Genomic DNA, 113,448 nt, shown 5'->3' with positions numbered 1-113,448 from the left:
CGAAAGCGCTGCACGGGTTGCGTCGATTCCTCGACTTCCCCATCGAGAAGCGGGGGTACGGTGGCGCGCCATGCGCGAAGAAAGGCGTCGTCGCGTTGCATGGACGAGCACGATCGCATCGACGAGTGACGACACGATGGCAGCCGCGTGACGCATCGGCGACAGAACGCCAAGGCGCCCCTGCGGGATCTCCGGGCAAACCATGACGGAACGGTGACGAAACGATGGCGAGGTGGGCCAGACAATCAGCGTCATGCGTCCCGGCCAGATCATCGTTCTTGCAACCCCGGTCTTCTTTTTGCTGATCGGCATCGAGTTCTTTGTGGGCCGATGGCGGGCGAAGCGCGGAACCGGCCCGGACACCTACCGCCTGCCAGACACGATCAACAGCATCGGCCTGGGGATGCTGAGCCAGATCAGCGCGGTCTTGACCGGGCTCCTGCGCATCGGCATCTACACGGCATGCTGGTCTGCCTTCGCGCTGTTCCCGAACGAGGACTTCTGGACCCAGTGGTACGGCTGGCTGCTGGCCCTGGTCTTCTATGACTTGTGCTACTACTGGCTGCATCGCTTCGGTCATGAAAGCGCCGTGCTGTGGGCCGCGCACGTGGTGCATCACCAGAGCCAGCACTACAACCTTTCGACGGCATTGCGCCAGACCTCGAGCGGAGCGCTGCTCGGTTGGATCTTCTATTTGCCGATGGCAGTGGCAGGGGTGCCGCCCCTGGTGTTCGGCGTGGTCGCGCTCATCGATCTGCTCTATCAGTTCTGGGTGCACACCGAGCAGGTCGGCAAGCTGGGGTGGTTCGACCGCTGGTTCTGTTCGCCTTCGAACCATCGGGTGCACCATGCAGTGAATGACCGCTATGTGGATCGCAACTACGGCGGGGTGCTGATCATCTGGGATCGCCTGTTCGGCACCTTTCAGGAAGAAGACGAGCGTTGCGTCTATGGCACGCGCAGTCCTCTTCAGAGTTGGGACCCGATCTGGGCGAACGCCGAGGTGTATTGGGCGCTGGCTCGCGACACATGGCGTACCCGGCGCTGGAGCGACAAGCTGCGCCTGTGGATCAGACCGCCCGGTTGGCGCCCGGCCGACGTGGCAGCGCTCGATCCCAAACCCGCCTTCGACATCGCCCAGATGCGTCGCTACGATCCGCCGGCCTCGCGCGGCGTTCAGGCCTTCGCGGCCGGGCAGTTCATTGCCCTGCTGGCGGGCACGACCGTGTTTCTCTGGTATTCGGATGTGCTTCCGTTCGCCCCGGCGCTGGTATGGCTCGCCGCGCTGACCGCCGGCCTTTGGGCAACGGGCGCGGCGCTCCAGGGCCGCCTCACGGTGATGGAAGTCCTTTTCGTCGATGCCGCCGCGCTGGCCACCGCGAGCGGCGCGCTGGGGATTGCCGGGCTCCATGTCACCTTCAAGCCACTCGCGCTGATGATCCTCATTGCCTTTGCATGCACGCGCCTGCGCGCATCAATTGTCCCGGGGCGCTTCTCCTTGTTGCTGATCGCCGGCCTCGTCGCCTCATTGACCGGCGATGTGTTGCTGATGTGGCCTCAGTTCTTCGTGCCGGGTCTCATCTGCTTCCTGCTGGCGCATCTGGCCTACATCGCGCTCTTTTCGATCGATGTCGGCACATTCCCGCGTCGACGCACGCTTGGCGCAACGCTATCGATCGGCGTGCTCATGTACGCATTCCTGTGGTGGGGCGGACTGCCCGCAGGCCTGCGCGTGCCGGTGGGGATCTACGTCATCGTGATCGCCTGCATGGCGGCCCAGGCGCTGGGGCGCGCGGCGACGATGGGCGATACGCCGGCACGGCACGTTGCGCTGGGTGCCTGTCTATTCATGCTGAGCGACGCCTTGTTGGCGACCAATAGGTTTGTGCAGCCATTGCCAGTCGCCTCGCTGTGGGTGCTGGCCAGCTACTACGCGGCGCAATGGCTGATCGCGGCCAACGTCCGTCCGACCGGAAGTATCGCGACACGCTGAGGCGTCGCGCGACTCAGTTGCCGAACATGTCGCCGTCGCGTTGCGGCGCAGCGACGCCCAGGTGCCGATAGGCCGCCAAGGTGGCGATGCGGCCGCGCGGCGTGCGCTGGAGGTAGCCCTGCTGGATCAGATAGGGCTCGATCACGTCTTCGATGGTGCCCGACTCCTCGCCAATGCTGGCGGCAATGTTGTCGAGCCCGACCGGTCCCCCGTCGAAGCGATGGATGACCGCTTCGAGCAACTTCCGGTCCATCAGGTCGAAGCCCTGCGGATCGACGTCCAGCATCGCCAGCGCCTTGTGTGCGACGTCGGACGTGATCCGCCCGTCACTCTTGACCTGCGCGTAGTCGCGCACCCGGCGCAACAATCGATTGGCGATACGCGGCGTGCCGCGCGAACGTCGGGCGATCTCCAGCCCGCCAGCCTCGTCCATCGGTACGGCAAGCAGACCCGCGCTCCGGCGGACGATGCGCGCCAGTTCTTCAGCCGTGTAGAACTCGAGCCGGGCGACGATGCCGAAGCGATCGCGCAGCGGATTGGTCAGCATGCCGGCACGCGTGGTCGCACCGACGAGCGTGAAGGGCTGCAGGTCGAGCTTGATGCTTCGCGCGGCGGGGCCCTCGCCGATCATGATGTCGATCTGGTAGTCCTCCAGCGCGGGGTAGAGGATTTCCTCGACCACGGGCGAGAGCCGATGGATCTCGTCGATGAACAGCACGTCGTTGCGCTCGAGATTGGTCAGCAGCGCAGCAAGGTCCTTGGGTTTTTCGAGCACCGGCCCGGAGGTCTGGCGCAGGTTCACGCCGAGCTCCGCCGCGATGATGTGCGACAGCGTCGTCTTGCCCAGCCCCGGCGGGCCGAACAGCAGCACGTGGTCGAGCGCCTCGGCGCGCTGACGCGCCGCCCCGATGAAGATTTCGAGCTGTTCGCGCACTTTGGCCTGGCCGACGTATTCGTCGAGCAGCTTGGGCCGTAGCGCTCGCTCGATCGCTTCTTCATTGGGCGAGGCGGGCGCGGCGGACACCACGCGTTGCGGGGCCGGGGCGAAATCGTCGGTCTGGATGGTCATGGGGCGGTTGGCTGAGGGCGCAGTTTAGTCGGCCCTGCGGCAGAATGCGCCACCGGAAAGGGGCGACGAACCTGTGGATGTGCAGACCATGAACGACAACGATCGCGCGCTGTGCGCCACCACCGCCGGCCTGTTGCGCGCCGGCGGATCGCTCGCCACCTGGGGCCTGGCGCTTTCGTTCATCGCCGGCCTCGTGCTCGCGCTGACCGGTCGCTCGCTGCCTTCGGTGGCCTGGGGCGCCTATGCGGTCGTCGCGTTGGTCGGATTGCCCGAGCGCTACATGGCGCTGCGCTTGCGGCTGGACGCCGAAGTGTTTGCAGGTCTTGCGCAAGGCGCAATCACCTCGCTGGCGAACCTCGACGGCGGACTGGAAAAGCTCGGGCTCCGACGCGTCGCCGAAACGTCACGGCCGCTTGCCGAACGCATCCTGCTCGCCCGCCAGCTGATGCAGCGGCACGGCATCGCGGTGACCGTGCAGACGGTGGTTTTCGCAATGGCGCTTGCGTTGCAGGACTGGCACTGAAACTATTTCGCCAGCGCCCTCAGCGCCAGCTTGATCCCTTCTCCCACGGCCACATCCTTCGGTAGCGCCTTGAGCGACGCGGCGGCTTCCTTGTCGCTGTAGCCGAGCGCGATCAGCGCCTGCAGGATGTCGGCCTGCGAATCCGTGGCCGCGTGCGCGGGCAGTGCAATCTCGGCACCGAGCTTGCCCTTCAGTTCGAGCAGCAGCCGTTCCGCCGTCTTCTTGCCGATGCCCGGTATCTTCACCAACCGACCAGCCTCCTGCAGCGTGATGGCCTGTGCCAGCTCGCTCACGCTCATGCCGCTGAGCACGCCCAGCGCGGTGCGGGGGCCCACACCCGAGATCTTGATGAGCTGTCGAAAAGCCGCACGTTCGGCTGCGGTGCCGAAGCCGTACAGGACCTGCGCATCCTCCCGCACCACGAAGTGCGTCAGCAACGACACCCGCTCTCCAGCGGTCGGCAGGTTGTAGAAGGTGCTCATGGGCACATCGACCTCGTAGCCGACGCCGTTGCAGTCCACCACCACCTGGGGCGGATTGCGTTCGGCCAGGATGCCGGTGAGTTTGCCTATCATGGGTGCCCTTTTCGCTTTTGAAATGAAACTCGCGTGATTCTGCGACACACCTTCGCCCCGCCCAACAACACGCGCCTGGGACACCTCTGCGGCCCGCTCGACGCGAACCTGCGGCGCATCGAGGAGGCACTCAACGTCAAGATCGCTCACCGCCACGAGCAGTTCAAGGTCGACGGCCCCAAGGTCAACGCGGAGCGCGCGATGGATGTGCTTCAGGCGCTCTACGAGATCGCGCAGCGGCCGATCGACGCCGCGGTCGTGCAACTCACCCTCGCGGGCGACGGCTCCATGGCGGAAGCGGAAGATGGCGCCCTGCTCCTCGCCACACGCCGCGCGGACCTGCGTGCGCGCACACCGAACCAGAGCGTCTACCTTCACAACATCGCGAACCACGACATCACACTGGGCATTGGTCCGGCAGGAACCGGCAAGACCTACCTGGCCGTGGCCAGCGCCGTCGACGCCCTGGAACGCAGCGCTGTCCAGCGCATCGTGCTGACCCGGCCCGCGGTCGAGGCCGGTGAGCGACTCGGCTTCCTGCCCGGCGACCTGACGCAGAAGGTCGACCCCTACCTGCGCCCCTTGTACGACGCGCTCTACGACCTGATGGGTTTCGACCGCGTCCAGAAGGCCTTCGAGCGCAACGCGCTGGAGATTGCGCCCTTGGCCTTCATGCGCGGCCGCACGCTCAACAACGCCTTCGTCATCCTCGACGAAGCGCAGAACACCACGCCAGAGCAGATGAAGATGTTCCTCACACGCATCGGCTTTGGTGCCAAGGCCGTGGTGACCGGCGATGTCAGCCAGATCGACCTGCCAAAGGCGCAACTGAGCGGGCTGATCGATGCCGAGCGCGTGCTCAAGCGCGTCAATGGCATCGCGATCACGCACTTCACCAGCGCCGACGTGGTACGGCATCCCTTGGTGGCGCGCATCGTCGATGCCTATGACAAGGCGCGCAAGACGCGCGGAGCGAACTGACGTGGCGCTCGCCGGCTTGTCCCTGTCGCTGCAGTTTGCAAGATTCAAGGGCGTGGATCGCCATCGCGCCGCCCTGCCCCGCCACAGCGTGAGCCGCTGGATCCGCCACGCGCTCGACGCTGACGGCGAGATCACCGTCCGGGTCGTCGACGCCGATGAAGGCCAGCGGCTCAACCGCGCGTTCCGGGGCAAGGACTACGCGACCAACGTACTGACCTTCGACTACACGCAGACGCCCATCGTGATGGCCGATCTGGTGCTATGTGCCCCCGTCGTTGCAAGAGAAGCGAAGGAGCAGCGCAAGACACTCGCCGCCCACTATGCGCACCTGCTGGTGCACGGCACCCTGCACGCCCAGGGCTGGGACCACGAGACCGGCGAGGAAGACGCCGAAGCCATGGAGGCGCGCGAGATCGAAATCCTCGCGCGGCTCGGCATCAAGAATCCTTACTGATCGGCAATCGCCTCAGGGCGACATCTGCAGCGGAATGGTCACCGGGCCGTCGTTCAGCAAGTGCACTTTCATGTCGGCGCCGAACTCGCCTGTTTCGACCACAGGATGCGCGGCGCGCGCCTGGGCCACGAAGTATTCGTAGAGTCGGCGCCCTTCGTCGGGTGCCGCCGCCTGGGTAAAGCTCGGCCGGTTGCCCCCGCTGACATCGGCCGCGAGAGTGAACTGGCTCACCACCAGCAAGCCACCGCCGATGTCCTGGACGCTGCGATTCATCTTGCCGGCGTCGTCCGAGAAGATGCGCAATTTGAGGATCTTGGCCAGCATGCGATCGGCCTGCGCATCGCCATCGCCGCGCTCGGCGCACAGCAGGACGAGAAGCCCGGCATCGATGGCACCGGCAGTGCGGCCGGCGATCTCGATCCGGGCACTGGCAACGCGCTGCAGCAACGCCTTCATGGTGTGTGGTCCTTTTGCGTTGCGCGCGCTTCCATCCCCAACGGCAGCAACTGGATGGTCACGCGCAGACCGGGTACTGCATCCATCAGTGCCTGTTCGAGCGCATCGCGCAAGCCGGCTGCCCGTTGGAGCGGCCACGCCCCCGGCACGTGCATGTGCAGATCGGCAAAGCGCCGCTGGCCCGCACGACGGGTCACGATGTCGTCGAAGCGAAGCTGCGAGCCCTCCGGCACGTCTGCCGCGAACCGTTCGAGCGTGGCCTGCAATTGCGCCAGAGCCTCGGGGTCAAGCGCCTCGTCCATCAGCCCCTGCGACGATCGCCAGACCAGCTTCACACCTTCGCGCGCGATGTTCAGCGCCACGCCGATGGCAAGCAAGGGGTCCAGCCATAGCCATCCGGTCAACGCGACCGCCGCGACGCCGACGAGCACCGCACCCGACGTCCAAACGTCGCTCATGAGATGCCTTGCGTCCGCCTCCAGCGCGATGGAACGATGCGTCTGCGCGGCCCTGAACAGCACCAGCGAGAGCGCGCCGTTGAACACCGAACTCAGGACCGAAAGCGCCAGGCCCCAGCCGACCTGTTCGAGTGGTTGCGGTGAAAGCAGCCGGACAACCGCCGCCCAGACGATGGCAACGGCCGCACCGATGATCAGGATGCCTTCAAAGCCCGAGGAAAAATACTCGGCCTTGTGGTGTCCATATGGATGATCTTCGTCCGCGGGCCGAGCTGCGATGGTGACCATGGCCAGCGCAAAAGTTGCGCTTGCAAGATTCACGAACGACTCCATGGCGTCCGAGATGAGCCCCATCGAATTCGTGATGTAAGCCGCCCATCCCTTCAACAGAATGGTGATGACTGCGACCGCCACCGAGACGCGAAGCAGCGTCCGGGGGCTCAATGCGGCGAGCTTCAGGATGTGGGGGTTCAATGACAAGAACTAATGCCGAGAAATGGCTTCAAACCGCGGCCGATTGTTGCGGAGCGCCCTTGCCGTCCTGGGTTCGATTAATACTCGCGTACTATCGACGCACGTACTAGAACCAAAATCGAAATCATACGTGAACAAAAGTCTTGCCATGGGCCTGTGTGGCCTCACTTTTGCCTGCGCCGGCGTCGGTGTCCAGGCGCAGCAATCTCCCGCTACCAAGCCTTTCGCTGCCGGCACCTCGAACCCGGTGACGATCGAAGAGCGCGCCGGCATCCTGAAATCCGTGCAAGGCAATGTTCAGCTTCTGAGCGCCAACGGTTCGTCGCGAGTCGCCAGTGCGGGCGACTTGCTGGCCCCGATCGATCGCGTGGTGACCGGGCCCGACTCCGGCGCCAGCGTGGTTCTGCGCGACGGCACGAAGATCGTTGTGGGTCCGTCCTCGCGCCTTGATGTCAAGGAATTCCATTTCGATTCGACCACGCAGGACGGCGGCATGCTGGTTTCGCTCCTGCGCGGCTCGCTGCGCATGGTCACCGGTCTGATCGGCAAGACGCATCCCGATGCGGTGCGGGTCGAGACGCCCACCGCAGTGATCGGCATTCGCGGTACGGACTTCATCGTTCAGACAGACGCGCAACCGTGATGCTCCGCCGCTTTTCATTCGTCGTCGCGATTCTGCTGGCCGCACTGGTTGCGGCCTGTTCGACCCCCGGGACACGCGTCGTGCTGTTGCCGCAAGCAGACGGCAAGCCTTCTGCCGTGGTCGTGAGCACCGAGGACGGAGAGGAAACCCTCTCCAAGCCCTATCAACGCGCAACGGCAGCCGTGGGGGCACGGGGCGCACCCGTCGTCGACGAGGCGGATCCCAGCCGCGTGAAGGCCGAGAACAAAGAGCTCTTCGATCTGATGCCGCCACCGGTGCAGCGCTATACGGTGTACTTCGAGGCGGGCGAAACGGTGCTCACCGCGAAGTCCCAAGTCGCCATGAGCGAGGCACTGACCGCGGCCCTGGCGCGCAGCGGAGGCGAGATCGTGGTGACGGGCTACACCGACACGGTCGGGTCCGTCGCGCGCAATGACGAACTCTCTCGCAGTCGCGCCGCGCAGATACGCCAGATCTTCCTCGACCGCGGATTCCCGCCGAACCGCATCGAAGCCGTCGGACGAGGCGAACGCGAACTTGCCATCCAGACACCGGATGAAGTCGACGAGCCACGCAACCGTCGCGTGACCATCGAAGTGCGCTGATCAGCTCAGATTGACGCGAGCGAACTTGCGCTTGCCGACCTGCACGACGTAGCTGCCGGCGTCCAGCTTCAAGGCCTTGTCGCTGACGACGCTCGAGTCCACCCGCACGCCGCCACCATCGATCAGGCGGTTACCCTCGGACGTCGAAGGCGCGAGCCCCGCCTGCTTCAGCAGTTGCGCAATACCCAGCGGAGCGCCGGTCAAGGCAACTTCCGGGATCTGATCGGGCACACCGCCCTTGCTGCGGTTGACGAAATCCTGCTCGGCTGCGTCGGCCAGCGTTGCACTATGGAAGCGTGCGGTGATTTCCTTGGCCAAGGCAACCTTGGCGTCCTTCGGATTGCGGCCCGCCTCGACTTCGGCCTTGAGCGCCGCAATGTCGGCCAGCGACTTGAAGCTGAGCAGCGTGTACCAGCGCCACATGAGCGTGTCCGAAATGGACAGCACCTTGGCAAACATGGTGTTCGGGTCCTCGCTGATCCCGATGTAGTTGTTCTTGCTCTTCGACATCTTCTCGACGCCGTCGAGGCCTTCCAGCAGTGGCATAGTGAGTATGCACTGCGGCTCTTGCCCGTACTCCTGCTGAAGGTGACGGCCAACGAGGAGGTTGAACTTCTGGTCGGTGCCGCCAAGTTCGAGGTCGGACTTGAGCGCCACCGAGTCGTAGCCCTGCATCAGCGGATAGAGGAACTCATGCACCGAAATCGACTGGCCCGCCTTGAAACGCTTGCTGAAGTCGTCTCGCTCCATCATGCGCGCCACGGTGTACTTGGCGGCCAGCTGGATCATTCCACGCGCGCCGAGCGGATCACTCCACTCGGAGTTGTAGCGGATTTCGGTCTTGGCGGGGTCCAGCACCAAGCTGGCTTGACGGTAGTAGGTCTGGGCGTTGGCTTCGATCTGCTCACGGGTCAGGGGCGGCCGCGTGCTGTTGCGGCCGGACGGGTCCCCGATGGTGGTCGTGAAATCACCGATCAGGAAGATCACGGTGTGACCGAGATCCTGGAGCTGGCGCATCTTGTTGAGCACCACCGTGTGACCGATGTGGATGTCCGGCGCCGTAGGGTCCAGGCCGAGTTTGATTCGCAGCGGTGCCCCGGTTGCCTCGGACCGCTGGAGCTTTCGCACCCATTCGTCCTGGGGCAGCAACTCGTCAGTTCCACGAAGTGAAATTTCGAGCGCCCGTCCTACACCTTCGGAGATACTTGATGTTGTAACAGAAGCGGCGTACATGGCAATTTTGGGCTGATTTTTCTATGGCCGAAGCTATACTCAGCCCGACATTTCAAGCGTCGAATTCTAAGCGGCGCTGTTTCCCCGCACCGTCCTGCCGCCCGTTCGACACGGCCCTCGCAGCACGGATTTGCAGAACCTGAGCTGGAATTTCGAAGTTTTGATCAACGGCATTCTTGCCGCCGAGGAGCTGATTGCTTCGCGCGTGGCTTACACATTTCGGACATATCCGAAGCAGATCACGGCAGCGATCGCCGCAGTGCTTCTGTCCGCGGGTGGCGGTGCCTTTGCTGTTGCCTCGCTGGGCCCGGACGCGGCCAAGATACCTGTGAAGCAGGTGTTCGAGGCGGTGACACCTCTCCCTTTCGCCGAACAGACTGAAGCCCTGGACAGCTATAGCTTCACCCTGTTTCGCACTGAAATCACCCGTTCCAGCGATACAGCAGAGGCCCTGCTGCAGCGCCTCGGGATCGCCGACACCTCCGCAGCGACATTCGTCCGCACCAACCCCGAAGCCCGCGCCGCCCTGTTAAGCCGCCCTGGCCGTACGGTGACCGCCGAAGCCACGCAAGAAAATGCGCTGCAGAAGCTCAGCGCGCGCTGGATTCCGGACGGCGACGGCGGCTTCAAGCGGCTCGTGATCGAGAAGACGCCTGGCGGCTTTGCCGCACGAACCGAAACCGACGCCCTGACCCCGGGATCGCGGCTCGCTAGCGGCACCGTGCGCACCTCGCTATTCGCGGCGACCGACGATGCAGGCATTCCCGACTCGGTGGCGGGCCAGTTGGCCGACATCTTCTCCGGCGATGTCGATTTCCGATCCCTGCGCAAGGGTGACCGCTTCGCTGTCGTCTACGAAACCTTCGACGCCGACGGTCAGACACTGCGCAACGGTCGAGTCCTGTCGGCAGAGTTCGAGAGCAACGGCAAGCTGCATCAGGCCCTGTGGTACCAGGAGCCCGGACAGAAAGGCGGCTATTACCGGCCAAATGGCGATAGCCTTCGCCGCGCATATCTCTCATCACCGGTCGAGTTTTCGAGGGTGTCGAGCGGCTTTGCGATGCGGATGCACCCCATCCTGAATACTTGGCGCCAGCACCACGGCATCGACTTCGCCGCCCCCACGGGCACGCCCGTTCGGGCCGTTGGCGACGGTACAGTCGAATTCGCGGGCACGCAGAGCGGTTACGGAAACATCGTGATCCTGAAGCACCGCACCAATCAGGAAACTGCGTACGCGCACCTGAGCCGCATCGACGTCAAGGTCGGCCAAAGTATCAGCCAGAGTCAGACACTGGGAGCGGTCGGCTCGACCGGCTGGGCCACGGGGCCGCACCTTCACTTCGAATTCCGTGTGAACGGCGACTACCAGGATCCGTCCACGATTGCGCAACAGGGCGGCGGCTCGCCCATCACTGCTTCGGCGCGCCCCGCATTCGATCGTCTTGCCGTCGCGACACAGGCCGAGCTGTCAGCCGCCTTCGCGGTCGTCCAGGCCAGCGCCGACTGAACACTGTCTTGGCGGCGGCCCGACGAATTCACCTGAACCGACCCGAAAATGGCTGAACTCTTCGTCGGCCTGATGTCGGGCACTTCGATGGACGGCGTTGATGGCGTCCTTGCCGATTTCTCCGAAGGGCGCATCGCGGTGCAAGGGTACGCCGCTGCGCCGTTCTCAGTGGGATTGCGGTCCGAACTCATGGCTCTCAATACGCCCGGCGGCGATAACGAACTGCATCGCGCCGCACTGGCCGGCAACGGACTGGCCCGGGCGTACGCTGGCGTCGTTCGGCAATTGCTGGCGGACGCCGAACTTTCCGCCGACGCCGTGGTTGCCATCGGCGCGCACGGCCAAACAGTGCGACACCGGCCCGGAGAGTTCGACGATGTCGGCTACACCCTGCAGATCAACAACCCGTCCTTGCTCGCGGAGCTGACCGGCATCCCGGTCGTCGCGGATTTCCGAAGTCGCGACCTTGCCGCCGGCGGGCAAGGCGCGCCATTGGTGCCTGCGTTTCATCGCGCGCTGTTCGCCCGCAGCGATCAAGCTGTCGCGGTATTGAACATCGGCGGGATCTCGAATCTCAGCGTACTTCCGGCCAGCGCTGGCACGGTGCTGGGATTCGACTGCGGTCCGGGCAACGCGCTGATAGACCACTGGTGCCAGGCCCACATCGGCCAGCCTTTCGACGCCGATGGCCAATGGGCAGCCAGCGGAACGGTGTTGCCGGATCTCCTCGAACGCCTTCTCGACGACCCGTATTTCGCCAAGCCACCACCCAAGAGCACTGGACGCGACTTGTTCAACCCAAACTGGTTGGCTTCGATTCTGGGCACGTCGAATGCCGATCCTGCCGACGTGCAGGCGACCCTGACGGAGTTGACTGCACGCGTGTGCGCCGAGCATCTGCAACGCCACGGCGCTGACAGCCAGTTGCTGATCGTCTGCGGCGGGGGCGCCCTCAATCTTCACCTGATGTCCCGGCTGAAAACACTGCTCCCGGCCGTGGACGTCGTCTCATCCGCCGAGCGCGGTCTGCCGCCCCAGGAAGTCGAAGCGGCGGCCTTTGCGTGGCTGGCACGCAGCACCATTCGAAGCGAAGCTGGCAACCTCGCCAGCGTGACCGGCGCGCGCGGCGCGCGCGTTCTCGGCGCGATCTACCCCGCCTGAGCCATTTGCCCAGCCGGCTTCAGCCCTGTCCGGAAACCTCGGGCTGCGCCGGCTGAACGGCACGCGCTTCCGGCGGGAGGTTCCAGAAGATCAGCGCCGAGGCTAGAGTGACCAATCCCATGCTGGCGAATGTGGCCTCGAAGGCATGCAGCGTCGCGACCGGCGTCTCGCTGCCGAAAATGCCGGTGTAGCCCGACAGGACCGCACTGGCCGCAGCCACGCCCAGGCTCATTGCCAGCATCTGAACCATCGACAGAAGACTGTTGCCGGCGCTGGCCATGCTTCCGTCCAGGTCCTTCAGCGTGATGGTGTTCATGGCCGTGAACTGCAGCGAATTGACTGCGCCGAAAGCGATCAGCTGGACGATGTGCAGGGCGACCGGCTGCTGGGGCGTCGCAAACCCGAAGCTCGCCATCGAGAGGCCCACGAGCGAGGTGTTGACGACCAGCACCTTGCGGTAGCCGTATCGCGTGATCAACGGTGTTGCAAAGCGCTTCATGGCCATGCCGGCGAGCGCGATCGGCAACATCATGAGACCCGCCCGCAGCGGCGAGTACCCCATCGAGACCTGGAGCAAGAGCGGTATCAGAAACGGCATGCAGCCACTGCCCAGGCGCGAAAACAGGTTGCCCAGCAAGCCGATGCTGAGCGTCGGAATACCAAACAAAGCCGGCTCGAAGAGCGGATAGGGGCGGCGCACGGCGTGAAGCCAATAAGCCGTGATACTCGCGAAGCCGAACACCAGGAGCACCAACACCCCAACCTGCCGCAAGCCGAGACCGGACACGCCATCGATTGCCAACGAGATCGCGACCATGCCGAAAGCCAGCAGTGCGTAGCCGACACCGTCGAAACGCCGCCTGTCGGCCGCACGCAGATCCGGCATGACCCTCAGCGTGGCAAAACATCCGACAAGCCCCACGGGGACGTTGATCAGGAAGATCCAATGCCATGACGCGTACTGGACCAACCAGCCGCCCAACGTCGGCCCCAGCAATGGACCGATGAGTCCCGGAACGGCGACGAAGCTCATCGCCGCCAGGAACTCGGCGCGCGGCACCGATCGAAGCAACGCCAGGCGCCCCACCGGCAGCAGGAGGGCTCCGCCCATCCCCTGGATCACGCGCGCCGCCACCAGTTGATCGATGCCGCGCGACATGGCGCACAGCACCGACCCGGCGACGAACAGCACGATGGCGAAGAAGAACACCCGGCGCGTCCCGAAGCGATCCGCCATCCATCCGGAAGCGGGAATCAGCATGGCCATCGTGAGCGCATAGGCCACCACGACCGACTGCATGCGCAGTGGGCTCTCACCCAGGCTCGTGGCCATCGCCGGCAAGGCCGTATTGATGATGGTGGCATCGAGCGTCTGCATGAAGAAGCCGATGGCCACGAGCCACAGCAGGCTCTTGGGCGGGGATTCCGAAACGGTCATGCGGCCACGGAAAGGCGGGCAGCAAAAAGCCGCCCGAGGGCGGCTTTCAAAAAAGACACGGAAAGACCGGACACATCAAGCAGAGAAGCTCGATCCGCAGCCGCAGGTGCTGGTAGCGTTCGGATTCTTGATCACGAACTGCGCACCTTGGAGGTCTTCCTTGTAATCGATCTCGGCGCCGACGAGATACTGGTAGCTCATCGCGTCGATCAGCAAGGACACGCCGTTCTTGGTCATCGTCGTGTCGTCTTCGTTCGTGATTTCGTCGAAGGTAAATCCGTACTGGAAGCCCGAGCACCCGCCGCCCTGCACAAACACGCGCAACTTGAGGTCGGGATTGCCTTCTTCGGCGATTAAATCGGCGACCTTGGCTGCCGCACTGTCGGTGAAGACGATCGGCTCAGGCATTTGGGTCTGAATGTTTTCTGCAACGGCACTCATTTGAGAGGACTCCTGTGGGGCCGAACATGCGGCCGATCGTTGGATGCTACTTCAACCAACAAAAAACCGCCCGGAGGCGGTTTTTTGACAGTTCGAGCAACAAGCCCAAAAAGGCTGTGATTCAGCGCTTCGAGAACTGCTTGCGGCGGCGTGCGGAATGCAGACCGACCTTCTTGCGCTCCACTTCGCGCGCATCGCGCGTCACGAAGCCAGCCTGGCTCAACACTGGCTTGAGCGACGCGTCATAGTCGATCAGCGCGCGGGTGATGCCGTGGCGGGTCGCGCCGGCTTGGCCGGACTCACCGCCGCCAGCCACATTGACCATGATGTCGAAGGTTTCGACGTTGTTGGTCAAGAAGAGCGGCTGCTTGGCAATCATGATCGAGGTCTCGCGGCCAAAGAACTCTTGGATGTCCTTGCCGTTGACCGTGATCTTGCCGGTGCCCTTTTTCAGAAACACGCGGGCGACGCTGGATTTGCGACGGCCGGTGCCATTGTTCCATTCACCAATCATTCTCAAGGCTCCTTACAGTTCCAGCACTTTGGGCTGTTGGGCGGCATGCGGGTGCTCTGCGCCACCGTACACCTTGAGTTTCTTGATCATCGCGTAACCGAGCGGACCCTTGGGCAGCATGCCCTTGACGGCCTTTTCCAGGGCGCGGCCTGGGTGCTTGGCTTGCATGTCGCGGAAGTTGGTGGCCGTGATGCCGCCCGGGTAACCCGAGTGGCGGTAGTACACCTTGTCAATCGGCTTGGCGCCGGTGACGCGCAGCTGGGCTGCGTTGATGATGACGATGAAGTCACCGGTATCGACGTGAGGCGTGTAAATGGCCTTGTGTTTGCCGCGCAAACGGAGAGCAACTTCGCTGGCTACTCGTCCGAGGACCTTGTCGGTCGCGTCAATCACAAACCACTCGTGCGTCACGTCAGCGGGTTTGGCGCTGAACGTTTTGGTCATGAGTTTCTCTTTGAAGAGGGTTTGGCGGGCCCTTTTCCACGGTCGGTGTTCCTCTGGCGGGAATCTCTTAGGTGGGTGTTTCGCCTTCGCCGCGGGGCCACAAAAACGCTGCGAAGCCCGCGATTATATGAAACATTGCTGTAAAGCACCAATACTCCCCCTGATTGAGAGCCGGCCCATTACCATCGGGGGATGTTCAGCTACCGCCACGCCTTCCACGCCGGCAATCATGCGGACGTGCTCAAGCACACGGTGCTGATTGCCACGCTCGACCACCTGCTCGAGAAAGACGCCGCTCTCACGGTGGTCGACACGCACGCCGGCGCGGGACTCTACCGCCTCGACGGCGACTATGCGGGGACCAGCGGCGAAGCAGTCGACGGCGTCCTGCGACTGCTTTCCGAGCCGACCCTTGCACCGGCCAATACGGCCCCCCTCACCGATGCTCTGGCGCGCTACCTCGAAGTGGTCCGGGACTTCAACCCCAAGGGTGGCGCTCGCATCTATCCGGGCTCGCCCTTCATCACGCACCATCTGCTGCGCGACCACGACAAGCTGAAACTGTTCGAGTTGCATCCGACGGACGCCCGCACCCTCGATGCCAACATCGCGCAACTCGATGCCGGACGCCAGATCACCATCCTGCGGGACGACGGATTCAGCAGCGCGACGAAGTTCCTGCCACCGCCGTCGCGGCGCGCGCTGGTGCTTTGCGATCCCAGCTACGAGGTCAAGAGCGACTACGCGCGCGTTCTCGATTTCGTGACCGAAGCGCTCAAGCGTTTTGCGACCGGCACCTACGCCATCTGGTATCCGATCATTCCTCGCCCCGAGGCGCACGACCTGCCGCGACGGCTGAAGACGTTGGCCACGAAGGCCGGCAAATCGTGGCTGCATGCCACGCTGACCGTCAAGTCAAGCAAGATCGTGACCGACGCATCAGGCACCAAGCACCGGCCCGGACTGCCGGCCAGCGGAATGTTCCTCATCAACCCACCGTACACGTTGAAGCCGCTGCTCGCAGCGGCGCTGCCCCAGATGGCAGAGCGCTTGGCGCAGGACCGCCACGCGGCATCTTCGCTCGATAGCGGCGGCGGTTGATCCTACCCACGTCGTGCTGCCACCCCTTAGCGATGTTTGCGGGGGGCAATCTTGAGCGTCGGCCTCGGTGCGGGTTTCTGCGCCGCATCCGACGGCGGATCTGCCGGGCCGACCGCCTCGCCGGCGCAACTGTCCGTGTCCTTGTCCACGATCGACAGCGCGACCTGCTTGATTCCCAATGCCAGCAATCCGATCGACTCGGCAGCGGCGCGGCTCAGGTCGATGATGCGCCCGGCGGCGTAAGGGCCGCGGTCGTTGATGCGAACCAGCACCTCGCGGCCATTCACAAGGCTGCGCACGCAGACGCGGGTGTTGAACGGCAAGGTCTTGTGAGCGGCCGTCAGCGCCGTCATGTCGAAGCGCTCGCCGCTGGCCGTCTTGCGTTGATGGAACTGGATGCCGTACCACGATGCGCCACCGCGCTCGAAGATCTCGCGGTCACCCGGAATGCCGTCGTCCGGTGGCAGTTCGCCCGCGCCCGACACGGCGAGGTCGTAGCGCACCGAGGGCACCTGGGAACGCGGCGGCGCACCGGGCGGCAGCGCGGGCTGCTTCGCCAGAGGACGAAGCCTGAACCCCGTTCCCTCGGCGGTACCGTCCGGCGATGATCCCTGCGTCGAGCAGGCTGCAAGCAAGACCGCCGCGATCGCCGCCGCCGCGAATCTTCCGAGCCGGACGCCCGACCTCATTCGCTCCAACCGAGACGCTGCAGTACGCCCAGCGTCGCGACCGATTGGTTCATCGTGTAGAAATGCAGCGCTGGCGCGCCGCCTGCGCACAAGCGCTCGCACAGGGCGGCGACCACGTCGAGCCCAAAGGACTTGATCGATGCGGTGTCGTCGCCGAAGCTCTGCAGCCGAAGGCGAATCCAGCGCGGGATCTCGGCGCCGCAGGCGTCGGAGAAGCGCATCAGCTGCGTCGAACTGGTGATCGGCATGATGCCCGGCACGATCGGCGTATCGAGGCCCATGGCACGCGCATCGTCGACGAAACGCCAATACGCCTCGGGGCTGAAGAAATACTGCGTGATGGCCGAATCTGCCCCGGCATGCACCTTGGCCGCGAAAGCCTGCAGGTCCGCCTGCGGCGAACGAGCCTGCGGATGCACTTCGGGGTAGCACGCCACCTCAATATGGAAATCGCGACCAGTCTCGGCGCGAATGAAGGCGACGAGATCGCTGGCGTAGAGAAATTCGCCGCCGATGCCGTAGCCACTGGGCAGGTCGCCTCTCAATGCGACGAGGCGCTTGACGCCCATCGCCTTCAGTTCCGCCAGTTGCGTGCGGATGGTCGACTTCGTCGCGCCGATGCACGAAAAATGGCAAGCGGCGTCAACGCCTTCGCCGAGGATTTCGCGAACCGCGCCGAAGGTGCCGTCATGCGTCGAGCCGCCAGCACCGTAGGTAACCGAGCAGAACTGCGGCTCCCGCGCATAGAGCTGCTGCCGCACGGCCCTCAGCTTGACCGCCCCTTCGGGTGTCTTCGGTGGAAAGAATTCAAAACTGAGCGGAAGGCGCACGGCCGGCTCCTTGTTCGCCATTCGCATGAACGGCATGAATGAAAAACTCGCGATTGCCATCGCCACCCGCGATCGGGCTGTCCAGCCATCGCACGACGCGCAGGCCGAGCGCGGTACAGGCATCGCGCAGTCGCTGCTCGACGACGGCGTACAACGCGGGATCGCGCACGATACCGCCCTTGCCGACCTGGCCCGGTTGCAGCTCGAACTGCGGCTTCACCAGCATCAGCAGATCGCCATCGGCCTTGAGCAGCGGTGTCAAAGCCGGCAGCACGAGCGTGAGCGAGATGAAGGACAGATCGCCCACGATCAGATCGAAATCCGAATCCGCGGGTGACAGCGAGCTCCAGTCGTCGGCGCGCAGTGCGCGGGCATTGACGCCTTCGACGGCAGTCACGCGCGCGTCGGCCTGCATGCGCGGATGCAGTTGCCCATGCCCCACGTCCACGCCGATGACGTGCTCCGCACCTTGCTGCAGCAGGCAGTCGGTAAATCCGCCGGTCGACTGACCGACATCGAGACAGCGCTTGCTGCGCGGGTCGATCGCCGTCTCGCCGAGCGCACCTTCGAGCTTGAGTCCGCCGCGCGAGACGTAGCGCGCCTCGGCAGGATCGAGCAGTTCCAGCTCCGCCGACTCGGGTATCTCGTCACGGTTCTTGGCGACCACGCGCCAGGTCGTGCCGTCGCGCCAGCGCAATCCGCCCGCGATGAGGCGAACGGCTTGCGAGCGCGACGCAGCAAGGCCGCGTTCGACGAGCAACTGATCCGCGCGCAAAGCGCTACGTCCGTGTCCGCTCAATAGCGGTAGGTGTCCGGCTTGTAGGGGCCGTTCTTGTCGACACCGATGTACGCAGCCTGTGCGTCCGTCAGCTCGGTCAACATGGCGCCGACCTTCTTCAGGTGCAGGCGGGCGACCTTTTCGTCGAGGTGCTTGGGCAGCACATAGACCTTGCCGGCCTGATAGGCATCAGGCTTGGTGAAGAGTTCGATCTGCGCGATGGTCTGGTTCGCGAAGGACGACGACATCACGAAGCTCGGATGACCGGTGCCGCAGCCCAGGTTCACCAGACGGCCCTTGGCCAGCAGGATGATCTTCTTGCCATCAGGGAAGGTGATGTGATCGACCTGGGGCTTGATCTCTTCCCACTCGTACTTCTCGAGCGATGCCACTTCGATCTCGTTGTCGAAGTGCCCGATGTTGCAGACGATCGCCTGGTTCTTCATCGCGAGCATGTGCTCGTGGCGGATCACGTCGCGGTTGCCGGTGGTGGTCACGAAGATGTCGGCCTTGTCGGCGGCATATTCCATGGTGACGACCTTGTAGCCTTCCATCGCGGCCTGCAGTGCGTTGATCGGGTCGATCTCGGTGACCCACACCTGGGCGCTCAATGCGCGCAGTGCCTGGGCCGAGCCCTTGCCCACGTCGCCGTAGCCGGCCACGCAGGCAACCTTGCCCGCGATCATCACGTCGGTCGCGCGCTTGATGCCGTCCACCAGCGATTCGCGGCAGCCGTAGAGGTTGTCGAACTTGCTCTTGGTCACCGAGTCGTTGACGTTGATGGCGCGGAACAGCAGCGTGCCCTTGGCGCTCATCTCGTTCAGGCGGTGGACGCCGGTGGTGGTTTCCTCGGTCACGCCAATGATCTCGGCCGACTTGCGGGTGTACCAGGTCGGATCCACCGCGAGCTTCGCCTTGATGGCCGCATAGAGGATGCGCTCTTCATCGCTGGTCGGGTTGGCGAGAACGCTCTGGTCCTTTTCGGCGCGCTGGCCCAGGTGCATCAGCAGCGTGGCGTCGCCGCCGTCGTCCAGGATCATGTTGGGGCCTTCGCCAGCCGAACCCTTGGGGCCGAAGTCGAAGATGCGATGGGTGTAGTCCCAGTAGTCCTCCAGCGATTCGCCCTTGATCGCAAACACCGGCGTGCTGGCAGCGGCGATGGCGGCGGCGGCGTGGTCCTGCGTCGAGAAGATGTTGCACGAAGCCCAGCGCACGTTGGCGCCCAGCGCCTGCAGGGTCTCGATCAGCACGGCGGTCTGGATCGTCATGTGCAGCGATCCGGTGATGCGCGCGCCCTTGAGCGGCTGGCTCTTGGCGAACTCTTCGCGGATGGCCATCAGGCCGGGCATTTCGGTTTCGGCGATGCGGATTTCCTTGCGGCCCCAGGCGGCAAGGGAAATGTCGGTGATGGCCTGGTCGGTGGAAGACGGGTTCTTGAGAACGGCGCTCATGTTGGCTCCAAAGCAAGTTTGAAAGATGCCACTGCGTTCGGGGAAAGGACTCACCGCGAGAACAGCGGGTGAGCGTGGTTGCGATGGTGGTCCGAGCCTCACGCCTGGCGGCGCTGCAACGCTCCTCGGAACGGCGCATTTTAGCGCTTGGCGGCGAAGCGTCGCCAGCAGCACTTTTTGATCAGTCCTAGACTCAACGCTTCCCTGGAACCACTGCCGTCAGAGGCGTTACAACATGTTCAAAGCCCGAGTTCTTGTCACTTCGTTCGTGATTGCCGCCTCGGTCGTTGTGCCGGCGGCTGCCTGGGCGCAAGCCGCGCGCGTGCGGGGCGTCCTTGTGCACGTCGACGCGAACTCCCTGACCGTCAAGGACCGCGGCGGCGAAGTCGTCACCATGGCGCGCCCCGCCAACCTGCGCGTCCTCGAGGTGCTCCCCCTGACGCCGGCCGCCATCAAGGCCAACAGCTTCGTCGGTGCCGGTTCGGTGCCGCAGCCCGATGGCACCCAGCGCGCCGTCGAGGTGCTCGTCTTCCCCGAATCCATGCGCGGGACCGGCGAAGGCTTCTATCCCTGGGACTACATGCCCAACGGCACGATGACGAACGCAACTGTTTCATCGCTGGGCGCGGCGCCCTCCTCGGGACGGGGCGGCCTGAAGCTGACGCTCAAGTACGCGGATGGCGAAAAGACCGTGATCGTCCCGCCCGGCACGCCGATCGTCACCTTCAAGCCCGCGCAGGACGATCAGTCGGCCCTGTTGGTCCAGGGCGCAAAGGTCGTCGTCTCGGTGCAAGTGAAGGATGGCAAGCCGACCGCCTCGAGCCTGCTCGTGGGCCGCAACGGATTCACGCCGCCCATGTAAATGCGGTGTCGGCCGGCGCATCGGCGGGTCGCTCGGTAAAATTGCGGGCTTTGCCTTCTGCCGCCCGCGCCCGTGAGCGCGCACCGCGTTCACCCCATGACATTCGCCTCCGAAACCCGCCGCCGCCGCACTTTTGCGATCATTTCCCACCCGGACGCCGGCAAGACCACGCTGACTGAAAAGCTGCTGCTGTTCTCTGGCGCGATCCAGATTGCCGGCTCCGTCAAGGCGCGCAAGGCTTCGCGACATGCCACGTCGGACTGGATGGAGATCGAGAAGCAGCGCGGCATCTCGGTCGCATCCTCGGTGATGCAGATGGCCTATCGCGAGCACGTCATCAACCTGCTCGACACGCCGGGCCACAAGGACTTCTCCGAAGATACCTACCGCGTTCTCACCGCCGTCGATTCGGCGCTGATGGTGATCGACGCGGCCAACGGTGTCGAAGCACAGACGCGCCGCCTGATCGAGGTCTGCCGCCAGCGCGACACACCCATCATCACCTTCGTCAACAAGATGGACCGCGAAGTGCGCGAGCCGCTCGAACTGCTCGACGAGATCGAGCGCGAGCTGGGCATGCCCTGTGTGCCGATGACCTGGCCGGTCGGCCAGGGCAAGTCCTTCGGTGGCATCGTGAACTTGCGTACCCACGCAATGACGGTGTTCGAGTCGGGCAGCGAGCGACTCCCACAGGACTTCGAGACCATTCCCCTGACCGATCGCGAGGCGCTCCAGAAGCGCTTCGGCCATGAATTCGAAACGGCCATGGAGAGCATGGAACTCGCGACCGGCGCATCGCCCGCCTGGGATCGCGAGGCCTTCCTCGCCGGCAAGCAGACGCCCGTGTTCTTCGGGTCCGGCGTCAACAACTTCGGGGTGATGGAAGTGCTCGATGCGCTGGTCGACCTCGCGCCGCCGCCGCAACCGCGCGTGAGTACGACGATGGTCAACCGCCAGCCCGTCACGAAAGAGATCCACCCGGATGACAAGGATTTCGCCGGTGTCGTCTTCAAGGTGCAGGCCAACATGGATGCCAACCACCGCGATCGCATCGCCTTCGTGCGGATGGCTTCGGGCCGATACACGCCGGGCATGAAGCTCAAGGTGCAGCGCACCGCCAAGGAACTGCGGCCGACCAGCGTCGTGACCTTCATGAGCCAGCGCCGCGAGGCCGTCGAGGAAGCCTATGCCGGCGACATCGTCGGCTTCACCACGCATGGCGGGGTGCAGTTGGGCGACACCATCACCGACGGCGCGTCGTTGCAGTTCACCGGCCTGCCCTTCTTTGCGCCCGAGTTGTTCATGACGGTGATCCTGAAGAACCCGCTGCGCACCAAGCAATTGCAGCAAGGCCTGGCACAGCTGGGTGAAGAAGGCGCGATCCAGGTGTTCCGCCCCGAGATCGGCGGACCGATGCTGCTCGGCGCGGTCGGGCAACTGCAGTTCGAGGTCGTGCAGCACCGCCTGAAGACCGAGTACGACGCCGACATACGACTCGAAGGCTGTCAATACACCGGGGCACGGTGGATCACCGCCGACACGCCGGCCGAGCTGCGCACATTCGTCGATGCCTATCCCGCACGCATGGCGCGCGACGCGGCCGACACGCTCGCCTTCCTGTGCACCTCGCCCTACGACGTGCGGCTGGCGCAGGAGCGCTTTCCCAAGATCCATTTCCATCCCCTGCGGGAGCATGCAGGCCTCGCGCTGCAAACGGCGGGTTGATGCAGCCGCTGAGTCAGTGGCCGTTGCAGGCGCGGCGCCAGTTGATCGGCGTGTTCACCGACATCGACGACACGCTGACGACAGAAGGAGCGATCACGCCCGATGCCTTGCAGTCGATGGCCGCACTGAAGGCCGTGGGCCTGCATGTGGTCGCCGTCACCGGTCGGCCCGTCGGCTGGAGCGAACCCTTCGCGACAGCGTGGCCGATCGACGCGATCGTTGCCGAGAACGGCGCGGTCGCGCTGGTGCCATCTGCGACCGGCGAACTCGAAAAGCGATACCAGCAAGATGCGGCGACCCGTGCCCACAACTTCGAGCGCATGCAGACCGTGCTCGCGCGCATCGAACGCGAGATTCCCGGCGCCCGACGCGCTACTGATTCGGCCGGACGCGAATGCGACATCGCGATCGATCACAGCGAGTTCGCCACCCTGAGCGATTCGCAGATCGCCGCCGTCGTCGCATTGATGCGAAGCGAGGGCATGCACGCGACTGTGAGCAGCATCCACGTCAACGGCTGGTACGGCGATCACAACAAGCTCGCCGGCGCCCGTTGGATCGTGCGCGAACTCTGGGATCGCGACCTTGACGCCGAAATGGCGCGCTGGGCCTACGTCGGCGACTCCACCAATGACGCGCTGATGTTCGAGCACTTCGAACACAGCATCGGCGTCGCGAACGTCCGCCGCTTCGAGGCTGCCTTGCCGCATCTGCCGCGCTACGTCGCACGGCACGAGCGCGGCGCCGGATTCGCCGAAGTGGCGGCGGCAGTGCTCAGCGAACGCCGGAATTAGCCGCAGATCGCGGCTTCCGTTGCATCAACCTCAATAGTGGGGCGGCAGTTCGTCGCGCAGGTTGCGCGATCCGCCGGCACCGCCTTCGGGGATCTGCTGCCGGAGCTGCGCCACCTGGAGCATGAGGCTGTCGATCTGCTGCTGTTGCCTGTAGATGGTCAGGTTCAGTTGATCCAGCAGGTCTTCGGTGAAGCTTGCCTTGATTTCAAGCTCGTTCAGGCGGCGGTCGGCATCATGCGAGGTGTCCATGCCGCTATTGGACAGGATGTCGAGGCGATGGGGAGAAAATGCCGCGCATGGACCTCACGATTCGCACACTTCGCAGCGACGAGATGCCGCTCGTGATCGAATGGGCTGCGCGCGAAGGATGGAACCCGGGGCTGCACGACGCCGCCTGTTTTCATGCAGCCGACGCCGAGGGCTTCCTTGTGGCCGAGCACCAGGGCGAGGCCGTGGGCTGCATCAGTGCAGTCTCCTACGGCGGACGCTTCGGCTTCATCGGCCTCTACATCGTCGCGCCTGCTTGGCGGGGACGAGGCGTCGGACTTCGGCTGTGGAAGGCAGGCATGGACCGGCTCGCGGGACACGTCGTTGGGCTCGACGGCGTGCCAGCCCAGCAGGACAACTATCGCCACAGCGGCTTCGAACTGGCATGGAACAACGTCCGCTTCGCCGGCATCGCGCGACCCACGGACCCTGCCATGTTCGCGCAGGTCGTCCCGCTCGGCTCGATCGACTTCGCATCGCTCTGCGCCGATGATCGCCGCGTATTTCCGGCGCCGCGCGAGGCGTTCCTGCGCAGTTGGATCTCGATGCCCGATGCAACAGGATTGGCATGCGTGGTGGAGGGCCGGCTCGCAGGATGGGGACTGATCCGGCGCTGCCGCGAAGGCCACAAGATCGGCCCATTGATTGCGGATGACCCGCAAGTAGCGAACACGCTCTTCGAAACGCTTCGCGCCAGCGTACCTGCCGGAGAAGCCATCTATCTGGACGTCCCGCTGCCAAATGCCGACGCCGTCGAGCTTGCGAAGAGGCATACCATGCACAGCGTCTTCGAAACCGCCCGCATGTACGCAGGCCCCGCCCCCACCAGCGAGCTCAACAGGCTCTACGGCATCACCACCTTCGAACTAGGCTAGCGCCAACAAGAAAGCCCCGCACGCGGGGCTTTCATTCCAGGGCTGCCGCGGAACCGGCTTGGCCGGGCCGCCGGCTGCGCCCCCGGTAGGGGGTGGGCGCCCCGACACGAAGTGCGGGGCAACCTGGGGGCGAGCCTAGTGCGCCAGGATCTTGTTGAGGAAGTCCTTCGTGCGCGGCTGCCGGTTCTCCGGATGACCGAAGAACTCGTCCTTCGAACAGTCTTCGAGAATCCGGCCCCCGACGTCGATGAAGATCACGCGGCTGGCAACCTTGCGGGCGAAGCCCATTTCGTGCGTGACCACCATCATGGTCATGCCTTCCTTGGCCAGCGCCACCATCACGTCGAGCACCTCACCCACCATCTCGGGATCCAGCGCGGAGGTCGGCTCGTCGAACAGCATGACGATCGGGTCCATGCTGAGCGCGCGGGCGATCGCCACGCGCTGCTGCTGGCCGCCGGAGAGCTGGCCGGGGAACTTGTCCTTGTGCGCCATCAGGCCCACGCGGTCGAGCATCTTCAGGCCGCGGGTCTTCGCTTCGTCGGGGCTGCGGCCCAGCACCTTGATCTGCGCAATCGTGAGGTTCTCCGTCACCGAGAGGTGCGGAAACAGCTCGAAGTGCTGGAACACCATGCCGACCTTCGAGCGCAGCTGCGGAAGATTGGTCTTGGGGTCGTGCAGCGGAATGCCGTTGACCGAGATCTCGCCCTTCTGGAAAGGCTCGAGCGCGTTCACGGTCTTGATCAGCGTGGACTTGCCGGAGCCCGAAGGACCACACACCACGACCACGTCGCCCTTCGCGATGCTCACCGAGCAGTCGTTGAGCACCTGGACGGGCCCGTACCACTTGGAGACGTTCTTGATTTCAATCATTTTGTCGGACATTTAGGCCTCCCGCCGGGCCGCCCCAAGGGAGGCGTGCGCCCCCTCGGGGGGCAGCGAATACACGAAGTGATGAGCGTGGGGGTTCATGGTTTCTCCTTCAGCGGATGATGGCGATCTTCTTGTGGAGCATCTTGACCAGACGCGAGAGCGAATAGCAGAGCACGAAGTAGACGACCGCGGCCAACAGGTAGGCCTCGACAGGGCGGCCGAAATTCTTGGCAACAGTATCGAAGCCCTTGAACAGATCGTAGGCGCCAATGGCATAGACCAGCGAAGTGTCCTGGAACAGGATGATGGTTTGCGTCAGCAGCACCGGCAGCATGTTGCGGAAGGCCTGCGGCAGGATCACGAGCTTCATGTTCTGGCTGTAGGTCATGCCCACCGCCTGGCCCGCGAAGACCTGGCCACGCGGTATCGACTGGATGCCCGCGCGCATGATCTCGCTGAAGTACGCCGCCTCGAAGGCAATGAAGGTGATGATCGCCGAATACTCGGCGCCGACCGGCCGCCCGATCATGTTGGGCACCAGCAGGAAGAACCACAGGATCATCATCACCAGCGGAATGCTGCGCATGCCGTTGACGTAGATGGCGGCCGGCATATCGAGCCACTTCTTGCCCGAAAGCCGCATCAGCGCCAGCAGGGTGCCGAACACGATGCCGCCCGCAGTCGCGACGACCGTCAGGAAGATGCTGAAGTAAAAGCCCTTCAGCAAATAGCTGCTGACGGTGGCCCACGTGAAGAATGAAAGATCGAGATTCATCTCAATGGCCTCCCGTTCCACCGGCCGCCACGAAGCCGGGCACCCGAACCCTCTTCTCGACCCAGGCCATGATGCGGTTGATGATCATCGCCGAGATGATGTAGAGCACCGTCACGGCAAGGTACATCTCCGACACGCGCGAGGTTTCCTCGCCGGCCTGCATCGCGAACTGGATCATCTCGGGGATCGACACCGCGAAAGCGACCGACGAATTCTTGAAGATGTTCATCGATTCGCTGGTGAGCGGCGGAATGATGATGCGATAGGCCATCGGCAGAATCACATAGCGGTAGTACTGCGGTGTGGTGAAACCCATCGCCATGCCCGCGTAGCGTTGCCCCTTTGGCAGCGCCTGGATGCCGGAGCGCAATTGTTCGGCGATCCGCGACGAAGTGAAGAAGCCGAGCGCGAAGACCACCAGCAGAAACGGCGGCACGCCGGCAAAGATCGGAAAGATCTTCGGCACCACGTGGTACCAGAGAAAGATCTGCACCAGCAGCGGAATGTTGCGGAACAGTTCGACCCAGGCGTTGCCGAAGCGAACCAGCCAGGGACTGTTCGGCAGCGTGCGAATCACGCCCACGATGGAGCCGATCACCAACGCCACGACCAGCGAGCAAAGCGACACCGCCACCGTCCAGCCCCAGGCCGAGACCAGCCATTGCCAGTACGTCGGAATCTTGCCGCCCGGGTCTTCCAGGAATACCTGCCAATCCCAATTTCCCATCGGACCTCCTCAGGTCTTTATTGCTTGATTGATTCCTGAAAACAAACGCCCGCCGCAAAGGGCGGGCGTCTGGTGTCAGTCCATGCCGATCACTTGGCGGCGTACGCTTCCATCGGCTTGTTGTTGGGGTTCGCCCAAGCATTCTTGGTGGCTTCCGACATCGGCAGGCCCACCTTCGTGTTGGTCGGCGGGATCGGCTGCATGAACCACTTGTCGTAGAGCTTGGCCAGCGAGCCGTCGGCGATCTGGCGCTTGATGCTGTCGTCGACGGCCTTCAGGAAGGCCGGGTCATCCTTGCGGACCATGCAGGCAATCGGTTCGACCGACAGCGCTTCGCCGACGATCTTGAAATCGGCCGGATTCTTCGACTTGGAGATGTTGCCGGCGAGGATCTGGCCATCCATCACGAACGCATCGGCACGGCCGGTCTCGAGCAGCAGGAAGCTGTCCGCGTGGTCCTTGCCCATGACTTCCTTGAAGTCGATGCCTTGTGCGCGTTCGTTCTTGCGTAGCGTCTGCACCGAGGTCGTGCCGGTGGTGGTGGCGACGCTCTTGCCGTTCAGGTCCTTGATCGAGTTGATGCCCGAATTGGCCTTGACGGCGATCCGGACTTCCTCGACGTAGGTCGTCACAGCGAAGGCCACGTCCTTCTGGCGAGCCGTATTGTTGGTGGTCGAGCCGCATTCAAGATCGACGGTGCCGTTCTGCACCAGCGGAATGCGGTTCTGCGAGGTCACCAACTGGCGCTTGATGTCCAGCTTGGGCAGGCCCAATTGCTTCTGGATATCGGCCAGGATGCGTTCGGACATCTCCGTATGGAAGCCAACGAACTTGCCATCGCCAATGGTGTAGGCCAGCGCACCGGACGAGTCGCGCACGCCCATGGTGACGGCGCCGGTCGACTTGATCTTGGCGAGGGTGTCATTGGCCTGTGCAAACGCTCCGCTCGTGGCGAGAGCCAATGCGGCCAATGCCAATACCTGCTTCTTCATAGGGATACTCCTGGGTGACTAAAGGGTAGGTCGGGATTCTAGACATTCACATGCTGCGGGATACCGGGACCAACCCGGTGCACGACGCACCGGGGTCGAACGCATTCAATGTGCAGGAGTGCCGCACTGGTGCGCCTGACGCTTTTCGCAGGGCCCCTGTTCCCCAGGCAGTCTCCAAGCAGTCTTTGTGCCCAGTTCTGCGCGGCGACTGTAAGGGAGCCGGATGTCGAGCGCCAATGCCGTATGCGTCAGCTGACATGCCTGGGCCTCATAGTTTTGTGCAGCGCACAACTCGACATCTGCCGGCATCAGCGCGGCATCATCGCGGCTGCGTACCCACCAGGTAAGCCCAGAGCGCCTCGACGGTGCTCTTGGCCTGCGGCGGCGCCATGTCGCCCTTGCCGTTACGGCCCACGACCTTCGACGGCGCCGCGGGTCGTTCGCGGTATGCGCGGATCTCCATGGTTGCTTCCAGGCGATCGATCTCCGGCGGCAGCGCGCTCACCAGCGTGCGTGCGCGCGCTTCTTTCCGGACAGCGCTTTGCGGCAGAAAGGCAATGCCGTGACCTTCCAACGCCATCACCTTGAGGCCTTCGGCCATGTCGGTTTCGTAGACGCGGTCGAGATGAATGGCCGTGCCGGACTCCTTGAGCAACTGATCGACCACCCGCCCAAGGTACGCACCGGGCGCATAACCGAGATAGGGAAGCGGCTGGCCGGCACGCCCGGGCAGACGGAAGCGCGGCGCGCCTTCGGCATCCGGCTTGACCCACGGCGCGACCACCTCTTCGCCAAGGCTCACCATCTCGTAGCGCGTGGCATCGAGCGGCAAGGGCTGGGAGGGATGGTGATAGGCGATCAGGAGATCGCAACTGCCCTCCACCAAGCGGAGAACTGCGTCATGCACATTGAGGGCGATCAGCCGGCTCTTCATCGGGCCAAACTGTTCGCGCAGGCTCGTGACCCAGGACGGGAAGAAGGTAAAGGCCAGCGTGTGCGGAACGGCAAACTCGATCACGTCCTGCGCCGCCGCCGAATGCCCGCGCAGCATGGCGCGCGTGCTCTGCAAGGCCTGCAGCATCTCGATCGCCTGGCCGTACAGCGTCTGGCCTGCGGGCGTCAGGCGCGTCGGATAGGAACTGCGATCGACGAGGTCGGTGCCGGCCCATCCTTCCAGCGCCTGAATGCGGCGGGAAAAGGCAGGCTGCGTGACGTGACGCAATTGGGCCGAACGACTGAAACTGCGCGTCTCGGCAAGGCTGACGAAGTCTTCTAGCCACTTGGTTTCCATGAATCCATTATGCGAGCGCTGCGACATACTTCCGCCATGCAACCCAACGACCTCCTCGCCCTCGACGCCACCACCCTGTCACGCCGGATCGCAGCCCGCGAGTTGTCGTGCCGCGAATTGATGGCCGCCACCCTGGCGCGGATCGAGGCGCTGAATCCGCGCTTCAACGCCATCGTTTCGCTGCGCGATCCGGCGCAATTGCTGGCCGAGGCCGACGAGCGCGACGCCCAACTCGCGCGCGGTGAACGTCTCGGCTGGATGCATGGATTTCCGCTCGCCGTGAAGGACCTGAGCCATGCCGTCGGGCTGCCGACTTCGATGGGTTCGCCATTGGCGCCACGTTCGCCGGCCCGGGCGGACAGCCTGCACGTGGCACGCGCCCGCAATGCCGGCGCGATCGTCATCGGCAAGACGAACACGCCCGAGTTCGGGCTCGGCTCGCACACCTACAACACGGTCTTCGGAACCACACTGAACGCCTATCAACCGACGCTGACCGCCGGCGGCAGCAGCGGCGGCGCGGCCGTGGCACTGGCACTTGGCATGCTGCCGGTGGCCGACGGCAGCGACATGGGTGGCTCGCTTCGCAACCCGGCCGCCTTCAACAACGTGATCGGGTTCCGGCCTTCACGCGGTCGGGTGCCAGGCTCGCCGGATGAAGAACTGTTCATGCAGCAACTCGGCTGCGAAGGCCCGATGGGCCGCACCGTTGAAGATGCAGCGCGACTGCTCGCCGTGCAGGCAGGCTTCGATCACCGCGTTCCGCTGTCATTGCAGGACAGCCTTCCCTCGCCCGATGCGCTGCAACTCGAAGGAGATGTGAAGGGTCTGCGCATCGGCTGGCTCGGCAGCATTTGGCCTGACCTGCCGCTCGCCCCCGGCGTGCGCGAACTCTGCGAGCGCGCCCTGCAGACCTTCCGGGACCTCGGCTGCAACGTCGAGCCGCACCAGCTCGATGTGCCACGCGAACAGAACTGGACCGCGTGGCTGCGGCTGCGCCAGTTGCTGGTGGGTGGCAAGCTCGGCGCGGCGTTTGTCGACCCCGCCCTGCGCGAACGGCTCAAGCCCGAAGCGCGGTGGGAAGTCGAGCAGAGCCACAAGCTGGATGCCGCGGCGCTGTATCAGGCCTCGGTCTATCGCTCGAACGTCTATCGCGCCTTCGTGCGTGCGTTCGAGAGTTTCGATTTCGTCGTGGCGCCGACGGCCCAGGTCTTTCCCTTCGATGCCCAACTCGCATGGCCGGAGAAGGTCGGTGACGTTCAAAGCGACACCTACCACCGATGGATGGAGATCGTCACGCCGTTCACGCTCGCCGGGCTTCCGACGCTCAACGTTCGCGCGGGCTTCGGCGAGGGCGGGCTACCGATGGGCCTGCAAATCGCCGGACCGATCCACAGCGATCTCGCTGTACTGCGGCTGGGCCATGCCTATGACAAGAGCTGCGGCTGGAGCGCAATCCGGCCGTCGGTCCTGGACGGTCTGTCGGGTTAGATCGGCGAAACGACGCCGCGTCCGGCGAAGTGCCCTTCGGCGTTCTCCATGAACCGGTTCACCGATGCCTGCGTCGCCTCGGGCGACCAGCCTGCCATGTGCGGCGTCAGCAAGACGTTGTCGAGGCCGATCAGCGGCTCAGGGCGCTTGGGCTCGCTCTCGTAGACATCGAGCCCCGCACCGGCGATCCGGTTGGCACGCAATGCGGCCGCCAGGGCCTCGGTGTCGACCACGCTCCCGCGCGAGATGTTGATCAGGTAGCCCTGCGGGCCGATCGCATCGAGGATCCGGGCATTGACCATGTGTCGCGTGCCAGGACCGCCCGGCGTGGCGATCACCAGCACATCGGCCCATTCGGCCAGCGCTTCGAGGCTGTCGAAATAGCGGTGGTCGACGCCTTCGCGCGGCTTGCGGTTGTGATAGCCGATCTCCATGTCGAAGCCGGCCGCGCGCTTGGCGATCTTCTGGCCGATGATGCCGAGCCCGAGGATGCCGAGCCTCTTGCCCGAGACGTTGGGCGGGTGCGGAATCTCCTCGCGCCAGACGCCTTCCCGGCACTGCAGATCCAGCGTGCGGATGCGGCGCACGATGCCGATCAGCAGACCGAAGGCATGGTCCGCCACGCAGTCGGCATTGGTGCCTGCGCCGTTGGCGGTCGCGATGCCACGCGCACGTGCCGCTTCCAGCGGAAGGCCTTCATAGCCCGCGCCCATCGCGCAGATGAGTTCGAGCTTCGGCATCGCGGCAATCTCTTCGGGCGTGATGCCGATGACGCCGATGGTCAGCACCGCGCGGAACTTCGCGCCGTGCGCCGCGACGGCCGCCTTCCGCTCGGCGGGGGTGGGCGCGTAGGTCACGTCGTAGACCGCGCCAATCTGGGTCTGATGGGCACTCGAAAGACTGTTGAGCACCAAAAGAGGAATCTTCCCGGACATTCAAATCACTCCTGAAAAACAAATCACAGTACGGGCGCGGCCTCGAGCTTCTGCAGTCTCCACATCTGCGCGTACTTGCCCTGTCGTGCGAGCAAGTCGGCATGGGTGCCGCGCTCGACGATCACACCGCTTTCGAGCACGAGGATTTCGTGCGCGTCGACAACCGTCGACAGCCGGTGCGCGATCACGAGCGTCGTCTTGTTGCGCGCGGCGCTCTTGAGCTCGGACTGGATCGCCCGCTCGTTGGCCGAATCCAGCGCGGAGGTCGCCTCGTCGAAGATCACGATCGGCGGATTCTTGAGCAGCGTGCGCGCAATCGCGACGCGCTGTTTCTCGCCGCCCGAAAGCTTGAGCCCGCGTTCGCCCACCGTGGTTTCATAGCCCTTTGGCGTATGCGCGATGAAGTCGTGGATGCGCGCGGCGCGTGCGGCCTCCTCTACCTCGGCGCGACTGGCACCGGGGCGGCCGTAGGCGATGTTGTATTCGACGGTGTCGTTGAACAGCACGGTGTCCTGCGGCACGATGCCGATCGACTGGCGCACGCTGGCCTGGGTCACCTGGCGAATGTCCTCACCGCCGATCGTGACGCGGCCCTGTTGCACGTCGTAGAAGCGGTAGAGCAGCCTGGCCATCGTCGACTTGCCCGACCCCGAGGGCCCGACCACTGCGACGGTCTGACCCGCCGGAATCTCGAAGCTGACATTCTTGAGGATCGGCCGCGCCGCTTCGTAGGCAAAACTCACGTTCTCGAAGCGCACGGTCGAATCGACGCCCGCCAACGGTTTCGCACCCGGCGCATCGCGCACCTCGCGCTCTTTTTCGAGCAGCACGAACATCTTGTCGAGATCGGTCAGGCTCTGCTTGATCTCGCGATAGATCACGCCGAGGAAGTTCAGCGGGATATAGAGCTGGATCATGAAGGCATTGACCATCACCAGATCGCCGAGCGTCATGCGTCCGTCGACCACGCCCTGCGTCGCACGGTAGAGCATCGCGACGAGGCTGACCGCGATCAGGCACTGCTGCCCTGCGTTGAGCATGCTCAGCGTGGTCTGGCTCTTGACGGCGGCCCTGCGGTAGCGCTCCAGGCTCTCGTCGTAGCGGCCCGCCTCGAATTCTTCGTTGCTGAAATACTTGACCGTCTCGTAGTTCAGCAGCGAATCGACCGCATGACTCTGCGCCTTCGAGTCGAGTTCGTTCATCGTCTTGCGGAACTTCGTGCGCCATTCGGTCACCGTGACGGTGAACGAGATGTAGACCACCAGCGCGGCCAGCGTGATCCAGACGAAGACGGCGTCGAACTTCACCCCGAGCACCGACAGCACGAGCGTCAGTTCGATGATTGTCGGCACGATGCTGTAGAGCGACATCGAGATCAGCGAATGCACGCCGCGCGTGCCGCGCTCGATGTCGCGCGTCATCCCGCCCGTCTGCCGCTCCAGGTGGAAGCGCAGGCTCAGCGCATGGAGATGGCGGAAGACTTCGAGCGAGATGCTGCGCGCCGCGCCCTCGGTGGCCTTGGCAAAGACCAGTTCGCGCAGTTCATTGAAAACGGCCGTCGAGAGCCGGAGCAGCCCATACGCAAGCAGCAGTCCGATGGGCACCACCAGCAGCGAAGCGGCGCTGCCGGGCTTGATCGACATCGCGTCGACCAGGTTCTTGAGCAGGATCGGCACGCCCACGTTGGCAACCTTGGCGCCGATCATGAAGGCAAGCGCCGCCATCACCCGCCATTTGTAGTGCCAGAGGTAGGGGAAGAGTCTGCGCAGCGTCGCCCAGTCGGAGCGATCGCTGCGGGCCGGCTGGCCGGCCGAGACGTGATGGTGTGAAGAAATGGCTTCGCCGCTGCGGCGCATGGGAGACAATCGTGGCTGTTATTTGCTCCAGATTGTGCCCATGTCCGCTTCTCCCAGTGCCAACGTGGCCGCCACACTCAAAAGTCTCCCGGTCGACATGGAGCTCGTGCTCAAGGTCATCCCGATGCCGGCCGATTGCAACGCCAACGGCGACATCTTCGGCGGCTGGGTCATGGCGCAATGCGACCTGGCCGGTTCCGTCATTCCGGCGCGCTATGCCAAAGGCCGCATGGCAACCGTCGCCGTCAACGAATTCATATTCAAGCAACCGGTGCGGCTGGGCGACATCCTGTCGTTCTATTCGAAGCTCGTGCGCATCGGACGCACGTCGATCACCGTGACGGTCGAGGTGTTCGCAGAGCGCTTCAGGGCTCAGGGCGAGTACATCAAGGTGACCGAAGCCACCTTCACCTACGTCGCCATCGACGACAACGGGCGACCTCGACCCATATCGGGCTGACCCCCAGGTTGGCTCACTTCGTGTAGCCGCCCACCCCCTTTCAGGGGGCGCTGCCAGCGGCCCGGCAAAGCCGGTTCCGCGTCAGCCCAGGAATGGGAGGCGAATCAAACCTTTGAGAAATCGGGCTTGCGCTTTTCCATGAAGGCGGTGAACGCCTCGCGTGCGGCGGGTTCGCGCAGCATGCGGCCGAAGGTCTGGCCCTCTTCGCCCATGCGCTCGAGCAGCGCGGGCTGCTGCGACTTCTTCATCAGGCGCTTGGTCTCGACGAGCGCGCTCAGCGGCTTGGCCGCCAGCTTGCGCGCTTGCGCCTGGGCGATGCTGTTGGCTTCGGTCGGCGGGACGACGCGGTTGACCAGGCCCACTTCGAGCGCCGCTTCGGCCATGAAGGGGTCGCCCAGCAACAGTGCCTCGGCTGCGCGGTGGTAGCCGAACATTTGCGGCACCAGGAGGCTGGAGGCGGCCTCGGGACACAGGCCCAGGTTCACGAAGGGCATCGAGAACGCGGCGTTGTCGCCGGCATAGACGAGGTCGCAGTGGAACAACATCGTCGTGCCGATACCCACGGCCGGACCGCAGACCGATGCCACGATCGGCTTCGGGAAAGTCGCAATGCCGCGCAGGAAGCGGAACACCGGCGATTCCTGCGTGGAAGGCGGCGCATTGAGAAAGTCGCCGATGTCGTTGCCGGCACTGAAGATCGTGGCGTCGCCCTGGATCAGCACGGCGCGCACGCCGTTGTCCTGCTCGGCCTTGGCCAATGCGTCGGCAAGTTCACCGTACATCGCCGCGGTGATGGAATTCTTCTTGTCGAGACGATTGAAAGTGAGGGTCATCACACCGGCTTCGGTGTGGACGAGGATGTCGCTCATGATGGGTCCTTGCAAAAAATGGGGTCAGGCGCCGAGCGCCTCTTGCACGAAGTCGAGCCGGTCCTGGCCCCAGAACATCTGGTTGCCGACGAACATGGTGGGCGCGCCGAACACGCCGCGCTCCACCGCCTCCTGGGTGACCGCCTTGAGGCGGTCCTTCACGTCCTGCGCGTTGGCCAGCGCGAGCAGCTTCGCGGCATCGAATCCCGCTTCCTGCAACACGGCACCCACCGTCGACGGGTCGTTCAAGTTGCGCGGCTCGACCCACATCGCGTGATAGACGGCATCGACATAGGCCTGGAAGCGGTCGGGCTCATGCATCTGCATGCCGGTGGCGCCACGCATCAACACGAGCGTGTTGATGGGGAAATGAGGATTGAACTTGATCGGCACCCCGTAGCGGCGCGCAAAACGCGCGAAATCCGTGAACACATAAGGCGCTTTGGCTGGGATTGTCGCCGGCGAATGGTTGCCCGTGGCCTGGAACACGCCGCCCAGCAGCATCGGCTTCCAGACCAGTTCCGCCCCCGCATCAGTGCAAAGCTTCGGCAACTGCGTGGCGGCAAGGTAGGAGGCAGGGCTGCCGAAGTCGAAATAGAAATCGACCGATCGCATCGTCATGTGTGTTGTCTCCTCAGAACTTCTCGGTCCACGGCCGCAGGTCGAGCTCGTGCGTCCAGGCATCGCGTGGCTGCGAATGCAGCATCCAGTAGGCATCCGCGATGTGCTCGGGATTGAGGATGCCATCCTCTGCCTTGAGCGCATAGCGTTCCGGGAAGTTGCTGCGGATGAATTCAGTGTCGATGGCGCCGTCGATGATCGAATGCGCCACGTGAATGCCACGCGGGCCCAGCTCTCGCGCCATGCTTTGCGCCAGTGCGCGCAATGCCATCTTCGCGCCCGAAAAAGCGCCGAAGTTCGCGGCGCCGCGCAGCGATGCCGTGGCGCCGGTGAAGATGATCGTTCCTCGGTGCGCGCCTTCGGGCAGTTCGCGCCCCACCATGCGCTTGGCCACTTCGCGCCCGTTCAGGAAGCCCGAGAAGCAGGCCATTTCCCAGACCTTGAAATACTTGCGCGCGGTTTCCGCCAGGATGCTTTCGGGCACGTTGGCGCCGATATTGAACACCAGCACTTCGATCGGCCCGATGGTCGACTCGATCTGCTCGACCAACGCGACGACTTCCTCTTCCTTGCGTGCATCGCTCGCGAAGGCATGGGCCTTGCCGCCTTCGGCCTCGATCTGCGTGACCAGCGGCTGGAGCTTGTCGAGACTGCGTCGCGTGACGCAGGTCGCGTAGCCCCCGCGTGCGAAGCGGCGTGCGATCGCGCCGCCGGTGGCGTCGCCTGCGCCGACGATCAATGCTGCCTTGGTAGATGCCACGATCACTCCTTGAAATAGACGATCTGGTTACTGGTTGCGAGCAACGCGCCGGTTTCGCTCCATAGCTGCGCAGCCTGGTCGAAATAGCCATTGCGGAATTGTTGCCCCGTCGCGCGTCCCAGCAGGTAGCCGGTGCCGACCTGGTCGAGCAGCGCCGCGTCGGTGTGGAAATAAGTCGTGATCGACACCGTGCCAATCGGCACCGGCGTGGCCCGCCGCAACCAGACGCGGGGATAGAAGGTGTCGCTCAGTGCGGCGAGCGAGGCAAAGTCCAATGGACGCGGCGCGTCATCGCGCAGCCACATGAGCGTTTCGCTGTGGTCGCCACTACCGTCCCATCGCGTGGGAATGATGCCCTTGATGGGGCGCATCTCGTACCGCTGGAGCCATTCCACCTTCGCCGGACCGATGGCCAGCCGCGGCACTGCCTCGGGCGAGGGTACATCGGGCATCGGCAGGTCGTTTGCGCCCCAGGTCTCGCGGCGCACGGCCGTGACCACCGTTCCCGTCGTCGTGACGTGCCGCTTGCCGTCCGCGTCGGCCTGAGCCATCTCGATGGTCCAGTGCTGCGTCGATCGGTTGGTGCGCACCGGCACGGCCAACACCTCGAACGAACCTGCGCCCAACGCGGCGGCATAGTTCACCGTCAGTGCGACGGGCTCCCCGAGCAGGTCGGGATGCCGCAGCACCGACTGAAGCATGACCGCTGCGGTCGTGCCGCCGAAAGGCCCGACCATGTTCCAGTAGTCCTGGCTCGTCGTGCCGGAGAAGAGCCCCGCGCGAATGTCGCTGTGCGACAGCGCGAGGGCCTGGTCGAGAGGATGTGTCTTCATGGCGGGAGTGTGCCTCCGTGGTGACGGGTCGTGCAGTCGTGTGGGAGACGCCTGCACCTGCTCACAAACCCTGAGACGTCAGACGCGCTCGAAGATCCCTGCCGCGCCCTGCCCCATGCCCACGCACATCGTGACCATGCCGTACTTCAGCTTCTTGCGCTGCAGTGCGTGCACCACAGTGGCAGAGCGGATGGCGCCCGTCGCGCCCAGCGGATGTCCCAGCGCTATGGCGCCGCCCATCGGGTTGACCTTGGCCGGATCGAGGCCCAGCGTGTTCATCACCGCGAGCGATTGCGCCGCGAAGGCTTCGTTGAGTTCGATCCAGTCGATGGCGTCCTGCGTCAGCCCGGCGTAGCGCAGCGCAGCAGGGATCGCCTCGATCGGGCCGATACCCATGATGTGCGGCGGCACGCCCTTGCTGGCAAAGCTCACGAAACGCGCGAGCGGCTTCAGGTCGAACTGCTTGCACGCTTTCTCGTTCGCGAGGATGAGCGCGCCGGCGCCGTCGGACGTCTGCGAACTGTTGCCGGCGGTGACGGTGCCGCGCGCAGCGAACACCGTGCGCAGCTTGGCGAGCCCCTCGATCGACGTGTCAGGACGCGCGCCTTCATCCAGGCTGACGGTGCGGGTCTTCGTGATCACTTCCCCAGTTTCAAGATTGGGCATGCGGTCGGTCACCTCGATCGGCGTGATCTCGGCGCTGAATTCACCGGCCTGCTGCGCAGCCAGTGCGCGCTGATGCGATTGCAGTGCAAAGGCGTCCTGCGCCTCGCGGCTGACCTTCCATTGCTGTGCCACCTTCTCAGCCGTGAGACCCATGCCGTAGGCAATGCCCACGTCGCCTTCACGCTCGAAGATCGACGGCGACAACGAGGGCGAGTTGCCCATCATCGGCACCATGCTCATGCTTTCGACGCCGGCCGCGATCATCACCTCGGCCTCGCCGACGCGGATGCGGTCCGCCGCCATCTGCACGGCCGACAGGCCCGATGCGCAGAAGCGATTGACCGTGATCCCGCCGATGCTGTTGGGCAGGCCCGCCAGCACGGCGCCGATGCGCGCGACGTTGAGCCCCTGCTGCGATTCGGGAATCGCGCAACCGCAGATGATGTCCTCGATCGCCTTCGGATCGAGCCCAGGCACTGCCGCGAGCGCTGCCTTCAGCGTGGTCGCGAGCAGGTCGTCGGGACGGTAGTTGCGGAAGTAGCCGCGATGCGACTTGCCAATCGGCGTGCGGGTCGCGGAGACGATGTAGGCGTCCTGGATTTGTTTGCTCATGATGTCTGTCCTTAGTTCCGCACCGGCTTGCCGGTCGAGAGCATGCCCATGATTCGCTCTTGCGTCTTGGGATGCACGATGAGTGAGCAGAAAGCCTTGCGCTCGAGCGTCATCAGATATTCCTCGGTCACGAGCGAGCCGGCATCGATGTCGCCGCCGGTCACCACTTCCGCGATCAGGCTCGCGATGTGGAAGTCGTGGGCGCTGATGAAGCCGCCGTCGCGCATGTTGACCAACTGGCCCTTGATCGTGGCCGCCCCACTGCGACCCGCGACCTTGAAGGTACGACGCAGCGGCGGACGCCATCCGGCATCGGCCATCGACTTGGCCTGCTGCAAGGCGACGTAGAGCAGTTCGTCCTTGTTCGGGACGATCACGTCGCTGTCCAGCAGGTAGCCCAGCTTCTTCGAATCCAGCGCGCCGGTGCCCACCTTGGCCATGTCCGCGGCGGTGAAGCCTTCGGTCAGGAAGGGCAGCAGGTCGGTGCCAGTCGAGGCCGCCGCGTTCTCGGCGGCACGGCGCGCGATGTAGGTCAGACCGCCGGCGCCGGGGATGAGGCCCACGCCCACTTCCACGAGACCGATATAGCTTTCCATCGCCGCAACGCGCTTCGCCGAGTGAGCCGCGAGTTCGCAGCCGCCACCCAAGGCCATGCCGCGCACGGCCGAGATCACCGGCACGCTGGCGTAGCGGATCTTGAGCATGACCTTCTGGAGCTCTTCCTCGGCTGCTTCGACCGCGCCGATGCCGGCAACCACGAAGGCCGGGAGCATGGCCTGCAAGTCAGCGCCGACCGAAAACACTTCGTCGGGCGACCAGATCACCATCGCCTTGTAGTCCTTCTCGGCGAGCTCGACGCCCGCGGCGAGGGCCTCGGCCACATCCGGGCTGATGGCGTGCATCTTGGAATGAATGCTGGCGATCAGTACTTCGCCGTCCAGCGTCCACAGGCGCACGTCGCCTTCGTCCTGGATGGTGGTGCCGGCCTTGTTCGCATCGAGTGCGTTCGCGCCGAGGACGCTTTCGGCGAACAGCTGGCGTGCATGCACCGGCAAGCGGCGCGGTGCGACGAAGCGATTCTGCGAAGCGCTCCACGAGCCTTCGGGCGTGTGCACACCGCCGGCTTCGGCCACCGGGCCTTCGAACACCCACTTCGGCAGCGGGGCGGTCGACAGCGCCTTGCCCGCATCGATGTCTTCCTGGATCCAGGTCGCGACCTGTTTCCAGCCCGCTTCCTGCCAGAGCTCGAACGGCCCCTGCTTCATGCCGAAGCCCCAGCGCATTGCGAAGTCGATGTCGCGCGCGCTTTCGGCGATGGTCGCGAGGTGAACGGCCGCGTAGTGGAAGCTGTCACGCAAGATGGCCCAGAGGAATTGGCCCTGCGCGCCTTCGCTCTCGCGCAGCAGTTTCAGGCGTTCGGGCGCGGGCTTCTTGAGCATGCGACCGTAGACCTCATCCGCCTTGTCGCCGGAAGGCACGTACTCGCCCTTGGCCAGGTCGAAGCGCAGGATGTCGCGGCCAGCCTTCTTGAAGAAGCCGGCCTTGGTCTTCTGGCCGAGGTTGCCCAGTTCGAGCAGCTTGGCGAGCACCGGCGGCGTCGCGAAGTTCGGATAGAACGGATCGCTCTTCTCGTCCAGGTTGTCCTGCAGCGTCTTGACGACGTGCGCCAACGTGTCGAGCCCGACCACGTCGGCCGTGCGGAAGGTGCCCGAACTGGCGCGGCCGAGCTTCTTGCCGGTGAGGTCATCCACCACGTCCGGCGTGAGGCCGAACTTCTCGACTTCCTTCAGCGTCGCCAGCATGCCGGCGATGCCGACACGGTTGGCGATGAAGTTGGGCGTGTCGTGCGCACGCACCACGCCCTTGCCGAGCGTGCTGGTGACGAAGGCTTCGAGTTCGTCGAGCACCTGCGGCTCGGTAGTCGGCGTGTTGATCAGCTCGACCAGGAACATGTAGCGCGGTGGGTTGAAGAAGTGGATCCCGCAGAAGCGCGGCTTGAGCGCCTCCGGCAGCGCCTCGCTGAGCTTGGTGATCGACAGGCCCGAAGTGTTCGAGGCCAGGATCGAATGCTTGGCCACGTGCGGCGCGATCTTCTTGTAGAGATCGAGCTTCCAGTCCATGCGCTCGGCGATCGCTTCGATCACCAGGTCGCATTCACCAAGCTTGGCGAGATCGACTTCGTAGTTGGCCTGCTCGATCAGGCCGGCATCGGCCACGTCGCCGAGCGGCGCGGGCTTGAGCTTCTTGAGGTTGTCGATGGCACGCGAGACGATACCGTTCTTCGACCCTTCCTTGGCCGGCAGGTCGAACAGCACGACCGGCACACGCACATTGACGAGATGCGCGGCAATCTGCGCGCCCATCACGCCGGCGCCGAGCACGGCGACTTTCTTCACTTGAAATCTGGACATAACTGGCCCTACAAAAGTTCTAACTGATTCGGGAAACACCGTGGAACCGGCTTCGCCGGGCCACCGGTGTTGCGCCCTTGAGGGGGAGGCGGCTACACGAGAGTGAGCAAGCAACGGGGGTGGGTCAAGGAATGCGGTTCCAGGTTTGGGTGCGCCAGAAGGGGCCGAGGTAGCCGCGTACCTCCAACTTCTTTCCACCGTCGATGGGGGTGAAGCTCGCGCGGTATTCCTTGCCGTTTTCGGGGTCGAGGATCTTTCCGCCTTCCCAGACGTCCTTGCCCTCGGCCTTCTTGCCGCCCCGGATGATGTCGAGGCCGACCATCGGCTTGCCCTTGCGGTCATCGGTGCACTCGTCGCACGCCGCATCGGGCTTCGCGTCCTTGCGGAGTGTCTTCTCGATGCGGCCTTGCAGTCCGCCGCCCGATTCGGCGATGCGGATCTCAGCCTTCGATTCGCCGGTCTTGTCGTCGACGCTGCGCCAGAGCCCCACGGGGCTCATCTGGGCAAAGGCGCTGCCACTTGCCAATATAAGTACTGCGGCAAGCGCAGCGAAGCCCGTTCGGGAACTGCCGCGGAACCGGCTTTGCCGGGCCGCAGGCAGTGCCCCCTTGAGGGGGGATCCGAAGCGACACGAAGTGCGCGGAGATTCGGGGGTGAGCATATTTATGCCAGCGCGGCGTCGGTGTTCATCAGCGGCGCGGCGCCGGCACGCGCGGTGCGCATCAAGGTCGCAGTCTCAGGGAAGAGCTTGGCGAAGTAGAAGCGCGCGGTCTGCAGCTTGGCCTGGTAGAACGGGTCGGTGTTGCCGGCAGCGATCTCGCGCAGCGCCGTACGCGCCATCAACGCGAAGAGATAGCCGAACACGAAGTGGCCCGCGACGCGCAGGTAGTCGACAGCCGCGGCGCCGACTTCATCCGGATTCTGGAAGCCCTTGAAGCCGATCTCGGTCGTGAACTTGGTGAGCTGGTCGCCCAGGATGGCCACCGGCGTGATGAACTCGCTCATCTTCTCGTTGACGCCTTCTTCTTCCACCAGCTTGCCGACCAGCTTGCCGAACTTCTTCAGCGTCGCGCCGTTGTTGCCCAGCACCTTGCGGCCCAGCAGGTCCAGCGACTGGATGGTGTTGGTGCCTTCATAGATCATGTTGATGCGGTTGTCGCGCACGAACTGCTCCATGCCCCATTCCTTGATGAAGCCATGGCCGCCGAAGACCTGCATGCAAGCGTTGGTGGAGATGTGGCCGTTGTCGGTGATGAAGGCCTTCACGATGGGCGTCAGCAGCGCGACGATCTCGCCGGAGTCCTTGCGCACCTTCTCGTCGGGATGGTTGTGCTCCTTGTCGAGCAGCAGCGTGCAATAGATGGCCAATGCGCGGCCGCCTTCGGCGTAGGCCTTGGCGGTCATCAGCATCTTGCGCACGTCGGGGTGCACGATGATGGGATCGGCTTCCTTGTCCTTGGCCTTCACGCCAGAGAGCGAGCGCATCTGGATGCGGTCCTTGGCATAGGCCAGGGCGTTCTGGAAGGCCACTTCGGTCAAGCCGAGCGACTGGTTGCCCACGCCCAGGCGGGCGGCATTCATCATCACGAACATCGCGGCCAGGCCCTTGTTGGGCTCGCCGACGAGCGTGCCGCTGGCGGCTTCGAGCACCATCTGCGCCGTCGCGTTGCCGTGGATACCCATCTTGTGCTCGAGGCCGCCGCAATAGATGCCGTTGCGGCTTCCGAGCGAGCCGTCGGCGTTGACGTTGAACTTCGGCACCACGAAAAGGCTGATGCCCTTGCTGCCCTTGGGCGCGTCCGGCAGGCGCGCGAGCACCAGGTGGATGATGTTCTCGGCCATGTCGTGTTCGCCGGCCGAGATGAAGATCTTGTTGCCGGTCAGCTTGTAGGTGCCGTCGGTTTGCGGTTCGGCCTTGGTGCGCAGCATGCCGAGGTCGGTGCCGCAATGAGGTTCGGTCAGGCACATGGTGCCGGTCCATTCGCCGGTCGTGAGCTTGGGCAGGTAGGTCTTCTTTTGCGCGTCGGTGCCGTGGGCCACGAGCGCTTCATAAGCGCCGTGCGACAGGCCGGGGTACATCGTCCATGCCTGATTGGCCGAGTTGAGCATTTCGTAGATGCACTGGTTCACGACAAAAGGCAGGCCCTGACCACCGTAGGCAGGGTCGCACGAGAGCGCCGCCCAGCCGCCTTCGACGTATTGGGCATAGGCATCCTTGAAGCCCTTGGGGGTCTTCACTTCGTGCGTGGTCTTGTCGAGCACGCAGCCTTCCTCGTCACCGTTGATGTTGAGCGGGAAAGTCACCTCGGAGGCGAACTTGCCGCCCTCTTCGAGCACCGCGTTGACGGTGTCCGCATCGACCTCGGCATGCTTGGGCATCGCCTTGAATTCTTCGGTGACCTTCAGCACCTCATGCATCACGAATTGCATGTCGCGAAGAGGTGGGGTGTAAGCGGGCATGTGGAGACTCCGGAAAGTGAAAGTAAGGAAGAAAAAGGGGTGCGTCGAGCCGCGCGGCTCAGGGGACGGTCTTCAGCCGGCGTCGCGTCGGGCGGGCTTCGGCGGTGGCGAGCGGCGCGTCCGGCGACGCGCTGCGTGCAAGGATGTTGTCAAAGCCGACGTTGGCTCGCGCCAGCGATTCGGGCGAGCGCAGGAAGCGGGCTTCGTAGTGCAGCGCCAGGATCAGCGCATGGATCTCGAAGGCGATCTGCTTCTCGTCGGCGTCATCGCGGAGATGGCCTTCCGTCTTGGCCTGCACGACGGCGCGGTACATGGCGTCGAGCCAGGTGTTGACCGAATCGGCCAGCGCGTCGCGCACCGGGCCGGGCCGGTCGTCGAATTCGACCGCGCCACTGATGTAGATACACCCGGAGTCGATCTCGGCGGACGTGCGCTTCATCCAGTTGGCGAACAGGGCGCGCAGGCGCGGCAGGCCGCGTGGGGCATCGAGTGCAGGGTAGAAGACTTCTTGTTCGAAACGCGAGTGGTATTCGCGCACCACCGAGATCTGGAGTTCCTCGCGCGAGCCGAAGTGGGCGAACACGCCCGACTTGCTCATCTGCGTCACTTCGGCGAGGGCCCCGATCGACAGGCCCTCCAGACCAATCTGCGCGGCGAGGTTCAGGGCGGCATCGATGATGACGGCCTTTGTCTGCTGGCCCTTCTGGGGCGCGCGAGCGGACTTGGCGGAAGCGGGGGACGCGGGCATCGGAGGGGATTTCAAAATAAAACGAACGATCGTTCTATTTTGCAGGACTTTTCCGCCACTCCAAAGTACAAAGACCCGCAAATGCTGCGGGTCTTTGGAAACGCGCGAGGGCCTCGGGAATCAGTCCCGGCCTCGCTGCTCGCAGCTTCCTATTGCAGCGCCCCCCAACGCGAGACAGCGGGCTCCGCAATCGCCCATTTCCATCCGTCCGCTCCTTGGCAAGCAAAGGTCACGAAGCGAGGCTGCGGTGCGCCGGCCATCTTGGCTTCGACATCGTCCACCGAAAACACCGCCTCCTTGCACGCCGCCAAGGACGTCTTGAACGCTCGTGCAACGGTGACTTCGCCTTGCGCGTTTCCGTAGGGCACCGCGTGGCGAATTTCCCACGGCCGGCGCTCTCCAACCTTCATCTTGCCGATGAGGGACGCGATCTGCGTCTGCTCTTCGTGGCTCCAGCGGCGCAGAAGTGCATTGATCGATTCGTTCACGCCCGCCTGCACACCGATCCCAATGGCGACACCCACGGCAGGATTGGAAGCTGCAGCGCCCGATGCCACCCCCGTCACGGCGCCTGCGACGCCCCCGATGGAACTGCAGGCACTCAGCGCGGCAACGCATGCCATTGCCGCAACGAACCTGGGCGCGCCGACAGCAAGGTCTTTGCCCATCACTGCAAGGCGCCCCAGCGCTCCGTCGAAGGCTCGGCTGAAGCCCAGGCCCAGCGGCTCCCGCTGCGACAGATGGCCGCCACGTAGAACTCGCTGATCGGCAACGCATCCCGTCCGCTCTGCTCCACCGACACGACGATCTCCTTGCAATCGAGTTCGCCGGAACTGATGACGCGGCTGACCGTCACGCGACCCGCTTCATCGGACTCGAGGGGAAGCGAAAGCGAGGTCTTCCAAGGCTTGATCTGGCCGACCTTGAGCGGTCCAGCGACCTGTGCGATCTGTTGTTGCGCCTCTTCGTGGATCTTTCGCTGCTGATACTGAATACCGGCACGGGCAATGGCCTGTACGCCGATCCCGATGCCGGCCGCTACGCCGGCGTTGTCCGTGATCGCACTGGCGATCGCGCCGCTTGCAATACCCGCTCCGGCCGACGCGCTTTCAGCGAGGAGCGAACCGCATCCACTCAGCGCCAGCACCGAGGCCGCCAGAAGCGCTCCTGCCTGCCACCCCTTCACCACAAGTCCGCCGACTCTTCGACGACCATGCGCCCGTTGGCGGGCTGAATCGGTCGATGGTTGTCGCGGAACAGCTTCCGGAAGGCGTTGATCTGGTTGCGCGACATTTCGATCGGTTCTTTCAGCACCACCCAGTTGACGCTCTCCCTGCAAGGGGGTGTCGTCAGCGACCCGGTGTAGAGCAGTGCCTTGCGCCCTTTCGGCAGCAGCGCGTCGAGGTCGATCTGCGCATCGCGCGGGGCGTCATTCGATGCCGGCAGATTGGCGAACAGCGGTGCAAGTGCATGGTTTTGACTGCCTGCCTTGATGAAAACGCCCACGACAGTGAGCTTTCCGCGGTCGCCCTTGCCGACAAGGTGCATCTCCATCGGGAACGACTTGCCATCCAGACGATGTTCGCTGGGCGTGTGGAAATGGAACTGCGCCAACGGGTAGTCGCGGGCCTTGAAAGTGACCGCATTGCCGTCGCTTTCATTCACATCCATCTGGATGGTATGGCCGTTGTTGAGCAGCTTGCCGGTCGCCTTGCCGAAGCGGATCGCCACATCATGGTCCGCAAGAGGAGCGGCCTTGCTTCCCCGAAGATCAATGGGCGATTGCCGCTGTCCGATACCGCAAAGCCGATTCTCTTCAGCCAATGCGGCCCATTCTCCGGGGCCGGTATGACCGCCATACGACCAGTGTTCGGATGCACTTGCAAATGCGGCGGAGGTGAAGCCGAATGCGACGAGGCCCGCCGTGGCGAGCCGATTGAAATGAGACATCTGAGCGCTGACCCTGAACGATGAGAATTGGCATCCCGCACGCGCAACGGACACGCGTCGAACGGGATTTCAAGTCTCGCCGAAAGGGATCGCTACCCGTTCTCGATTAGGGCGCGACTTTTCTGATTTACCAGTAGGCCAACGCCAGGCTCGGCGCGGGTTCAGATCACGATCGGCTCAAAGCTCCGCCGCGCCTTGAGCTGATCCACATCCCACTCGATCCCCAGCCCGGGCGTCTCGGGCGCCAACGCATGGCCGGCCTCGATGTGCAAGCGGCTGGTCGTCAGGTCGTCGAGCTGCGGAATGTATTCGACCCAGCGCGAATTCGGCACAGCCGCGCACAGGCTCACGTGCAGCTCCATCAGGAAGTGCGGGCACATCGCGAGGTTGTGCGCCTCCGCGAGGTGCGCGATCTTGAGCCAGGGCGTGATGCCGCCGACACGCGCCACGTCCGCCTGCACGATGGAGCAGGCGTCCTGCCGGATGTACTCACCGAACTGCGACAGGTGGTACATCGACTCGCCGACCGCGATCGGCACGGTGGTGCTCGCGAGCAGTTGCGCATGCGCGGCCACGTGCTCGGCCGGCATGGGCTCCTCGAACCAGGCGAGATCGAGCTCGGCGTACTGGCGCGCGCGCCGGATCGCTTCGGAGAGCGACATGCTCTGGTTCGCATCGACCATCAGCTCGAAGTCCGCGCCGACGGCGTCGCGCACCGCCGACAGGCGCGCCATGTCCTGCGCGACGTGCGGCTTGCCGACCTTGAGCTTGGCGCCCAGGAAGCCCTCGGCCTTCGCGGCCAGCGTCTGCGCAACGAGCTCGCCGGGCTCCAGGTGCAGCCAGCCGCCCTCGGTGGTGTAGACCGGCACGCGCGCCTTGGCACCGCCCGCCATGCGCCACAGCGGCAGATCCGCGGCACGGCAGTTGCGATCCCACAGTGCGGTGTCGACGGCCGCGAGCGCCAGGCTGGTGATGGCGCCGACGGCGGTGGCGTGGGTGTGAAAGAACAGGTCGCGCCAGATCGCCTCGTAGGTCTGCGGGTCGCGGCCGATCAGCAGCGGCGCGAGGTGATCGCGTAGCAGCGCCACGATCGACGACCCGCCGGTGCCGATGGTGTAGGTGTAGCCGGTGCCGGCCGAGCCGTCGTCGCAGCGCAGCGTGACCAGCACGGTCTCCTGCGTGACGAAGGACTGGATGGCGTCGGTGCGCCGCACCTTCGGCGCGATGTCGATCTGCGCGATCTCGACTTGGTCGATCTTTGCCATGACGATACGTGGGGGTTCATGCCCCGGCCTTGGTCACTTCGTCGGGAAGGTCCGCACCATGGAACTTCTTGTAGATCGCATTGAGCTTGCCGTTCTTGAGGTTGGTGCGCACCCAGGCGTCGACCTTCTCCTTGAGCTTGGCCTCGCCCTTGCGGAAGCCGATGGCGAGCATGTTGACCTTCATCACGAACTTCACCTCCATCTGCTTGGCCGGATTCTTTTCGTTGATGGCCTTGAGGAGCGGCGGCGCCGTCGCGAAGATGTCGGCCTGGTTGCTGACGACCGCGGTGATGGAAGTGGCGTCGTCGTCGAAGCGCACGATCGTCGCGTCCTTCGGCAGGATCTTGGTGACTTCCTGGTCGTTGGTGGTGCCGCGCGTGGCGATGACCTTCTTGCCCGACAGGTCGGCCGCGCTCTTGATTTCCATGCTCTTGGGCGCGCCCACCACCGCCGAGATGCCCGCGTAGGGAATGGAGAAGTCGATCACCTTCTCGCGCTCAGGCGTGACCGAGAGGCTCGAGATCACGATGTCGGCCTTGTCAGTCTGCAAGAACGGAATGCGGTTGGCACCCGTGGTCGGCACGATCTCGAGTTCGAGTCCCAGGTCCTTCGCGAGCAACTGCGCGGTCTCGACGTCGGAGCCTGTGGAGTTGAGCTTGTCGTCCTTCATGCCGTAGGGCGGCACGCCCAGGTCGATCGCGACGCGGATCTTCTTGGCTGCGGTGATGGTGTCCAACTGGTCGGCGTGCGCCGCGACGCTCAGGCCGAGTGCGGAGCCGGCCAGCAGCAGGCCCGAAAGCAGCAGGTGCAGGCGGCGTTCTTGAAAGGGTTTCATGTCTCGTGATCCTTGGGGTTGTTTGAAAAAGAAAGGGACGAAAGCAATGTGCGGTCAAAGACCATTGCCGAGGAACTGGCGCAACTCGGGAGTCTTCGGATCAGCGAGCATCGACGCATCGCCCTCCTCCCAGACCAGCCCCTGATGCATGTAGACGATCTTGTCCGCGACGCCGCGGGCGAACGCCATTTCGTGCGTCACCAGCACCATGGTCATGCCCTCGTGCGCGAGCTTCTCGATGACCTTGAGCACTTCGCCGGTCAGCTCCGGATCGAGCGCCGAGGTGACCTCGTCGAACAGCATGACCTGCGGCTTCATCGCGAGCGAGCGAGCGATCGCCACGCGCTGCTGCTGGCCGCCCGAGAGCTGCTCGGGGTAGGCGTCGGCCTTTTCTGCCAACCCGACATGCGCCAGAACTTCCATCGCGATGCCGCGCGCGTCGGATTGGCCCAAACGCTTGACCGAGGTCAGGCCGAGCGTGATGTTCTGCAGCACGGTGAGATGCGGGAACAGGTTGTAGCTCTGGAACACGATGCCCACGTCGCGACGCAACGCGCGCACGTCGAGCGCCGCGTCGTGCACCGCATGTCCACAGACCTCGATGCGGCCGCTGTCGACGGTCTCGAGCCGGTCGATGCAGCGCAGCGCCGTGCTCTTGCCCGACCCGCTCTTGCCGATGATGGCCACCACCTGGCCCTTGGTGACGCGGAACGAGACGCCGCGCAGCACGTGCAGCGCGCCGAAGCGCTTGTGGACCTGGTCGAGTTCAACCACGGCTTGCATTGAGTTTCCTTTCCAGCCCGCGGCTCCAGCGCGACAGCGGATAGCACATCGCGAAATACAGCAGCGCGGCGCAGCCGAAATAGATGAAGGGCTGGAATGTCGAGTTGTTCAGCACCTTGGCGTTGTAGGAGAGTTCGGCAAAGCCGATGACCAGCGAGGCAATCGAGGTGTTCTTGATGATCTGTACCATGAAGCCCACCGTCGGTGGCGTCGCGATGCGCAGCGCCTGCGGCAACACCACCTTGACCATGCGCTGCCAGCGCGTGAGGCCGATGCACTCGGCCGCTTCCCATTGGCTCTTGTGCACGGACTGGATGCAGCCGCGCCAGATCTCGCCGAGGAAGGCGCTCGAATAGATGGTCATCGCCAATGCCGCGGCCAGGAGAGCGGGCACGGAGCCGATGCCAAGGATGTTCGGCCCGTAGAAGCACAGCCCCATCAGCACCAGCAGCGGCGTGCCCTGTATGAGCTGGATGTAGGCGCCCGAGGCCATGCGCACAGCGCGCACCGGTGCGATGCGCGCAAGCGCCACCGACAGGCCGGCGAGCCCGCCGACGATGAAGGTCAGGATCGACAGTTCCAGCGTGCCGACCGCGCCCAGCAACAGGTAGCCGAGTTGTTCGTGGGTCATAGCGGTGTGCCGAGCTTGCGGCGGCGCGTGAACACGATCTGGCCCAGCAGCCAGAAACCGAGGCGCATCAGGTACGACAACATCAGGTACACCATCCACAGCACGAGGAATATCTCGAAATTGCGGAAGGTGTCGGACTGGATGCGATTGGCGATGCCCAGCAGTTCTTCGGCGCCGATCGACGACATGATGCTCGACGCCAGCATCAGCAGCACGAACTGACTGGTGAGCGACGGATACACGCGCTCCACCGCCGGCCGCAGGATCACGTGCCAGAACACCTGCAGCTTCGACATGCCGAGGCAGTCGGCGGCTTCGAGCTGACCCTTGTGGATCGACTCGATGCCCGCGCGGATGATCTCGCAGGTGTAGGCGCCGATGTTGATGACCAGCGCCAGCACCGCGCCCACGATGATCGGCATCGTCACGCCCACGCTCGACAGGCCGAAGATCAGGAAGTAGCTCTGGATCAGCAGCGGCGTGTTGCGGATTCCCTCCACGTACACCCCGACCAGCCGCCGCAGCCAAACATGGCGGCTGCCGCGCCCGACGGCACACAAGGCGCCGAGGACGAAGCCGATCACGGTCGACAGGAACGACAGCTGGACTGTGACCCACGCGCCCTCGAGCAGCAGAGGCCATTGAGCCAGCACAGACGCGAAATCGAACTGGTACTTCACCGTCGTCGCGTGGTGATGTCAGCGCAGCGCGGTCAGAGCTTGAACGGTACGACTTCCTGACGTTGCTCGCCCAGGCCCTCGACGCCCAGGGTCATCACGTCGCCCTTCTTCAGGAACAGCGGCGGCTTCATGCCGAGACCGACGCCCGGCGGCGTGCCGGTGGTGATGACATCGCCCGGCATCAGGGTCATGAACTGGCTCAGGTAGCTCACGATCTTGGCGACGCTGAAGATCATGGTCTTGGTGCTGCCGGTCTGCATGCGCTTGCCGTTGAGGTCGAGCCACATCGAAAGCTTCTGCGGATTCGGAACTTCATCGCGCGTCACCAGCCAAGGGCCGATGGGCCCGAAGGTGTCGCAGCCCTTGCCCTTGTCCCAGGTGCCGCCGCGCTCGATCTGGTATTCGCGCTCGCTGACATCGTTGATGGTGCAGTAGCCGGCGACGAAGTTGAGCGCGTCCTTCTGCGACACATAGCGCGCACGCGCGCCGATCACCACGCCGAGTTCGACTTCCCAGTCGCTCTTGACGGAGCCCTTCGGCAGCATGACCGGATCGTCCGGACCCTGGATGCAGCTGATGGCCTTCATGAAGACCACGGGCTCGGCCGGGATCGGCAGACCCGATTCCGCGGCGTGGTCGGCATAGTTGAGTCCGATCGCGATGAACTTGCCGACATTCGCCACCGGGCAACCGAAGCGCGGCTTGCCCTTCACCAGCGGCAACTTGTCGACCTTTGACTTGCGCAGCTTGGCCAGGGCGGCGTCGCTCAATTGCTCCGCGCCGATGTCCTTGACCACGCCGCTGAGATCGCGCAGCTTGCCGTCGTCATCGATGAGGCCCGGCTTTTCCTTGCCCGGATTGCCATAGCGAACGAGTTTCATCAGTCAGTCCTTTCAGTGTGCATGCATCAATACGTTGAACGGCCGCCCGAGAGATCGAACACCGCACCGGTCGAGAAGGAGCAATCTTCGGTGCAAAGCCAGGCGACCATTGCCGCGATTTCCTCGACCTTGCCGAAGCGCCCCATGGGAATCTTGGAGAGCATGAACGCGATGTGGTCCGGCGTCATCTGATCGAAGATCGCGGTCTTCACCGCCGCCGGCGTCACGCAGTTGACGCGGATCGCTGTGTCTGCCAACTCCTTGCCGAGCGATTTGGTGAGTGCGATCAGGCCCGCCTTGCTCGCGCTGTAGGCGCTGGCGTTGGGATTGCCGTCCTTGCCCGCGACCGAGGCGATGTTGACGATGCGCCCGTAGCCCTGCGCCCGCATCTGCGCGACGACCTCGCGGCAGCAAATGTAGGGACCGTTGAGGTTGACGTCGATCACTTGCCGCCATGCATCGACCGGATATTCCCAGAGCCGGGTGTTCGGTCCGGTGATGCCGGCGCTGTTGATGAGCGCATCGATGCGACGCGCCTGCGCGAGCGTGGCGGCAACTGCCTTCGCCACCGAGGGCTGCTGCGTCACATCGACCGTGAGCGCGAAGGCCTTCGCACCGAGCGTCCATGCCGCCTTGGTGGCCGCCTCGCCGTCGCGGTCCCAGATGGTCACGCTGCCGCCGGAAGCCAGCAGGCGTTGCGCAATGCCGTAGCCGAGGCCGGTGGCTCCGCCGGTCACGACCGCATGCCGGCCGGCGAAGTCGAGTTGATTCATATGGTGATACCGCCGTCGGCCGCATAGGCCTGTCCGGTGACGAACTGCGATTCGTCGCTGGCGAGGAACACGATCAGCGGCGCGATCTCTTCGGGCTGCGCAAGCCGACCCATGGGCTGGCGCGCGATGAAGGCCTTGCGCGCTTCGACCGGATCGGGATTGGCATTGATGCGCTCGCCGAGCGAGGGCGTATCGACCGTGCCGGGGCACACCGCGTTGCAGCGAATGCCCTGGGCCACGTAGTCCGCAGCGACGCTCTTGGTCAGGCCCAGGACCGCTGCCTTGGTGGTGCCGTACACGCAGCGATTCGGCAGGCCCTTGATGCTCGAGCACACACTGGCCATGTTGATGATGCTGCCGCGGCCTTTCGCGAGCATGCCCGGCAGGACCGCCTGAATCAGTCGGAACTGTGCGCGCACGTTGAGGTGAAAGGCAAAGTCGAGATCGTCGTCGGTGGCCTGCAGGGCCGTGCCGTTGTGCACCACGCCCGCGCAGTTGAAGAGCACATCGAGCGCAGGCAGCGTCTTGATGAACGCGCCGATAGCAGCCTTGTCGAGCACATCGAGCTTGGCGGCCTGGACGTTGGCGACGCCTGCGTAGCGCTCGAGCAATTTCTCGTTGACGTCTGTTGCCCAGACTTGCGCACCCTCGGCCGCGAGCGCCAGTGCGCTGGCGAAGCCTATGCCTTGCCCGGCTGCGGTCACGAGCACGGTCTTGCCCTGGAGTCTCATGCGATGCCCTCGTTGAAATGATGGGATGGCCGGATTTCCGCTCGCAGTCATGCGCGTCGAGGGTTTCGCCCGATGGCCGCTGCGCGGTGCCGATCGTATTCTGAATTGGCCTGACCACTTGTCCAATTCAGGACAACCCTTAAGCGCGGCGCAAGGCGCCGCTTGACCCGTGCCGCTACAGACTCTCGAACCGCGCCGCCTCTATCGCCAGATTGCCGACCAACTTCGCGAACTGATCGCGAAAGGCGAATTTGCGATCGGCGACCGATTGCCGGCGGAGCGCGACCTCTCCAGGGCCCTGGGCGTGAGTCGACCCTCTGTACGCGAGGCGCTCATCGCCCTCGAAGTGGAGGGCTGGGTCGAGGTGAGGACGGGTTCGGGCGTCTATGTGCTCGATCGCTCGCAACGCGCGGCCTCGCCGGTCGAAGCCGTCGAATGGGGGCCGCTTGAATTGATCCGCGCACGCCGCGTGGTCGAAGGCGAGACAGCGGCGCTCGCTGCCACGGTCGGCAAACGCAAGGACGTCATCGCGATGACCCGCGCCATCGAACAGATGCGCGAGCATGCGGACCGCAACGTGATGCCGCTCGAAGGCGACCGGGCCTTTCATCTTGCGATCGTCGATGCCTGCGGCAATGCGGTGCTGTCAGAGACCGTGCAGACCTTCTGGGATTCGCGCAAGGGCCCGATCTTCACGCGCCTCGGCGGTTATTTTGAGAACGTGAAATCCTGGCGCTCCGCGATTGCCGAGCATGAAGCCATCCGCGACGCGATCGCCGAACGCGATGCGGAAGGCGCACGCAAGGCCATGCACGCGCACATGGACAAGTCGCACCAGAGATTCAGCGCGAGCTGGCGCCGCGCCCAAGCCTCCTCCTGATTCGCCAGCAACGCGGCAACGCAGCAAATGCTTAGGACCCCAAGATGAATCCGTTTATCCGACTCCATCCCGCCGACGATGTGGTGATCGCACGCGGCCAACTGGTCGGCGGCACGCCGGTCGAAGGCGTCGTCGCCCGCGGGCTGATTCCGCCCGGCCACAAGATCGCCGTACGCGCCATCGCGCAAGGCGAACCAGTGCGCCGCTACAACCAGATCATCGGTTTCGCGAGCAAGCCGATCGCACCCGGCGAACACGTCCACACACACAACCTCGACATGGGCCCGGACAAGGGACACTTCGAGCGCGACTACGCCTTCGGCGCCGACGTGAAACCGCCACCCGCGCGGCGTGAAGCCACCTTCATGGGCATCCGCCGCGCCGATGGTCGCGTGGCAACGCGCAACTACATCGGCGTACTGACCAGCGTGAACTGCTCGGCCACTGCCGCCCGCGCGATCGCCGATCACTTCTCGCGCAAGACGAATCCGGCCGCGCTCGCCGACTATCCGAACGTCGACGGCGTGGTCGCCCTCACGCACGGCACGGGCTGCGGCATGGACACGGGCGGGATGGGCATGCAGATTCTGGAGCGCACGCTGACCGGTTATGCAACGCATGCCAACTTCGCCGCGGTGCTGGTGGTCGGGCTGGGCTGCGAGGCGAATCAGATCAACGCATGGCTCGCGACCGGCAATCTCAGCGAAGGCGAAAACTTCCGGGTCTTCAACATCCAGGACACCGGCGGCACGCGCAAGACGGTCGAAAAGGGTGTGGCGCTCATCAATGAGATGCTGCCGCGCGCCAACGCGGTGAAGCGCGAACCCTGCAGCGCGGCGCACATCACGATCGGGCTGCAGTGCGGCGGCTCCGATGGCTACTCGGGCATCAGCGCCAATCCGGCGCTCGGCGCGGCGGTGGATCTCCTGGTCGCTCATGGCGGCACGGCGATCCTGTCCGAAACGCCGGAGGTGTACGGCGCCGAGCATTTGCTCACGCGCCGTGCGGTCCGGCGCGAGGTCGGCGAGAAGCTGGTCGAGCGCATCCGCTGGTGGGAGCACTACACGGCCATCAACGAGGGCGAGATGAACAACAACCCCTCTCCCGGCAACAAGGCCGGCGGGCTCACGACCATCCTCGAGAAATCCCTCGGCGCGGTCGCCAAGGGCGGCACCAGCAATCTCGAAGCGGTGTACGAATACGCCGAGCCCGTGAGCACCCACGGCTTCGTCTACATGGACACGCCCGGCTACGACCCGGTGAGCGCCACCGGGCAGGTCGCGGGCGGCGCGAACATGATCTGCTTCACCACGGGGCGCGGCTCCGCATACGGCTGTGCGCCCTCGCCTTCGCTCAAGCTCGCGACCAACTCCGCGCTGTGGCAGCGGCAGGAGGAAGACATGGACATCAACTGCGGCGAGATCGTGGAAGGCACGGTGTCGATCCAGGAGATGGGCCAGCGGATCTTCGACCTCGTGCTGGCAACGGCCTCCGGCGAGCATTCGAAGAGCGAACAACACGGCTACGGCCAGAACGAATTCGTGCCGTGGCAAGTCGGCGCGGTGATGTGACTGAAAGGAACGCATGTCCAGAACACTTGAAGCATCCGCGCTGCGCAAGCAGGTCGCAGCCATCGTCCAGGCTGCGGGCAGCAGTCCCGCGGAGGCCGAACAGGTCGCCGCCAATCTCGTGCTCGCCAATCTCAGCGGACACGATTCGCACGGCGTGGGGATGGTGCCGCGCTACGTCGATGCGGTCGCCGAGGGCGGGCTCAAGCCGAACGCATCGGTCAAGATCAACCTCGATGCGGGCGCGATGCTTTCGCTCGACGGCCAGCACGGCTACGGGCAAATCGTCGGCGTGCAGGCGATGGATCTCGGCATCGCACGCGCGAAGCAGCACGGCAGTTGCATCGTCTCGCTCGCGCACGCGCATCACCTGGGCCGCATCGGGCACTTCGCGGAAATGGCGGCGGCGCAGGGCCTCGTGGCCATGCATTTCGTCAACGTCCTGTCGCGGCCCGTGGTGGCACCGTGGGGCGGCGGAGACGGACGTTTCGGCACCAACCCCTGCTGCATCGGCGTGCCTCTTGCGGGCGCCGAGCCGTTCATCCTCGACTTCGCGACCAGCCGCGTGGCACAAGGAAAGATGCGCGTTGCGTACAACAAGGGCGAGCGTGTGCCACCAGGCCACTTGATCGACGAGCGCGGCGCGCCCACGGATGACCCGGGCGTCGTCGTCGTGCCGCAAAGCAATGGTCTCTTCGGCGCGCTCATGACCTTCGGCGAGCACAAGGGTTACGGCATGGCCGTGGCCTGCGAACTGCTCGGCGGCGCGCTGACGGGTGGCGGGACCTGGCATCGGCCGGCCGACACGGCGCGAACCGTGCTCAACGGCATGCTCGTGGTGTTGATCGACCCGGCGAAGTTGGGTACGCAAGCCGCTTTTGAGCAGGAAGCGCGGGCGTTTATCGACTGGCTGCGTCAAAGCCCGCCAGGCGCCGGCTTCGATGCGGTGCAGATCGCCGGAGAACCCGAGCGCAAGGCACGCGCCGCGCGCGAACGAGACGGCATCTGGCTCGACGATGCCACGTGGCGGGAAATCGTGGAGGCCGGGAAGAAAGTCGGCGTGGCGATCGACTAAAGGGCGAAAGGACAGGGGAAAGGAGCGCCTCGATTGTTTCCAATTGGGTGACACCGCGCTTCCTTTTTCGAGGGTTTTTACCTAGAAATCGGGCGCAAACTTCATTTCACGGACCAGCCAACCAGCTGATCTGAGTGAACAGGCACTGAGCGCTGGAGCCTCCGGAAACGGATGGCGACGCACCCCGCGACCGGTTCGAAATCATTCATCGCATTGAAGGATACTGAAATGAAGACCTCGAAGATCATCGCCGCGGCTGCCCTCTCCCTTCTCGCTGCCGTGGGCGCACAAGCTGAAACCTATGACGGCGTGCATGCCCTGACCAACGGCAACACCCGCGCCGAAGTGGCTCCCGGCGCTGTGACGGCGGCCCATAGTGGCAATCCGTACAGCGACGGTGCCCAAGCCGGCGTGCAGACCATTGCTTCGACGGCCGACCGCGCTTCCGTCCGCGCCGCTGCCGTGGCGACCGCGCACAACCCGCTGCAAAGCCTTGACCGCCGCGCCTTCTATCGCGACCAGATTCCTGCGGCCTACAACAAGCCAAAGGTATCTTTCACGCGCCAAGCCGCCCTGTAATCCACTCGACCAGGGGCGAAAGCCGGATCCGCATATCGCGGAGCCGGCTTTTTTTCGTTTCGGAGAGAACTCAGCGTCCCGGTTTGTGGGCGGGCTCGCCGCCGTCGATCTGCCGTTGCAATTGCGCGCGCACGTAATCCACGTGCTGGCGAAGCGTGTACACGCGGTCGGTGAAGTCCAACGGAAACTTGGTCTCGATGATCTCCTCCTCGATGTGATCGAGCCGGGCCAGGGCTTCCGACCGCTCGCGTTCGTCGAGTTTGCGTGACGCCAGATCCTGCTCGAGAAACTTCAGTTCACCGTAGCGGCGATACAAACGGCTGTGGCGACGCCACGTGATCACTTCGGGCAACACCCGGGCCAGGGGGACGAGGATTGCAGCCAACGGCACGAGCAGCAGGAGCAGGCGCTGCACATAGTTCGCCGCCCAGAACGGAAGGTAGTTCTGCAGGAACGGACGACCGTTCTTGAAATAGCGCTCCGCATCCGACGACAACGGGAAGTCAGTGGCCCGCGGATTCGGGAAATCCTCCGGCCGGTTGATGAGGCTGGGCTGCCTGTGCACCTGCCGCGCGGCTTCGAGCAGCAGATAGACCAGCGCCGGGTGCAGTTCGTCGCGCACTACCAGGTTTGCCGTCGTGGCCAACAGGTTGATGTCGTGCGACGGCATGTCGCGCTTCGGGTCCACCGAGCCGCGCTTCAGGGTCACCGGCTGGAAGTACGGAAACCGGCGCGCCAAGCCCTCGACATGATCGAGCGAGGCCAGATGCACTGCGCTGTTCGACAGGAGCGCCTGCACGGCCGGTGCCTCTGGCGCTGCGATGATGATGGCGGCATCGACCTCGTGGCTCGTGAGCAGATCCGCTGCCGTCATGCCGCCCGCGCTGACGAAGGTGGTGCCATCCGCGGCGCTCTGCTGGCCGTCGGCGACGACGACCCCGTAGACGGCCAGCAACTGGCTGGCAACCTTGTAGTTTCCGCTCCCGGGAACGCCGACCGCGATGCGCTTGCCGGCCAGCGCGCCCAGGCCCTTCGACAGATTGAGCGTGTGCGTGAAGATCCACACTGGCTCGAAAGCCACGGTCGCCAGTGAACGCAGCGGTGTCGCGTCCGGGGAGGTGTCCGGGTCAAGTGCGAGGACGCCGGTCCCACCCTGGACGAAGGCCACCGAGACCGAGCCCTCGTTGAGCCGTTGAAGGTTCTCGACGGCGCCGCTCGAAGTGCGTAGCTGGAGCGTGATGCCGTTGGCCTTCAATATCTCCTGATAGCGCAATCCGAACCGGTGATAGGCGCCGTCGGCGGTGCCGGTGCTCATCACGAGCGTTCGGGGCGGCGTCGGACTCACGTAGCGGACCACGGCCCAGATCAGCAGGGTCAGGACGGCCACCAGCGCCATCCAGGACATCAGTCGTCGTGCTGTGGGCAGCGTTGGCATGGCCGGAGTCTTCATGTTTGAAAGCTGGCTCGTCTAGATGTCGCATTCTGCCGACGAACTGTTTCAATGTCGTCGTCGCCACGCCGTGGCCATGCGCTATGGTTTCCGAGGTCTTTGCATGCTTTCAAGGAGTGGTAAATGAATCAATTCACTCGGCACGGTTTCGTGCTGGTCTTGCTCGGTGCCCTGGGCGGCGCGCAAGCGCAGGGCCTGGACATGCTCAAGGGGCTGGCCGGCGGCTCGGCTGGCGCGTCCTCCATGACATCCGGCAGCGTGGGCAACGCCGCGGGTGTGCTGGAGTACTGCCTGAAGAACAACTATCTGAGCGGCAACGGCGCCTCGTCCCTGAAGGATCAGCTGATGAGCAAGATCCCGGGCGGCAAGCCCGCGTCCGATACTGGGTATGTGGAAGGCTCGCAGGGCATTCTGACCAGCACCGAGGGCAAGAAGCTCGACCTGACCGGCGGCGGGCTCAAGGCCGAGCTGACCAAGAAGGCTTGCGACTTTGTCCTGAATCAGGCGAAGTCGATGATCTGACAGCCTTGCCCGAGAGCGAGCCCTTGCACAGCGCTCGTGTGATTCGGCTCTTGCTGCCCGGGCGCGCCGGCTCGCCGACCTCGCTCGTGCCCTTCGACTGCCCGGGCTTGGCGGCATGCTCTTGACGAGAGGGCCACAGGGTAGGTTGGCTCGGAAGTGGCCGAACGCGCGTTCATACGAGTCCCTTCGGGCTCTCGCCGTCTATACGTTGCGCCCGCTCACATGACGCGCTGAACGTTTAAAGCTAAAGCCGAGCCGGCCACGTGACGATAAGTCTCTCGGAACGACCCTCGGCCGCCGGCCGCCGAGTGGGCTCGGATTGCTTCGGGCGGACGCAAAGAAGCAGAAGCACCCTGTATTTTCTTGTTAGCGGGTTTCACGAGCGCCGATTTGCTAATCGAGCGCTAAATCTACTCGCCCATACTCCCAGAACCTAATCATTAAGGTCGACATAAATGAGCCCGGTAATATGAAAGTTAACTCCATTTGTATGCAAATAGAATGGAGTCACTCACATATGCAAGTTGAAAAGAACCAAGAAACTCAAGCTCTGACGAGTCCGGCGTCCGTCATGTGGTTGACTGGACTGTCCTCCGCAGGAAAGTCCACGATCGCGCGAAATCTGCAAGCTCGATTGCTGAAATGCGGGGTTCCGGTTGCAGTCCTGGATGGGGACGAAATCCGCCGCGGACTAAGCCAAGGCCTTGGTTTCAGCGATCAAGACCGACTCGAGAATATTCGGCGAATTGCCGAAGTAGCCCGTTTGTTGAGCAAACAGGGGGTCGCCGTGATCGTCGCGGCGATTGCGCCTCTGAGCAGGCATAGGGCGTTGGCGCGCAAGATCATAGGCGCGTCCTATCGCGAGATCTATGTGAAGGCGTCTCTCTCCGAATGCGAGCGGCGGGACGTCAAGGGTTTGTACGCGCGTGCGCGTCGCGGAGAGGTGCCCAAGTTCACTGGTGTAAGCGACACCTATGAACCGCCGCCGAATCCCGACGCGCTAATAGATACGACCCATCATGATGTCGACGCGGCGGTGAGCATGCTAATGCCCTTGTTCGCGAATTTCGCCACGACAACGTTGAGGGCGAGGCAACCGACGTGAAGAATCACTTGCTCATTGCCGGCACTGGCCGTGCTGGCACCACATTTCTGGTGCAATACCTTGCGGGATGCGGGTTGGAAACGCAACTCGCGCGTGAAGGACATCATGCCTACGACGATGCGGCGAATGCAGGCTTGGAAGACTTACTGCTGGGCCAGTCCAATGCTCCGTATGTGAGCAAGTCTCCTTGGTTGTACGAGTATGTGGAGCGCCTGCTCTCGGACAACGACGTGGTCATCGACGCAGTCATCGTTCCGATGCGCAGTCTCGTCGAGGCCGCAACCAGCCGCGTCGTCAACGAAATGCGCGCTCGCTATGCCGCAGCAGCGATACCTGACGATTGCAAGCAGTGGGCATCCTGGGGAACTACAGCGGGCGGGGTGGTCTATTCTCTGAATCCGCTCGATCAGGCGCGGCTTCTAGCCCTTGGCTTCCACGAACTCCTGCATGCGCTTGTAAAGCGCAAAATTCCTGTCTTGTTCCTCGACTTTCCTCGTTTTGTAGAGGACCACGACTATCTTTACGAGTCGCTGGAATCAGTCCTTGGGCACAGGATTGACCGCCAGTCCGCACTTGGTGCGCATTTGCGCATCGCCGCGCCAGCAAAGGTCCGAATGGGCAGGGAACTGGCAACGGATAGCGACGCGAAGGTTCCAGCACAACTGGACAGCCGACCGATGCAAGACATCGCATTCCCTTCTCTCGCAACGCTCGATCGCATAGCGCTTACGCGCGAGTTGGAGAAGGCGAGACTTGACGGCATGGCGCGTACTCGCGAAGTGGACGAGATGAGGGTCGCCTTGGCCAATATTCGAGGCGAGCTGGACGGGGCGCGGGAGGAACTTCTGAAAACGCGAGAAGATGCGGCGGCACTAGCCAGGTTGCGCGCAGAAGAAGTGAGCAAAGCCGGTGCGATTCTAGAAGCAGCGAAAGATGAATTAGCGAGGATGACGGCGCGCGCTGATCAGGCAGAGAAACGGAGCCACGCACTGGAAGCTTCGAGTTCCTGGCGAGTCACGGCTCCGTTGCGGGCGTTGTTCGGCCGTCTAAGACGTCCGGCGGGACACTGATTCGATACGGAGCGCTGGTCAGTTCAAGAGCAAGGCGACGGCGGCGTCCAGATGCTCAGAAGGCGCGCGCCGGAAGCCCGATCGGGCAAAGCGCTGTAGCCGCCCCACCACAAAGGCCGTCAGCACGGACGCTCTCACCTGCGCATCGACGCTAGGAGTGGCCGAACCGTCCTCTGCGGCGGCGTCACGGAGCGACTGGCGCAAAGTCGCCTCGATCTTGTCGAAGAACTGGTTCATGCGGCTCTGCAGTCGTTCGTTCTCGAAAACCAACGCATCACCGACCATCACGCGCGTCATTCCGGGGTTCTTCTCGGCAAACTGCACCAGCATCGCAATGATGCGCGAGGCCTGCTCGCTGCCAGCCGCATCGCGCTCGACGATCTGGTTGACGAGGGTGAAGACGCTTTGTTCGATGAAGTCGATCAGGCCCTCGAACATCTGCGCCTTGCTCGCGAAGTGGCGATAGAGCGCGGCTTCGCTGACTTCCAGCCTTGCGGCGAGAGCCGCCGTGGTCACGCGTTCGGCACCTGGCTGTTCGAGCATGGAAGCAAGAGCCTGGAGGATCTGCACGCGCCGCTCTCCCGGCTTCGGCCGCTTGCGCGGCGCTACCGCCACCGGTTCTGAACTGCTGGAGGCGCCTAGGGCGCTTGACTCATCGTTCTGCATGGGTGCGTGCAAAATGTAAAAAAATGATTCTCGCACAGTGCAGTTAGCGCGTGCCAACCGGGCATCCCCTGCTTGTCGCGCAGAATCTACAGGTACTTTCACTGCCTGAACCGAAGCAATGAGCCCATCCATTCTCGTCACCGGCGGCGCCGGCTTCATCGGCAGCCACACCTGCGTGGCGCTTGCCGCGGCCGGCTACGTGCCCGTGATTCTGGACAACCTGTGCAACAGCGACGTCCGGGTGCTCGACCGGCTGACGCGAATCATTGGCACGACGCCACGCTTCGTCGAAGGCGACGTGCGCGACCGCGAGTTGCTCGACAAGCTTTTTCGCGAGCACGCCATCAGCGGCGTCATTCATTTTGCGGGGCTCAAGGCGGTGGGCGATTCGGTCGCCGATCCGATCACCTACTACGACAACAACGTGCACGGCACTTTCGTGCTGGCGGCGGCGATGCAGGCAGCCGGCGTGCGCAATCTGATCTTCTCGTCCTCCGCCACCGTGTACGGCGACCCCGACCGATCTCCGATTCCGGAAGACGCACCGCTGCGCCCGGCGAACCCCTATGGACGTTCGAAGCTGATGGTCGAGGAGGCGCTGTCGGACCTGCAGCGCGCCCACCCCGACTGGCGCATTGCGCTGCTGCGCTATTTCAACCCCGTCGGCGCCCATGAAAGCGGGCTGATCGGCGAGTATCCGCAAGGCAAGCCGAACAATCTCATGCCCTTCGTCTGCCAGGTTGCCGTCGGCCTGCGCGATAAGCTCGCCGTCCACGGCGGCGACTACCCGACCCCCGACGGCACCGGTGTGCGCGACTACGTGCACGTGATGGACCTGGCCGAAGGCCACGTGGCGGCCTTGCGCCACGCCGAGCAAAAGCCCGGACTATTGAAGCTCAACCTGGGCACAGGCCAAGGCGCGTCGGTGCTCGAAGTGGTGAACGCCTTCGAACGAGCCAGCGGCCGCCGCATCGCCTACGAGATCGGCCCCCGGCGTCCGGGCGACGTCCCCGCCTACTGGGGCGACCCATCCCTGGCCGAGGCAACCCTCGGCTGGCGCGCCCAGCGCGACCTGGACCAGATGTGCGCCGACAGCTGGCGCTGGCAGCAAGCCAACCCCCGCGGCTACGAAAGCTAAAGAGGGCCATTCGCGAAACACCGCGGAACCGGCTTGGCCGGGCCGCTGGTGTTGCCCCCGGCAGGGGGTTGGCGAAGCGACACGAAGTGCGCGCAGCCTGGGGGCGAGCTTATCTAGCTCGAATCATGGTGCCGAAGGCCTGCTCGGTGAGAATTTCGAGCAGCATCGCATGCGGAACGCGGCCATCGATGATGTGCACCGCATTCACGCCACTCTTGGCGGCATCGAGCGCGCCCTCGATCTTCGGCAGCATGCCGCCGGAGATGGTGCCGTCGGCAAAGAGCTCGTCGATCTCGCGGGCGCTCAGATTGGTCAGCAGATTGCCGCTCTTGTCGAGCACGCCCGGGGTGTTGGTGAGCATCATCAGCTTCTCGGCCTTGAGCACCGTGGCCAGCTTGCCGGCGACGACATCGGCGTTGATGTTGTAGCTCTCGTTCTGCTCGCCAAAGCCGATCGGGCTCACGACCGGGATGAAGGCATCGTCCTGCAGCGCCTTGACCACGCTCGGGTCGATCGAGACGATGTCGCCGACCTGCCCCACGTCGTGCTCCACGTTGGGATCGTTGCGGTCAGCCATCTTGAGCTTCTGCGCGCGAATCAGGCCGCCGTCGCGCCCCGTGAGGCCGACAGCCTTGCCGCCGGCCTGGTTGATGAGGCCGACGATGTCCTGCTGCACCTCGCCGGCCAGCACCCACTCGACGACTTCCATGGTTTCGGAGTCGGTCACCCGCATGCCCTGGATGAAGTGACCCTTCTTGCCGAGCCGGTTGAGCGCCGCCTCGATCTGCGGGCCGCCGCCATGCACCACGACCGGGTTCATGCCGACCAGCTTGAGCAGCACCACGTCCTCGGCGAAGTCGGCCTGAAGCTCAGGGTCCGTCATGGCGTTGCCGCCGTACTTGATGACGATGGTCTTGCCGTGGAACTTGCGGATGTATGGCAGCGCCTGGGCCAGGATCTCGGCCTTGTCGCGGGGGGGAATGTTGAGCACAGGATCGGTCATGGGTGTGCAGCGGAACAAAGAGAGCCGAATTGTGGCGGAACTTGCCGGCCCCGACACGCCTGGATCATTCTGAAGATGCCGCGGAACTAAGGCCTCAACCAGCGGGGCACCTTGAACCGCACGATCATCAGGTAGGCTGCCACGTAGGTGGCGACAAATAATGCGCAGAACGCCATCAGGACGAGCGTGTTGTTCCAGAACAGCACCGCCGGCACGACCGTCAGCGCCGCGAAGATCCACAGGTACGGCGACGTCCGGTTGTTGCGCGCGAGCAATTGGCGCGCCTCGTCGTCCGCAAATGCCACGCGGACGATCCGCCGGAAGATCAACTGGTGAAAGTGCAGCGCATCCGCCATCCCGGGCGACTGACCGCGAGCAACCTTGCGGTAGATCGAAAACACCGTCTCCCAGACCGGATAGATCAGCAGCAGCATCGGAAACCACGGCGAGACGACCCGGTGGCGCTGCACCAGCGTGACGGCGGCCACCGCGATCACCATGCCCCAGACATAGGCGCCGCCGTCCCCGGCAAAGATCTTGCCGCGCGGGTAGTTCCAGATCAGAAAGCCGAGCGTGGCGCCGACCAGGCAGATCACCATGGCCGCGAGCTGACGATCGCCCACCTGCAGCGCCACGTGCGAAATGGCAAGACACACCAGCACCGCAACGGTACCCGCCAGGCCGTTGTATCCGTCGATGATGTTGAAGGCGTGCGGCAGGCCGCCGATGGCAAGTGCGGCGAAGACCATCGCCGCGAACGGCATCGCCTGGAGCCAGCCATCGATGACCGGGAAGCCTGTGCGCGCCACGCCCAACTGCAGCACCCAGCAGACCAGAAGCGCGGACCCGATGGTGAGACCGAGCCGATATCGCACCGAGACTCTCTGCGTCACGTCCTCCACGATGCCGCCGAGCGCAGCTGGAGCGAGGCAAAGCAGCGTCAGTCCGGAGGTCTTGAGTGGCCAGGACACATTGAACGGGTCGGAACTGATCCCCGCGACCATCCACGCCACCCCCATTCCCAGGAAGATGCCGGCTCCACCAAGGCGCGGCACATGGCCCTTGTGAAAGCGTTGCGGCATGTCGGCGCCATAGCGCCTCGCATGCCGGCGCGCGCGGCGCATGAAGATCTGTACGCCCAAGGCGGAGATGAGGAAGCTGATGACGATCAGTGCAATCATGGGTATGGAGCGGGAACCCTAGAATCCCCGGGCGAAATTAGACCATGCCGACGCCCTCATCCGGACAACCCAAGCCCATCACCGTCTCGATCGTGAGTCACGGTCAACTCGAACTCGTGCTCCCGCTGATTGAGGAACTGGACCGGTTCAACCGGGGCATCGTCGCCAAGGTCGTACTCACGATCAACATCCCGGAGCCCGATCTGCTGGCAGACCGGACCTGGGGCTTCGAGATCGAACGCATCGAGAATGCCGCGCCCAAGGGCTTCGGCACCAATCACAACCAGGCTTTTGCGCGCTGCGCCACGCCGTGGTTCCTCGTGCTGAATCCGGACATCCGCTTCGACAGCGACGTGCTGGCACCACTGATTGCACAAGCCGCGCCGGACAGCGGCCTGCTGGCGCCCCGGATCCTCGAGCCCGGGAAGCCAACGCCCGAGCAGCACAGGGCGATCATCACGCCGCTCGAGATCGTCTCGCGCAAGCGTCCCGACTATGTGCGGCCTGTGGTGCCGTCGTGGATTCCGGGTCTGTTCATGCTCTTTCGCACCGAGGCCTATCGCCAGATCGAAGGCTTCGACGAACGCTTCTTCATGTATGGCGAGGATTTCGACATCTGCGCCCGCCTGCGCCTCGCGGGGTGGAAGTTGCAGATCGCGGAGGATCTGCAGGCGCGGCACGACGCACGACGGGCCAGCCATCAAAGCAAACGGCACCTTTACTGGCACGTGACCAGTTTGCTCAAGGTGTGGTCGTCGGCCGCGTTCTGGCGTTATTGGCGGATGGAGCGGGCGGGCTGATTCAGACCGACTCGAAGAGGTCCCGGACAACACCCCGCACCCCGCGGCCGAACTTGTCGTAGCGCCCCGTCATGGCCTCACGCAGGACCGGGACGCAGCGCTCGATCCGTCTTGCCGGCAATGCGGCCCGGAATCGCTGATGCTCGATCTTCGAGCGCACTTTCTCGATCGTGACCGGCGACACCCGGTCGCCCAGCGTCAGGAGGCGTTCGAGAAGCAGCTCCGCCTTGATCGCGCGCTTGACGTGCGTGTCACCGCGTGACGCCAGCGCCTTGCGAATCTTGCCCACGAACGTGTCGCGCCGCGCGCCGATCTGGTTGGATGCGTGCTGGCGATATTCGATCAGTTCGTCTTCCAGCACGTCGACGCCACCCACCGTCGAGGCAACGATCGCGAGCCATTCATCGTGCAGCCACTCCACCGGGAACGGTGCGGCGTCGGCCAGCAAGCTGCGCCGGAAGATCGCCGTCGCGCCGGTCACGAGATTGCGGCGAAGGAACACGTCGAACGCGTTGCCGCCGTGGATCCAGTTCATTTCGAAGGGCTTGACCTCCAGCGCGTGGAAGAGCGATTGGCCAAGATCCTTCCGATCGTCGTCGACCAGGCGGGCGTCGGTATGCAACAGCAAAAGGTCGGGGCGCCGTTCGAACTCGGCAGCCATGCGCGCAAGCCGGTCCGGCTTCCACACGTCGTCCTGGTCGCTCAGCGCGATCAGGTCGCCCTCGCAGGCGCGCACCGCCTGCTCGAAGTTCTTCGTGACGCGCAGCGCGGTGGTGTTCTGCAGCACACGAAGGGCTACCGGATGCCCAGGGCGTTCGGCGGCGCACTCCGCGACCGCGGCGCGAGCGATATCGACGCAGCCGTCACTCGACGCATCGTCGGACAGCACGATCTCCTGCGGGGGTCGCGACTGCAGGCAGATGCTCCTGACCTGTTCGCGGATGAAGGCGGCACCGTTGTAGGTGCACAGGGCGACAGAGATGGACAGCGGGGCTTTTGCCATGTTCAGATTTTTGCGGCCCCGGAGTACCACGGTGCACGGGACGGCCATGCGTAGCTGAAGTCCTCGATCTGGAGCGTCAGGTTCGGGCTGTAGGCCGGGTCGTTGTGGAGGGCATCGGCCCATCGCTGCTGCATGTACGTAGCATCTTGCCGAAAGTGCTTCGTCTTCGAGGGCCAGGGCGATCCATGGTGGATCAGTTCAGCGTAGGGCGTCCATACGTTGCGCAGACCGGTTTCCTTCAGGCGCAGGCAGAGGTCGACATCGGCGAACGCTCCCTTCAGGTGGGCCTTGTCCATTCCTCCCACCTGTTGGTAGTGGGCCTTGCGGACGACGAGACAGGCGCCCGAAACGGCCGACAGGGACTGGATCAACGCCGCTCGACCGCAGTAGCCCTCCCTCGCGGGCGGCATCCCCCGGTGAGAAAACCCGGCTACGCCGCCAACGCCGAGGATCACCCCTGCATGCTGCAGCGCCCCCACTGGGTACCACAGGCGCGCACCCACTGCGCCCACGCCGGGCTGGAGGGCGAGACTCACCATCTCGGCGAGCCAGTCGGCCGACTTGACCTCGAGTTGGTCGCTGAGGAGGGCCAGCACGCTGCCTTCCGCGGCCTCGACCGCTGCATTGAGGGCGGCGACGTCATTGGATGCCTGTCCGATCCGGACCACGCGGACCTTCGGCTCCTTCGCAATGGTCTGCAGCCAGGCCGGTGCATCCGTGTCGGTCGATGCGACCACGATCTCGTAGTTCGGATACGCCGTCTTCTGGAGCAAGGAGCCCAGGCATCGGCGGATCGCCGGGGCGGCATTGCGAGTGGTCGGAATGATCAGCGACACCAGTGGCGGAGACTCGGGAAGTGCGTAGCGTGCGCGATAGCCGACGCCAATGTGTTCCGCAGTCGCGCGAACACCCGTGCGCGCAAAGTGCTCATTAAGGGCACGCTCACCCGCGACCGCCGCATAAGGCTTGGCGTCCATCGAACCGGCCGTGCTTTCGCTGTGCACCCGCCAGTGATAGAGCACACGAGGCAAATGACGAATCTGCCGGGCCTCGACGCGCTCCATGCAGCGCAGCACCAGGTCCCAGTCCTGCGAGCCTTCGAGGCCGAGGCGAAAGCCGCCCACGTCGCGTACCAGGTCGGTGGACAGGACGCCGAGATGACTGAACATGTTCTGCGAGCGGAACAGGTCGACGTTCCAGTCCGACTTGAAATAGGGATCGAACCGTCGGCCGGATTCGTCGATCTTGTCTTCGTCCGAATAGATCAGTCGCACGTCCGGATGCGCGGCGATGCAATCCGCCACGCAGAACAGCGCGTGCGGGGGCAGCAGGTCGTCGTGATCCATGAGCGCCAGCCAGGGCCCGGTCGCGAGCGCGAGCGCGCTGTTCGACGAAGCCGAGATGTGGCCGTTCTGGAGCCGGAAGACCACCTTGATACGCGCGTCCGACTCGGCGTAGGACTTCAGGATGTCTCGCACCTCGACGGAGGTCGAGGCGTCGTCCGCGATGCAGAGCTCCCAATGAGGATAGATCTGGCTGCGCACCGACTCGATGGCCTCGCGCAACCATGCGGGGTTCGGGTTGTAGGTAGGCATGAGGACCGAGATCAGTGGCGGTGCCTTCATTGCGGCCATGCGCTGCGAGATCGCTTCTCGCAGTTGCGGGGTCAGGGTGTCGTTGTCGACGATCCACTTGGCATAGTCGGGGCCGCGGCCGAAGCGCTGACGCAGGGTCCATTGGAGGCCGCGCCAGCCTGAGGTGCGGAGCAGGCGGAGCATCCGCTGAATGCGGCCCGGGGTACGCCCCCCGGAGGCCGATTGCGGCTCGAGCGAGACGGAAGGAAGTACAGGTTTCACAAATGCGTGGAAGTGGTCGGCTTACTCGGCACGACGGTCTTTTCCTGGATGGAAAACGCGAAACTTGATGCGGGGAGTTGGCGCATTTCTTGAAAGGACTGGCAAGATCGTGGTTTCGCGTGTGCTTTTCGGCAAAAGGACCGATTGCGGTTCTGCTTGAGTTTTCCCGACAACCGGGTCGGTAAAATTATCTCCCCTCTTAACACCCCCCAAAAAATGCGCTTGCTTTCAGTCGTGCTCGCGGGAGGCACAGGCTCCCGCCTTTGGCCCGCCTCGCGCCAAGCCTTTCCCAAGCCCTTCATGAAGCTGGGTGGTTCGACCTTGCTCCAGCAGGCGATTGAGCGGGGGCAGGCATGCGGGACCGGCGATCTGATGGTGGTGACCAACAAGGACCACCTGTTCCTCACCAAAGACGTGTTGCGGCAAATGTCGGATCCGCCCGATGCGACGATGCTTCTGGAACCCAAGGGCCGCAATACCGGGCCCGCCATTGCGCTCGCGGCGCTCCAGTGCGTCAAGCAATTCAGTGGCGACACGGTGATGCTCGTCCTTTCGGCCGACCATCTGGTGTCCGATGTCGAAGCCTTCGTTGCCAGCGCGAGCCAGGCCTTCCGACTCGCGGCGCAGGGTTCTCTCGTGGTGTTCGGCATCAGTCCGACCAGCCCCGAGACCAGTTTCGGGTACGTTGAGGTGGACAAGGTGTCGCGCGACAGCCAACCCGCCAGGCGCTTCGTGGAAAAGCCGGACCAGCAAACCGCGCAGGAATACCTCGCGACCGGCCGGTACTACTGGAACAGCGGCATGTTCTGCTTCACCGCGGACGCCATCCTCGCGGCATTCGAACGACACGCACCGGAGGTTCTGGCCGCCGCCCGCCGTGCGCTCGACTCCTCGAACGCCGCGGGCAACACTGTCCAATTCGACTTGCGCACCTTCGGCCTGCAGCCAGACATCAGCATCGACTATGCGGTGATGGAGCGCGCCGACAATGTCCATGTGGTGCCGGCAAAGTTCGGCTGGAGCGACGTCGGCTCTTGGCCGTCGGTCGCGAAGGCCCATCCTGGCGACGCCAATGGCAACACGATGCCGCTGGACGTCGTTGCGCTCGATACCACGGGCACGCATGTGCAAGTCGACAGCCACGGTCCCAAAGTGGTGGCCACCCTCGGTGTGCACGATCTGATCATTGTCGACACGCCGGATGCACTTCTCGTGGCACACAAGGACAGTGCACAAGACGTAAGGCGAATCGTCGATGCCCTGAATGCCCGCAAGCACGAGACCGTTCACCTGCCTGCCGTCGTACGCCGCCCGTGGGGCACGTATGCGTCCCTCAAAGAAGAAAACGGATACAAGGTCAAGCGCATCACGGTGAAGCCAGGCGAGGCGCTTTCACTCCAATACCATCACCAGCGGGCAGAACACTGGGTCGTCGTGCAGGGAAGCGCCATGGTTCAGGTCGGAGAAACCGAATACCGCACGTCACCCGGCGAATACCGGTACATCCCCCTCAAAGAGAAACACAGATTGACAAATATTGGTGAAGACGAACTCGTGCTCATCGAAGTTCAATGCGGCGCCTACCTCGGCGAAGACGACATCGTGCGGCTCGCGGATACCTACGGACGCGCATGAGCCAGGCACATTCCAATTTGCACCGTACCGCTTGGGCTGACTGGTGGGAGGGCACGCGCCGCACAGACATCTGGTGGACTCTTGCCTGGTTCGACATTGTCCTGCGCTATCGCCGCTCCATGCTGGGGCCGCTATGGCTCACGTTAAGCATGGGCGCAATGATCGGCGGGATGGGGCCGCTCTACAGCTCGCTATTCGGAACCGAACTCTCGAAGTTCTTCCCGCATCTGGCTCTCGGCATCGTGTTCTGGACCTTCTTTTCCAGCATGGTGACGGACGCATGCAACGCGTTCATCAATTCAGCGAACTACCTCAAGCAAGGCTATTTTCCGATCAGCCTTTTCGTGTGGCGCAGCATGGCGCGCAACATCATCCAGTTTGCCCACCAGATCGTTTTGTATGTCCCGGTGGCCATCTGGGCAGGAATCTCGCTCTCGTGGTCAGCCTTGCTGTTCGTGCCAGCCTTTCTACTCTTACTCATCAACGCGCAGGCAGTGGGTCTGGCGCTAGGGCTGGTCTGCACGCGCTTTCGCGACGTCACGCAGATCGTCACAAGCGTGATGCAGATGTTGATGTTCTTGACACCGGTCTTCTGGCTGCCGACGAGCCTTCCCGGTCGTGCCAGGTTCATGCTTTACAACCCATTCGCCCAGATGCTCGAATTGTTGCGAACACCGCTCATGGGGGGCGTCGCGGACGCGCACAACTGGTGGGGAATCCTCGGTTGGACGGCTGCGACCATCGTCGCTTCAAGCTTCCTATTCGCCAAATACCGTCGTCGAATCGTCTACTGGCTGTAAGCAAACATGGCTTTCATTTCCCTCAAGAACGTTTCGGTCAACTTCCCGATCTATGGCGCCGGCGCGAATTCGTTGAAGAAAACGCTGGCAGCGTCAGTGACTGGTGGCCGCTTTGGCAAGGAAACCGGCGTTAACGTGGTGCGCGCCCTGAGCCACATCGACCTCGAGCTGAAAAGCGGAGACCGACTGGGTCTTATCGGCCACAACGGCGCGGGAAAATCCACGCTGCTGCGAACGCTGGCAGGCGTTTATGAGCCGACTCATGGCGAGTTTGTGCGTGAGGGCACCGTGTCGAGCCTCATCGATCCATCGCTCGGCATCGAGGCCGATGCGACAGGCATTGAGAACATCATGCTCCGCGGCCTCGTGATGGGCATGAGCAAGAAGCAGATCGACGACCTCACGCCGTCCATCTGCGAGTTCAGCGGGCTGGGCGAATACGTCAACATGCCCGTACGGACCTACTCGACCGGCATGATGATGCGACTGGCGTTCTCGATTTCGACCAGCGTGGAGGCCGATATCCTTCTGATGGACGAATGGCTTTCCGTTGGCGATGCCGAGTTCACCGAGAAGGCGGAAAAGCGCATGAAGGATGTGGTCTCGAAATCCGGGATCCTTGTGCTTGCATCGCATTCACCCGCGTTGATTGCGAAAGAATGCAATCGAGTGATCCATATGGAGCACGGACGGATTGTGGCAAGTGAACGAACGGAACCGTCGATCCCTGCAGAGGTCAATGGCTAACTCCGACGGCCGAGAGGGGCAACCCCTTCGACGCGGGTCCGATCGGTTCCTGCGCCTCAGGGAAGTATCCCGGCAGGCGCTCGGAGTTGCCAGACTTCTTCTGACGTTGCAATGGGATCGTGCACGGACCGAACTCAAGAGGTACGTCGACGCACGCAAGGCGATCGCGCTGCTGAGCAATTCTCGCGCTTTCGACCCTGACTTCTATCGCGCGCGATACCCAGACGTCTCCGGATTCAGGGGCGGCCCCCTGCGCCACTACGTTTACGTGGGCGCATCGGAGAGTCGCAACCCGCATCCGCTTTTCGATGGCAGTTGGTACTTCGCGAGCAACCCGCGGCTGAAGGGGCTCCACGTCAATCCGCTCCTCCACTACCTGGAACACCGGGAGAACAGCCCAAACGCGTTCTTCGACGGGAGGTGGTATCTCGGTACTTACTCTGATGTCGATGCCAGCGGCGAGATTCCTATGCTGCACTATGCGGCGCTTGGCGCCTCCGAAGGGCGCGATCCATCAGCCCATTTTTCGACCTCCTGGTATTTGGAGCAGAACCCGGAGGTCGCGAAGAGCGGCATCAATCCACTCGCCCATTTCCTTGCGATCGGCATGGCGGAAGGGCGCAGCCCTTCGCGGCTGTTTCGGGCATCGCAGGGCGGGAAACTGGTCACGCGCACCGAAATTCTCTGCATTCGGCCACCAACTGGATCATCGGAAGCAGCGCTCCTTGTCTGTCGCTCGCAGGGCGGTGAACTCCCCTCGCAGGTTGCGCACTACCTCAACAGCCTGCGCAACAACGGCATCCGAGTCACCCTGATCGTTGCGACCGCCGAGACATTTGACCCCCCGCCAAGCCTGCTGTCCTGCGTCTCAGGACTTTTCGTCAGGCGCGACGAGGGCGATGCCTTCGCAGCTTGGTCGCACGTGCTGAAGCTGCGGCCGGACTTGTTTGATGCGGACGTGTTGTATCTGTTGAATGACAATCTCCTCGGTCCGCCCAACCAAAACGACCTCAACCTCCTCCTGACCGAGATACGCAGAAGCGCTGCCGACATCATCGGCCTGACCACTGACGAACTGCGCGCAAGCCTGCAGGGCGCATTCCTGGCTCTGAAGAGGAGCGCACTCGCGAGCGTCGCATTCCAGGGCTTCCTAGATCAGATCCCGATAGTCGATGACTCCGCCGAGGCGAGCAATCAGCTCGCTATTCGCCTCACGCAGCATATGCGCTCGGCAGGACTCGAGTGCAGCGCGATCTTCTCTCGCCAAAGCCCGTGCGATCCGACGATTCCGGAATGGCGGGAACTCGCCGAGCGTGGTTCCCCGTTCATCGAGGCCCCCCTCTCATCCACTCCGGGCGTGCCGGTCGAAGCGCTGCCCGCACGCGCTCGCGTCGCGCTCATTGCACCGTGGAACTATGACAATGGCCTGGGCGTCGCCAGCCGCTCATACATTTCTGCGCTTCGGCGCTCAGGCTTCTTGACCAATCTGCATCCCATCAAGCGTCCTTTCCACGTGCATCGGCAGATCGCGCCACCCATCGATATCTGCGACTTCAGCGGCGACGCCGACGTCGCTCTGGTACAGCTGAATCCCGATGGCTGGGATTCCTTGTTGACCCAGGCACAGCTGAATGTCATCCGCAAAGCGCGCCTTCGCATCGGCTTGTGGGTCTGGGAGACACCCACGGTTCCCGCAAGCTGGCTTGGCGTCATGAATGAAGTCGACGCGATCTGGGCTCCGAGTCAGTACTGCGCGGACGCGTTCGCAAAGGCAGTTGACGTACCAGTCCACGTGGTCCCGTACGTCGTCCCGGTGAAGCCCATTGTGGCGTCGGAGTTCTCGGCCGAAGGCTCGCGGCCCACAGACCGGACCATCCTCTACATCTTTGACGGCAGCAGCTATCTCGTAAGGAAGAATCCTTTCGCGCTCGTTCGTGCATTCGGCAGAACGGGCTTGCAAGCCAAGGGTTGGAAACTGGTACTGAAGACGAAGCACGTATCGGATTCGGAAAGCCAGGGCCGCCCGCTGATCGATCTGGTGAGTCGCACTCCCGGCGTCATCATGCTCGACAAGTCGCTCGACAGCGAGGCAATGCGCGCGTTGAGTGCCCAGGCGGACATTTACGCATCACCCCATTGCGCGGAAGGTTTCGGGCTAACCGTCGCAGAGGCGATGGCGCAGGGCAAGCTGGTCGTCGCGACAAACTATAGCGGCACGCGCGATTTCCTCGACGCGACGTGCGGTTATCCCGTCGCATATCAATTGAAGGCACTTGAGGACGACCATGGCGCATACGAGAGTGGCAATACGTGGGCAAGCGTAGATGAAGACGCGCTGGTCGACGTGTTGCACGCCGCTGCCGAACAGGTCGAGATCGGCGATGCAAAGATGGGCGAAGCCGCTCGCCGGCGCGTCCGCGAACGGCTGTCAAGCGCGGCAGTCGCACAGAGAATGGCGGACAGTCTGGCTACGCTGTTGCCAAGCGGCTTCTACCAAATACCAGTGGCAGGGAGCGCCCAACATGAACTCGCGGAATGAATGGGCGCAGCTGAAGCGCGACGGATTTCATCTGATCCTGACCGAGGCGGACGGCACGTTCCTGCCCGAGGAGACGGCCATCTTCGACGCTGGTGCGTCAAGCGGAGAATGGTTCATCGTTGCGCCGAAAGGTGCCCATATTCGTCCAGACATGCTCGATCTTCTCGCGAGGACAGGACAAGAACGACCGGACGTTGGAATCTTCTACGGTGACGATGTCGTCTGCAACGGCTCGGCACATGGCTTCGATCTGGCCCTGAAGCCGGATTGGGATCTCACCCTACTGCTCGCCGACGATTACATCGGTCTCCCACTTTTTATTCGAGCAAACGCAGCGAGACGCATCGGGGCAATCAATATCACCAGGACAACCGCAGCTTGCTTCGACGTTCTGCTACGCGCCCACGCGGCAGGCGTGGCCATTGCGCGGATCCCGGAGGTGCTCGCGAGTTTTCCCGGGACGCGCCCTCGCGCGCGGATCGAGGACCGCATGGCGGCCATCAGGGACAATGGGTCGAACTCGGCCTCGGAAGCCTTCGAAGTGCAGCGCGGCTTGACGAATCACAGCTTACGCATCGACAAGACTTTCGCCGAGATTCCCGACGTCACTTTGGTTGTGCCGACGCGCCAGTCCTCGGGCGGCGTCCCAACGGGAGGCCGCACTGATCCATTCATCATTGCGTTTCTCGATAGCGTCGCGACATCAAGCTTTCCGATGGACAAGCTCCACGTCCTGGTCGGCGATGATGTAGACGACGTATCGATATACGCCGACCGCAGATGGCCGTTCCATTTGCGGCGCATTCACACGCTGCGGGCAGTCGGCGAGCCCTTCAACTATGCAGCCAAGATGAACGCCCTGTGGCGCCACTCAGAGACCGAGCACGTCGTCCTCATGAACGATGACCTGACGATCTGTTCACCCGACTGGCTCCAGGCGCTTCTGAGCTTTTCCGTACAGTCGAACGTCGGAGGCGTTGGGGCGCGCCTCCTCTATCCGGACGGACGTATTCAGCATGCCGGAATGCCGGGTGGCGTATTTGGACTATGCACGCACGCCTGGATCGGCGAACCCGCGTCTGCGCCCACCTACCAGGATTGGGGCCTGGTGCACCGGGAATGGTCGATGGTGACAGGCGCGGTATTTGCAACGCGAAAGAGCTTGCTCGATGAGGTCGGCGGTTTCGATGAGGCCTTTCGGCTGGATTTCAACGATGTCGACCTCTGTCTCAAACTGCGCATGCTTGGATACAGGATTGTCTACACGCCCCATGCTCAGTTCATTCACCACGAGAAGGGATCGCGCGGCACCGCAACCTGGCCGGCGAGCGAGCTTGCACGTTTCCTGCAACGTTGGGGGGAGTTTCTTCGGTCGGATCCCTCGTATAACCCCCGGCTATCCAGAAATCACCACATCATCCAGCCAGCGCCATTGCAAGGCGAATGGTGGCAAAGCGCTGGTTGATCGCCCAGAATCGTGCACATCCCCCGGCAAACTCCGGCCGGCCCAATTTCCAGCTTGATCGAGAAAAGGATCCTCATGCGTAAACGTGCTGTTGTCACAGGAATCACCGGCCAGGACGGCGCGTACCTGGCAGAGTTGTTGCTCTCCAAGGACTACGTGGTCTACGGCACGTACCGTCGCACAAGTTCGGTCAATTTCTGGCGCATCGAAGAACTAGGAATTCACAATCATCCCAACCTGCATCTTGTCGAATACGACCTGACCGACCTTGGCAGCTCGCTCACGCTGATCAAGGACGCCGCGCCGGATGAGGTCTACAACCTCGCGGCACAAAGCTTCGTCGGTGTCAGCTTCACCCAGCCAGACGCGACGGCGCAGATCACCGCCATGGGCGCGCTGCATTTGCTGGAGGCAATCCGCTTAACCAACCGCAAGATCCGGTTCTATCAAGCGTCGACGTCCGAAATGTTTGGCAAGGTGCAGGCCATCCCCCAGGTCGAAGAGACCCCTTTTTATCCGCGCAGCCCTTATGGCGTTGCCAAGCTCTTCGCACATTGGATGACGATCAACTACCGCGAGAGCTACGACATCTTCGGGGCCAGCGGCATCTTGTTCAACCACGAAAGCCCCTTGCGCGGGCGCGAGTTCGTGACCAGAAAAATCACTGACGGAGTTGCAAAGATCAAGCTCGACAAACTCGACGTCCTGGAACTTGGCAATCTCGGCGCTAAGCGCGACTGGGGCTTTGCCAGGGAGTACGTGGAAGGCATGTGGATGATGCTGCAGGCGCCAGAGCCAGACACTTTCGTCCTTGCCACAAACCACTCGGAGACGGTCCGGAAATTTGTTGATATGGCATTCAAGGCGGCTGGCTACGAATTGCGCTTTGAAGGAGGCGAGCAAGATGAGGTCGGCATCGACGTCGCGACGGGGAGAACGCTTGTGAAGGTGAACCCGAAGTTCTATCGGCCGGCCGAAGTCGATATTCTGATCGGCAACCCGGCTCGTGCCACGCAGAAACTCGGCTGGGAGCCCAAGACCACCGTGGAGCAGCTATGCAAGATGATGGTGGAGGCCGACCTGCGACGTAACGCTGAAGGGCGCACGTTTTGAGATGACCGAAGATGACCCACTGCTGCGACCACCGAGAAAACAAGATGAATATTGACTGTCCCGTATGCATCGCCCCAAATTCGAGCGCTCCCTTTCGCGAAGTGGACGGCTATCCGTACTACAGCTGCGGCGTTTGCAGTTCAATATTCATCGAGCCTGAGGTCTTGCTGGCGATGGATCAAGGCTCATCACCACGTGAGTACGACGAGGACTATTGGCTCAGCGAACAAGAGGCGGCTCAACAGCGGGCACATACTGTCGGCTTGGTCCGATTCGGCGAGGCGATGCTTTATGCGCGACGAGAAGTCAGAAAGTTCTTGGATGTTGGGGCTGGACCAGGCCTGCTTCTCGACCAGTTCGCAAAGTGGTTCCCAGACCATGCGGAAATGTTCCACGCGGTGGAGATGTTCCCGCCCGATGAGCGCAGCAGTCATCCCAATTACACGATCGGCAATGTTTCGGATCTTCAGCAGAAGTTCGACGCGGGAGTCTGCATCGAGGTCGTTGAACACCTGACGCCACGGATGCTGGACCAACTCGTCGCCGGCCTTGCCACGGTGAGCGCAAAAGATTCGCTTTGGTTGTTCAACACAGGCATGCCTGAACTGGTAAAGCACGAAGATCCCGGCTATCTGGATCCGCGTCGGCGCGGCCACATCGTCTCGTATGGATTCGATGGATTGCGCAAGCTGTTCGAACCGCACGGTTTCCGCCTGTCGGAGTTGCCCGGGATGTCCTTTGCCTTTATCGCGGAATACTCACCCTCCGCTGAACCGATGCTCATGAACGAGCGCTTCTACAATCCAATTCCGGCAAACAAGCAACTCCTAGAGGCGGCTGGCATCCTTTATTCAGCCGCGTTCGAGTCCGCACGCTCGTATTTCTTTCAGGCCGAATCTCTCAATCGCGCGAAATGGGCTCAGAGCCTTCAGGCGGAGTTGGAGCTCAGTCGCGCGGATTGCGCGCAACGCCTTCAGGCAACGGGGAGAACCCGTCAGACAGAACCATCAATAGTTGAGGGATCAGGCTACTTTAAGCGCCTGAAAGCCTTGTTCCGATAGCGCATCGAGCATCAATTCAAAAAAATCGGCAAATGCAGTAGCGGCAGGATATTCAACAGACTGAATCTCAACGCGCCCAAATCCTATCTTCATTAAGTATGCCCAGGATCAGCGCCGAACTCGGAGTCTAGCGATCAGGTCGTCGGTCGCCGTCGCGGCGTGGCTGCGGAAACACTTGTGTAAGCCATTGCAAACGAAACAACCGAGGGACACCACGATACAGTGCGCCCCTGTCGTTCGCATTCTGCGATACCCTATAGATGGGCCCGTTTTTTACACGCACCCTATCCCCGCCAATCTGCCAAGCAGGAGAGCCCTCGACTAAGTTTTATGCGGGTACGCGTCTAGATAGACACCCCTTGTGGGCGGTTCGAAGCTGCGTATTCGACCGGTTGATCCATCACACTAACAAATACCGAAGGCACAAGAAATGAAGGAGTGTTGCCATCAATTCCGCACGCGCCCTTGCACCGATTACACGCGACTTCAGCCCACCGTCAACAGGCCTTCTCGCTCCGATAAAACTGGAACGCCCAGTCAGTCGAGCCGCAGTCACTAAACGGTCAGGAATGTGTCAGGACGCCCCCTATGCAGCACTCTCAGATGAAGATGATCCCAGGGCCCGAGGAACAAGAATTTGAATTCAAGATGAGGAACGGTAGAAATCCACTCAGCAAATGCTCTTCCTTCGCCGACTTCATAGTCGTGGGTCCAGTCGTCAAATACTAGGAGGGAGCCGTGAACCAATCGATTGGATAAATACTCCAGGCATTGTTTGGCTGGTTCGTAGATGTCGCAATCAATGCGAGCAAAGGCTATATCTCCCAAGGAGGTGGCTTCGATTGATTTCAGGGACTCGCTAAAAAATCCTTCTACCAACTTGATTCTGGGGCGCGATAACGCGTGTACGTTTGCGCGGACTTCCTCCACAGAAGCTGCATACATACCCTCCTTCCAGAATGAAATGTCGTGCGTGGGACTCGGTGCCGACAACCCTTTAAAACTGTCGAATCCATAAATTAGCCGATCAGATAGATTTTCAGCCTCTGTCATTTCATAGAGCCTGTTAATCCAAGCTCCTTGAAAAATTCCAAACTCTGCGAAAGCACCTGGAACAAACTGCGCCCTGAGGTCGCGGATCAGGTCTTGAATACATTGATATTCTACAGAAAGGAGGACTTCATAGCATTTTTGGAAATAATTACTATTATCGCCATAGACCGAGAACATCTTCATGCTTCTCACATCGCGCGAGAGTCGGTGACCAAAATATTGGGTACTCAGATCCTCATAGTTCATACTCATTTCATTCTCCATAATTTAGATAGCGCATCACTTCCGTCTGCGATGCAATCATTTCTGCTGACCGCCGAGGCCGCGCTGATACCCCATCGGACGCCGCCAATAGCCAGCGGGTCTCTATCGCAGCCTCCGATGCGGCAAGAACATCGGAATTCCGATCGTCGAAGGACGATTCGAGATCAATACCCAGATCCTTGGATGCACGAAGCAGCATCGCCGGAACTACACTCGCGCAAGGACTGACCACTTGCTGCATCACGGAGAACAATATAACCTCGATCGATCCTCCAATGCAAAAATTGATTCCTCTGAGCAGCAAGGCTGGTGAATACTTCCTCTAAATAAGGACCCTTGCCAATTTCGCGACCCGCATGAGTTCGAATGCTCTCGAAGAACTTGAAGTCGGGGCGTCAGTAGGGCGCGGCTTCCTCGAACATCGCGGAACAGGGATGCCTCCGCCCCTTCCTTCGAGGCCAAGCCGGAAGTGGCGGGCTCGGATGATCACTGGATCATTGCCTGGTCATTGCCCTCTGTTCCCATTGAAAACTCTCCGGGGGACGAAGCCCAACATTTTGCTGGATCGATGCGTTCCCGAATTTAAAAAACTCGGCGGCCGCGGTTCCTGGCTTGGCCGCGACGATTGCGAGAACGTCACCAAGATAACCAAACACAAGGCTCCAACAATCGACGATAGCCACATTCACGAAGCCGACGTGCCTCATCTCTTCCAGCATGTCCCACCCAAATGATTGAAAACAAAGGATCCTCTGCTCGGAGTTGATAGGGTCGCCGTTGTATTTGTGCGGCAAGATGCGCCGAACATCCCCATCCGGATTGATTTCCGCTCGGATCGTGGTGTCCAGTGAATCTGGATCGAAAAGTGCGGTAGCGATGAAGACTCCGCCGGGCCGCAGGCAGCGAAACACCTCCCTCAAAGCGTCTCGATAGTTCGGAATGTGCTCCAGCACGTCAAAACTCAGAACTGCATCTTGCGAGGCATCTTCAAAAGGCAACCGAGTCAGGTCCTCATTTTGGACACCACTCACCTCGCTCCCAAGGGCACATCGGTCTCCAGGAAATTCCGATCCTGTGAGCTTCGGTAAGCGGCTCCGGATTGCATGGAACAAACTAGTGGATTTCTCCATGATGTGGACGGTGGACTCGGGGCTGATCGCCGCGTTGTTGAAGATCAAATGAGTTGCAGCGCGCATTCGACTATTCAATCCGCACCCTGAACATACGAGGCTTTCACTCCAGTTGACGAGCGGTCTCCGGGTTGCAGTGCGCGCGCTGTCTGGTTGATGCGCACACGACATCCGGACAACACCACATAGACAGCACTGTGCGCGGATCAAGATCGATCCGCCCGCCGCTTGAATGTGCCGCTCGATCTCACTTTGAGCCGCAAAACGGGCCGCACGATCGACGCCAGAATTCCAAGCGTCGTGACTGGTCATGAAAAATGGGCTGAAATCCCCTGGTGTCACGTGTGGGACTGTTGCGAACAGGTTCTGGATAGCGAGTTGGCTCGCATCGAAGAAGCGCTGATAGGCAGTACGACTCACTGCGGCCAGCCGGTCAAGTTCCGCCGGTTCGTCAACCAATCGCAGCAACTCACGCGCCAGCGAATCCGGGTTGTCCAGACGATGCAAAGGTTCATCGGTCTCTATACCCTTGCTGCCCAGTTCCGTGGACAGCAACGGCATCCCGTAGGCCATCGCCTGCACTGTCTTAACATTGATTCCGGTTCCGATGGTGACTGGAGACACTACCAAATCTGCTTCACCATAGAACCCCTCGATATCCGATACGAATCCGAGCAATCGCACCCAGGGCCTTCTGAAGAACGCCGAGTCTTCCTCTGGCAGCATGGGCACCATGTCTCTAACCTGACCTGCGATAGCGACGATGAAGGGGCACTCCCGTCTCTCGAGGGCGGTGTCGATCGCATGAAGGAACTCCTGCACTATGGAGAGATTGATTCTGTTTGCACTAGCCACGATGGCAACCCTGCGGAGCGACCGGAAGCGGCGGTCCGCAAACCGCGGCGCTTCGAAATGCGGCACCACCAATGAAGAATTCGTGCCAGTTACTTGGTTGAAGTAGTTAGCCTCCTCTTCGCGTCGCGCAATCACCACGTCTGCGCGGCGCAGATAGGCTCCCTCCTCCTCCAGTGTGCAAGAGAAAAATTCGACAGGCAGACCGCGAGCGCGCAGCATGTCGTAGCGACCGCCCATCTTGTCGTGTGTGTCGATCACCCGGAGTACATGGGAGGGCACATACTCCAGCATCTTCGACTGGAACACGTAAGAGCAAAACACAACATCGATATCGTAGCGCGCACACAACGCCCGAATGTGTTCACCCAGACCGTCCTGATACCAACCGTCGTAAGAGATCGGTGAACCGTCCGCCCACAAGGGGCGGCTATTCGGGAGGATATCAAAGGTGTCCCACGCCTCAGCCATTGCTCGCTGGGCGTCCGTGTCAAAGATACCGCTTTGAAGCAGGGCAAAGTGAACCCTATGCCCGAGCATCTGAAAGCGTTTTCCAAATTGCTGAATCGTTGCCTGATTGCCATGGTTGCTCGGATGGGAAGGAAACGGGCTGAAGTACAGGATATTTCTCGACCCGGACGACTTGCGTCGCGCCAATGTCGAAGGCGGAATCGTTCGCTCGCCGCGCGCTGCCACCAAGTGCCAGTCGGAACCGGCCGGGAGATGGTCACGCGCCAAGATTTGCCCCCACTTTTCCATAAGCAAGCCTTTGTTCGGGCGTTCCAGTTTGATTGCGGGCGCGGCGGGCTCTCCGGCGTGGCCCTGGCGTTCGAAATGAACAACCTCTGAGGCGGGCTCATAGACCACCCTAAAGCCTCGAGTGCGTGCCTTCATGGCCAGGTCGGCGCTCCCACAGTGGGTGTCGCCGTATCGCTCGTCGAATCCGCCGACCTCCCGCCAGAAGAGGCCACGTATCAATACGCAAGCGCCAGACAAAAAGTCTGTTTCACGCTCGAAATTGAATACCGGCTCATCTCTCTCAACCGGGGACGGGACGCTCCCGTTGAAAAGCCAGCGTCCAATAGTGACACCATCGCCAGTCGACAGCAGCCCACCACCCGCCTCCTGAATTCGTCCGCTCGGATACAAAAGCTTGGATCCGACGATAGCGATCGAAGGGTCCAAATTCATCGTTCGGTATAGCGCCTCGAGCCAGCCCGGTAGCACGATGGTCTCATTACTCAGCAGCAAAATATGCTGACCACGCGCATGCTGCGTGGCGTGATTGCAGTTGGACAGGAATCCGACACCAGATGACGATCGTATTACGCGCAGACCGGGAACCAGTTCTCGTGCGCGCATCGTATCGTCAGTCGAGCCTTCGTCAGCAAGAATCACCTCATATGACAGGCCACGCCCTGAACTCGCCTGAACGATAGACGTGAGGCAAGCTCGCGTGCGCGACCACTTGTTGAAGACCGGAACAATTATCGTGACCTCGACAGGAGTCTCGGGTGCGAGACTTGGAATCGACGTGGAACGCGAGTTCTCGCAGAATGCTTGAAATAATGGAATCGGCAGCGCACGGGCCTCGTTGAGAACCTTGAGCAATGAACCTCGATTCGCCGCATCGCTGAAACGAGCTCGCACCAGTTCCTGCCCTTTGCGAGACAGGCGACTCCAGAGCACCTCGTCCTCGTACAGCAGGATGACGGCTTCCGCGAAGCGTTGCGCCTGGTTTTCGATCAACGAATGCACGTTGTTCTCGATATCCATGCCTTCAGCGGCGATCTCGGTGCAAACGCATGGAATGCCAGCCCCCATGCTCATGGCCAGCTTGCCTTTGATCCCGGCACCATAAAACAGTGGAGCAACGCCGACCCTGTGCGATTCAAGAACCGGCTGCAGGTCCTCTACGAAGCCTACGACTTCAACGCCTGGGATCTGGCCCAACGCAACCACGGTGTCGGGCGCATCCGCGCCAACAATTCGAAACATAACTTCAGGCAGAGCCGCCCGAATGAGCGGCCATACCTCATTCACGAACCAATGGACTGCACTGATGTTCGGTGCATGGCCAAATCCGCCAAGGAAAAATATGTTGCGCCGTTCGGCAAATCCACGCGGTTCGTCCACGATCGGCGCATACAAAGCGGAAAAAACCGAAACAGGTTTGGCTTGCGAAAGTTCCCTGCGCAAGACAGGGAGTTCCGCGGGCCTGACAATAGCAACGTGGTCCGATTGACGCATCATCGCGAGTTCGTGCCGGAGCGTTTCTTCAGCGCGAGCGACCATGGCCGGATCTGTGAATATCTGCGCCTCGCGCGTGCCGCGAAGAAAGTGCAAATCCGACGCATGAAAGATCACTCGCGCACTTGGCGCCTTGCTTCGCATCCAGACTAGAGTGTTCTCCGCGACGTCAATCCGCACGATGTAGAAAACTCCGAAGCGAGCAGCATGGCGCTCGACATACTGCGCCATGCTCTCGAAACCGCATGCGCTAGTGATGACCTCGACGCCGTAACCGCGCAGTTCAGTTTCGTATTTAGGCGAAGGCGCCATATCGGTCGGAGCGAAAACTACTTCGTAGCCCAGTGCAACCAGATCGCGCAGTATGCCGACAGTTGCGAGTTCGCCCGAGGACGTATCACCGCGCGGAACACGGTAATCCAACACGAGCACGCGGCGTGCGATGGCGGCCTGATCTTGTGCACCTCCTATTTCCATGTCGCCTCCCGTGAACTCCGCTGCGAAGGGCGAAGCCGGCGAATCGGCCCGAGGAACTGTTTCGTAGATGCGGGTAAGAACTCCTCCTAGTCCCTCGGTCCGCATGATGCGCAACGCATTGCGAACTGCACGAGACACACTGCCCGCGAGAAAGACTCTTCGTCCCAACGAATAGCTCAGGAACGTCAACCGCCGGAACCAACGCGACCTTCTTAGGAGTTGTTCCCGAATCTCGCTCTCAGCGCCGAGGACTGTCGCAGCGAAATTTGGAACTCGCCGCCACGTACTGAACACCTTCCGGAAGCCACCGCAATAGACCGTGGCCGGAAGGAACAGCAACAATGCGAGTGCGCTTCGAAAAAGGATGCCAGACGCAGCCAATGCCTTGAACGGTTTTTTGATCGCGGCACCAATTGCGCGATAAGGCCGAGTAAGTCGCCATGAGCGCGAGCGCCGCATCTCATAGATAACGCCGTGCGCATCAGCTGCGTCTTGGCGAGCCAACTGCTCTTGCCGCCGTAGCTCGTCGATAGCGCCCAGTGCATCAGCTGCCCGTCGGCAAGCCAAGTGCTCTTGCCGCCGCAACTCAGCGATGATGCCCTGTGCGCTTACCGCTTCCTGGCGAGTCAAACCCACCTGGTGCTCAAGCGCCTCGACCGATTTGCCCCTATTTAAAACGGTCTGTTCGAGTTCCCGAATACGCGTATCGCGATCTAATACTACCTGCGCGAATCGATTGGCACGGCTTGCGGCTTGCGAGACCTCCTGCAGGAGTGCGCCAATGCGGGCATCGCGCTCCCGAAGCAAACTGGCGGTCTCTTTCATACGTTCGCGTACTTCATCCTCCCGACGCCACGAGGCATCAACCAATCCCAGCGATTCGCTGGCGATGGCATCGAAATGGGAAGAGCGTTGCATAAAGAGCGAGATCTTCGCGTCCAATTCGGCGCGCATGATGTTGAGGTCGTGCACCTGCGCCGATTCTCGCCTGACAATCTTGAGAAGAGCATCTGGACGCAATAGATAGGGTGCCACAGCCAGAGCACCCCACATGGAGGGAAGCCGAATTCTGGGCAGTATGTTTCCTTCGTAGTGCTCGACGCCGTCCGTCACGGTAGTCACAAAGACGGTTGAGATGCCCACCGATTCTGCAAAGTCTTGCCATTTCAGCGGAACATCAAGGAATCCAGGATCCCAAAAAGCAAATGGGCGCGCGTAGGCCGCTGCAACGATCGCAGCATGAAGCGAGGAAGAAAGCACAAAGCTCGCAGAGCACAGGGCGTTGATGAATGCTTCTATAGCCTCATTGGAGCCTTCGATGTTGGGACGCAGCACCAAATCCGCGCGGCTAATTTCCAGCAGTTCATGGTCTGAGCGTCGGTCATTGAAATGAGGGACGCAGATAGATTTTCCGCTGAACTTTTCGCGACCGACCGGCCCGTAGAGCGCGGGCAACAAAAGCGCGGGATCTCCTAGCGGAATTTCCGCGCCTAGTCGCAATTCACTGGCAGATACTGGCCCTCGAACTGACAGGATTTCCACTAGCTTTTGATTTTCGGGGCTGAGCCCACCACGCTCGCGGATGCCACCACCCCAAGCCACCAAATTGGTTCTGAGGCGCCTGACTTGGTTGGACTCCGCTTGCTTCGCGGCACCATCAATATGCCAGTTATGCAGGAAACTACCAATCAATCGGATCTGTGAAGCGTCGCGGGCGGTACGAAGGAATAAATGATCGACGAGATACTCCGTCAAGTAGTCGCCGAAATTCTGATCCTTCTCCCCCTTGAGCCAGTACGCGAGTTCGTTCACTACCAAACCTTCCATCTAGAAAGTACGCATGGCGCTGACCGTTTTAGGAACTTGCTCAGACGAAGAGCTAGCCTTAAGAGCAGCCCAACAGCTATTGGTGAGATTGCCTACAAGCCGTGCCACATTTCTGACACGCCTTGCTCAAACCGAATGCCGCACGTCGAGGTCGAGCGATGAGACGCGGTCAAAGACTCGGCCGTCTGCTAGGTGAATCTCGCGCTTCGGCGAGATACGCCGGCGGTTGTAGCGCTGCTCCCACCAGCCATCGGCGTAGGGGGAAAACGTTGGCGCGGAGGTGCGCCTGAAGACCGCAGTGAAGTAAATGATTTCTACCAAATCGAACATCTCGTCTTCGGCCAAGAAATCAGCCATGCGTCCGATGCTCGGAATTGCCACATCGTCGACGATCAAATAGCCACCCGGTTTGATGTGTGGATAGAAGAAGAAGTATTCAAGATCGGGGAAAGGGTAGCCGTGCGGTCCGTCGAGCAGTACTACGTCATAGGCCGGATGCTGGTGGTAGTCTGGTAAAGTCTTCTGTGTCGCGCCAAAGATCGCCTCAACGCGGTCGAGCTTTGTCAGAGGGCACTCGCGAAAATAGCGAACAGACGAGTGTTCAAGATTTTGATCGTCGAAAGCAAACACCTTATGCCGCTTGGAGATGTTCGAGAATAAGATGGTGGATTTGCCGCAGCCAGTCTCTGCCGAGTTCTCGATCGACGCAGGCAAAATCTGCTCCAAGCGTCTCAGTACCGCCGTAACGAATGCTCCTGCCGCATGACCAGCCTCGGCATTTGGTAGTGCGCTGTACGCGTCCATGATCGGCGACGGGCCGACAGACGCCCGATTGTCGCGGTGACGAGATGCCGCCAACGCAAGAGCGCCAGATGACTCTTCCATTGCCATTCGGGCCTCCTTCAGCGCGTGCTCTGCCTCTTCTTTACGGGCCGCCAGGTTCGCCACTGTCTGTGTTTTGTGAATCGAATAGCCGAAGGCCAACAGAGATTTTTGGATCGCTCGCTTCAACATTGGAATATTCGTTCCGTTTAACGCGGAGGGCCTACGACTCCCATTCTTCAACGCCTTCTGCTCCTGCCGCAGGAGCATGCTACATCACGCACGTCAGTGCGTCTCGATCCGGCCGTCTGACTGCGCAGCTTTGCTGCGGCGCCGAGCCGCATGGGTTGACCTGCCCGCACGAGAGCTTCAAAATCGATGCATTGAAAGACCTTAGCGCATGCCTGCTCTCTACTCCTGTGGACCTTGCTGGCCGTGCGCTTGGCTTTCAAATGCAAAGCTTCCCGTCGCTGAATTGTCCCAGGCCTCGCCTGCACGGCTCGAGCTGCACGTGATGCCTGCTCCTTCGCGCTCAAGAACAAAAGGCAGAGGGTGCGTGCTTGTGCTCCCATATCTTCGACGCGGCCCAAGGCTTGGTCGATGTGATCGGTCGAGCGGAGCACCAGTTTCGACCAGAGGCGGTGGTCGCACCGCTCGCGAGCTATTCGCGCGCCATCGACCAGCTCACCTACTCGCGCGGTGTACCCCGATGCGCAGGAAGGTGACCGAGGCTGAGAGTCATCGTTTGTGCTGCCCCTTCTCTTTTGCTGAATGACGAGTTGGATCTGGGGCATCGTCACCAGCACACGGCATGAATTGCGCAAATGAAAAGCAAAATCCAAAAACTGTTGGCCGTGCTGGGCTATAAAAGAAAGTCCGCAAAGCAGACGGCGGATGCGTTTTTGCGATTGAACCCCGAGTTCCCGGAACGTATCGACGAACAATACGCCGGCGCTGCTACGCCCATGGAGGAAGTGGACGCGAGCAGCTTTGCCCTTGGCACCGATGAATATTCCATCGGCATCCAACCTGGGAGCCCCATGGTCGGAAACTTCTATGACCTCGAATTGTCCGCGCGTCAGAAACTGGTTGCGGAGGCCGTCGCAACGCAGGAGACCTTAGTCTTCCGCTGGGAGCACTTGGCGGCAGAACGAACTGATTCGTGGTCGCTGCGCGCGAAGCGCGCAGCACAACTTATTGGTTCACAAGCTTCAGTGGTGGATTTGGGGTGCGGGATGATGACGCTCGAGGGCTTTCTAAATCCAACAGCCCTTTACATCCCGGTTGATGTAGTTCGCCGCGATGAACGCACACTACTCGTCGATCTCAATAAGGAAGATCTTCCCGACTTCGCTGCCGACTGCCTCGTGGGACTCGGGCTGCTCGAGTATATCTTCGACGTGCCAAAACTCCTCAAGCGCATATCGACCCGTTACGACACTGTGCTCTTGTCATACAGTTCCGTCGACAATTGTCCCAATCGGGACGAGCGCGCAGGCCACGCTTGGCTAAATCACTTCAGCATCGCCGAGATGGAATCCATGTTTCTCGCTAATGGTTTTCGCATCCACGAGTGTGTCCAACACGACGCCTTGCAAACCATGTGGAAGTTGGTCAGCGCTAAGCGAATCGCTGCACTCCGGTCGGGCGAGTTGCCAAGAGTCAAAGAAACTAACGGGGTCGCGTAGGCATCGCGACAAGTACGCGCACATCGCAGGCAATCTTCGGGCTCGCCCGCTCATCGTCGGCTAAACCGTAGTCGTCGCACAAACATCACTGCTTGGATCAACCTTGAAAAACGGTGGGCGGCGGTGTGGAAAGGTAGGTAGTATGCGGTCAATGAACCGCGCCCTTCCTGCCCGGACGCTGAACTAAGACCCTACGTCTCCATGTAGGTGAACATGGGGACGTGATGTCAGAGTGGATTTCGGAGTTGGCCAAGCGGCTGGTTACTGGTCGCAAGCGTGATGGCGCAACAACGCATTCAGATCGAGGTGTCCTTCAACTCAAGTGGCTTCAATATGCCGGAAACGCAGTGACTCCAATATGGCGGAAATCCACTGGCTCCATTACGCCGAAAACGAACTGGCTCCTATGTGCCGAAAGATGACAGAAGGCGCAGGTGCGCTTGTGTTCGCGATTCGCGCAACTGTCGGGCCGAGGCGTTCAGGCCAACAAGGTCTGCGTGGCGGTGGCGCGGGAGGTGGGGGCGTTCGTCTGGGCGATCGCCCAGCCCTGCGGCACGATAGTTTCCGCCAGTGGCACGAGGTGATGCGGCACGATCACGATAGGAAGTACCCTCACCTACACTATCCACAGAACTACGCACGGTCGCAGGTCTTCGCCGCGCACGATTCGTGGCAGGCTCGCTCATGGCCTAAGCGGTGGAAGTCGCCCGTGCAACGCGCGCATCGGCTGAGTTGACACGTCGTAGCCAAGCCACGAGAGTAGAAGCTGGAATCCAACAATGATGGGGAGTGCAGAGGCCATTACTGTGCCGGCGGATGCCGTGGCGCCGCTCATGCGATTCAACAGGAGATGCTCCGCACCATAAGCGATACCAAAAATCAGCAGTGGGATCGCTGCAACGAGTTCCAATGACGCGAGTGAAAAATCCGAGATGAAGTAGCGGTAAAAAATGCGCTTGAAGAAATTTCGCGTATTGCCTTTCAGGAAAGGCAGGACCACCCTCAACGGACTTAGGCTTGACGGTTCACCGTCATAGACCGCATGCATCGGCATTTCATCAACAACCGCCCTGAGAAGGTTCAGCCTGAAGAGCATGTCGGACTCAAAAAAGTAGCGGCGCGCAATTTTGCTAGTTTCCAACTCGGCAAGAACGCGCGTGTGTATGGCGGTATACCCATTGGTCGGATCGAACAGTTGCCAATACCCGCTTGACGCCTTGGTCATGAACGAAAGACCCACATTTCCCATCAATCGAAGCAGTGGCATATCGCCTACGCGGCCTGCGGGGTGAAATCTATTGCCCTTAACATAATCAGCCTGTCCCGACAGAATCGACTGGCAAAGCTGGGGGATCAACTCTGGAGCCATCTGGCCATCGCCGTCGATCTTCACGGCGACTAAGGCTGAGGTTTTCATGGCCGCGTCGTAGCCTGTAATCACGGCGCCACCCACTCCTTGGTTCTTGCTGTGAAACAGCACCGTGACTCGGGGATCCGAACACCTCGTCAATACCATTTGTCCAGTTTGGATGGGACAGCTGTCATCGACTACAAAGATCCAACCTACTTCTGGGCCTATGCGGCGGATCACGTCTAAAACGAGTTCACCGGATTTGTAGCAGGGGATGACAACCGCGATCGTGTGCGCCGTCGATTCCTGTGGTTGATTCATCGGTAAACCCAGGCCTTTGAAATAAAAAATGAGACAAAAGCCAACGCAAACTCAACACTGAGCTTGATCGCGAGCAAGCGCATATCTGTCGTTACCCGACTCGCCATCGTCATGAACTCGGAACTGACAAAAGTCAGAATCGACCAGAGAATCAATAGTCTAAAAAAACTCTTCTTGTTGACCGCAGACGAATTCTTGGACCGCCGGAACGTGAATGTTCCGTTCAGCAGGAATCCGAGAAAAAGCGCCAGGAGTCTAGATGTCGAATTCGCGATCCATGGTGGCGTCGAAATTTTCATTAAAAGATAAAATATCAGTGCATCAGTCATCAGCTGGGTCACGCCGATGAATCCAAAAAGAATAATTTGCCTCACGGTGCTAACGGGGTCGAAGTCGTCTACCAAAGTCACGCGAGTCGTACAGCGTGTCGCTACCGGTTGCAATCGGGTCCGCGCCGCACAGGCAATAGAGCGTGTGTTCGGGACCTGCCATGATCACGGACGCCCTTCCGAGTAGTGCCGCTGCGAGGGCGGGCCGATCAGGTACACCCGTCTTCGCTAGCACATAACGAATGCCTTTGCGTTCGAGCATTTCAATCCAACGCTCCCCCGTCAAGTCCGCATCGGCAACGGCCCCAGACTCCTGAAAGTCAGGGTCGTACCAGCTTTCCGCGAAGGCATGACCTGCGAATGGCGCTGTGAATGGTCGGCTCCGGTCTGCGAGCAACACCGATTCTGGCTCGGAAGGGGCATGCAGCACAGACGCTGCAACAACGGATTCAAAGGCATAGGTTTTAAGAATTTCCTGATTGACGCCTCTCCTATTAATGAGTGAACTCAACTGCATTTGCAGTAGATCGTTCTTTAGTACCCATGTTGAGGTCGGAATTAACAGTAAATTGACAACGATTAAGCAAGTCACTGCAACCGTCGCAATCTTTGCGGCAAGAAGCCTGGTCATTGAAAAAAGCGCCAGAGGAATGGTCACCACAAGAAGAGGCGCGATGTATCGAAGGTACTGAATCGCACCGAACATTCCAATCAGGGCAATCAATAGCCAAATTGTGGTGCGCCGCAAGGCGGGAACCAACAGTGTTGCGAGCAGAAATGGGCTCAGTGCCAGTGCCGAGATGCCGGCTCCGCCAACGTATATTTCCTGGTACTTGCCGGTATCAAAGGTCAGGTCCCACAGGCTGCGCCAGCTTAAGCCCTGTGACCAGCGGGGGTCATGAAAATTGATGCTCTCAAAGAAGGGAGACTTGAAGTAGCCATTGAACAGCGGAAACACTGGATTTCCGGTGATATACCAAGCGTAGACATAACTAGAGCTGCTGAATATCAACGCAACAACACCGGCCGCCACCAGTTTGCGCGATTCGGTCTTGAAGAAGACCGGGGCGCAAAGGAGAGCAAGGGGCACAATCACCAATACTTGCGAAGATTTCAGCGAGGCAAAAAGGCCTGCCAGAATTACAATTGCATATGGAGCGTTCGAATCCTTGTCTCTAAATATTTTAACGGAAAGTCCAGCGAGCACTATAGTAAGGGGTACCAGTGCATTTTCGACCTGAGCCGTTCCCAGAAGACCGCTGATGTACGGCTGACTCCCATACAACGCAATTCCGAGCCATTTCCAACGGTCACCGAGTTCGATGAGCGTACCAAATCGCCAGAGTGCGCAGCAGGCCAGAGCGAACCAACCGATGTTCACTGCGCCTCGCGATTCGGCGCCGGCCAGTACACTCACAACGGCATGGACAATGTCGGAGCTCCAGGGCGCAATGGCCCAGACTTGTGTAGCGACATCGAACCGGTAATGGCCCAATTGGACCAATTGGGCCGGCAGCATCAGATGATAGGCTAATTCGTCGTATTGAATGCTTGGTAGCCACGCAGTGGTTAGCGAGACGATAGCAACGATGAGTGCGAGACTCGCACTGGTTTTCGATCTTGAGACTGCGTCCGTCCAGCCTCGTAAAGCGGACGCAAGAATCTCGAAGACTGCGCGACGCTCGAGCAAGAGGAGTGTCGTCACTGCGACCGTATAGACAGGGCGAGTGTGAATTTCATAAGGCAGTAGCCAGCCGATAACACCCGTTAGTATAAAAACGCCGATAAACCCCGATACCAACGCGTCATCGATCCCGAAGCGCCTAGCAATTCGACGGCCAATCACCGCACAGACTAGACCGACGGCTGCAACTGCGATGACCGCAGGAAGGCCGACAAAATTAACTGACAGCATCACTAGAGCGAATAGAAGCAACCCGGTCGGATTTATCCGGAATAATCCAACTATGGCCGCGATGGCGCCGAGCACGGCGGCCAGCGCCGCGTGATATCTGGCATCCCACAGCATCTGCGCCAATTTGGCGTCCGAGCTCGCAACGCCAGCAACTAGACAAATCCCGATGGCTAGGCACACTAGCGATGACCGCTTCACAGAGGATGCGCTCAACACTTCTTGCATTTGGATTCCTGCGCTCATGTCGATCGAATATCCTGCGAGCGCCCGCCTGAGCAGCTTTCTGCGAAATGGTAAGGACGATGAAGACCCGGAGGAGCGTCACCCCGAATTTTGGGCATTATTTCATTGCCCTGAACGCCCCTCAAGTGCCCAGTTGGATCTTGGAAGTCTGCATTAAGACGAGACCACCGCACTCCAATCGTGTGTTCCAGTCGATGGCGCTCTGATCTCCAGAACGGACCCGCCAGTGATTCTGCGATCATTCGCAGCATTGCCATATTACCTCTCAAAATCTAATTGATAACCGCAAAGCCGGGGTGGACGATCAGTCCGAGCCGTCACGCAGGTGCTGCTACGCATCACAGAAAACGCCTCAACGCATGAAGTGCGGGGCGGACTGCGGTTAGACGCAATGCGGCCGCCGTCAAGAATTGACTTTTCAGTCCCGACTTCACCCTTTAGGCATGCTAGTCCCTTGCACCAATTGATCTAGAGTAGTCGGCTACTGTTTGACAACGGCTTTTTCGCCTCGAAGACTACCGGCAGCTCTCCAAGGATGCCGCGCTCCGGATCGCGAACATTCCACGCAGTGACTTCGAACCGCAGTTCGCTGAGTTTGAGTAGCATCTCCATTCCGAAGATCGTCCAAACAAGCACGCCCGTGTCGGGCCTCACCGGGTCGCCATGGAACAGTTGATCTGCCCTGTAGACGATTTCGCCATTTATCAACTCCGCACGCACGTCATCCCGCCCCTGACTGGGAATAAACGGCACCGTGAAGATGTGGCGCCCGCCAGGCCTGAGAACCCTAAAGATTTCTTCGTGCGCAATGTATGGCGCAGGCATATGTTCGAGCACATCGCTGGACAGCACCAGATCGATGCAGCCGTCACTGAATGACAGGCGTTGTAGATCCTCGTGGCGACGATCGCCGACCATAGTCCCTGGGGCAAACTCGGGGCCGAAGTATTCGGAACTGAGATAGTCAGGCATCGCGCGAAGAGCGGCATGGACTGCACCCGTTGTCTCTGTGTTATAGATCACCGTGCCCGCCGGAAAGACCAATGGTCCGTCGTCCCTCATTTGGAAACGTCGCCGAATGGTCGCAGCCATTTGGCGCTGGCGATTAAATGAACCACAATCCGAGCAAATTCCAGACTCTCGAAGATTGGATGTAAAGCCACTAAAGTTGACTTTGTGACCGCAAACTGGGCAAGACCCATGAAAGATGCTTCCCGGCAGAATCTCCTGCAACGGACTGCTCAGGTCACTTTCGGCGAAAGGATAGAGACGACGAGGACCAAGATGCGCGTTACCTCGAATTCCGAGTGCGATCTCATTGACCTGATACAGGGCGGCGTTTAAACGGCCAACTTGCTCCTGCAAGCTGGCCTCCAGAGGGGAAATCTGCGCCCGAAGCATGTGTTCGAGCCTATGACGCACCGGCGTCCAGAAGGGCCTCACCGCCGATTTTGCGATCGATCTCAGCATTGCCATATTACCTTTCATATTGATCGAGATCGCAACACCGAAAGCCGGGGAGAACAGATGGTGACTCACTAAGGCTAGGCATGGAGACCTCGTAGGAAGGCCTCGACGACCACGAGACCACTCACCTTCTGCGCCAAGGGGCATTCAGCGTTTTCACTGTCTGATCGCAGGAGAAATCGCTTTTTGACGCCTGCTGCAGCCGCCGCTTGCATATCTGATTCACTGTCGCCCACGAAGATGGAGCTGGACAAATCCAACTTCCGTTCGGCGGCAGCCCGAATGATCATCCCAGGCCGCGGTTTTCTGCACTCGCACGTCTTGAGATAGGGTCCGACTCCGTGAGTCGGGTGATGCGGGCAATAGTAAATACCGTCTATCCTGGCACCCTGTTCCTCAAACCTACCTTGCATCCAAGACATATACGTCTCGAACTCCTGTTCGGAATAGTAGCCACGGGCAATGCCGGCTTGATTCGTGATGATGACCACGTCATGGTGCTGGTTCGCGGTACGGACCAGTTCAAAGATTCCGTCGACGAACTCCGTACGTTCAGGGGTGCATACGTAACCATGATCGATATTGATCACGCCATCACGATCAAGAAGAAGCGCGGGACGGGTCATGCAATGCGGCCAAGAGCGGCACTTTCGTTTGACTGAGTTCGTAGTCTTCAGGCACGCCGATGTCAAGGAATCCACTAACACCCGCATACGCCAAGATGCTGAGTTGCCCCAGATGCCTCTCGAAGAAGTCCTTCTCGATGGAAAACTTCGCCGGAAGATCGAAGCTATCAAGGACCGTGCGCTTCAAGAGATAGATGCCCGTGCTGATCATGGCCGCACCCGGCGCGCCGGCCGCCAGATAGCCCACGACGCGTTCGCTCGCGTCGATCTCGAGCGTGCCATAGCGCGATGCATCGTCCACCTTCGCCACCGCGACCGCCGCGTCAAAAGTACCACCTTCAGCCTTGTGCTGCATCAGCTTCAAATCAATGGACGAGAAGGTGTCGCCATTCAGCGCCCAGAAGCTTTCGAATCCCTCCAGACGAGCGGCACGAAGCACCGCCCCGCCGGTACCAAGCGGTTCATCTTCGATGCAGTAACTCAGACGCATGCGCCCAAGTTTGTCGCCAAACGCATCCTGGATCATCGAGGCCTTGTAGCCGACCGAAATACAAGCGTGCTCGACGCCTTGCATTTCCAGATCGCTGAGCAGCCACCACAGAAACGGCTTACCGGCCACGGGCGCTAATGGCTTGGGAACATCGCTCACGACGCGACGAAGCCGCGTTCCCAACCCACCTGCGAGAACGATCACCGGATTCATGGACGTGGAAACATTCGGGCCTCGACCAGCCCGCATACGATATGGCCCAACACAAGATGGCCTTCCTGGATCTTTGGCGTCTCTGTGGAGGGAATTTCCACTGACACATCACAGATATCGGGCTCCGCCCAACCCCGAGCGCCAGTGAAGCCCATGACGAGCAGACCAGAAGATCGCGCTTGCCTCATGGCTGCCAGAATGTTCTTCGATTTCCCCGACGTGGAGTACGCCCAGAAGACATCGCCTTTGACGCCGGTCGCCTGAATCTGCCGCGCAAACAGGTGCTCGTACCCATAGTCGTTGCCGATTGCGGTGATGACCGACGTATCGGTGGTCAAAGCAAATGCCGGCAGACCTGGCCTGTCATACATGAAGCGGCTCACGAACTCTCCAGCGATGTGCTGTGCGTCAGCAGCGCTGCCGCCATTGCCGGCCAGCAAGACCTTGTTCCCCCGGTCGAGCGCGTCGCAAATCTTCAGCGCTGCAAGCTCCACAGTCTTCAGCAGTTGGTCATCGCTACGAATGGCCGTCATGGTCGACAGCGTCTTGTCAATCTCTTGTTCAATAAAACGAATCAATTCTTTCTCCAACATTGGGCACCGCCTTCGGTGAAATTACACGTGAATACCTGGCCCGGGAACGTCTGAAGGCGCCGCATGACCGCGGGCCTCGAAGATAGTTCTGTGAAGAACATCATGAATCCGCCGCCACCGGCGCCGGACACCTTTCCGCTCAACGCGCCGGCTCCGATCGCCGCTTCGTAAACCTCATCGATGGCAGCATTACTGATGCTCTTGGCAAGCTTCTTCTTTTCTTCCCAGCCCGTTCGCATCGACCGTGCAAATCCGTCCCAGTCACCCATCAGCACGGCCTCCTTCATCGCGGATGCTTCCGCCTTGACGCGATGCATGGCCTCCAGCGGTATCTCATGCTGTCGTTCTATGTGGACCGTTTGCTCTTCGATGATCTTGGCGGACTCACGCGATACGCCGGTATAAAACAGCACCAGGGAAGCCTCGAGTTCGGCCTTGATCCGATGCTTCATCCGCAACGGATTGACGATGACGCGATCCTTGTAGAACTCCATGAAATTCATGCCACCAAAAGTCGCGGCATACTGGTCCTGCTTACCGCCGGCCATCCCGAGATCCACACGTTCGATTTCGTAGGCGAGCTTTGCCACTTCGTACTCGCCCAGGGGCAAGGACAAGTATTCGCAAAACGCCTGCAGGATTGCCACGACCATGGCCGAGGACGAGCCCAAGCCCGAGCCCGGAGGGGCTTCCGAGTGCGTCGTGATTGAAACGCTCAATGGTTTCTTTGTGAAGTCACGGACGATTCGGTTGTAAACGCCGACGTGAAGGTCGAGCCCAGGAATTCGCTCCAGTATTTCGGTCGCTGCGCCGCTCCAACTGACATCGCTATCCGCAGCCAACATCGAAACCGAGCCAGGAGATGATGGTGTCAACGTCGCGTAGGCATACTTGTCAATGGTCACATTGAGAACTTGGCCACCAAACGTGTCCGAGTAGGGAGAAACATCCGTGCCGCCTCCAGCAAGGCCAAGCCTCAGCGGCGCGCGTGCACGTACGACCCCAGCCATGCATGCCAACGAGCTGTCGGTCATGCGACGCCTCCTGCGGTCTCGCCGCGCGACAGGTCAGCCCACGGCGCAGGATCGATGTCGAGTTCAAAAATACGCTTCATTGCTTCTCCCGAAAACTGGGCCGCTACAAAAGCAGGGCCACACTGTGACGCGGCCGTCCACGCCCCGTCATCAAATACCAGGCGAATGATGGCGTCTGCCATTGAGTCCGGGTCATCTGTCACGACCGCAGCCCGCTCCAGCCCCATCAACCCCTGCGCTCCGACGTTAGTAGTTACAAGAGGCACGCCATGATGCAAGGCTTCGACCACCTTGCTCTTGACGCCCGCGCCATAGCGCAACGGCACCACCGCCAGCCTCACACTCGCATAGAACGACGCCAATTGCTCGTCAGACACGTAGCCTGTTACCTCGATTTCTTCGTTGGCCAGATCGCGAATCTCCTGGGAAGGATTGGACCCTACCAACGATAGGCGCACGTCCGGCACAGCTTTCCGCACTGCCGGCCATACGTCCTTGACAAACCAGAGCGCGCCGTCGATGTTCGGAGGATGGGCAAAGCCAGCGACGAAAAGAATGTGCTGACGTCGCCGAACGCTCAATGAGGCGCGCTCCACTGGCGCAAAGAAATATGGCGGCAACGTCCTGGCAATCGCGCCCGGCACCGCCTTGAGAACTTCATCAGTCTCCGTACTCGACGGGTAGTAGACGCAATCGACTTCACGCCACAACTCTACTTCTTGAGCACGAGTGGCCGCAGCTTGCTTCAACAGGTCGTCCTGCCCGGTCAGCAACGCAAGTTTTTCCTCGCGCGCATGGTGCAGATCGTGACCGTAGTAAAGCACTTTTGCCCTGCTGGCGACCCTGATGGAGTGGAGGTATTCCACGGCAATATGCGGCCTGCTCAGAAGCACATAGTCGACTTCGTCCCCGTACTCGCGAATCCACAGATCGAAGCCATCTTGATATTCATCCCCGTAGATCACCTCGATGCCGTCTTGTTCGAGCGTCTTCGTGTAGTGGCCATCGAATAAAAGGTTCTGCGGCCAAAACTTGACGTTCATGCCCATCGCCAGGAATACGTCAAGGAAGCAGCGCATCGAGCGCGAGCCTGCATCCCTGTCCGGCTGCGGCACATAGTGGTCCATGACTAGGATAGTCTTCTTGAGCGTAGCGCGATCACGCGCTAGAAAGGCGTGCTCCCCATTGCTGAAATGGCGGGACTCCAGTACCTTGGCCCACCGCTGATAAAACTTGCGTTGGTTGGCAACCTGATAGGCCTTGACACCGACTGTCACGTCAGTGCCATGCGATACGCCTTCGTAGTGAACCACCACCGAAGCGGGCTGATACACGACCCGCAGCCCCAGTTCTCGAACGCGAAATGCCAGGTCCGAATCTTCGCAGTACGCCGGAAGATAGTACTCATCGAAGCCCCCGAGGCGCTCAAAGAGCTCGGTGGGCAACAATAGCGACGCGCCCGAGCAGTAGTCGACGTCCTTGACATAGTTATAGATGCTGCGCGCCGGGTTGTCATTTCGACCGAAGTTCCAAGCGCTGCCATCTTGCCAAAGAATGCCCCCGGCCTCTTGTAGTTTGCCGTTCGGAAAGACCAGCTTGGATCCGACCATTCCGATGGAACCGTCCCTCTTGAACAGTTCGACCATGCGGTCGAGCCACCCGGCCGTAACACGCGTGTCGTTGTTCAAGAGATAGATATACTTGCCACGCGCCAAATTGGCAGCTTCGTTGCAAGAACGTAGGAAGCCGAGATTCTGGGCGTTCTGCTTGAAGATCAACCCTGGCACATTTTCGAGCTTGAGGATCTCGGAATCACCTGATGCATCTTCCGCCACAATAATCTCGATCGGTACCGCCGGCATGTTGTCGGCAATCGACTCAAGGCAAATCAAAGTCTGAGGAAGATTCCCGTAAGTCGGAATGACAATGCTCACCTCTGGGTTCGCCGATGTGTTGAACCTCAGTTGTTCGAGCAGCTGCGCGTCCCTTCCCAGTCGCCGCCAGGCCTCATAGCGGGGGGTCTCACGAAATACCGGGCCGAAGATCCGAAACACCGCGTGCGCCATCGCGTCTCTGGCCGACTCGCTAAGAGGAACGGACTTGTATGTCAGATACGAGAGCCGCTGTACCCGCGCCTTGGCTAGAGCACGTGCGCCCGCACCCCTATTCGCCGAGAGATCCTTTAAGGCGCGGAGTGGTGCCGTCACACGCCAAGAAGTTGAGCGATACACCTCATCGAGCTGACGACGTAGGTTCTCGGACTGCCGCGTCATGGCGACAAGCTTGGCGATCGCTTGCTGCTGCCCCAAACCATGTCGCGCCGAAGCTGGGATACCAGCGCGAGGGCCCCCCTCTTTGTATCGCGGGCGTTCGGCGAGCCTTTGCTCCAGCAGGTCGCGCCGCCGTGCCAGTTCGTTATACCTGTTCTGCAGTTCGTCATACGAGTTCGAGACAGTGGTGAATTCGCGCTCCAACCCACTGTGAAGTTTTTGAAGGTCGTCAAGCCGTTCGCGAAGCGTGATCAGGTCCTCCTCACGCAAAGCGTTTAAACGCGACCGAAGGTCCTTGTTCTCCGCATCGAGCCTTAGGGCCCAAGCGCTCCCTTCTTCTGACTCGGCCTGAAGTCCACCATATCGCTTCGATAACGTATCGAATTCACCCTCCAACCCAGAAGCCCACCGCAGAACCTTCTGTTGCTCCCGGTAGATGTCCACCTCTGTCTCAAAAAAAGCCGACGGCCTCAGGTCCTTCAGCGATTCGGTGTCCGCCGCGCAAACGGCGACAAAGTACATCGGATCCGCAAGCGGCGCGGTCCGTAACTCCACTTTTCCTTCATGCAAGAGCAGCGCTTCGTACTGACCTTCACTGCCAGCGTCCAAAGGAAACAACGCAGAGGCTGTCATGAACCGTTGCCCCATGTACCGCACGCTCGGAAACTGCTCCTTCAACAACGCGTCAAACTCGTCCATATCGAGTTCCTTGACATGAAACTCGTTGACGAAATTGCGATTGTCGGAATAAACCTTCTTGTTTGGCGAAGAGATGATCAACAGCCCCGCCGGACGAAGGACCCGTCGCAGTTCCGCAATCATTTCTCGTTGGTCAGCAAGATGTTCGATCGTTTCGAAGGAAACGACTAGATCCACGCAGGCGTCCGGGAGAGGAATGGCTGTTGCGCTCCCTACCTTGAATCGCACATTCTGGAGTTCCCGATACTTGTCACTCGCGTGCGCAACTGCGTCCGCCGAAATATCGATGCCTATGACCGACTTGGCAGCATTTGCCAAGAGAGCTGTGCCGTAGCCCTCCCCACAGGCGATGTCGAGTACGTCGCAGCCCGCAGCATGTGCAACCGACCAGCCATATCGGTGCATGTGTTCGTAGTGGATTTCTCCGGCTTCACTCGGAATGAAGCGTTCGCCAGTAAATTCGATCATTAGTTTTGGGTACAGCTATCGCGCTTATCGAGTATCAATGCCAAGTTCCGAACGCCGAGCGCCGCGTCTCATTCCGCCCGACGTCGCTACTCAAAAACTTCCGCATCAGACAATGGTTTGCCCGCTTCATCCTTGCCGGAGAGCGCGGGGGGCTTGCCGACAGAGGGCCACTCGATTCCAATGGACTTGTCATTCCACGCGATCGATCGTTCGTGCATCGGGGCGTAGTAGTCAGTCGTCTTGTAGAGAAAGTCCGCCATCTCGCTCAACACCAAAAAACCGTGCGCGAAACCTGGTGGCACCCAAAACTGCCTTTGATTGTCCTCGTTAAGCTCTACACCAACCCATTTGCCGAAGGTCGGTGAACTCTTGCGAATATCGACCGCCACATCGAAGACCGAACCGCGCACAACCCTGACGAGCTTGCCCTGTGGCTGTTGAATTTGGTAATGCAGCCCTCGCAAAACACCCCTCACGGAACGCGAGTGGTTGTCCTGGACGAAGTCGACATGTGTGCCGAGGGCCTGGTCGAAGTCCTTCTGATTGAAGCTCTCAAGGAAGAAACCCCGCGAGTCCCCGAACAACTTTGGCTCGAGCACAAACACCTCGGGAATTGACGTCTGAATCACCTTCACGAGCGCACCTCATCCAAGAGCAATCGAGACAGATACTTTCCGTAAGTGTTCTTCTGCAAAGGCTCCGCCAGCCGCGCGAGCTGCTCTTTGTCGATAAAGCCGTGGCGCCATGCGATCTCTTCCGGGCATGCAATCTTGAGGCCCTGCCTGTGCTCCAGCGTTGCGATGAACTGGCCCGCCTCGAGCAAGCTTTCATGGGTGCCAGTATCGAGCCATGCGTAGCCGCGCTGCATGATCTGCACGTTCAAGCCGCCCATGTCTAGGTACGCTTGATTGACTGCTGTTATCTCGAGTTCGCCGCGCGCGCTGGGCTTGACAGACTTCGCAATATCGACAACTTGGTTGTCGTAAAAATAGAGTCCCGTCACCGCGTAGCTGCTCTTGGGATTCGTTGGCTTCTCTTCGATGCTGCTGGCCTTTCCGTCGGCATCGAACGCGACCACACCATATCGCTCAGGGTCATGGACGTGATAAGCGAAGACTGTCGCTCCGGCCGCTCGCGCATCAGCGGCCGCCAGCAGATTCACAAAATCATGGCCGTAGAAGATGTTGTCTCCCAACACCAAGGCACTCGGCGAACCGCTCAGAAACGCCTCGCCAATGATGAACGCCTGTGCCAGTCCATCAGGACTCGGCTGCACCGCATACTGCAAATCGATGCCCCACTGGCTGCCATCGCCCAGCAATTGCTGAAAGCGCGGCGTGTCCTGTGGCGTGCTGATAATTAGTATGTCGCGTATGCCACTTAGCATCAAAGTGCTCAACGGGTAGTAGATCATCGGCTTGTCGTACACCGGGAGCAGTTGCTTGCTGATCGCCAATGTAGCGGGGTGCAAGCGCGTACCGGATCCACCAGCCAGGATGATTCCTTTGCGTTCGGTCATTTTGTTGCGTGTTGAAGTTGGAAGGTCTCGTTCAGCATCCGTGCGACACCCTGTTGCCAATGTGGCAGTTTGAGATCAAATGCAGCCTGCAGTTTGTCAGTGTTGAGCCGAGAGTTGTGTGGGCGCTTGGCAGGTGTGGGGAATGCGCTGGTCGGCACAGGGTCGACGGACGCGGGCGACGCTTGGAGTTCAATACCAGCAGCCTGAGCCTGTTCCAGCACGAAGCGCGCGTAGCCATGCCAAGCGGTCTCGCCGCCGGCGACAAGGTGGTAGAGACCGGCTTTGACTGGTTCGCGCAGCGTGTCGCGAATCGCGTGCGCCGTCACATCGGCCAGCAATTCAGCCCCGGTCGGTGCGCCGAATTGGTCGTCAATGACCGTAAGCCGTTCACGCTCCTGTGCCAAACGCAGCATGGTCTTCGCGAAGTTGCCGCCGCGCGACGCATAGACCCAACTCGTGCGAAAAATGAGGTGGCGCGCGCAGTGCTGCGCCACCAGTTGCTCGCCTTCGAGCTTGGTACTGCCATACACACTGAGCGGCCCAGTAGCATCACCCTCCTGCCAGGGCCGCGTCCCGCTGCCGTCGAAGACATAGTCCGTCGAGTAGTGAACCATCAACGCGCCAATTTGCTGTGCAGCCTGCGCAACCACGCCGGGCGACGTTGCGTTGAGCTTTCGCGCGAGTTCCGGCTCGCTTTCCGCTTTGTCCACGGCCGTGTGCGCCGCCGCATTGACGATGACATCCGGCCGCACCCTGAGCACAGTGTCTGCTAGCTTCTCTGGCTGACTGAAGTCCGCGTGGAAATCCGTGCTGTGGAAATCGAGCGCTACCAGTTCGCCGAGTGGTGCCAGGCTGCGCTGCAATTCCCAGCCGACCTGCCCGCCCTTTCCGAGCAGTAGCACCTTCATGCTTGCGCCTTCGCGGGAGCGCCCGCGTATTGCTTCTGGACCCATTCGCGGTAGGCGCCGCTCTGAACGTTACGCACCCATTCGGCGTTCGCCAGATACCACTCGACCGTCTTGCGAATGCCCGTGTCGAAAGTCTCAGCCGGCTTCCAGCCCAACTCGCGTTCGAGCTTGCGCGCATCGATCGCATAGCGTCTGTCATGGCCAGGACGGTCTGTGACGTAGGTGATCTGCTCGCGGTAGCTCTTGCCATCGGCGCGAGGGCGGAGTTCGTCGAGCAGCGCGCAGACGGTATTGACGATCTCGATGTTGGGCTTCTCGTTCCAGCCGCCAACGTTGTAGGTCTCGCCGAGGCGCCCGGATTCGAGAACCCGACGGATCGCGCTGCAGTGGTCCTTGACGTAGAGCCAATCGCGTACCTGCATGCCGTCACCGTACACCGGCAACGACTTGCCGGCGAGCGCGTTGACGATCATCAGAGGGATAAGCTTCTCGGGGAAGTGGAACGGACCATAGTTGTTCGAGCAATTGGTCGTGACCACCGGCAGGCCATACGTGTGATGCCATGCCCGGACCAGATGGTCACTTGCCGCCTTGCTGGCCGAGTAGGGGCTGTTGGGCTCGTACTTGTTCTCTTCCGTGAAAGCCGGGTCGGATGCAGAGAGAGAGCCGTAAACCTCATCGGTCGAGACGTGCAGACAACGAAAGGCTTCTTTTTGATCGGCCGGCAATCCATTCCAATAGCCACGCACCGATTCGAGCAGTCGGAATGTCCCGAGCACATTGGTCTGCACGAAATCCTCGGGTCCGTGAATCGAGCGATCAACGTGCGATTCGGCTGCGAAATTGACCACTGCGCGGGGCTTGTGCTCGGCGAGCAGTTTGTCGACGAGGGCGCTGTCGCCGATGTCACCCTGCACGAAGACGTGCTTCGGGTTGGCCTTCAGCGATGAGAGCGTCTCCAGATTTCCAGCGTAGGTCAGCTTGTCCAGATTGACGACCGCTTCCTCGCTTTGCGCAATCCAGTCGAGAACGAAATTAGCGCCAATGAAGCCCGCGCCGCCGGTAACCAGAATCATGTGGGTCCCTCGTTGTTGTCCGAATAATCTAACCGCCTGCCGGCGCTCAAGCGGGGCATTATCCCATTCGTAAATGTTTCAATCCGCAGCTAGAACCCGGCCTCTACACGGAACCTGTCTTCCGCGGCTAGAGTGTCGTGGCGCTTAAAGGATCCCTCTATGTCCACCCCCCAAGACGACAACAAGTCCACCGACCGCATCAAAGACTCCGCCCAACAAATCTGGCTAGCCGGCCTCGGCGCCTTCGCCAAGATGCAGCAGGAAGGCAGCAAGGCCTTCGAGGCGCTCGTCAAGGACGGCGTCGGCGTCCAGAAGCGCACCCAGCAGGCCGCCGAAGAAACGCTGGCCCAGGCCCAAGCCCGAATGGCTGGCTTCGCCAGCGAGTTCGGCACAAAAGCCGCCGGCGGATGGGGCAAGCTCGAGAACATCTTCGAGGACCGCGTCGCGCGCGCCCTCGAAAAGCTGGGCATGCCGTCGGCCCAGGAGGTGGCGGCGCTGCAGGCACGGGTCGAGGCCCTCGAAGCGGCATTGCGTCGCAAGGAGGCCGCCAGTGCACCGGCGAATGCTGCAGCGCGCAAGACGACCGTGCGCAAGTCGTCCGATACGACCAAGCCCTCGACGGCAAAGCCCTCGCAGCGACGCACACTCGGCGGCGACTGATAAGCCCTGACCGGAGGCCAGGCCTCCCGGTCTTCGCGGGACAAGCGGCGCTCAACGCCCTGCGCCGCCACAACTTGCGCTAGAGTGTCCCCCAGAGACAAAACGGGGCTACGACATGGCCAAGAAAGCGCCACGCCGCACTGCACAACGCATCCTCGAAGCCGCACTTGACCTGTTCAATCGGTTCGGGGAACCGAACGTCTCGACGACACTGGTCGCAGGCGAACTCAACATCAGTCCCGGCAACCTCTACTACCACTATCCCGCGAAGGACGAGCTGATCAACCGGCTCTATGAAGGCTACGAGACGGAGCTCAACGAGTTGCTGCACGCGAGCCAGGGCGTTCACGACGTCGAGGATGCATGGTTCTTCATGCACAGTCTTTTCGAGCTGATCTGGCGCTACCGCTTCCTCTATCGCGATCTCAACGACCTCCTGAGCAAGAACCGGCACCTCGAAACGCAGTTCCAGCTGGTGCTCAAGAACAAGGCACGCGCCATTCGCGCCCTCCTCGCCGGGCTCAGCCAGGCCGGCCACCTCGACATCGACTCGCGCGAGGTCGACACACTCGCGCAAAGCATGGTGGTCGTGCTGACCTATTGGCTCAGCTATGAATACGTGCGCAATCCACGTGAAGCCCTGGAGCCGGCCCACGCCCAGGGTGCGCTGCTGCGCGGCGCCCACCACACACTGCACCTGTTGGCGCCCTATTTGGCAACGGAGCAGCGGAGGCATTTGCTGACACTCAGTTGCGCCTATTCGGGCGAAGATCAACCTGCAACGGTCTGACTTGAATATTTCTTTTTGAATGACCCACCCGGACCTCCAACCCCTCCCGCGGCTGTCCAGCAGCCACACGCCGACGACAGGGCCCTGGACTCGAATGCCCTACCGGGATACGCCTCGCTTCGATGCGTCGAGTGTGGTGGAGCACTGGTCTCGCCTGCATATCGGCCAGGGCATCCCGCCGCCGGCGCCGGGCCCGCTGGCGGAGGGTTGGGCCCTCTATCACGGCGGGGAGTTCGAGCGGGCTGTCGACGTCGCCCTGAATCAGGGGCGTGAGGGCTTGGCGCTCGCCAATCAGGCGACTGCGATCTACGCCAACTATCTCGAGCCGCGCGAAGGGACCCGTCTGGCCCTCTTCAGACAAGTGGCCGAACGCGCCACCGCACAGGTTTCCACGGAGCCGAACAACTGCGAGGCGCTCTATTGGCAAGCCTACGCGCTGGGCCGCTATAGCCAGGGCATCAGCGTGGCGCGCGCGTTGGCGCAAGGCCTGGGATCCAAGGTCAAGGGCGCGCTCGAGCGCGTGATCGAGCTGCAACCGCACCACGGCGAAGCCCATGTCGCGCTCGCGGCCTTCCACGCCGAGGTCATCGACAAGGTTGGCGCGCTGGTCGGCCGAATGACTTACGGTGTGCGGGCGGAGGCCGCGGTCGAATTGTTCGAGCGCGGCCTGCAACTCAACCCGCATTCGGCCATCGCGCTGATGGAATATGCGCGGGGGCTCTTGATGCTGTATGGCGAATCGCGCATGGCCGAAGCGACCCGGCTCTATGAAAAGGCGGCCGGCCTCGAACCGGCAGATGCCCGCGAACGGCTTGACGTTGAACTGGCGCGCGCAGGCCTCTCCGACTGACCGCCACGGTCAGGCGGCGAACCATCGGCGTTCACCTAGAATTCATCCCCATGAGGCACCTTTGGGGGTTGGCTTCGGCCGGCCGCCCAAGGCCCGGCACTCCAACCCAGACTCCCTCCTGCCTGCCCAAGATCGATGAAGATGACTGCCAATCAGCGTTACGGCGCGACCAACGCCGACGCTGACGACCGGCTCGCCCCTTCTGCCACGACAAGCTCCCGAAGCACCGCATCATGGACCACCCTGGGCCTGGTGCTGTTGCTCGCGGCGCTGTGCCTGATCTGGTTCGTCAGTCTCGGTACGCGCTCCCTCATCACGCCCGATGAAGGCCGCTATGCCACGCTCGCGCTCGAGATGGCGCGCAGCGGCGACTGGGTGACGCCCCGCCTGAACGGGCTCCTCTATTTCGAGAAACCGGTCCTTCAATACTGGGTCGGCGCGTTGGCCTTCCTGGCCTTCGGCGTTTCGGATTTCACGGCGCGCCTGTGGCCCGGCGTGGCGGGCTTCCTGACGCTGCTGGCCGTCGGCTTCACTGCCGGCCGTCTCTGGGGCCGGGAGGCCGGCATCCGGGCGCTCGCCATCACCGCGTCGACGACCTGGATCGTCGGCAACAGCCACTTCCTCACGCTCGACGCCGGGCTGACGCTGTTTCTCACGCTGGCGCTTTGCGGCGTGCTGCTGGCCAACGACAGCGCTACTTCGGACGTGTCGGACGTGCGCGCTCGCCGCCGCTGGATCTGGCTCGCCTGGGCCGCGATGGCCGGCGCGGTGCTGAGCAAGGGCCTGGTCGGCATCGCCATCCCCGGGGCCGTGCTGGTCATCGTCAGCATCTGGCGGCGCAACATGCAACTCTGGCGAGGCATGCACTGGTTCTCGGGCTTGCTCATCTTCTTCGTGCTCGCGACACCGTGGTTCGTGCTGGTATCGGCGCGCAATCCCTCCTTCGCACAGTTCTTCTTCATTCACGAGCACTGGCAGCGCTATGTGTCCAACGTGCACCAACGCGTGGGTGCGTGGTGGTACTACGTTCCCCTCCTCTTGGGCGGGATGCTGCCCTGGACCGGCGCACTGCCATGGCTGTTCCGCAAGGAGAGTCCGGACAGCGGTCGGCCGCCGATCTCCGCCCGCGACATCCTGCTGGTCTGGTGCGTCTTCATCTTCCTGTTTTTCTCCGCGTCGGGCTCCAAGCTTCCGTCGTACATCCTGCCGATGTTCCCGGCGCTGGCGCTGTTGATCACCATGCAGTTGCGCGATGCCTCGTCGTCCGCCTTGCGTTGGCATCTGCTGTTGCCGGTCCTGGCTTGGGGACTGGTCTTTGTCGTCTCGACGCAAACCGATCGCTTCGTCTCGCTCACCACGCCGGCCGAGATGCTCGCGCCGATGGCCGCAGCCGTGCGGGTGGGTGCCGCCGTCTTCCTCGTGGGCGCGGCCATCGCCTGGTGGTGCCTGGGTCGGCGCAAGGTCACGGCGGCCGTGCTGAGCCTGGCGTTCTGCCACCTGATCGGGACCACCGTGGTCCTGCAGTCGCACAACACCTACGGCCAGCTCAAGAGCGCCGCAACCCTGGTGCCCATCCTGCAGCGCGAGATCACGCCTGACACGCCGGTCTTTTCCGTTCGCGCCTACGACCAGACGCTACCCTTCTACCTGGGGCGCGAGGTGACGTTGGTTGAGTACATCGATGAATTCGCCCTCGGCGAAATCCAGGAGCCGGACCGCTGGATCAAGTCGCTCGACGAGTTCGTGGCCCGCTGGCAGTCGCTGCCCCAGGCAGCCGCCTACATGGGGCGGGACACGTGGATGGAACTCCAGCAGCGCGGCCTGCCGATGCGAATCGTGTTCGAAGACCAGCGACGCGTCGTGGTCACCAAGAAATAAATGAAAGCACTTGATTTCCTGTGGGTCCTGAGCGGCGTGCTGCTCAACGCCGTAGCCCAGCTTCTCCTCAAGGCCGGTGCCAACAGCGCCGGCGAGATCTCCATGTCGGCCGGTGCGCCCGCCCTCTTCCGGACGGCCCTCGGTCTCGCCCATCACCCCGGCATCCTGGGCGGACTGGCCTGTTACGCCATCAGCGTGGTGGTCTGGATCATCGCGCTGTCGCGCGTCGAAGTGAGCATCGCGTACCCTATGCTCTCCATCGGCTACGTCGTCAATGCCATGCTTGCCTGGTGGCTATTCGGCGAAGACGTCAATCTGCAGCGCTGGTTGGGCATTGGTGTGATCATCGTCGGCGTGATCCTGGTAGCCCGCAGCGGGAGTACCGCATGAGTTCACTACCGTTTCTTCCTTTCACTCGCCCGTCGATCGACGAACGCACCATCGCCGAAGTCGGCGACGTGCTGCGCTCGGGCTGGATCACGACCGGCCCCAAATGCCAGGCGCTCGAAGCGGCCCTGTCGCAACGCCTGGGCGGCCGGCCCGTACGGCTGGTGAGCTCGGCCACCGCCTCTTTGGAACTCGGCCTGCGGCTGTGTGGCATCGGTCCCGGCGACGAGGTCATCACCACGCCGCTGAGCTGGGTGGCCACTGCCAATGTAGTGCTCGCAGTGGGCGCAACGCCTGTGTTCGTGGATGCCGATGCGAAGACCCGCAACATCGATCTCGACCTGATGGAACGCGCCATCACGCCGCGCACCCGCGCGCTGCTGCCGGTCGACCTCGCCGGCCTGCCGGTGGATCGTGACCGGCTCAATGCAGTGGCCCGGAAGCACAACCTCCGCGTGGTCGAAGACGCGGCGCAATCCTTCGGTTCCCATTGGGGCGACCGCGAGATCGGCAGCTTCGGCGACCTGGTGTCGTTCAGTTTCCACGCCAACAAGAACTTCACGACCTCCGAAGGCGGCTGCCTGGTCCTCAACAACGAGGATGAAGCGCGGCGTTTCGAAAAGCTCCGCCTCCAGGGCGTGACCCGCCTTCCGGACGGCGGCATGGAAGTCGAGGAGTGGGGCAGCAAGGCCAACCTCACCGACGTGGCAGCCGCCATCGGGCTGGGACAACTCCGGCAGGTCGACGACTTCAACATCCGCCGGCGGCAACTGGCCGAGCGCTATCTCGCGCAATGGGACACCACGCTCGGATTCGAACTGCCTCCCGCCGACCTGACGCGGCAAGGCAACTGGCACATGTTCCAGCCCCTGCTTCCGCGCGAACTCGCGCCGCGCCGGGGCGACTTCATCGCGGCGATGCGGGCGCAAGGCATCGGCGTCGGCGTGCATTACCCCGCCATGCATCTCTTCTCCATGTTCCGCAAGCGCGGTTGCGCGCCGGGCGATTTCCCGGTCGCCGAAGACATCGGCGCGCGGACGCTCACGCTCCCCCTGTTCCCGGCCATGACCGACGCCGACGTGGATCGCGTCTGTGCCGCGGTTGCCACCGTCATGGCCGAGCTGCGCTGAAAATGAAGCTCACCCCCAGCCTCGCCCACTTCGTGTGGCTCGGACACCCCCTCTCCGGGGGCAACCCCAGCGGCCCGGCCAAGCCGGTTCCGCGGGGTTTCTGGCCTCGGCTGTGCCGGTTCCAAGGGTCGTGGGTCGCTCGAAGCGCGGCGGGAAACTGACATGCAGATGAACGACACCGCTACTTCGGCGATCACGCAACCACCGTTCCTGGCGGACCGGCCGACGCTGAGCGTCGTGATCCCGGTCTACAACGAGGAGGCGGGGCTGGCCGCCCTGTTCGAGCGGCTCTATCCCGCGCTCGACGCACTGGCGCTCGCGTACGAGATCGTCTTCATCGACGACGGCAGCCGCGACCGCTCGGCATCGTTGCTGGCAGCGCAATTCGAAAGTCGGCCGGACGTCACGCGCGTGATCCTGCTCAACGGCAATTTCGGCCAGCACCGGGCGATCCTCGCGGGCTTCGAGCATTGCCGCGGCGATCGCGTCGTCACGCTCGATGCCGACCTGCAGAACCCGCCGGAGGACATTCGCCTGCTCCTCGAGGCGATGGACGAGGGCTCCGACTACGTCGGTTCGATCCGGCGTGATCGCCAGGACGTCGCCTGGCGCCGTTGGGCCTCGCGCGCGATGAACGGGCTTCGGCACCGGCTCACCGGCATCGCGATGACCGATCAGGGTTCGATGATGCGGTCGTACAGCCGCGACGTCATTCAGCTCATCAACCAGTGCAACGAGATGAACACTTTCATCCCGGCGCTGGCCTATCAGTTCGCCAAGCATCCGACCGAAGTGTTGATCGGCCACGAGGCGCGGCATGCCGGTGAATCCAAATATTCGCTGTACAGCCTGATTCGCCTGAACTTCGATCTCGTCACCGGCTTTTCGCTGGTGCCGCTGCAGGCCTTCTCGATGCTGGGACTCGTCGTCTCGCTGCTCTCGGGGCTGCTGTTCGTGATCCTGGCGGGACGGCGTCTCATCCTCGGCCCCGAAGTGGGCGGTGTGTTCACGCTGTTCGCGCTGGTGTTCCTGCTGATCGGCCTGGCCCTCTTCGGCATCGGGCTGCTCGGCGAGTACATCGGCCGCATCTACCAGGAAGTCCGGGCACGGCCGCGCTACCTGGTCAGCGCCATCCTGGAGCGCAGGGAATGAGCGCCGCCGGACGCGCGCCGCGCGCGATCGTCTTCGCCTATCACGATGTCGGCGTGCGCTGCCTGCAGGTGTTGCTCGACGCAGGCGTCGACGTCGGACTGGTCGTGACACATACCGACTCGCCGAACGAAACGATCTGGTTCGGCAGCGTGGCGTCCGTGGCGGCGGAACAAGGGCTGCGATTCGTCACGCCCGCTGATCCGCACGATCCGGCGCTGCTTGAAAGCGCGCGCGCGTTCGATCCCGATTTCCTGTTCTCCTTCTACTACCGGCAGATGTTGAAGCGCGAATGGCTCGACATGCCGCGCCGCGGCGCCTTCAACATGCACGGCTCGCTGCTGCCGCAATACCGGGGCCGCGCGCCCGTGAACTGGGCCGTCCTCCACGGTGCGCGCGAGACGGGCGCGACCCTGCATCGCATGAACGAAAAGCCGGACAACGGCGCCATCGTCGACCAGTTCGCCGTGCCCATTCTTTCCAACGACACGGCCCGCGACGTGTTCGGCAAGGTGACACTCGCGGCCGAGATCGTCCTGGCGCGATGCCTGCCGGGACTGCTCGACGGCACGGCCGTGGAGCGCCCGCAGGATCTCTCGCAGGGCGGCTACTTCGGAGGGCGTCGTCCGGAAGACGGGCGCATTCCCAACGATGCGAGCGCCCGGCAAGCCCATGACCTCGTGCGCGCACTCGCGCCGCCCTATCCGTGCGCATTCCTGACCTTCAAGGGTCAGCGCGTCCTCATCGAACGCACGCTGCATGCAGCCGCGCCCGCTGAAGCGCCCGGTCGCGGCCTGCGCCTGTGGACCGACGGCCAGACGCTGTGGCTGACTGCGGCCGACGGGAGTACCCTGCGCGTCCTGTCGGCCCGCCGCGAAGGCGATGCCAAGCCGTTCAACGCCCACGATTTCGAAACGCTCTTCTCCGCCCGCTGGCTCGAAGCCGACGCCTGAGAAGCCCCCATTACCTTCAAGAAAAGCAGATTCACATGCTCAAAGTCCTGATCCTCGGCGTCAACGGCTTCATCGGTCACCACCTGACGCGTCACATCATCGAGACCACCGACTGGGAAGTCCACGGCATGGACATGATGTCGGACCGCGTCGAGCCCTGGCTCGACAACCCGCGCTTCCACTTCTTCGAGGGTGACATCACCATCAACAAGGAGTGGATCGAATACCACGTGAAGAAATGCGACGTGGTGCTGCCGCTGGTGGCGATCGCCACGCCGGCCACCTATGTGCGCGAGCCGCTGCGCGTGTTCGAGCTCGACTTCGAGGCCAATCTCCCCATCATCCGGCAGTGCGTGCGCTACGGAAAACGCGTGGTCTTCCCGTCGACCAGCGAGGTCTACGGCATGTCGACCGACGCGGCCTTCGATCCCGAAGCGTCGAACCTCGTCTACGGCCCGATCAACAAGCCGCGCTGGATCTACGCCTGCGCCAAGCAGCTGATGGATCGCGTGATCCATGCCTACGGCCAGGAGCAAGGCCTGCGCTACACCCTCTTCCGCCCCTTCAACTGGATCGGCCCCGGGCTGGACAGCCTGCATGCACCGAAGGAAGGTTCGAGCCGCGTCATCACCCAATTCCTCGGCCACATCGTGCGCGGCGAGCCGATCCGGCTGGTCGACGGCGGCAGCCAGCAGCGCGCCTTCACCTACGTGGACGACGGCATCTCGGCGCTTGTGAAGATCATCGCCAACAAGGACGGCGTCGCCGACAGCAAGATCTACAACATCGGCAATCCGGCCAACAACCATTCCATCCGCGCGCTCGCCAACATGATGCTGAGCCTGGCGGCCACCTTGCCCGAATACCGGGACGCCGCGGCGAAGGTCAAGCTCATCGACGTCGCCGCGGATGACTACTACGGCAGCGGCTACCAGGACGTCCTGCAGCGCGTGCCTGACATCCGCCGGACCATCTCGGACCTCGACTGGAAGCCCACCGTGGGCATGGAAGACGCGCTGCGCGCGCTGTTCGCGTACTACAGCGATCACGCCGCTGCTGCCGCCGCCGATCTGGAAGCCTGAGCGCGATGGCGCGCATCGCACTCAAGATCGACGTCGACACCCTGCGGGGCACGCGTGAAGGCGTTCCGCCGCTGGTCAAGGTGTTGACCGATGCGGGTGCCGGCGCAAGCTTTCTCTTCAGCCTCGGACCGGATCACACCGGCCGCGCCATCCTGCGCGTGCTGCGCCCGGGATTTCTCAGCAAGGTCTCGCGCACATCCGTGCTCGAGCACTACGGCCTGAAGACCTTGCTCTACGGCGTCTTGCTGCCGGGACCGGACATCGGCCGCAGCGAAGCCGCTACGTTGCGTGCCGTTCGTGACGCGGGATTCGAGGTCGGGGTTCACTGCTGGGACCACGTGCGCTGGCAAGACCAACTCATGGCACACGACGGCGCCTGGGCCGAGCGCGAGATGCGCCTGGCAACAGAACGCCACGCCGAAGTGTTCGGCACGCCGCCGCGCCTGCACGGCGCAGCGGGCTGGCAATTCAACCCTGCTGCCGCCAAGGCCGAAACATCACTGGGCATCACCTTCGCATCGGATTCGCGCGGCACGCATCCCTTCGTACCTGTTGGTGACGACGGCAAGGTGCTCGGCCCACCGCAGTATCCGACCACGCTGCCGACGCTCGACGAACTCATCGGCATCGACGACATCACCGTCGACAACGTGCACGAGCATCTGCTCGCCCTGACCGCGGGCACCACGCAAGACCAGGTCTACACGCTGCACGCCGAACTCGAAGGCATGAAGCTGCGCTCGGTGTTCGAGCGCCTGCTCGCGGGCTGGCGTGCGCAAGGGCACTCGCTCGTCGCCATGCGCGACCTGCACGACGAGTCCGCGAGCGCCACCCTGCCACGGCATCGTCTGGAACAGGGCACCGTGCCGGGGCGATCCGGCCTGCTGGCCGTGCAAGGCGAGGCCTTGGCGGCCTAGGGCCTGTTCACACTACTTCCGGGGATCGCGTTGCCGTGCAAAGGGGCTGGATGCAAGGCGCCCGCGCGCAGCAAGGCTTTGGCCTTGCAAGCGTGGGCAACGCCGCAGCCGGCCCCTTTGCACGGCAACCCGAAGGGAAGGTATGCCAGGACGGGCCACTCGGCGTTGCGCTCCTTGCATGTGCCAACGCACATGCGGCGTCGCGCGCCTTGATTGGCCCGTCCTGGCATACCTTCGCGACCCCGGAAGTAGTGTGAA

107 protein-coding genes, 2 pseudogenes and 1 riboswitch (1 of these 110 only partly in view) are annotated in these 113,448 nt (G+C 62.1%); of the genes and pseudogenes, 43 read left to right on the top strand and 66 right to left on the bottom strand.

Features of this window, described 5'->3' with window-relative positions; all coding sequences use genetic code 11:
- Nucleotides 1–101: the 5' portion of a UDP-2,3-diacylglucosamine diphosphatase gene (locus tag AC1DN9_RS04670; protein ID WP_478097749.1), read on the bottom strand. Its footprint begins 778 nt before the window's first position; the window shows 101 of its 879 coding nt (coding positions 1–101); it begins with the start codon at nt 99–101; its stop codon lies beyond the left edge, outside the window.
- Between the two features lie 152 nt (nt 102–253).
- On the opposite strand from AC1DN9_RS04670, the gene AC1DN9_RS04665 reads away from it, so the two are divergent.
- Complete coding sequence (locus tag AC1DN9_RS04665) at nt 254–1,993, top strand: lysoplasmalogenase family protein (RefSeq protein ID WP_478097747.1); 1,740 nt, start codon at nt 254–256, stop codon at nt 1,991–1,993.
- Nucleotides 1,994–2,006: 13 nt separating this feature from the next.
- On the opposite strand, the gene ruvB is transcribed toward AC1DN9_RS04665, so the two are convergent.
- A complete protein-coding gene (ruvB, locus tag AC1DN9_RS04660) occupies nt 2,007–3,062 on the bottom strand; it encodes a Holliday junction branch migration DNA helicase RuvB (protein ID WP_478097745.1) in 1,056 nt (351 codons plus the stop codon).
- A gap of 88 nt (nt 3,063–3,150) precedes the next feature.
- Between ruvB and AC1DN9_RS04655 the strand changes: the two genes are divergently transcribed.
- Complete coding sequence (locus tag AC1DN9_RS04655) at nt 3,151–3,585, top strand: hypothetical protein (protein WP_478097743.1); 435 nt, start codon at nt 3,151–3,153, stop codon at nt 3,583–3,585.
- 2 nt (nt 3,586–3,587) lie between these two features.
- Here AC1DN9_RS04655 and ruvA read toward each other — a convergent pair whose 3' ends face one another.
- Nucleotides 3,588–4,160: a Holliday junction branch migration protein RuvA gene (gene ruvA, locus AC1DN9_RS04650; RefSeq protein ID WP_478097741.1), complete on the bottom strand. Its 573-nt coding sequence runs from the start codon at nt 4,158–4,160 to the stop codon at nt 3,588–3,590.
- Nucleotides 4,161–4,193: 33 nt separating this feature from the next.
- Here ruvA and AC1DN9_RS04645 point away from each other — a divergent pair, with 33 nt between their 5' ends.
- Nucleotides 4,194–5,141, top strand: coding sequence for a PhoH family protein (locus tag AC1DN9_RS04645; RefSeq protein WP_478097739.1), 948 nt, complete (start codon nt 4,194–4,196; stop codon nt 5,139–5,141).
- A gap of 1 nt (nt 5,142) precedes the next feature.
- The gene (gene ybeY / locus AC1DN9_RS04640; RefSeq protein WP_478097737.1) at nt 5,143–5,595 is read left to right on the top strand and encodes an rRNA maturation RNase YbeY; all 453 of its coding nucleotides are present in this window, start codon (nt 5,143–5,145) and stop codon (nt 5,593–5,595) included.
- A gap of 12 nt (nt 5,596–5,607) precedes the next feature.
- Here ybeY and dtd read toward each other — a convergent pair whose 3' ends face one another.
- Nucleotides 5,608–6,051, bottom strand: coding sequence for a D-aminoacyl-tRNA deacylase (gene dtd, locus AC1DN9_RS04635; protein ID WP_478097736.1), 444 nt, complete (start codon nt 6,049–6,051; stop codon nt 5,608–5,610).
- Nucleotides 6,048–6,983 (bottom strand): cation diffusion facilitator family transporter, encoded by a 936-nt coding sequence (locus AC1DN9_RS04630; RefSeq protein WP_478098137.1) that lies wholly within the window; start codon nt 6,981–6,983, stop codon nt 6,048–6,050. The genes dtd and AC1DN9_RS04630 overlap by 4 nt, the downstream gene beginning before the upstream one ends.
- A gap of 130 nt (nt 6,984–7,113) precedes the next feature.
- On the opposite strand from AC1DN9_RS04630, the gene AC1DN9_RS04625 reads away from it, so the two are divergent.
- Both AC1DN9_RS04625 and AC1DN9_RS04620 read left to right on the top strand, forming a co-directional pair.
- A complete protein-coding gene (locus tag AC1DN9_RS04625) occupies nt 7,114–7,626 on the top strand; it encodes a FecR family protein (RefSeq protein ID WP_478097734.1) in 513 nt (170 codons plus the stop codon).
- Entirely contained in the window at nt 7,626–8,231 is a 606-nt protein-coding gene (locus AC1DN9_RS04620; protein WP_478097732.1) for an OmpA family protein, read from the top strand. The genes AC1DN9_RS04625 and AC1DN9_RS04620 overlap by 1 nt, the downstream gene beginning before the upstream one ends.
- On the opposite strand, the gene tyrS is transcribed toward AC1DN9_RS04620, so the two are convergent.
- On the bottom strand, nt 8,232–9,464 hold the full coding sequence (gene tyrS, locus AC1DN9_RS04615) for a tyrosine--tRNA ligase (protein WP_478097731.1): 1,233 nt from the start codon (nt 9,462–9,464) through the stop codon (nt 8,232–8,234).
- Nucleotides 9,465–9,624: 160 nt separating this feature from the next.
- Between tyrS and AC1DN9_RS04610 the strand changes: the two genes are divergently transcribed.
- On the top strand, nt 9,625–10,974 hold the full coding sequence (locus AC1DN9_RS04610) for a peptidoglycan DD-metalloendopeptidase family protein (RefSeq protein ID WP_478098135.1): 1,350 nt from the start codon (nt 9,625–9,627) through the stop codon (nt 10,972–10,974).
- A gap of 48 nt (nt 10,975–11,022) precedes the next feature.
- Nucleotides 11,023–12,135: an anhydro-N-acetylmuramic acid kinase gene (locus AC1DN9_RS04605; protein WP_478097729.1), complete on the top strand. Its 1,113-nt coding sequence runs from the start codon at nt 11,023–11,025 to the stop codon at nt 12,133–12,135.
- A gap of 19 nt (nt 12,136–12,154) precedes the next feature.
- On the opposite strand, the gene mdtD is transcribed toward AC1DN9_RS04605, so the two are convergent.
- The 4 genes from mdtD to rplM all read right to left on the bottom strand — a co-directional run bounded on the left by mdtD (nt 12,155) and on the right by rplM (nt 14,972).
- Entirely contained in the window at nt 12,155–13,573 is a 1,419-nt protein-coding gene (gene mdtD / locus AC1DN9_RS04600) for a multidrug transporter subunit MdtD (protein WP_478097728.1), read from the bottom strand.
- Between the two features lie 75 nt (nt 13,574–13,648).
- Nucleotides 13,649–14,014: an iron-sulfur cluster insertion protein ErpA gene (gene erpA, locus AC1DN9_RS04595; RefSeq protein ID WP_007827949.1), complete on the bottom strand. Its 366-nt coding sequence runs from the start codon at nt 14,012–14,014 to the stop codon at nt 13,649–13,651.
- A gap of 121 nt (nt 14,015–14,135) precedes the next feature.
- Entirely contained in the window at nt 14,136–14,528 is a 393-nt protein-coding gene (gene rpsI, locus AC1DN9_RS04590) for a 30S ribosomal protein S9 (protein ID WP_478097726.1), read from the bottom strand.
- Nucleotides 14,529–14,540: 12 nt separating this feature from the next.
- On the bottom strand, nt 14,541–14,972 hold the full coding sequence (rplM, locus tag AC1DN9_RS04585; RefSeq protein WP_478097724.1) for a 50S ribosomal protein L13: 432 nt from the start codon (nt 14,970–14,972) through the stop codon (nt 14,541–14,543).
- Nucleotides 14,973–15,164: 192 nt separating this feature from the next.
- On the opposite strand from rplM, the gene AC1DN9_RS04580 reads away from it, so the two are divergent.
- The gene (locus AC1DN9_RS04580; RefSeq protein ID WP_478097722.1) at nt 15,165–16,073 is read left to right on the top strand and encodes a 23S rRNA (adenine(2030)-N(6))-methyltransferase RlmJ; all 909 of its coding nucleotides are present in this window, start codon (nt 15,165–15,167) and stop codon (nt 16,071–16,073) included.
- Between the two features lie 26 nt (nt 16,074–16,099).
- Here the strand turns inward: AC1DN9_RS04580 and AC1DN9_RS04575 are convergent, their stop codons facing one another.
- Genes AC1DN9_RS04575 through ahcY form a run of 4 tightly spaced genes read right to left on the bottom strand, consistent with a single transcriptional unit; the run spans nt 16,100 to nt 19,821 of the window.
- Nucleotides 16,100–16,762, bottom strand: a complete 663-nt coding sequence (locus tag AC1DN9_RS04575) for a septal ring lytic transglycosylase RlpA family protein (RefSeq protein ID WP_478097720.1) — start codon at nt 16,760–16,762, stop codon at nt 16,100–16,102.
- Complete coding sequence (gene metF, locus AC1DN9_RS04570) at nt 16,759–17,592, bottom strand: methylenetetrahydrofolate reductase [NAD(P)H] (RefSeq protein ID WP_478097718.1); 834 nt, start codon at nt 17,590–17,592, stop codon at nt 16,759–16,761. Before metF ends, AC1DN9_RS04575 begins: the two co-directional genes overlap by 4 nt.
- Nucleotides 17,570–18,367 carry a TlyA family RNA methyltransferase gene (locus tag AC1DN9_RS04565; protein WP_478097715.1) on the bottom strand — a complete coding sequence of 266 codons (798 nt, stop codon included), beginning with the start codon at nt 18,365–18,367 and terminating at the stop codon, nt 17,570–17,572. The genes metF and AC1DN9_RS04565 overlap by 23 nt, the downstream gene beginning before the upstream one ends.
- 20 nt (nt 18,368–18,387) lie before the next feature.
- Nucleotides 18,388–19,821 (bottom strand): adenosylhomocysteinase, encoded by a 1,434-nt coding sequence (gene ahcY / locus AC1DN9_RS04560; RefSeq protein ID WP_478097713.1) that lies wholly within the window; start codon nt 19,819–19,821, stop codon nt 18,388–18,390.
- A 63-nt stretch (nt 19,822–19,884) separates the two neighbouring features.
- Nucleotides 19,885–19,954, bottom strand: a riboswitch (S-adenosyl-L-homocysteine riboswitch).
- Nucleotides 19,955–20,056: 102 nt separating this feature from the next.
- Here ahcY and AC1DN9_RS04555 point away from each other — a divergent pair.
- The 3 genes from AC1DN9_RS04555 (at nt 20,057) to AC1DN9_RS04545 (ending at nt 23,202) form a co-directional block, all read left to right on the top strand.
- Entirely contained in the window at nt 20,057–20,683 is a 627-nt protein-coding gene (locus AC1DN9_RS04555) for a hypothetical protein (RefSeq protein ID WP_478097711.1), read from the top strand.
- Between the two features lie 96 nt (nt 20,684–20,779).
- Entirely contained in the window at nt 20,780–22,408 is a 1,629-nt protein-coding gene (locus AC1DN9_RS04550; RefSeq protein ID WP_478097709.1) for a peptide chain release factor 3, read from the top strand.
- Nucleotides 22,408–23,202: an HAD-IIB family hydrolase gene (locus AC1DN9_RS04545; protein WP_478097707.1), complete on the top strand. Its 795-nt coding sequence runs from the start codon at nt 22,408–22,410 to the stop codon at nt 23,200–23,202. Before AC1DN9_RS04550 ends, AC1DN9_RS04545 begins: the two co-directional genes overlap by 1 nt.
- Nucleotides 23,203–23,232: 30 nt before the next feature.
- Here the strand turns inward: AC1DN9_RS04545 and AC1DN9_RS04540 are convergent, their stop codons facing one another.
- Nucleotides 23,233–23,451, bottom strand: a complete 219-nt coding sequence (locus tag AC1DN9_RS04540) for a SlyX family protein (RefSeq protein ID WP_478097706.1) — start codon at nt 23,449–23,451, stop codon at nt 23,233–23,235.
- Between the two features lie 47 nt (nt 23,452–23,498).
- On the opposite strand from AC1DN9_RS04540, the gene AC1DN9_RS04535 reads away from it, so the two are divergent.
- Nucleotides 23,499–24,344 (top strand): GNAT family N-acetyltransferase, encoded by an 846-nt coding sequence (locus AC1DN9_RS04535; RefSeq protein WP_478097704.1) that lies wholly within the window; start codon nt 23,499–23,501, stop codon nt 24,342–24,344.
- Nucleotides 24,345–24,479: 135 nt separating this feature from the next.
- Here AC1DN9_RS04535 and AC1DN9_RS04530 read toward each other — a convergent pair whose 3' ends face one another.
- The 5 genes from AC1DN9_RS04530 to AC1DN9_RS04510 form a co-directional block, all read right to left on the bottom strand.
- Nucleotides 24,480–25,217 carry an amino acid ABC transporter ATP-binding protein gene (locus AC1DN9_RS04530; RefSeq protein WP_478098133.1) on the bottom strand — a complete coding sequence of 246 codons (738 nt, stop codon included), beginning with the start codon at nt 25,215–25,217 and terminating at the stop codon, nt 24,480–24,482.
- A 109-nt stretch (nt 25,218–25,326) separates the two neighbouring features.
- The gene (locus AC1DN9_RS04525) at nt 25,327–25,992 is read right to left on the bottom strand and encodes an amino acid ABC transporter permease (RefSeq protein ID WP_478097702.1); all 666 of its coding nucleotides are present in this window, start codon (nt 25,990–25,992) and stop codon (nt 25,327–25,329) included.
- Between the two features lies 1 nt (nt 25,993).
- On the bottom strand, nt 25,994–26,719 hold the full coding sequence (locus AC1DN9_RS04520) for an amino acid ABC transporter permease (protein WP_478097700.1): 726 nt from the start codon (nt 26,717–26,719) through the stop codon (nt 25,994–25,996).
- 89 nt (nt 26,720–26,808) lie between these two features.
- Complete coding sequence (locus tag AC1DN9_RS04515; RefSeq protein WP_478097698.1) at nt 26,809–27,711, bottom strand: amino acid ABC transporter substrate-binding protein; 903 nt, start codon at nt 27,709–27,711, stop codon at nt 26,809–26,811.
- A 319-nt stretch (nt 27,712–28,030) separates the two neighbouring features.
- Nucleotides 28,031–29,002 carry a LysR substrate-binding domain-containing protein gene (locus AC1DN9_RS04510; RefSeq protein WP_478097696.1) on the bottom strand — a complete coding sequence of 324 codons (972 nt, stop codon included), beginning with the start codon at nt 29,000–29,002 and terminating at the stop codon, nt 28,031–28,033.
- A gap of 36 nt (nt 29,003–29,038) precedes the next feature.
- Between AC1DN9_RS04510 and AC1DN9_RS04505 the strand changes: the two genes are divergently transcribed.
- On the top strand, nt 29,039–30,493 hold the full coding sequence (locus tag AC1DN9_RS04505; protein WP_478097694.1) for an amidase: 1,455 nt from the start codon (nt 29,039–29,041) through the stop codon (nt 30,491–30,493).
- Here AC1DN9_RS04505 and AC1DN9_RS04500 read toward each other — a convergent pair.
- Both AC1DN9_RS04500 and AC1DN9_RS04495 read right to left on the bottom strand, forming a co-directional pair.
- Nucleotides 30,490–31,428, bottom strand: coding sequence for a 2-hydroxyacid dehydrogenase (locus AC1DN9_RS04500; RefSeq protein ID WP_478097692.1), 939 nt, complete (start codon nt 31,426–31,428; stop codon nt 30,490–30,492). The two genes, AC1DN9_RS04505 and AC1DN9_RS04500, sit on opposite strands and share 4 nt — an antisense overlap.
- A 23-nt stretch (nt 31,429–31,451) precedes the next feature.
- Complete coding sequence (locus tag AC1DN9_RS04495) at nt 31,452–33,284, bottom strand: ABCB family ABC transporter ATP-binding protein/permease (RefSeq protein ID WP_478097690.1); 1,833 nt, start codon at nt 33,282–33,284, stop codon at nt 31,452–31,454.
- Between the two features lie 40 nt (nt 33,285–33,324).
- On the opposite strand from AC1DN9_RS04495, the gene AC1DN9_RS04490 reads away from it, so the two are divergent.
- Nucleotides 33,325–33,744 carry an acyl-CoA thioesterase gene (locus AC1DN9_RS04490; RefSeq protein ID WP_478097688.1) on the top strand — a complete coding sequence of 140 codons (420 nt, stop codon included), beginning with the start codon at nt 33,325–33,327 and terminating at the stop codon, nt 33,742–33,744.
- A 104-nt stretch (nt 33,745–33,848) separates the two neighbouring features.
- Here the strand turns inward: AC1DN9_RS04490 and AC1DN9_RS04485 are convergent, their stop codons facing one another.
- From AC1DN9_RS04485 to AC1DN9_RS04390, 20 genes are all read right to left on the bottom strand, one after another.
- Nucleotides 33,849–34,613 (bottom strand): enoyl-CoA hydratase, encoded by a 765-nt coding sequence (locus AC1DN9_RS04485; protein ID WP_478097686.1) that lies wholly within the window; start codon nt 34,611–34,613, stop codon nt 33,849–33,851.
- A gap of 24 nt (nt 34,614–34,637) precedes the next feature.
- Nucleotides 34,638–35,228 carry a 2-hydroxychromene-2-carboxylate isomerase gene (locus tag AC1DN9_RS04480; RefSeq protein WP_478098131.1) on the bottom strand — a complete coding sequence of 197 codons (591 nt, stop codon included), beginning with the start codon at nt 35,226–35,228 and terminating at the stop codon, nt 34,638–34,640.
- A gap of 19 nt (nt 35,229–35,247) precedes the next feature.
- Complete coding sequence (locus AC1DN9_RS04475) at nt 35,248–35,994, bottom strand: SDR family oxidoreductase (protein ID WP_478097684.1); 747 nt, start codon at nt 35,992–35,994, stop codon at nt 35,248–35,250.
- Nucleotides 35,995–35,996: 2 nt separating this feature from the next.
- The gene (locus tag AC1DN9_RS04470) at nt 35,997–36,827 is read right to left on the bottom strand and encodes an acyl-CoA thioesterase (protein WP_478097682.1); all 831 of its coding nucleotides are present in this window, start codon (nt 36,825–36,827) and stop codon (nt 35,997–35,999) included.
- Nucleotides 36,828–36,905: 78 nt separating this feature from the next.
- The gene (locus AC1DN9_RS04465; RefSeq protein WP_478097680.1) at nt 36,906–38,105 is read right to left on the bottom strand and encodes an acetyl-CoA C-acyltransferase; all 1,200 of its coding nucleotides are present in this window, start codon (nt 38,103–38,105) and stop codon (nt 36,906–36,908) included.
- An 11-nt stretch (nt 38,106–38,116) separates the two neighbouring features.
- The gene (locus tag AC1DN9_RS04460; RefSeq protein ID WP_478097678.1) at nt 38,117–40,516 is read right to left on the bottom strand and encodes a 3-hydroxyacyl-CoA dehydrogenase/enoyl-CoA hydratase family protein; all 2,400 of its coding nucleotides are present in this window, start codon (nt 40,514–40,516) and stop codon (nt 38,117–38,119) included.
- A gap of 124 nt (nt 40,517–40,640) precedes the next feature.
- A complete protein-coding gene (locus AC1DN9_RS04455) occupies nt 40,641–41,015 on the bottom strand; it encodes a DUF2147 domain-containing protein (protein WP_478097676.1) in 375 nt (124 codons plus the stop codon).
- A gap of 164 nt (nt 41,016–41,179) precedes the next feature.
- Nucleotides 41,180–42,976 carry an acyl-CoA dehydrogenase C-terminal domain-containing protein gene (locus AC1DN9_RS04450; protein ID WP_478097674.1) on the bottom strand — a complete coding sequence of 599 codons (1,797 nt, stop codon included), beginning with the start codon at nt 42,974–42,976 and terminating at the stop codon, nt 41,180–41,182.
- Nucleotides 42,977–43,034: 58 nt separating this feature from the next.
- Nucleotides 43,035–43,724, bottom strand: a complete 690-nt coding sequence (locus AC1DN9_RS04445) for a TetR/AcrR family transcriptional regulator (RefSeq protein WP_478097672.1) — start codon at nt 43,722–43,724, stop codon at nt 43,035–43,037.
- 149 nt (nt 43,725–43,873) lie between these two features.
- Entirely contained in the window at nt 43,874–44,347 is a 474-nt protein-coding gene (locus AC1DN9_RS04440) for a hypothetical protein (protein WP_478097670.1), read from the bottom strand.
- 44 nt (nt 44,348–44,391) lie between these two features.
- Nucleotides 44,392–44,910, bottom strand: coding sequence for a hypothetical protein (locus AC1DN9_RS04435; RefSeq protein WP_478097668.1), 519 nt, complete (start codon nt 44,908–44,910; stop codon nt 44,392–44,394).
- The gene (locus tag AC1DN9_RS04430; RefSeq protein WP_478097666.1) at nt 44,907–45,674 is read right to left on the bottom strand and encodes a carbonic anhydrase; all 768 of its coding nucleotides are present in this window, start codon (nt 45,672–45,674) and stop codon (nt 44,907–44,909) included. Before AC1DN9_RS04430 ends, AC1DN9_RS04435 begins: the two co-directional genes overlap by 4 nt.
- A 161-nt stretch (nt 45,675–45,835) precedes the next feature.
- Complete coding sequence (locus tag AC1DN9_RS04425) at nt 45,836–46,939, bottom strand: mandelate racemase/muconate lactonizing enzyme family protein (protein ID WP_478097665.1); 1,104 nt, start codon at nt 46,937–46,939, stop codon at nt 45,836–45,838.
- Between the two features lie 16 nt (nt 46,940–46,955).
- On the bottom strand, nt 46,956–47,774 hold the full coding sequence (locus tag AC1DN9_RS04420) for a transporter substrate-binding domain-containing protein (RefSeq protein ID WP_478097663.1): 819 nt from the start codon (nt 47,772–47,774) through the stop codon (nt 46,956–46,958).
- A gap of 54 nt (nt 47,775–47,828) precedes the next feature.
- On the bottom strand, nt 47,829–48,557 hold the full coding sequence (locus tag AC1DN9_RS04415) for an amino acid ABC transporter ATP-binding protein (RefSeq protein WP_478097661.1): 729 nt from the start codon (nt 48,555–48,557) through the stop codon (nt 47,829–47,831).
- The gene (locus AC1DN9_RS04410) at nt 48,541–49,188 is read right to left on the bottom strand and encodes an amino acid ABC transporter permease (protein ID WP_478097659.1); all 648 of its coding nucleotides are present in this window, start codon (nt 49,186–49,188) and stop codon (nt 48,541–48,543) included. Before AC1DN9_RS04410 ends, AC1DN9_RS04415 begins: the two co-directional genes overlap by 17 nt.
- Nucleotides 49,185–49,868, bottom strand: coding sequence for an amino acid ABC transporter permease (locus AC1DN9_RS04405; RefSeq protein WP_478097657.1), 684 nt, complete (start codon nt 49,866–49,868; stop codon nt 49,185–49,187). Before AC1DN9_RS04405 ends, AC1DN9_RS04410 begins: the two co-directional genes overlap by 4 nt.
- Before the next feature lie 32 nt (nt 49,869–49,900).
- Nucleotides 49,901–50,749: a fumarylacetoacetate hydrolase family protein gene (locus tag AC1DN9_RS04400; RefSeq protein WP_478097655.1), complete on the bottom strand. Its 849-nt coding sequence runs from the start codon at nt 50,747–50,749 to the stop codon at nt 49,901–49,903.
- A gap of 26 nt (nt 50,750–50,775) precedes the next feature.
- Nucleotides 50,776–51,522, bottom strand: coding sequence for an SDR family NAD(P)-dependent oxidoreductase (locus AC1DN9_RS04395; protein WP_478097653.1), 747 nt, complete (start codon nt 51,520–51,522; stop codon nt 50,776–50,778).
- Nucleotides 51,519–52,253, bottom strand: coding sequence for an SDR family oxidoreductase (locus AC1DN9_RS04390; RefSeq protein ID WP_478097651.1), 735 nt, complete (start codon nt 52,251–52,253; stop codon nt 51,519–51,521). Before AC1DN9_RS04390 ends, AC1DN9_RS04395 begins: the two co-directional genes overlap by 4 nt.
- 169 nt (nt 52,254–52,422) lie before the next feature.
- On the opposite strand from AC1DN9_RS04390, the gene AC1DN9_RS04385 reads away from it, so the two are divergent.
- From AC1DN9_RS04385 to AC1DN9_RS04370, 4 genes are all read left to right on the top strand, one after another.
- Nucleotides 52,423–53,133: a FadR/GntR family transcriptional regulator gene (locus tag AC1DN9_RS04385; RefSeq protein ID WP_478097649.1), complete on the top strand. Its 711-nt coding sequence runs from the start codon at nt 52,423–52,425 to the stop codon at nt 53,131–53,133.
- 44 nt (nt 53,134–53,177) lie between these two features.
- Nucleotides 53,178–54,704 (top strand): UxaA family hydrolase, encoded by a 1,527-nt coding sequence (locus AC1DN9_RS04380; RefSeq protein WP_478097646.1) that lies wholly within the window; start codon nt 53,178–53,180, stop codon nt 54,702–54,704.
- Nucleotides 54,705–54,717: 13 nt separating this feature from the next.
- Nucleotides 54,718–55,776 (top strand): malate/lactate/ureidoglycolate dehydrogenase, encoded by a 1,059-nt coding sequence (locus AC1DN9_RS04375; RefSeq protein ID WP_478097644.1) that lies wholly within the window; start codon nt 54,718–54,720, stop codon nt 55,774–55,776.
- A gap of 228 nt (nt 55,777–56,004) precedes the next feature.
- Complete coding sequence (locus tag AC1DN9_RS04370) at nt 56,005–56,355, top strand: alpha/beta hydrolase (RefSeq protein ID WP_478097642.1); 351 nt, start codon at nt 56,005–56,007, stop codon at nt 56,353–56,355.
- A 70-nt stretch (nt 56,356–56,425) separates the two neighbouring features.
- Here the strand turns inward: AC1DN9_RS04370 and AC1DN9_RS04365 are convergent, their stop codons facing one another.
- Nucleotides 56,426–57,790 (bottom strand): TAXI family TRAP transporter solute-binding subunit, encoded by a 1,365-nt coding sequence (locus AC1DN9_RS04365; RefSeq protein WP_478097640.1) that lies wholly within the window; start codon nt 57,788–57,790, stop codon nt 56,426–56,428.
- 138 nt (nt 57,791–57,928) lie between these two features.
- Between AC1DN9_RS04365 and AC1DN9_RS04360 the strand changes: the two genes are divergently transcribed.
- From AC1DN9_RS04360 to AC1DN9_RS04350, 3 genes are all read left to right on the top strand, one after another.
- A complete protein-coding gene (locus AC1DN9_RS04360; protein WP_478097638.1) occupies nt 57,929–58,327 on the top strand; it encodes a YjjA family protein in 399 nt (132 codons plus the stop codon).
- Nucleotides 58,328–58,796: 469 nt separating this feature from the next.
- On the top strand, nt 58,797–59,432 hold the full coding sequence (gene cysC, locus AC1DN9_RS04355; protein ID WP_478097636.1) for an adenylyl-sulfate kinase: 636 nt from the start codon (nt 58,797–58,799) through the stop codon (nt 59,430–59,432).
- Nucleotides 59,429–60,502: a hypothetical protein gene (locus AC1DN9_RS04350; RefSeq protein ID WP_478097634.1), complete on the top strand. Its 1,074-nt coding sequence runs from the start codon at nt 59,429–59,431 to the stop codon at nt 60,500–60,502. The genes cysC and AC1DN9_RS04350 overlap by 4 nt, the downstream gene beginning before the upstream one ends.
- Before the next feature lie 18 nt (nt 60,503–60,520).
- Here AC1DN9_RS04350 and slmA read toward each other — a convergent pair whose 3' ends face one another.
- Nucleotides 60,521–61,168 carry a nucleoid occlusion factor SlmA gene (gene slmA / locus AC1DN9_RS04345; RefSeq protein ID WP_478098130.1) on the bottom strand — a complete coding sequence of 216 codons (648 nt, stop codon included), beginning with the start codon at nt 61,166–61,168 and terminating at the stop codon, nt 60,521–60,523.
- Nucleotides 61,169–61,286: 118 nt separating this feature from the next.
- Here slmA and galE point away from each other — a divergent pair, with 118 nt between their 5' ends.
- The gene (galE, locus tag AC1DN9_RS04340) at nt 61,287–62,306 is read left to right on the top strand and encodes a UDP-glucose 4-epimerase GalE (protein ID WP_478097632.1); all 1,020 of its coding nucleotides are present in this window, start codon (nt 61,287–61,289) and stop codon (nt 62,304–62,306) included.
- Between the two features lie 109 nt (nt 62,307–62,415).
- Here galE and argB read toward each other — a convergent pair whose 3' ends face one another.
- Nucleotides 62,416–63,309: an acetylglutamate kinase gene (gene argB, locus AC1DN9_RS04335; RefSeq protein WP_478097630.1), complete on the bottom strand. Its 894-nt coding sequence runs from the start codon at nt 63,307–63,309 to the stop codon at nt 62,416–62,418.
- An 86-nt stretch (nt 63,310–63,395) separates the two neighbouring features.
- Nucleotides 63,396–64,490 (bottom strand): MraY family glycosyltransferase, encoded by a 1,095-nt coding sequence (locus AC1DN9_RS04330; protein ID WP_478097628.1) that lies wholly within the window; start codon nt 64,488–64,490, stop codon nt 63,396–63,398.
- A gap of 44 nt (nt 64,491–64,534) precedes the next feature.
- On the opposite strand from AC1DN9_RS04330, the gene AC1DN9_RS04325 reads away from it, so the two are divergent.
- Nucleotides 64,535–65,290, top strand: coding sequence for a glycosyltransferase family 2 protein (locus tag AC1DN9_RS04325; protein ID WP_478097626.1), 756 nt, complete (start codon nt 64,535–64,537; stop codon nt 65,288–65,290).
- 1 nt (nt 65,291) lies between these two features.
- Here AC1DN9_RS04325 and AC1DN9_RS04320 read toward each other — a convergent pair whose 3' ends face one another.
- Together AC1DN9_RS04320 and AC1DN9_RS04315 are read right to left on the bottom strand one after the other, a co-directional pair.
- A complete protein-coding gene (locus tag AC1DN9_RS04320; RefSeq protein WP_478097625.1) occupies nt 65,292–66,293 on the bottom strand; it encodes a glycosyltransferase family 2 protein in 1,002 nt (333 codons plus the stop codon).
- A gap of 2 nt (nt 66,294–66,295) precedes the next feature.
- Nucleotides 66,296–68,071 carry a glycosyltransferase family 2 protein gene (locus AC1DN9_RS04315; RefSeq protein ID WP_478097623.1) on the bottom strand — a complete coding sequence of 592 codons (1,776 nt, stop codon included), beginning with the start codon at nt 68,069–68,071 and terminating at the stop codon, nt 66,296–66,298.
- 294 nt (nt 68,072–68,365) lie between these two features.
- On the opposite strand from AC1DN9_RS04315, the gene AC1DN9_RS04310 reads away from it, so the two are divergent.
- The 7 genes from AC1DN9_RS04310 to AC1DN9_RS04280 all read left to right on the top strand — a co-directional run bounded on the left by AC1DN9_RS04310 (nt 68,366) and on the right by AC1DN9_RS04280 (nt 77,509).
- Nucleotides 68,366–69,784, top strand: a complete 1,419-nt coding sequence (locus AC1DN9_RS04310) for a mannose-1-phosphate guanylyltransferase/mannose-6-phosphate isomerase (protein WP_478098128.1) — start codon at nt 68,366–68,368, stop codon at nt 69,782–69,784.
- Nucleotides 69,781–70,584, top strand: coding sequence for an ABC transporter permease (locus tag AC1DN9_RS04305; protein ID WP_478097621.1), 804 nt, complete (start codon nt 69,781–69,783; stop codon nt 70,582–70,584). Before AC1DN9_RS04310 ends, AC1DN9_RS04305 begins: the two co-directional genes overlap by 4 nt.
- Nucleotides 70,585–70,590: 6 nt before the next feature.
- Nucleotides 70,591–71,331, top strand: a complete 741-nt coding sequence (locus AC1DN9_RS04300) for an ABC transporter ATP-binding protein (protein WP_478097619.1) — start codon at nt 70,591–70,593, stop codon at nt 71,329–71,331.
- Complete coding sequence (locus AC1DN9_RS04295) at nt 71,324–73,870, top strand: glycosyltransferase (RefSeq protein ID WP_478097617.1); 2,547 nt, start codon at nt 71,324–71,326, stop codon at nt 73,868–73,870. The genes AC1DN9_RS04300 and AC1DN9_RS04295 overlap by 8 nt, the downstream gene beginning before the upstream one ends.
- Nucleotides 73,854–75,335, top strand: a complete 1,482-nt coding sequence (locus AC1DN9_RS04290) for a glycosyltransferase family 2 protein (protein ID WP_478097615.1) — start codon at nt 73,854–73,856, stop codon at nt 75,333–75,335. Before AC1DN9_RS04295 ends, AC1DN9_RS04290 begins: the two co-directional genes overlap by 17 nt.
- 75 nt (nt 75,336–75,410) lie before the next feature.
- Nucleotides 75,411–76,448, top strand: coding sequence for a GDP-mannose 4,6-dehydratase (gmd, locus tag AC1DN9_RS04285; protein ID WP_478097614.1), 1,038 nt, complete (start codon nt 75,411–75,413; stop codon nt 76,446–76,448).
- Nucleotides 76,449–76,492: 44 nt separating this feature from the next.
- Nucleotides 76,493–77,509: a class I SAM-dependent methyltransferase gene (locus tag AC1DN9_RS04280; protein ID WP_478097612.1), complete on the top strand. Its 1,017-nt coding sequence runs from the start codon at nt 76,493–76,495 to the stop codon at nt 77,507–77,509.
- 555 nt (nt 77,510–78,064) lie between these two features.
- Here AC1DN9_RS04280 and AC1DN9_RS04275 read toward each other — a convergent pair.
- The 5 genes and pseudogenes from AC1DN9_RS04275 to AC1DN9_RS04255 all read right to left on the bottom strand — a co-directional run.
- Nucleotides 78,065–78,814 carry a TylF/MycF/NovP-related O-methyltransferase gene (locus AC1DN9_RS04275; protein ID WP_478097611.1) on the bottom strand — a complete coding sequence of 250 codons (750 nt, stop codon included), beginning with the start codon at nt 78,812–78,814 and terminating at the stop codon, nt 78,065–78,067.
- 1 nt (nt 78,815) lies between these two features.
- Nucleotides 78,816–79,067, bottom strand: a complete 252-nt coding sequence (locus AC1DN9_RS04270; RefSeq protein ID WP_478097609.1) for a hypothetical protein — start codon at nt 79,065–79,067, stop codon at nt 78,816–78,818.
- A gap of 253 nt (nt 79,068–79,320) precedes the next feature.
- On the bottom strand, nt 79,321–85,347 hold the full coding sequence (locus AC1DN9_RS04265; RefSeq protein ID WP_478097607.1) for a glycosyltransferase: 6,027 nt from the start codon (nt 85,345–85,347) through the stop codon (nt 79,321–79,323).
- Between the two features lie 141 nt (nt 85,348–85,488).
- The gene (locus AC1DN9_RS04260) at nt 85,489–86,376 is read right to left on the bottom strand and encodes a class I SAM-dependent methyltransferase (RefSeq protein WP_478097605.1); all 888 of its coding nucleotides are present in this window, start codon (nt 86,374–86,376) and stop codon (nt 85,489–85,491) included.
- 182 nt (nt 86,377–86,558) lie between these two features.
- Nucleotides 86,559–86,703 (bottom strand): annotated as a pseudogene (locus AC1DN9_RS04255) (IS3 family transposase); the annotation flags it as partial.
- 305 nt (nt 86,704–87,008) lie between these two features.
- Between AC1DN9_RS04255 and AC1DN9_RS04250 the strand changes: the two are divergent.
- Entirely contained in the window at nt 87,009–87,872 is an 864-nt protein-coding gene (locus tag AC1DN9_RS04250; protein WP_478097603.1) for a class I SAM-dependent methyltransferase, read from the top strand.
- A 425-nt stretch (nt 87,873–88,297) separates the two neighbouring features.
- Nucleotides 88,298–88,456: pseudogene (locus AC1DN9_RS04245) on the top strand (IS110 family transposase); the annotation flags it as partial.
- 98 nt (nt 88,457–88,554) lie between these two features.
- Here the strand turns inward: AC1DN9_RS04245 and AC1DN9_RS04240 are convergent.
- The 13 genes from AC1DN9_RS04240 to rfbB all read right to left on the bottom strand — a co-directional run bounded on the left by AC1DN9_RS04240 (nt 88,555) and on the right by rfbB (nt 103,394).
- Nucleotides 88,555–89,544, bottom strand: coding sequence for a glycosyltransferase family 2 protein (locus tag AC1DN9_RS04240; protein ID WP_478097601.1), 990 nt, complete (start codon nt 89,542–89,544; stop codon nt 88,555–88,557).
- On the bottom strand, nt 89,541–89,918 hold the full coding sequence (locus AC1DN9_RS04235; protein ID WP_478098127.1) for a GtrA family protein: 378 nt from the start codon (nt 89,916–89,918) through the stop codon (nt 89,541–89,543). The genes AC1DN9_RS04240 and AC1DN9_RS04235 overlap by 4 nt, the downstream gene beginning before the upstream one ends.
- Nucleotides 89,919–89,922: 4 nt before the next feature.
- On the bottom strand, nt 89,923–92,013 hold the full coding sequence (locus tag AC1DN9_RS04230; RefSeq protein ID WP_478097599.1) for a hypothetical protein: 2,091 nt from the start codon (nt 92,011–92,013) through the stop codon (nt 89,923–89,925).
- 486 nt (nt 92,014–92,499) lie between these two features.
- Nucleotides 92,500–93,570: a class I SAM-dependent methyltransferase gene (locus AC1DN9_RS04225; protein ID WP_478097597.1), complete on the bottom strand. Its 1,071-nt coding sequence runs from the start codon at nt 93,568–93,570 to the stop codon at nt 92,500–92,502.
- Between the two features lie 5 nt (nt 93,571–93,575).
- The gene (locus AC1DN9_RS04220; protein WP_478097595.1) at nt 93,576–94,124 is read right to left on the bottom strand and encodes a D-glycero-alpha-D-manno-heptose-1,7-bisphosphate 7-phosphatase; all 549 of its coding nucleotides are present in this window, start codon (nt 94,122–94,124) and stop codon (nt 93,576–93,578) included.
- Nucleotides 94,099–94,827 carry a nucleotidyltransferase family protein gene (locus tag AC1DN9_RS04215; protein ID WP_478097594.1) on the bottom strand — a complete coding sequence of 243 codons (729 nt, stop codon included), beginning with the start codon at nt 94,825–94,827 and terminating at the stop codon, nt 94,099–94,101. Before AC1DN9_RS04215 ends, AC1DN9_RS04220 begins: the two co-directional genes overlap by 26 nt.
- Nucleotides 94,824–95,402 carry a D-sedoheptulose 7-phosphate isomerase gene (locus AC1DN9_RS04210; protein ID WP_478098126.1) on the bottom strand — a complete coding sequence of 193 codons (579 nt, stop codon included), beginning with the start codon at nt 95,400–95,402 and terminating at the stop codon, nt 94,824–94,826. The genes AC1DN9_RS04215 and AC1DN9_RS04210 overlap by 4 nt, the downstream gene beginning before the upstream one ends.
- The gene (locus AC1DN9_RS04205; protein ID WP_478097592.1) at nt 95,402–96,454 is read right to left on the bottom strand and encodes a GHMP family kinase ATP-binding protein; all 1,053 of its coding nucleotides are present in this window, start codon (nt 96,452–96,454) and stop codon (nt 95,402–95,404) included. Before AC1DN9_RS04205 ends, AC1DN9_RS04210 begins: the two co-directional genes overlap by 1 nt.
- Nucleotides 96,451–99,891 carry a glycosyltransferase gene (locus AC1DN9_RS04200; RefSeq protein ID WP_478097590.1) on the bottom strand — a complete coding sequence of 1,147 codons (3,441 nt, stop codon included), beginning with the start codon at nt 99,889–99,891 and terminating at the stop codon, nt 96,451–96,453. Before AC1DN9_RS04200 ends, AC1DN9_RS04205 begins: the two co-directional genes overlap by 4 nt.
- A gap of 86 nt (nt 99,892–99,977) precedes the next feature.
- Nucleotides 99,978–100,526 carry a dTDP-4-dehydrorhamnose 3,5-epimerase gene (gene rfbC / locus AC1DN9_RS04195; RefSeq protein WP_478097588.1) on the bottom strand — a complete coding sequence of 183 codons (549 nt, stop codon included), beginning with the start codon at nt 100,524–100,526 and terminating at the stop codon, nt 99,978–99,980.
- Nucleotides 100,523–101,410, bottom strand: a complete 888-nt coding sequence (gene rfbA / locus AC1DN9_RS04190) for a glucose-1-phosphate thymidylyltransferase RfbA (protein WP_478097586.1) — start codon at nt 101,408–101,410, stop codon at nt 100,523–100,525. The genes rfbC and rfbA overlap by 4 nt, the downstream gene beginning before the upstream one ends.
- Entirely contained in the window at nt 101,407–102,318 is a 912-nt protein-coding gene (gene rfbD, locus AC1DN9_RS04185; protein ID WP_478097584.1) for a dTDP-4-dehydrorhamnose reductase, read from the bottom strand. The genes rfbA and rfbD overlap by 4 nt, the downstream gene beginning before the upstream one ends.
- Nucleotides 102,315–103,394 carry a dTDP-glucose 4,6-dehydratase gene (gene rfbB, locus AC1DN9_RS04180; RefSeq protein ID WP_478097582.1) on the bottom strand — a complete coding sequence of 360 codons (1,080 nt, stop codon included), beginning with the start codon at nt 103,392–103,394 and terminating at the stop codon, nt 102,315–102,317. The genes rfbD and rfbB overlap by 4 nt, the downstream gene beginning before the upstream one ends.
- 159 nt (nt 103,395–103,553) lie before the next feature.
- Between rfbB and AC1DN9_RS04175 the strand changes: the two genes are divergently transcribed.
- From AC1DN9_RS04175 to AC1DN9_RS04130, 10 genes are all read left to right on the top strand, one after another.
- Nucleotides 103,554–104,054: a phasin family protein gene (locus tag AC1DN9_RS04175; RefSeq protein WP_478097580.1), complete on the top strand. Its 501-nt coding sequence runs from the start codon at nt 103,554–103,556 to the stop codon at nt 104,052–104,054.
- Between the two features lie 115 nt (nt 104,055–104,169).
- On the top strand, nt 104,170–104,844 hold the full coding sequence (locus tag AC1DN9_RS04170) for a TetR/AcrR family transcriptional regulator (protein ID WP_478097578.1): 675 nt from the start codon (nt 104,170–104,172) through the stop codon (nt 104,842–104,844).
- Nucleotides 104,845–104,863: 19 nt separating this feature from the next.
- Complete coding sequence (locus AC1DN9_RS04165; RefSeq protein ID WP_478097576.1) at nt 104,864–105,694, top strand: hypothetical protein; 831 nt, start codon at nt 104,864–104,866, stop codon at nt 105,692–105,694.
- A gap of 141 nt (nt 105,695–105,835) precedes the next feature.
- Nucleotides 105,836–107,572 carry a glycosyltransferase family 39 protein gene (locus AC1DN9_RS04160; protein WP_478097574.1) on the top strand — a complete coding sequence of 579 codons (1,737 nt, stop codon included), beginning with the start codon at nt 105,836–105,838 and terminating at the stop codon, nt 107,570–107,572.
- Nucleotides 107,573–107,962 carry an SMR family transporter gene (locus tag AC1DN9_RS04155; protein WP_478097572.1) on the top strand — a complete coding sequence of 130 codons (390 nt, stop codon included), beginning with the start codon at nt 107,573–107,575 and terminating at the stop codon, nt 107,960–107,962.
- Nucleotides 107,959–109,089: a DegT/DnrJ/EryC1/StrS family aminotransferase gene (locus AC1DN9_RS04150; RefSeq protein ID WP_478097570.1), complete on the top strand. Its 1,131-nt coding sequence runs from the start codon at nt 107,959–107,961 to the stop codon at nt 109,087–109,089. Before AC1DN9_RS04155 ends, AC1DN9_RS04150 begins: the two co-directional genes overlap by 4 nt.
- A gap of 168 nt (nt 109,090–109,257) precedes the next feature.
- Nucleotides 109,258–110,241 carry a glycosyltransferase gene (locus AC1DN9_RS04145; RefSeq protein ID WP_478098124.1) on the top strand — a complete coding sequence of 328 codons (984 nt, stop codon included), beginning with the start codon at nt 109,258–109,260 and terminating at the stop codon, nt 110,239–110,241.
- Complete coding sequence (locus AC1DN9_RS04140; protein WP_478097568.1) at nt 110,238–111,191, top strand: formyltransferase; 954 nt, start codon at nt 110,238–110,240, stop codon at nt 111,189–111,191. The genes AC1DN9_RS04145 and AC1DN9_RS04140 overlap by 4 nt, the downstream gene beginning before the upstream one ends.
- Nucleotides 111,192–111,226: 35 nt before the next feature.
- Complete coding sequence (locus AC1DN9_RS04135) at nt 111,227–112,273, top strand: bifunctional UDP-4-keto-pentose/UDP-xylose synthase (RefSeq protein ID WP_478097566.1); 1,047 nt, start codon at nt 111,227–111,229, stop codon at nt 112,271–112,273.
- Between the two features lie 5 nt (nt 112,274–112,278).
- Nucleotides 112,279–113,190: a polysaccharide deacetylase family protein gene (locus AC1DN9_RS04130; protein ID WP_478097564.1), complete on the top strand. Its 912-nt coding sequence runs from the start codon at nt 112,279–112,281 to the stop codon at nt 113,188–113,190.
- Nucleotides 113,191–113,448: the final 258 nt, after the last annotated feature.

The organism is Variovorax sp. 05L425, from assembly GCF_056397705.1.
The sequence above is the reverse complement of the archived record's forward strand: the minus strand, read 5'-3'. Positions and strand labels throughout refer to the sequence as shown.

Coding starts and splice junctions, on each gene's coding strand:
- AC1DN9_RS04665 (WP_478097747.1), top strand. CDS start 254: ATGCGTCCCGGCCAGATCATCGTTCTTGCAACCCCGGTCTTCTTTTTG.
- ruvB (WP_478097745.1), bottom strand. CDS start 3,062: ATGACCATCCAGACCGACGATTTCGCCCCGGCCCCGCAACGCGTGGTG.
- AC1DN9_RS04655 (WP_478097743.1), top strand. CDS start 3,151: ATGAACGACAACGATCGCGCGCTGTGCGCCACCACCGCCGGCCTGTTG.
- ruvA (WP_478097741.1), bottom strand. CDS start 4,160: ATGATAGGCAAACTCACCGGCATCCTGGCCGAACGCAATCCGCCCCAG.
- dtd (WP_478097736.1), bottom strand. CDS start 6,051: ATGAAGGCGTTGCTGCAGCGCGTTGCCAGTGCCCGGATCGAGATCGCC.
- AC1DN9_RS04620 (WP_478097732.1), top strand. CDS start 7,626: ATGCTCCGCCGCTTTTCATTCGTCGTCGCGATTCTGCTGGCCGCACTG.
- tyrS (WP_478097731.1), bottom strand. CDS start 9,464: ATGTACGCCGCTTCTGTTACAACATCAAGTATCTCCGAAGGTGTAGGA.
- AC1DN9_RS04605 (WP_478097729.1), top strand. CDS start 11,023: ATGGCTGAACTCTTCGTCGGCCTGATGTCGGGCACTTCGATGGACGGC.
- mdtD (WP_478097728.1), bottom strand. CDS start 13,573: ATGACCGTTTCGGAATCCCCGCCCAAGAGCCTGCTGTGGCTCGTGGCC.
- erpA (WP_007827949.1), bottom strand. CDS start 14,014: ATGAGTGCCGTTGCAGAAAACATTCAGACCCAAATGCCTGAGCCGATC.
- rpsI (WP_478097726.1), bottom strand. CDS start 14,528: ATGATTGGTGAATGGAACAATGGCACCGGCCGTCGCAAATCCAGCGTC.
- rplM (WP_478097724.1), bottom strand. CDS start 14,972: ATGACCAAAACGTTCAGCGCCAAACCCGCTGACGTGACGCACGAGTGG.
- AC1DN9_RS04580 (WP_478097722.1), top strand. CDS start 15,165: ATGTTCAGCTACCGCCACGCCTTCCACGCCGGCAATCATGCGGACGTG.
- AC1DN9_RS04575 (WP_478097720.1), bottom strand. CDS start 16,762: ATGAGGTCGGGCGTCCGGCTCGGAAGATTCGCGGCGGCGGCGATCGCG.
- ahcY (WP_478097713.1), bottom strand. CDS start 19,821: ATGAGCGCCGTTCTCAAGAACCCGTCTTCCACCGACCAGGCCATCACC.
- AC1DN9_RS04555 (WP_478097711.1), top strand. CDS start 20,057: ATGTTCAAAGCCCGAGTTCTTGTCACTTCGTTCGTGATTGCCGCCTCG.
- AC1DN9_RS04550 (WP_478097709.1), top strand. CDS start 20,780: ATGACATTCGCCTCCGAAACCCGCCGCCGCCGCACTTTTGCGATCATT.
- AC1DN9_RS04545 (WP_478097707.1), top strand. CDS start 22,408: ATGCAGCCGCTGAGTCAGTGGCCGTTGCAGGCGCGGCGCCAGTTGATC.
- AC1DN9_RS04540 (WP_478097706.1), bottom strand. CDS start 23,451: ATGGACACCTCGCATGATGCCGACCGCCGCCTGAACGAGCTTGAAATC.
- AC1DN9_RS04535 (WP_478097704.1), top strand. CDS start 23,499: ATGGACCTCACGATTCGCACACTTCGCAGCGACGAGATGCCGCTCGTG.
- AC1DN9_RS04530 (WP_478098133.1), bottom strand. CDS start 25,217: ATGATTGAAATCAAGAACGTCTCCAAGTGGTACGGGCCCGTCCAGGTG.
- AC1DN9_RS04525 (WP_478097702.1), bottom strand. CDS start 25,992: ATGAATCTCGATCTTTCATTCTTCACGTGGGCCACCGTCAGCAGCTAT.
- AC1DN9_RS04520 (WP_478097700.1), bottom strand. CDS start 26,719: ATGGGAAATTGGGATTGGCAGGTATTCCTGGAAGACCCGGGCGGCAAG.
- AC1DN9_RS04515 (WP_478097698.1), bottom strand. CDS start 27,711: ATGAAGAAGCAGGTATTGGCATTGGCCGCATTGGCTCTCGCCACGAGC.
- AC1DN9_RS04510 (WP_478097696.1), bottom strand. CDS start 29,002: ATGGAAACCAAGTGGCTAGAAGACTTCGTCAGCCTTGCCGAGACGCGC.
- AC1DN9_RS04505 (WP_478097694.1), top strand. CDS start 29,039: ATGCAACCCAACGACCTCCTCGCCCTCGACGCCACCACCCTGTCACGC.
- AC1DN9_RS04500 (WP_478097692.1), bottom strand. CDS start 31,428: ATGTCCGGGAAGATTCCTCTTTTGGTGCTCAACAGTCTTTCGAGTGCC.
- AC1DN9_RS04495 (WP_478097690.1), bottom strand. CDS start 33,284: ATGCGCCGCAGCGGCGAAGCCATTTCTTCACACCATCACGTCTCGGCC.
- AC1DN9_RS04490 (WP_478097688.1), top strand. CDS start 33,325: ATGTCCGCTTCTCCCAGTGCCAACGTGGCCGCCACACTCAAAAGTCTC.
- AC1DN9_RS04485 (WP_478097686.1), bottom strand. CDS start 34,613: ATGAGCGACATCCTCGTCCACACCGAAGCCGGTGTGATGACCCTCACT.
- AC1DN9_RS04480 (WP_478098131.1), bottom strand. CDS start 35,228: ATGCGATCGGTCGATTTCTATTTCGACTTCGGCAGCCCTGCCTCCTAC.
- AC1DN9_RS04470 (WP_478097682.1), bottom strand. CDS start 36,827: ATGAAGACACATCCTCTCGACCAGGCCCTCGCGCTGTCGCACAGCGAC.
- AC1DN9_RS04465 (WP_478097680.1), bottom strand. CDS start 38,105: ATGAGCAAACAAATCCAGGACGCCTACATCGTCTCCGCGACCCGCACG.
- AC1DN9_RS04460 (WP_478097678.1), bottom strand. CDS start 40,516: ATGTCCAGATTTCAAGTGAAGAAAGTCGCCGTGCTCGGCGCCGGCGTG.
- AC1DN9_RS04455 (WP_478097676.1), bottom strand. CDS start 41,015: ATGAGCCCCGTGGGGCTCTGGCGCAGCGTCGACGACAAGACCGGCGAA.
- AC1DN9_RS04450 (WP_478097674.1), bottom strand. CDS start 42,976: ATGCCCGCTTACACCCCACCTCTTCGCGACATGCAATTCGTGATGCAT.
- AC1DN9_RS04445 (WP_478097672.1), bottom strand. CDS start 43,724: ATGCCCGCGTCCCCCGCTTCCGCCAAGTCCGCTCGCGCGCCCCAGAAG.
- AC1DN9_RS04440 (WP_478097670.1), bottom strand. CDS start 44,347: ATGGCATGCGTTGCCGCGCTGAGTGCCTGCAGTTCCATCGGGGGCGTC.
- AC1DN9_RS04430 (WP_478097666.1), bottom strand. CDS start 45,674: ATGTCTCATTTCAATCGGCTCGCCACGGCGGGCCTCGTCGCATTCGGC.
- AC1DN9_RS04425 (WP_478097665.1), bottom strand. CDS start 46,939: ATGGCAAAGATCGACCAAGTCGAGATCGCGCAGATCGACATCGCGCCG.
- AC1DN9_RS04420 (WP_478097663.1), bottom strand. CDS start 47,774: ATGAAACCCTTTCAAGAACGCCGCCTGCACCTGCTGCTTTCGGGCCTG.
- AC1DN9_RS04415 (WP_478097661.1), bottom strand. CDS start 48,557: ATGCAAGCCGTGGTTGAACTCGACCAGGTCCACAAGCGCTTCGGCGCG.
- AC1DN9_RS04410 (WP_478097659.1), bottom strand. CDS start 49,188: ATGACCCACGAACAACTCGGCTACCTGTTGCTGGGCGCGGTCGGCACG.
- AC1DN9_RS04400 (WP_478097655.1), bottom strand. CDS start 50,749: ATGAAACTCGTTCGCTATGGCAATCCGGGCAAGGAAAAGCCGGGCCTC.
- AC1DN9_RS04395 (WP_478097653.1), bottom strand. CDS start 51,522: ATGAATCAACTCGACTTCGCCGGCCGGCATGCGGTCGTGACCGGCGGA.
- AC1DN9_RS04390 (WP_478097651.1), bottom strand. CDS start 52,253: ATGAGACTCCAGGGCAAGACCGTGCTCGTGACCGCAGCCGGGCAAGGC.
- AC1DN9_RS04380 (WP_478097646.1), top strand. CDS start 53,178: ATGAATCCGTTTATCCGACTCCATCCCGCCGACGATGTGGTGATCGCA.
- AC1DN9_RS04375 (WP_478097644.1), top strand. CDS start 54,718: ATGTCCAGAACACTTGAAGCATCCGCGCTGCGCAAGCAGGTCGCAGCC.
- AC1DN9_RS04370 (WP_478097642.1), top strand. CDS start 56,005: ATGAAGACCTCGAAGATCATCGCCGCGGCTGCCCTCTCCCTTCTCGCT.
- AC1DN9_RS04365 (WP_478097640.1), bottom strand. CDS start 57,790: ATGCCAACGCTGCCCACAGCACGACGACTGATGTCCTGGATGGCGCTG.
- AC1DN9_RS04360 (WP_478097638.1), top strand. CDS start 57,929: ATGAATCAATTCACTCGGCACGGTTTCGTGCTGGTCTTGCTCGGTGCC.
- cysC (WP_478097636.1), top strand. CDS start 58,797: ATGAAAGTTAACTCCATTTGTATGCAAATAGAATGGAGTCACTCACAT.
- slmA (WP_478098130.1), bottom strand. CDS start 61,168: ATGCAGAACGATGAGTCAAGCGCCCTAGGCGCCTCCAGCAGTTCAGAA.
- galE (WP_478097632.1), top strand. CDS start 61,287: ATGAGCCCATCCATTCTCGTCACCGGCGGCGCCGGCTTCATCGGCAGC.
- argB (WP_478097630.1), bottom strand. CDS start 63,309: ATGACCGATCCTGTGCTCAACATTCCCCCCCGCGACAAGGCCGAGATC.
- AC1DN9_RS04330 (WP_478097628.1), bottom strand. CDS start 64,490: ATGATTGCACTGATCGTCATCAGCTTCCTCATCTCCGCCTTGGGCGTA.
- AC1DN9_RS04325 (WP_478097626.1), top strand. CDS start 64,535: ATGCCGACGCCCTCATCCGGACAACCCAAGCCCATCACCGTCTCGATC.
- AC1DN9_RS04320 (WP_478097625.1), bottom strand. CDS start 66,293: ATGGCAAAAGCCCCGCTGTCCATCTCTGTCGCCCTGTGCACCTACAAC.
- AC1DN9_RS04315 (WP_478097623.1), bottom strand. CDS start 68,071: ATGCTCCGCCTGCTCCGCACCTCAGGCTGGCGCGGCCTCCAATGGACC.
- AC1DN9_RS04310 (WP_478098128.1), top strand. CDS start 68,366: ATGCGCTTGCTTTCAGTCGTGCTCGCGGGAGGCACAGGCTCCCGCCTT.
- AC1DN9_RS04305 (WP_478097621.1), top strand. CDS start 69,781: ATGAGCCAGGCACATTCCAATTTGCACCGTACCGCTTGGGCTGACTGG.
- AC1DN9_RS04300 (WP_478097619.1), top strand. CDS start 70,591: ATGGCTTTCATTTCCCTCAAGAACGTTTCGGTCAACTTCCCGATCTAT.
- AC1DN9_RS04295 (WP_478097617.1), top strand. CDS start 71,324: ATGGCTAACTCCGACGGCCGAGAGGGGCAACCCCTTCGACGCGGGTCC.
- AC1DN9_RS04290 (WP_478097615.1), top strand. CDS start 73,854: ATGAACTCGCGGAATGAATGGGCGCAGCTGAAGCGCGACGGATTTCAT.
- gmd (WP_478097614.1), top strand. CDS start 75,411: ATGCGTAAACGTGCTGTTGTCACAGGAATCACCGGCCAGGACGGCGCG.
- AC1DN9_RS04280 (WP_478097612.1), top strand. CDS start 76,493: ATGAATATTGACTGTCCCGTATGCATCGCCCCAAATTCGAGCGCTCCC.
- AC1DN9_RS04275 (WP_478097611.1), bottom strand. CDS start 78,814: ATGAGTATGAACTATGAGGATCTGAGTACCCAATATTTTGGTCACCGA.
- AC1DN9_RS04270 (WP_478097609.1), bottom strand. CDS start 79,067: ATGCAGCAAGTGGTCAGTCCTTGCGCGAGTGTAGTTCCGGCGATGCTG.
- AC1DN9_RS04260 (WP_478097605.1), bottom strand. CDS start 86,376: ATGTTGAAGCGAGCGATCCAAAAATCTCTGTTGGCCTTCGGCTATTCG.
- AC1DN9_RS04250 (WP_478097603.1), top strand. CDS start 87,009: ATGAAAAGCAAAATCCAAAAACTGTTGGCCGTGCTGGGCTATAAAAGA.
- AC1DN9_RS04240 (WP_478097601.1), bottom strand. CDS start 89,544: ATGAATCAACCACAGGAATCGACGGCGCACACGATCGCGGTTGTCATC.
- AC1DN9_RS04230 (WP_478097599.1), bottom strand. CDS start 92,013: ATGCAAGAAGTGTTGAGCGCATCCTCTGTGAAGCGGTCATCGCTAGTG.
- AC1DN9_RS04220 (WP_478097595.1), bottom strand. CDS start 94,124: ATGACCCGTCCCGCGCTTCTTCTTGATCGTGATGGCGTGATCAATATC.
- AC1DN9_RS04215 (WP_478097594.1), bottom strand. CDS start 94,827: ATGAATCCGGTGATCGTTCTCGCAGGTGGGTTGGGAACGCGGCTTCGT.
- AC1DN9_RS04205 (WP_478097592.1), bottom strand. CDS start 96,454: ATGACCGACAGCTCGTTGGCATGCATGGCTGGGGTCGTACGTGCACGC.
- AC1DN9_RS04200 (WP_478097590.1), bottom strand. CDS start 99,891: ATGATCGAATTTACTGGCGAACGCTTCATTCCGAGTGAAGCCGGAGAA.
- rfbA (WP_478097586.1), bottom strand. CDS start 101,410: ATGACCGAACGCAAAGGAATCATCCTGGCTGGTGGATCCGGTACGCGC.
- rfbD (WP_478097584.1), bottom strand. CDS start 102,318: ATGAAGGTGCTACTGCTCGGAAAGGGCGGGCAGGTCGGCTGGGAATTG.
- rfbB (WP_478097582.1), bottom strand. CDS start 103,394: ATGATTCTGGTTACCGGCGGCGCGGGCTTCATTGGCGCTAATTTCGTT.
- AC1DN9_RS04175 (WP_478097580.1), top strand. CDS start 103,554: ATGTCCACCCCCCAAGACGACAACAAGTCCACCGACCGCATCAAAGAC.
- AC1DN9_RS04170 (WP_478097578.1), top strand. CDS start 104,170: ATGGCCAAGAAAGCGCCACGCCGCACTGCACAACGCATCCTCGAAGCC.
- AC1DN9_RS04165 (WP_478097576.1), top strand. CDS start 104,864: ATGACCCACCCGGACCTCCAACCCCTCCCGCGGCTGTCCAGCAGCCAC.
- AC1DN9_RS04160 (WP_478097574.1), top strand. CDS start 105,836: ATGACTGCCAATCAGCGTTACGGCGCGACCAACGCCGACGCTGACGAC.
- AC1DN9_RS04155 (WP_478097572.1), top strand. CDS start 107,573: ATGAAAGCACTTGATTTCCTGTGGGTCCTGAGCGGCGTGCTGCTCAAC.
- AC1DN9_RS04150 (WP_478097570.1), top strand. CDS start 107,959: ATGAGTTCACTACCGTTTCTTCCTTTCACTCGCCCGTCGATCGACGAA.
- AC1DN9_RS04145 (WP_478098124.1), top strand. CDS start 109,258: ATGAACGACACCGCTACTTCGGCGATCACGCAACCACCGTTCCTGGCG.
- AC1DN9_RS04140 (WP_478097568.1), top strand. CDS start 110,238: ATGAGCGCCGCCGGACGCGCGCCGCGCGCGATCGTCTTCGCCTATCAC.
- AC1DN9_RS04135 (WP_478097566.1), top strand. CDS start 111,227: ATGCTCAAAGTCCTGATCCTCGGCGTCAACGGCTTCATCGGTCACCAC.
- AC1DN9_RS04130 (WP_478097564.1), top strand. CDS start 112,279: ATGGCGCGCATCGCACTCAAGATCGACGTCGACACCCTGCGGGGCACG.